The 88,962-nt window shown below is 72.8% G+C and carries 85 protein-coding genes and 1 pseudogene; 39 read left to right on the top strand and 47 right to left on the bottom strand.

Translation table 11 applies throughout. From position 1 onward, the window contains the following. Positions 1-69 precede the first annotated feature (69 nt). Complete coding sequence (locus BGP03_RS25765; RefSeq protein WP_298799396.1) at positions 70-1,734, top strand: MFS transporter; 1,665 nt, start codon at positions 70-72, stop codon at positions 1,732-1,734. Positions 1,735-2,135: 401 nt separating this feature from the next. Here BGP03_RS25765 and BGP03_RS25755 read toward each other — a convergent pair whose 3' ends face one another. From BGP03_RS25755 to BGP03_RS25730, 6 genes are read right to left on the bottom strand one after another with little or no spacing between them, the layout of a single operon-like run. After that, complete coding sequence (locus BGP03_RS25755; RefSeq protein WP_296370533.1) at positions 2,136-2,483, bottom strand: MmcQ/YjbR family DNA-binding protein; 348 nt, start codon at positions 2,481-2,483, stop codon at positions 2,136-2,138. Beyond that, positions 2,480-3,190, bottom strand: coding sequence for an alpha/beta hydrolase (locus tag BGP03_RS25750; protein WP_296370534.1), 711 nt, complete (start codon positions 3,188-3,190; stop codon positions 2,480-2,482). Before BGP03_RS25750 ends, BGP03_RS25755 begins: the two co-directional genes overlap by 4 nt. Beyond that, positions 3,190-4,011 carry a hypothetical protein gene (locus BGP03_RS25745; protein WP_296370535.1) on the bottom strand — a complete coding sequence of 274 codons (822 nt, stop codon included), beginning with the start codon at positions 4,009-4,011 and terminating at the stop codon, positions 3,190-3,192. The genes BGP03_RS25750 and BGP03_RS25745 overlap by 1 nt, the downstream gene beginning before the upstream one ends. Positions 4,012-4,068: 57 nt before the next feature. Next, positions 4,069-4,515: a GNAT family N-acetyltransferase gene (locus tag BGP03_RS25740; RefSeq protein ID WP_296370536.1), complete on the bottom strand. Its 447-nt coding sequence runs from the start codon at positions 4,513-4,515 to the stop codon at positions 4,069-4,071. Next, entirely contained in the window at positions 4,512-4,766 is a 255-nt protein-coding gene (locus BGP03_RS25735) for a hypothetical protein (protein ID WP_298799397.1), read from the bottom strand. The genes BGP03_RS25740 and BGP03_RS25735 overlap by 4 nt, the downstream gene beginning before the upstream one ends. Further along, positions 4,676-7,000 carry an Hsp70 family protein gene (locus BGP03_RS25730; protein ID WP_298799398.1) on the bottom strand — a complete coding sequence of 775 codons (2,325 nt, stop codon included), beginning with the start codon at positions 6,998-7,000 and terminating at the stop codon, positions 4,676-4,678. The genes BGP03_RS25735 and BGP03_RS25730 overlap by 91 nt, the downstream gene beginning before the upstream one ends. Before the next feature lie 290 nt (positions 7,001-7,290). Here BGP03_RS25730 and BGP03_RS25725 point away from each other — a divergent pair, with 290 nt between their 5' ends. The 6 genes from BGP03_RS25725 to BGP03_RS25700 all read left to right on the top strand — a co-directional run bounded on the left by BGP03_RS25725 (position 7,291) and on the right by BGP03_RS25700 (position 14,371). Then, on the top strand, positions 7,291-8,229 hold the full coding sequence (locus BGP03_RS25725) for an IniB N-terminal domain-containing protein (RefSeq protein WP_298799399.1): 939 nt from the start codon (positions 7,291-7,293) through the stop codon (positions 8,227-8,229). 176 nt (positions 8,230-8,405) lie between these two features. Beyond that, positions 8,406-9,317 carry a hypothetical protein gene (locus BGP03_RS25720; protein WP_298799400.1) on the top strand — a complete coding sequence of 304 codons (912 nt, stop codon included), beginning with the start codon at positions 8,406-8,408 and terminating at the stop codon, positions 9,315-9,317. A gap of 307 nt (positions 9,318-9,624) precedes the next feature. After that, a complete protein-coding gene (locus tag BGP03_RS25715) occupies positions 9,625-10,533 on the top strand; it encodes an IniB N-terminal domain-containing protein (RefSeq protein WP_296370541.1) in 909 nt (302 codons plus the stop codon). Between the two features lie 123 nt (positions 10,534-10,656). Continuing rightward, positions 10,657-12,504: a dynamin family protein gene (locus BGP03_RS25710; protein WP_298799401.1), complete on the top strand. Its 1,848-nt coding sequence runs from the start codon at positions 10,657-10,659 to the stop codon at positions 12,502-12,504. Next, a complete protein-coding gene (locus tag BGP03_RS25705) occupies positions 12,501-13,970 on the top strand; it encodes a dynamin family protein (RefSeq protein WP_296370543.1) in 1,470 nt (489 codons plus the stop codon). Before BGP03_RS25710 ends, BGP03_RS25705 begins: the two co-directional genes overlap by 4 nt. Before the next feature lie 26 nt (positions 13,971-13,996). Beyond that, positions 13,997-14,371 carry a hypothetical protein gene (locus tag BGP03_RS25700; RefSeq protein ID WP_298799402.1) on the top strand — a complete coding sequence of 125 codons (375 nt, stop codon included), beginning with the start codon at positions 13,997-13,999 and terminating at the stop codon, positions 14,369-14,371. Between the two features lie 131 nt (positions 14,372-14,502). Here the strand turns inward: BGP03_RS25700 and BGP03_RS25695 are convergent, their stop codons facing one another. Together BGP03_RS25695 and BGP03_RS25690 are read right to left on the bottom strand one after the other, a co-directional pair. Then, a complete protein-coding gene (locus BGP03_RS25695; RefSeq protein ID WP_298799403.1) occupies positions 14,503-17,112 on the bottom strand; it encodes a helix-turn-helix transcriptional regulator in 2,610 nt (869 codons plus the stop codon). A gap of 159 nt (positions 17,113-17,271) precedes the next feature. Next, positions 17,272-18,315 (bottom strand): N-acetylmuramoyl-L-alanine amidase, encoded by a 1,044-nt coding sequence (locus BGP03_RS25690; RefSeq protein WP_296370546.1) that lies wholly within the window; start codon positions 18,313-18,315, stop codon positions 17,272-17,274. 185 nt (positions 18,316-18,500) lie between these two features. On the opposite strand from BGP03_RS25690, the gene BGP03_RS25685 reads away from it, so the two are divergent. After that, the gene (locus tag BGP03_RS25685; RefSeq protein WP_298799404.1) at positions 18,501-20,333 is read left to right on the top strand and encodes an acyl-CoA dehydrogenase; all 1,833 of its coding nucleotides are present in this window, start codon (positions 18,501-18,503) and stop codon (positions 20,331-20,333) included. Positions 20,334-20,414: 81 nt separating this feature from the next. On the opposite strand, the gene BGP03_RS25680 is transcribed toward BGP03_RS25685, so the two are convergent. From BGP03_RS25680 to BGP03_RS25660, 5 genes are all read right to left on the bottom strand, one after another. Beyond that, entirely contained in the window at positions 20,415-20,840 is a 426-nt protein-coding gene (locus tag BGP03_RS25680; protein ID WP_296370548.1) for a CBS domain-containing protein, read from the bottom strand. Positions 20,841-20,912: 72 nt separating this feature from the next. Then, complete coding sequence (locus tag BGP03_RS25675) at positions 20,913-23,195, bottom strand: VanW family protein (RefSeq protein WP_298799405.1); 2,283 nt, start codon at positions 23,193-23,195, stop codon at positions 20,913-20,915. 48 nt (positions 23,196-23,243) lie between these two features. Then, positions 23,244-23,561 carry a co-chaperone GroES gene (locus tag BGP03_RS25670; RefSeq protein WP_298799406.1) on the bottom strand — a complete coding sequence of 106 codons (318 nt, stop codon included), beginning with the start codon at positions 23,559-23,561 and terminating at the stop codon, positions 23,244-23,246. 194 nt (positions 23,562-23,755) lie between these two features. Next, positions 23,756-24,946, bottom strand: coding sequence for an ATP-binding protein (locus BGP03_RS25665; RefSeq protein ID WP_296370551.1), 1,191 nt, complete (start codon positions 24,944-24,946; stop codon positions 23,756-23,758). Between the two features lie 120 nt (positions 24,947-25,066). Next, positions 25,067-25,894, bottom strand: coding sequence for a DUF1206 domain-containing protein (locus BGP03_RS25660; protein ID WP_298799407.1), 828 nt, complete (start codon positions 25,892-25,894; stop codon positions 25,067-25,069). Between the two features lie 256 nt (positions 25,895-26,150). Between BGP03_RS25660 and BGP03_RS25655 the strand changes: the two genes are divergently transcribed. Beyond that, the gene (locus tag BGP03_RS25655) at positions 26,151-26,528 is read left to right on the top strand and encodes a hypothetical protein (RefSeq protein ID WP_296370553.1); all 378 of its coding nucleotides are present in this window, start codon (positions 26,151-26,153) and stop codon (positions 26,526-26,528) included. On the opposite strand, the gene BGP03_RS25650 is transcribed toward BGP03_RS25655, so the two are convergent. From BGP03_RS25650 to BGP03_RS36075, 5 genes are all read right to left on the bottom strand, one after another. Beyond that, positions 26,480-26,956 (bottom strand): FxsA family protein, encoded by a 477-nt coding sequence (locus tag BGP03_RS25650; RefSeq protein ID WP_296370554.1) that lies wholly within the window; start codon positions 26,954-26,956, stop codon positions 26,480-26,482. The two genes, BGP03_RS25655 and BGP03_RS25650, sit on opposite strands and share 49 nt — an antisense overlap. 54 nt (positions 26,957-27,010) lie before the next feature. Further along, positions 27,011-28,531, bottom strand: coding sequence for a dihydrolipoamide acetyltransferase family protein (locus tag BGP03_RS25645; RefSeq protein ID WP_296370618.1), 1,521 nt, complete (start codon positions 28,529-28,531; stop codon positions 27,011-27,013). A 5-nt stretch (positions 28,532-28,536) separates the two neighbouring features. Next, positions 28,537-29,511 (bottom strand): alpha-ketoacid dehydrogenase subunit beta, encoded by a 975-nt coding sequence (locus BGP03_RS25640; protein ID WP_296370555.1) that lies wholly within the window; start codon positions 29,509-29,511, stop codon positions 28,537-28,539. A 1-nt stretch (position 29,512) separates the two neighbouring features. Then, positions 29,513-30,700, bottom strand: coding sequence for a pyruvate dehydrogenase (acetyl-transferring) E1 component subunit alpha (gene pdhA, locus BGP03_RS25635; protein WP_298799408.1), 1,188 nt, complete (start codon positions 30,698-30,700; stop codon positions 29,513-29,515). A gap of 163 nt (positions 30,701-30,863) precedes the next feature. Further along, the gene (locus BGP03_RS36075) at positions 30,864-31,184 is read right to left on the bottom strand and encodes an antitoxin (RefSeq protein ID WP_363094485.1); all 321 of its coding nucleotides are present in this window, start codon (positions 31,182-31,184) and stop codon (positions 30,864-30,866) included. 248 nt (positions 31,185-31,432) lie between these two features. Between BGP03_RS36075 and BGP03_RS25625 the strand changes: the two genes are divergently transcribed. Genes BGP03_RS25625 through BGP03_RS25615 form a run of 3 tightly spaced genes read left to right on the top strand, consistent with a single transcriptional unit; the run spans position 31,433 to position 34,024 of the window. Beyond that, the gene (locus BGP03_RS25625) at positions 31,433-32,344 is read left to right on the top strand and encodes an ABC transporter substrate-binding protein (protein ID WP_298799409.1); all 912 of its coding nucleotides are present in this window, start codon (positions 31,433-31,435) and stop codon (positions 32,342-32,344) included. Position 32,345: 1 nt separating this feature from the next. Beyond that, positions 32,346-33,263 carry an amino acid ABC transporter permease gene (locus tag BGP03_RS25620; protein ID WP_298799410.1) on the top strand — a complete coding sequence of 306 codons (918 nt, stop codon included), beginning with the start codon at positions 32,346-32,348 and terminating at the stop codon, positions 33,261-33,263. After that, a complete protein-coding gene (locus tag BGP03_RS25615; RefSeq protein ID WP_296370559.1) occupies positions 33,260-34,024 on the top strand; it encodes an amino acid ABC transporter ATP-binding protein in 765 nt (254 codons plus the stop codon). Before BGP03_RS25620 ends, BGP03_RS25615 begins: the two co-directional genes overlap by 4 nt. A gap of 39 nt (positions 34,025-34,063) precedes the next feature. On the opposite strand, the gene BGP03_RS25610 is transcribed toward BGP03_RS25615, so the two are convergent. The 7 genes from BGP03_RS25610 to BGP03_RS25580 form a co-directional block, all read right to left on the bottom strand. After that, positions 34,064-34,681: a hypothetical protein gene (locus BGP03_RS25610; protein WP_296370560.1), complete on the bottom strand. Its 618-nt coding sequence runs from the start codon at positions 34,679-34,681 to the stop codon at positions 34,064-34,066. Positions 34,682-34,756: 75 nt separating this feature from the next. Beyond that, positions 34,757-35,875: a hypothetical protein gene (locus tag BGP03_RS25605; protein ID WP_298799411.1), complete on the bottom strand. Its 1,119-nt coding sequence runs from the start codon at positions 35,873-35,875 to the stop codon at positions 34,757-34,759. A 381-nt stretch (positions 35,876-36,256) separates the two neighbouring features. After that, the gene (locus tag BGP03_RS25600) at positions 36,257-36,835 is read right to left on the bottom strand and encodes a peroxidase-related enzyme (RefSeq protein ID WP_296370562.1); all 579 of its coding nucleotides are present in this window, start codon (positions 36,833-36,835) and stop codon (positions 36,257-36,259) included. 17 nt (positions 36,836-36,852) lie between these two features. After that, positions 36,853-38,682: a hypothetical protein gene (locus BGP03_RS25595; RefSeq protein ID WP_298799412.1), complete on the bottom strand. Its 1,830-nt coding sequence runs from the start codon at positions 38,680-38,682 to the stop codon at positions 36,853-36,855. Between the two features lie 322 nt (positions 38,683-39,004). Beyond that, positions 39,005-40,651: a monocarboxylate uptake permease MctP gene (mctP, locus tag BGP03_RS25590; RefSeq protein ID WP_363094481.1), complete on the bottom strand. Its 1,647-nt coding sequence runs from the start codon at positions 40,649-40,651 to the stop codon at positions 39,005-39,007. After that, entirely contained in the window at positions 40,648-40,935 is a 288-nt protein-coding gene (locus BGP03_RS25585; RefSeq protein ID WP_296370564.1) for a DUF3311 domain-containing protein, read from the bottom strand. The genes mctP and BGP03_RS25585 overlap by 4 nt, the downstream gene beginning before the upstream one ends. Positions 40,936-41,238: 303 nt before the next feature. Further along, entirely contained in the window at positions 41,239-43,065 is a 1,827-nt protein-coding gene (locus tag BGP03_RS25580; protein WP_298799413.1) for a phosphoenolpyruvate carboxykinase (GTP), read from the bottom strand. A 394-nt stretch (positions 43,066-43,459) separates the two neighbouring features. Here BGP03_RS25580 and BGP03_RS25575 point away from each other — a divergent pair, with 394 nt between their 5' ends. Together BGP03_RS25575 and BGP03_RS25570 are read left to right on the top strand one after the other, a co-directional pair. After that, positions 43,460-43,891, top strand: a complete 432-nt coding sequence (locus BGP03_RS25575) for a hypothetical protein (RefSeq protein ID WP_296370566.1) — start codon at positions 43,460-43,462, stop codon at positions 43,889-43,891. A gap of 11 nt (positions 43,892-43,902) precedes the next feature. After that, positions 43,903-45,369: a TIGR03560 family F420-dependent LLM class oxidoreductase gene (locus BGP03_RS25570; RefSeq protein WP_296370567.1), complete on the top strand. Its 1,467-nt coding sequence runs from the start codon at positions 43,903-43,905 to the stop codon at positions 45,367-45,369. Between the two features lie 49 nt (positions 45,370-45,418). On the opposite strand, the gene BGP03_RS25565 is transcribed toward BGP03_RS25570, so the two are convergent. Then, the gene (locus BGP03_RS25565) at positions 45,419-46,993 is read right to left on the bottom strand and encodes an MFS transporter (protein WP_296370568.1); all 1,575 of its coding nucleotides are present in this window, start codon (positions 46,991-46,993) and stop codon (positions 45,419-45,421) included. 156 nt (positions 46,994-47,149) lie between these two features. Here BGP03_RS25565 and BGP03_RS25560 point away from each other — a divergent pair, with 156 nt between their 5' ends. Beyond that, positions 47,150-47,698, top strand: coding sequence for a TetR/AcrR family transcriptional regulator (locus BGP03_RS25560; protein WP_296370569.1), 549 nt, complete (start codon positions 47,150-47,152; stop codon positions 47,696-47,698). Positions 47,699-47,820: 122 nt separating this feature from the next. On the opposite strand, the gene BGP03_RS25555 is transcribed toward BGP03_RS25560, so the two are convergent. The 6 genes from BGP03_RS25555 to BGP03_RS25530 form a co-directional block, all read right to left on the bottom strand. Continuing rightward, positions 47,821-48,126: a hypothetical protein gene (locus BGP03_RS25555; RefSeq protein WP_296370570.1), complete on the bottom strand. Its 306-nt coding sequence runs from the start codon at positions 48,124-48,126 to the stop codon at positions 47,821-47,823. Between the two features lie 166 nt (positions 48,127-48,292). Beyond that, positions 48,293-49,735 (bottom strand): metallopeptidase TldD-related protein, encoded by a 1,443-nt coding sequence (locus BGP03_RS25550; RefSeq protein ID WP_296370571.1) that lies wholly within the window; start codon positions 49,733-49,735, stop codon positions 48,293-48,295. Further along, positions 49,732-51,243 carry a TldD/PmbA family protein gene (locus tag BGP03_RS25545; protein ID WP_298799414.1) on the bottom strand — a complete coding sequence of 504 codons (1,512 nt, stop codon included), beginning with the start codon at positions 51,241-51,243 and terminating at the stop codon, positions 49,732-49,734. Before BGP03_RS25545 ends, BGP03_RS25550 begins: the two co-directional genes overlap by 4 nt. Positions 51,244-51,252: 9 nt before the next feature. Further along, positions 51,253-51,534 (bottom strand): hypothetical protein, encoded by a 282-nt coding sequence (locus BGP03_RS25540; RefSeq protein WP_296370573.1) that lies wholly within the window; start codon positions 51,532-51,534, stop codon positions 51,253-51,255. Then, positions 51,527-52,303, bottom strand: a complete 777-nt coding sequence (locus tag BGP03_RS25535; RefSeq protein WP_296370574.1) for a hypothetical protein — start codon at positions 52,301-52,303, stop codon at positions 51,527-51,529. The genes BGP03_RS25540 and BGP03_RS25535 overlap by 8 nt, the downstream gene beginning before the upstream one ends. A 50-nt stretch (positions 52,304-52,353) precedes the next feature. Then, positions 52,354-54,135 (bottom strand): DUF2339 domain-containing protein, encoded by a 1,782-nt coding sequence (locus BGP03_RS25530; protein ID WP_298799415.1) that lies wholly within the window; start codon positions 54,133-54,135, stop codon positions 52,354-52,356. Between the two features lie 628 nt (positions 54,136-54,763). Between BGP03_RS25530 and BGP03_RS25525 the strand changes: the two genes are divergently transcribed. From BGP03_RS25525 to BGP03_RS25510, 4 genes are all read left to right on the top strand, one after another. After that, on the top strand, positions 54,764-55,477 hold the full coding sequence (locus tag BGP03_RS25525; protein ID WP_296370576.1) for a glycosyltransferase family 2 protein: 714 nt from the start codon (positions 54,764-54,766) through the stop codon (positions 55,475-55,477). A gap of 23 nt (positions 55,478-55,500) precedes the next feature. After that, the gene (locus BGP03_RS25520; RefSeq protein ID WP_298799416.1) at positions 55,501-56,523 is read left to right on the top strand and encodes a glycosyltransferase; all 1,023 of its coding nucleotides are present in this window, start codon (positions 55,501-55,503) and stop codon (positions 56,521-56,523) included. Next, the gene (gene trmB, locus BGP03_RS25515) at positions 56,516-57,232 is read left to right on the top strand and encodes a tRNA (guanosine(46)-N7)-methyltransferase TrmB (RefSeq protein ID WP_298799417.1); all 717 of its coding nucleotides are present in this window, start codon (positions 56,516-56,518) and stop codon (positions 57,230-57,232) included. The genes BGP03_RS25520 and trmB overlap by 8 nt, the downstream gene beginning before the upstream one ends. A gap of 135 nt (positions 57,233-57,367) precedes the next feature. Next, positions 57,368-58,537: a nitric oxide synthase oxygenase gene (locus BGP03_RS25510; protein WP_296370579.1), complete on the top strand. Its 1,170-nt coding sequence runs from the start codon at positions 57,368-57,370 to the stop codon at positions 58,535-58,537. Positions 58,538-58,595: 58 nt separating this feature from the next. Here BGP03_RS25510 and paaI read toward each other — a convergent pair whose 3' ends face one another. Further along, positions 58,596-59,018 carry a hydroxyphenylacetyl-CoA thioesterase PaaI gene (gene paaI / locus BGP03_RS25505; RefSeq protein WP_298799418.1) on the bottom strand — a complete coding sequence of 141 codons (423 nt, stop codon included), beginning with the start codon at positions 59,016-59,018 and terminating at the stop codon, positions 58,596-58,598. Between the two features lie 42 nt (positions 59,019-59,060). Here paaI and BGP03_RS25500 point away from each other — a divergent pair, with 42 nt between their 5' ends. Together BGP03_RS25500 and BGP03_RS25495 are read left to right on the top strand one after the other, a co-directional pair. Next, a complete protein-coding gene (locus BGP03_RS25500) occupies positions 59,061-59,690 on the top strand; it encodes an NYN domain-containing protein (protein WP_296370581.1) in 630 nt (209 codons plus the stop codon). Beyond that, positions 59,687-60,991 (top strand): amidohydrolase family protein, encoded by a 1,305-nt coding sequence (locus tag BGP03_RS25495; protein ID WP_298799419.1) that lies wholly within the window; start codon positions 59,687-59,689, stop codon positions 60,989-60,991. Before BGP03_RS25500 ends, BGP03_RS25495 begins: the two co-directional genes overlap by 4 nt. A gap of 9 nt (positions 60,992-61,000) precedes the next feature. Here BGP03_RS25495 and BGP03_RS25490 read toward each other — a convergent pair whose 3' ends face one another. The 4 genes from BGP03_RS25490 to BGP03_RS25475 form a co-directional block, all read right to left on the bottom strand. Further along, positions 61,001-61,957, bottom strand: a complete 957-nt coding sequence (locus BGP03_RS25490) for a hypothetical protein (protein WP_296370583.1) — start codon at positions 61,955-61,957, stop codon at positions 61,001-61,003. 267 nt (positions 61,958-62,224) lie between these two features. Continuing rightward, positions 62,225-62,566 (bottom strand): hypothetical protein, encoded by a 342-nt coding sequence (locus tag BGP03_RS25485; RefSeq protein ID WP_296370584.1) that lies wholly within the window; start codon positions 62,564-62,566, stop codon positions 62,225-62,227. A gap of 142 nt (positions 62,567-62,708) precedes the next feature. Further along, the gene (locus BGP03_RS25480) at positions 62,709-63,326 is read right to left on the bottom strand and encodes a hypothetical protein (protein ID WP_296370585.1); all 618 of its coding nucleotides are present in this window, start codon (positions 63,324-63,326) and stop codon (positions 62,709-62,711) included. Beyond that, positions 63,317-63,484, bottom strand: a complete 168-nt coding sequence (locus tag BGP03_RS25475; RefSeq protein WP_296370586.1) for a hypothetical protein — start codon at positions 63,482-63,484, stop codon at positions 63,317-63,319. The genes BGP03_RS25480 and BGP03_RS25475 overlap by 10 nt, the downstream gene beginning before the upstream one ends. Positions 63,485-63,959: 475 nt before the next feature. On the opposite strand from BGP03_RS25475, the gene BGP03_RS25470 reads away from it, so the two are divergent. Further along, complete coding sequence (locus BGP03_RS25470; RefSeq protein ID WP_298799420.1) at positions 63,960-65,204, top strand: AI-2E family transporter; 1,245 nt, start codon at positions 63,960-63,962, stop codon at positions 65,202-65,204. A gap of 40 nt (positions 65,205-65,244) precedes the next feature. Here BGP03_RS25470 and BGP03_RS25465 read toward each other — a convergent pair whose 3' ends face one another. Continuing rightward, positions 65,245-66,126: an aldo/keto reductase gene (locus BGP03_RS25465; protein ID WP_296370588.1), complete on the bottom strand. Its 882-nt coding sequence runs from the start codon at positions 66,124-66,126 to the stop codon at positions 65,245-65,247. Positions 66,127-66,242: 116 nt separating this feature from the next. Here BGP03_RS25465 and BGP03_RS25460 point away from each other — a divergent pair, with 116 nt between their 5' ends. The 5 genes from BGP03_RS25460 to BGP03_RS25440 all read left to right on the top strand — a co-directional run bounded on the left by BGP03_RS25460 (position 66,243) and on the right by BGP03_RS25440 (position 70,115). Further along, positions 66,243-67,052, top strand: a complete 810-nt coding sequence (locus BGP03_RS25460; protein WP_296370589.1) for a CoA-transferase — start codon at positions 66,243-66,245, stop codon at positions 67,050-67,052. 17 nt (positions 67,053-67,069) lie between these two features. Then, positions 67,070-67,798 carry a CoA-transferase subunit beta gene (locus tag BGP03_RS25455; protein ID WP_296370620.1) on the top strand — a complete coding sequence of 243 codons (729 nt, stop codon included), beginning with the start codon at positions 67,070-67,072 and terminating at the stop codon, positions 67,796-67,798. Continuing rightward, positions 67,795-68,559 (top strand): 3-oxoadipate enol-lactonase, encoded by a 765-nt coding sequence (gene pcaD / locus BGP03_RS25450; protein ID WP_296370590.1) that lies wholly within the window; start codon positions 67,795-67,797, stop codon positions 68,557-68,559. Before BGP03_RS25455 ends, pcaD begins: the two co-directional genes overlap by 4 nt. A 145-nt stretch (positions 68,560-68,704) precedes the next feature. Then, the gene (locus BGP03_RS25445) at positions 68,705-68,980 is read left to right on the top strand and encodes a DUF3040 domain-containing protein (protein ID WP_296370591.1); all 276 of its coding nucleotides are present in this window, start codon (positions 68,705-68,707) and stop codon (positions 68,978-68,980) included. A gap of 85 nt (positions 68,981-69,065) precedes the next feature. Beyond that, positions 69,066-70,115 carry an MOSC N-terminal beta barrel domain-containing protein gene (locus BGP03_RS25440; RefSeq protein WP_298799421.1) on the top strand — a complete coding sequence of 350 codons (1,050 nt, stop codon included), beginning with the start codon at positions 69,066-69,068 and terminating at the stop codon, positions 70,113-70,115. Here BGP03_RS25440 and BGP03_RS25435 read toward each other — a convergent pair. Continuing rightward, a complete protein-coding gene (locus BGP03_RS25435) occupies positions 70,060-71,031 on the bottom strand; it encodes a LysR family transcriptional regulator (RefSeq protein ID WP_298799422.1) in 972 nt (323 codons plus the stop codon). The genes BGP03_RS25440 and BGP03_RS25435 overlap by 56 nt on opposite strands. Positions 71,032-71,115: 84 nt before the next feature. Between BGP03_RS25435 and BGP03_RS25430 the strand changes: the two genes are divergently transcribed. Genes BGP03_RS25430 through BGP03_RS25395 form a run of 8 tightly spaced genes read left to right on the top strand, consistent with a single transcriptional unit; the run spans position 71,116 to position 77,799 of the window. After that, positions 71,116-72,024 (top strand): fumarylacetoacetate hydrolase family protein, encoded by a 909-nt coding sequence (locus BGP03_RS25430; protein ID WP_296370594.1) that lies wholly within the window; start codon positions 71,116-71,118, stop codon positions 72,022-72,024. Beyond that, entirely contained in the window at positions 72,021-73,046 is a 1,026-nt protein-coding gene (locus BGP03_RS25425; protein WP_296370595.1) for a cyclase family protein, read from the top strand. Before BGP03_RS25430 ends, BGP03_RS25425 begins: the two co-directional genes overlap by 4 nt. A 5-nt stretch (positions 73,047-73,051) precedes the next feature. Then, positions 73,052-74,167: an FAD-dependent monooxygenase gene (locus BGP03_RS25420; protein ID WP_296370596.1), complete on the top strand. Its 1,116-nt coding sequence runs from the start codon at positions 73,052-73,054 to the stop codon at positions 74,165-74,167. Beyond that, positions 74,164-75,234 (top strand): amidohydrolase family protein, encoded by a 1,071-nt coding sequence (locus tag BGP03_RS25415; RefSeq protein WP_298799423.1) that lies wholly within the window; start codon positions 74,164-74,166, stop codon positions 75,232-75,234. The genes BGP03_RS25420 and BGP03_RS25415 overlap by 4 nt, the downstream gene beginning before the upstream one ends. Further along, on the top strand, positions 75,231-76,163 hold the full coding sequence (locus BGP03_RS25410) for a VOC family protein (RefSeq protein ID WP_298799424.1): 933 nt from the start codon (positions 75,231-75,233) through the stop codon (positions 76,161-76,163). The genes BGP03_RS25415 and BGP03_RS25410 overlap by 4 nt, the downstream gene beginning before the upstream one ends. Beyond that, the gene (locus BGP03_RS25405) at positions 76,160-76,375 is read left to right on the top strand and encodes a hypothetical protein (RefSeq protein WP_296370599.1); all 216 of its coding nucleotides are present in this window, start codon (positions 76,160-76,162) and stop codon (positions 76,373-76,375) included. The genes BGP03_RS25410 and BGP03_RS25405 overlap by 4 nt, the downstream gene beginning before the upstream one ends. A gap of 18 nt (positions 76,376-76,393) precedes the next feature. After that, positions 76,394-76,867 (top strand): nuclear transport factor 2 family protein, encoded by a 474-nt coding sequence (locus BGP03_RS25400; protein ID WP_296370600.1) that lies wholly within the window; start codon positions 76,394-76,396, stop codon positions 76,865-76,867. Then, complete coding sequence (locus BGP03_RS25395; RefSeq protein WP_296370601.1) at positions 76,864-77,799, top strand: fumarylacetoacetate hydrolase family protein; 936 nt, start codon at positions 76,864-76,866, stop codon at positions 77,797-77,799. Before BGP03_RS25400 ends, BGP03_RS25395 begins: the two co-directional genes overlap by 4 nt. 684 nt (positions 77,800-78,483) lie before the next feature. On the opposite strand, the gene BGP03_RS25390 is transcribed toward BGP03_RS25395, so the two are convergent. Further along, positions 78,484-79,710, bottom strand: coding sequence for an MFS transporter (locus tag BGP03_RS25390; RefSeq protein WP_298799425.1), 1,227 nt, complete (start codon positions 79,708-79,710; stop codon positions 78,484-78,486). A 145-nt stretch (positions 79,711-79,855) separates the two neighbouring features. Here BGP03_RS25390 and BGP03_RS25385 point away from each other — a divergent pair, with 145 nt between their 5' ends. Beyond that, positions 79,856-80,359 (top strand): GNAT family N-acetyltransferase, encoded by a 504-nt coding sequence (locus BGP03_RS25385; RefSeq protein ID WP_296370603.1) that lies wholly within the window; start codon positions 79,856-79,858, stop codon positions 80,357-80,359. A gap of 103 nt (positions 80,360-80,462) precedes the next feature. On the opposite strand, the gene BGP03_RS25380 is transcribed toward BGP03_RS25385, so the two are convergent. From BGP03_RS25380 to rpsF, 7 genes and pseudogenes are all read right to left on the bottom strand, one after another. Further along, positions 80,463-80,837 carry a hypothetical protein gene (locus tag BGP03_RS25380; RefSeq protein WP_298799426.1) on the bottom strand — a complete coding sequence of 125 codons (375 nt, stop codon included), beginning with the start codon at positions 80,835-80,837 and terminating at the stop codon, positions 80,463-80,465. Then, the gene (locus tag BGP03_RS25375; protein ID WP_298799427.1) at positions 80,807-81,058 is read right to left on the bottom strand and encodes a hypothetical protein; all 252 of its coding nucleotides are present in this window, start codon (positions 81,056-81,058) and stop codon (positions 80,807-80,809) included. The genes BGP03_RS25380 and BGP03_RS25375 overlap by 31 nt, the downstream gene beginning before the upstream one ends. A gap of 66 nt (positions 81,059-81,124) precedes the next feature. Continuing rightward, complete coding sequence (dnaB, locus tag BGP03_RS25370) at positions 81,125-82,588, bottom strand: replicative DNA helicase (RefSeq protein ID WP_296370605.1); 1,464 nt, start codon at positions 82,586-82,588, stop codon at positions 81,125-81,127. A 531-nt stretch (positions 82,589-83,119) separates the two neighbouring features. Further along, entirely contained in the window at positions 83,120-83,569 is a 450-nt protein-coding gene (gene rplI / locus BGP03_RS25365; RefSeq protein WP_296370606.1) for a 50S ribosomal protein L9, read from the bottom strand. Between the two features lie 14 nt (positions 83,570-83,583). Further along, the gene (rpsR, locus tag BGP03_RS25360; RefSeq protein ID WP_296370607.1) at positions 83,584-83,820 is read right to left on the bottom strand and encodes a 30S ribosomal protein S18; all 237 of its coding nucleotides are present in this window, start codon (positions 83,818-83,820) and stop codon (positions 83,584-83,586) included. A 36-nt stretch (positions 83,821-83,856) separates the two neighbouring features. Beyond that, a complete protein-coding gene (locus BGP03_RS25355; protein WP_298799428.1) occupies positions 83,857-84,378 on the bottom strand; it encodes a single-stranded DNA-binding protein in 522 nt (173 codons plus the stop codon). A gap of 159 nt (positions 84,379-84,537) precedes the next feature. After that, positions 84,538-84,813: pseudogene (rpsF, locus tag BGP03_RS25350) on the bottom strand (30S ribosomal protein S6); the annotation flags it as partial. 243 nt (positions 84,814-85,056) lie between these two features. Between rpsF and BGP03_RS25345 the strand changes: the two are divergent. The 3 genes from BGP03_RS25345 to BGP03_RS25335 are packed head-to-tail and all read left to right on the top strand — an operon-like array spanning position 85,057 to position 88,908. After that, positions 85,057-85,824: a deoxyribonuclease IV gene (locus tag BGP03_RS25345; RefSeq protein WP_298799429.1), complete on the top strand. Its 768-nt coding sequence runs from the start codon at positions 85,057-85,059 to the stop codon at positions 85,822-85,824. Further along, the gene (locus tag BGP03_RS25340; RefSeq protein ID WP_363094466.1) at positions 85,808-87,205 is read left to right on the top strand and encodes a hypothetical protein; all 1,398 of its coding nucleotides are present in this window, start codon (positions 85,808-85,810) and stop codon (positions 87,203-87,205) included. The genes BGP03_RS25345 and BGP03_RS25340 overlap by 17 nt, the downstream gene beginning before the upstream one ends. After that, positions 87,202-88,908, top strand: coding sequence for a hypothetical protein (locus BGP03_RS25335; RefSeq protein WP_298799430.1), 1,707 nt, complete (start codon positions 87,202-87,204; stop codon positions 88,906-88,908). Before BGP03_RS25340 ends, BGP03_RS25335 begins: the two co-directional genes overlap by 4 nt. Positions 88,909-88,962: the final 54 nt, after the last annotated feature.

The following is an 88,962-nucleotide window of genomic DNA, read 5'->3' as shown; positions in this document are numbered from 1 at the left end:
CACAGACGGCCTTGAGGGACCCTGACCGTCCCCAAGACTGCATACAGCGCTAATTCAGGAGCCTCCTAGATGGCTGCCCCCATCACGGAGGACCGCTACCGCTGGGTGGCCCTCGCCAACACCACCGCCGCCGTGTTCATGTCCGCGCTCGACGGCTCGATCGTCATCATCGCGCTGCCGGCGATCTTCGGCGGCATCCACCTGGATCCGCTGGCCCCCGGCAACGTCGGCTACCTGCTGTGGATGCTGATGGGCTACCGGCTGGTGCAGGCCGTGCTCGTGGTGACGCTCGGGCGCCTGGGCGACATGTTCGGCCGGGTCCGGATCTACAACTACGGCTTCGCGGTGTTCACCGTCGCGTCGATCCTGCTGTCCTTCGACCCCTTCGACGGCGGCCGCGCCGCGTTGTGGCTGGTCGGCTGGCGCGTCGTGCAGGCGGTGGGCGGGTCGATGCTCACCGCCAACTCGGCGGCGATCCTCACCGACGCCTTCCCCTCCGACCAGCGCGGCTTCGCGCTGGGCATCAACCAGGTGGCGGCGCTGGCCGGGCAGTTCATCGGCCTCACGGCGGGCGGCCTGCTGGCGGCGATCGACTGGCGCGCGGTGTTCTGGATCAACGTGCCGGTCGGCGTCTTCGGCACGGTCTGGGCCTACCGCAGGCTCCACGACGACGGCCGCCGCCGGCCCGCGCGCATCGACTGGTGGGGCAACATCACCTTCGCCGGAGGGCTGGGCGCGGTGCTGACCGGCATCACCGAGGGCCTGCAACCACACGGCGGCGACGCGATGGGCTGGACCAGCCCGCCGGTGGTAGCGCTGCTCGTCGGCGGGATGGCGCTGCTCGTGGCGTTCGTGAGGATCGAGACCAGGATCGCCGAACCCATGTTCCAACTCGGCCTGTTCCGCATCCGGGCGTTCACCGTGGGCAACGCGGCCACGCTCGCGTCGTCGATCGCGCGGGGCGGCCTGCAGTTCGTGCTGATCATCTGGCTGCAGGGGATCTGGCTGCCCCTGCACGGCTACGACTACGCCGACACCCCGTTCTGGGCCGGCATCTTCCTGCTGCCGCTCACCGCGGGGTTCCTCGTGTCCGGCCCCACCGCGGGCTGGCTGTCGGACCGGATCGGCTCCCGCGGGCTCGCCACCGGCGGGATGCTCGTGTTCGCCGCCAGCTTCGTCGGGCTCGCGCTGCTGCCGATCGACTTCCGCTACTGGGCGTTCGCGGCGTTGCTCGTCGTCAACGGGGTGGGGTCGGGCATGTTCGGCGCGCCCAACTCGTCGTCGATCATGAGCAGCGTGCCGTCCGAGCAGCGCGGTGTGGCGTCCGGGATGCGCTCGACGTTCCAGAACTCCGGCACGTCGCTGTCGATCGGCGTGTTCTTCTCGCTGATGATCATCGGTCTGGCCGGCACCCTCCCGCAGACGCTGACGGGCGGGTTGGTGGCGCAAGGTGTGCCGCTGGGCGTCGCGCAGCAGATCGGGACGCTGCCACCGGTGTCGTCGCTGTTCGCGGCGATCCTCGGGGTGAACCCGATCGAGCACCTGCTCACCACCTACGGCGCGCGGGTGCCGGCCGCGGGCATGCGGGTGCTCACCGGGCGCGAGTTCTTCCCGAACCTCATCTCGGGCCCGTTCCACCAGGGCCTGATCGTCGTGTTCACCGTGTCCGCCGGCCTGGCGGTGCTCGCCGCCGTGGCCTCCTACCTGAGGACGTCCGAGAGGACCGACCGATGACGACCCCGGACACGCGGCGGCGCTCGTGGTGATCGACCCGCAGAACGGGGTCACCCGGGTGGTGCCGACCGCCACCAGCGCCGGCGCGGAGTCCAGGTCCTCGCCCTCCTCGGCACACTGCACGTGTGACGATCTTCCTCACCACCGAACGGCTCACGCTGCGGCGCATCACCGCCGACGACGAGCAGCGGCTCCACGCACTGCACTCCGACCCCACGGTGATGCGCTACCTCGCCCGGCCCTCGACCCGCGAGGACATCCGCGACGATCCGCTGCCCTACTACCTCGGCCTCTACGAACGGTTTCCCGGGTTCTGCACACCGCCGCCTGGGGCCGGGGCTTCGCCACCGAGGGGGCACGGGCGCTGGTGGACAAGGGGTTCGGCGAGGTCTTCTACGAGCTCACCCGTTCCGAGTGGAGTCGTGCGCGGCCCGCAGCCGCGCCGGGGCGCGGTGGCGCCACGCGTCCTCGATGAGCTCGGCGAGCTGGTCGGGGGCGACCCGGTCCAGGTCGACGAGGATCGAGCCGTGGCCGTCGTAGTGCGGGCTGGTGAAGTACGCCGGGTCGCCGGAGGCGAGCAGCGCCTCCTTCTCGTCGAGGGGACACATCAGCACCAGCGCACCCCCGGCGTCACTGCGCAGCCGCGCGAACAGCTTCTTCCGCACCTTCAGCGCGGGCGTGCCGTAGGAGGTGGACACCTCCGCCTCGGGCAGCCCGCCGGCGATCGCGACCACGTCGTCCCAGGTCATGGGCTCAGGAAGTCGGCGATCCGCCGCTGCGCGGCGGGGAGCGCGTCGTCCTTCCAGCGCTCGACGTACGTGGCGCCCGGCACGCCGTCGGCGATCAGGCGCGACGCGCTGAGCGGGTGGTGGACGTCGTCGCCCTGCAGGACGAGCACGGGCGCGGTGACCGTCGGCAGGAAGGACGTGGGCACGCTGAACAGCGGGTGGTCGACGTCGTACATCGCCGAGCGGTAGGCGGCCCACGCGGCGGGCGACGCCTCCGGGTGGTCGGCCCCGATGCCCCCGGCCCACAGGTCGAACATCTCGTGGAACGTGTCGCGGTTGCCGTCGAGCCCGATCGACTGGATCACCACGGCCCGCGCCACGCGCTCCGGCGCCGCCTGCAGCAGGCCGAGGACGAACGGGCCGCCGATGCACATCCCGACGACCGCACACTCGTCGACGCCGAGGTGGTCGAGCAGGGCGAGCTGGTCGGCCGTGTAGGTGGCCCAGCTCTCGGTGCCCGTCACGGGGGCGGTGGACGCGCCGGCGTTGCGCTGGTCCATGACGATCACGCGGTGCGAGCCGGCGAGCTGCGTGACGGGGTGCCACGGGACCTGGTCCCAGAACCGGGCCGCCGAGCGCATCCCGCCGGGCGCGAGCGCGAGCACCGGGAAGCCGGTGCCGTGCTCGTCGTAGTGGAGGGTGGCGCCGTCGCGATCGAAGGTGGCCATCAGCGGACTCTCTTCCTGCGCGGTTCCACCGGTGTGCGGGCCAGCACCACCACCCCGGCGACCGCGATGACCAGGCCGACGACGAACGGCCAGTCCCAGCCCTCCCGGATGGGGTCACCCAGCAGCAGGATGCCGACGATACCGGGCAGCACCACCTCGGTCACCGAGAACACGGCGGTGACGGCGCCGACCTCGCCGCGGCCCAGTGCGGCCGAGTACCCGACCATGCCGATCGCCCAGAACCCGACGACGAGGTAGATCGACCACTGGCTCAGCAGGGCCATCGGGGAGAAGTCGGCGTTGATCTCCACGTGGGCCGCGCGCACGGCGAGCGCCGTGCCACCGAAACCGAGACCGGCGACCAGGGCGAGCGGCCACGCGGTGCGGTACTGGCGCAGGATCAGCACGGCCACCGACAGCACGAGAACCGACACCAGCAGCACGACGTTGACCAGCGTGGACCCCACCGGAGGGCGCCCGCTGCCCGCGGACGCCGCCACCAGGACGAGCCCGACCAGGCAGGCGATGACGGCGGACTTCGTGCGCCGGCTCAGGTGGGTGTCGTTGATCCGCGCTCCGACCACCGCCGTGACCGCGATCGAGCCGCCGATCACCGCCTGCACCGCGAACACCGGCAACGTGCGGAGCGCGACGACGGCGCACAGCCACGCCACGAGGTCCACGACGATGCCGCCGAGGTAGCGCGGCTGCACCGCGACGGGCCGGCTGCGGGTGGCACGGCGGGCGCCGTCGGCCTGCAGCAGCGCACCCGTGCTGTTCAGGATCATCGCGACGAAGGCGACGAGCAGTCCGATCAGCACCCGCCCAGCATGCCGGTAGATGCGTCCGGGCACGGGATGGGGCCGGTGTGATCAGTCCTACGGGGGGATCGGCAGGCGCATGACCGGCAGCGATCGGCCCAGCGGGGAGTCGGTTGCGCCGACCGTGGTGGCGCCCATGCGCTCGTAGAAGCCGACCGCGTACGGCTCCGCGTCCCACTCCAGCACCCGGGCCCCCGCCGCGGCCGCCAGTGCCACGGCGTGGTCGAACAGCAGCCGCCCGGAGCCGCGGCCGATCTCGTCGACGTCGAGCCACAGGTCGTCGAGGACGGCCCGCTCGCCGCGGTGCAGCACCGTGCAGAAGCCGCGGACCCGGCCGTCGCGCTCCAGGACGTGGACCTCGTTCGCGGCCACGACCTCGGGGGTGAGGCCGAGGCTGCGCGCGAAACGCTCCAGGAAGGCGGCGGGGTAGGGCCAGTGGCCCTTGGACCGGACCGCGAGGGCCGCGAGCTCGCCCGCCTCGTCGGGCCGGGCTCTGCGGATCACCGGCCTGCGGGCTCGAAGAAGCCGCTCATCAGGCCACCGGGCAGCGCCGCCTTCGGGTCGAAACGGGTGGCGCGGTGCTCCCGCAGCCGGCGGCGCGGTCCCTCCGAGAGCCGCAGCGCGACGACCAGGATCAGCGTGGCCACGAGCAACGGCGCCCCGATCAGCAGCACCGGCCAGCCGAACGCCCACAACGCCACCACGAGCGCGGCCACCTCCATGGCGACGAGCGCCGCCCACAACCGCACCTGCACCGGGAACTCCTTCGCGAAACGCCGTCATGAATCGATCGAGTAGAGGACCGGGACCGGTACGGGGCTCCCCTCCGTACCGGTCCCGGCCACCTCCGCCCCGAGGGGCAGAGGTGGATCAGGGGCCGCGGGTCAGACGCCCGCGGCCGTGGGCGGGGCGGCCGGGCTGGACGAGGGGGGCGGCGAGGCGACGGTGGTGCCGCCGCCGGTGGGGGTGCCGCCCGTGGTGCCGCCTTCGGTGGTGCCACCCGTCGGGATCGTGGTGCCCGTGCCGCCCGTGGTGCCGGTGCCCCCGGTCGTACCCGTGCCCTCGGCACCGGTGCCGCCCGTGGTGCCCGTGCCCCGGTCGTGCCCCCGGTCGTGCCCGTGGTGCCGGTCGCGCCCGTGGTGCCGGTCGTCCCGGTGGTGCCCGGGCTGGTCGGCGCGCTGGTCGTGCCACCGCCGGTGGTGGGCGCGGTGCCCGTGCTGCCGCCGGTGCCCGCGTTGGGCTTGGTGGTGGTCTTCGCGCCCCCGCCGGAACCACTGCCCGAGCCGTTGCCCGGGCCACTGCCCGACCCGTTGCCCGAGCCTCCGGACTTCGACGGCGCCGATCCTCCGCCGGAGCCGTTGTTCGCGGCGGGCGGCGCCGTGGTGACGGCCGGCGGGGCCGCGGGCTCCGTCGTCTCCGACGTGACCGAGCCTCCGCTCGCGGGGCTGAAGTTCGTCCCGAGCGGCGACGCCGAGTTGGACAGCACCACCACGACGATGACGACGGCCAGCACCGCGAGCAGCCCGCCGATGCCGACCAGCAGCCCGACGTTCGTGCGGCGCCGCGGCGCGGGCTCCTGCTCGTAGTTCCAGTCGGGCACGGGCTCGGGGTTGACGCGCGGCCGGTAACCGCTCGGCTGCGGCGGCCGGCTCCCGCCGGACATGAGGGCGTTCGCCGACTCGTGCGACGGCCCGACCGGCCCACGGGACGCGTAGGCGGCGGGCTGGACCGGGGGCACGCGGGCCGGGTCCGGTCCGCCCGGCATCGGCGGGCGCGGCGGCCGGACGGGCGCGGCCGCCGCGGCGGCGGCGATCCCGGCGCCGGCGAGGACGCCCGCGGCGATCCCCGCGGCGGGCACCGGTGCGATCGCCACCTCCGGCCACGAGGCCGTCGGCTTGGGGGAGATCGCCAGCGCCGCACCCTTGGCGATGGCGTTCTTGGGGTCGGCGTCGACCGCGACCGGACGGCCCAGCTGCTCGGAGACGAGCTGCGCCACCAGCGGGATCCGCGACGAGCCGCCGACGAGCAGCACGGTGGTGAGCTGCTCGGGCTCGCAGCCGGCGGACCGGACGGCCGTGCGCAGCGCCGTGACGGTCTCCTCGACCTGCGGCCGGATCATCGACTCGAACTCGCTGCGGTGCAGGCGCACCGAGCCGCGGGCCGCGGGCATCAGCACCGGGATCGACACCTCGGTGTCGGCCGAGAGCGCCTCCTTGGCCTCGGTGCAGTCGCGGCGCAGCCGGGCGACGGCCGACAGGACCGCCGGGTCGGTGTCGTCGAGGTCGGTGAACGCGGCGGGCATGCCCTCACGGACGTGCTCGAACACGACCTCGTCGAAATCGACGCCACCGAGGCGCTCGAGTCCCTCCGGGCGGCCCAGCAACCCGAAGCCGGCCGTGCCCGACGCGGCGGAGGCGGGGTCGGCCTTGCGCACGACGGCCGCGTCGAAGGTGCCGCCGCCCAGGTCGTAGACGGCGATGGTGGAGCCGGCGGGGATGCGCTCGTTGGCGGAGTAGTGCAGCGCGGCGGCCTGCGGCTCGGCGAGGAACGTGACGGTGAGGCCCTGCCCGGCCAGCGCGGCGGCGAGCAGCTCCTTCTTGTGCTGCCCCCAGGACGCGGGGTGCGTGACCGCGATGCCGGCGGCGGCACCGCCCTCGCGCTGCGCGACCTGGTCCACCACCCAGCGCACGATGCGCGCGGAGAGCTCCTCGGGCGCCCAGGCCGTGCCGGCGACCATGACGGGCGTGGGGTCGCCGATGCGGCGCTTGAACTCGCGGACGACGCGGTCGGGATCGGTGACGGCGCGGCGCTCGGCCGTCTCACCGACCAGCACGGACCCGTCCGGCGCGACGAACAGGACGGACGGCACGGTGGCGGTGCGGGTGCCGAGGGTGACCACCTCGGGCTCCACCCAGCGGCGGTCGTTGGAACGGCACACCGCAGCCGCGGTGTACGTCGTGCCCAAGTCGATCCCGAGCTGGTAGCTCATCGCTATCCCGCCATTCCCCTGATGAAAACCCGAAACCCCGACCCCGTTGCCGGCTTCGGCCCCTTCCTCGCCATCGGAGTATCGCGCTCGACCGTTAGCCACGATCGAGACCGTGTACCCGAACGGGGGGACGGGACGCGATTCCCCCAACGGTGCGTGTCCGGATCCCCGAACGGCCCGTACGACGACGGTGGCCGATCCCCGATGGCGCGCCGGCCCCCCGGACCTACCTTTCGGTCCACAGCGCCGGCCGAGGGGCCGGTCCGTTCCCCCGAGACGATGGAGCAGACATGGCCGAGCAGATGACCCTCATGCAGTTCATCCACGAGCTGCTGACCAACGCGGACTTCCGCAACTGGTTCGCCGCCGAGCCGCAGCAGGCGCTGACGTCGGTCGGGCTCGACCACGTCAGCCCGCACGACGTGCAGGACGCACTGACGCTGGTGCAGGACGACAGCCAGAGCGCCGACTTCAGCCGCCACTACGACACCGGCGACAACCACATCGGCGGTGGCGACTTCGGCAGCAGCCACAAGGGCGGCAACGAGCAGCACCACCCCGCTCCCGCTCCGCAGGGCCACGAGTCCGCCGCGGAGTACGTCAACCGCTACATCACCAACAACTACATCGACGACCGCCACACCACGGTGGACAACTCGACCAACCAGCAGATCGACACCCACGGCGGCAACTTCGACCAGAACATCGACGTCCACTCCGTCGTCGCGTCGGGCGACGGTGCCGTGGCCGCCGGCGGGGACATCTCCGGCTCCACCATCACCACCGGCAACGGCAACCAGGTCGGCGACGGCAACGTCAAGGGCGACGGCAACGTGGTCGGCGACCACAACCAGGCCGTGACCGGCAGCCACAACACCACGTCGTTCGGCTCGGGCAACGCCACCAGCACCGACGTGCACGGCGACGTCAACGTGGGTGACGGCGCGGCGTTCGCGTCCGGTGGCAGCGCGGCGGTGAACAACTCCGACAACTCGCAGCACGACGTGGGCAACCACTGGACCGACAGCTCCACCAACGACTCGTTCAACAACTCGAGTGACCACAGCGTCGACCACTCGAACAACTCGAGCCTCGACCTGAGCACCCACGACTCGGGCAACGACAACAGCGAGCACACGGCGACCACGACGCTCCACGACGAGAGCGACCACAGCATCGTCAACGACAACTCGGTCGACCACAGCTTCAACACCGTGCTGGGTCACTGATCCACGCCTGACGGGGGAGCCCCGCCGCACGCGGCGGGGCTCCCGGCTCCGCGGATCCCCTAACGGCCCCGGGGCGAACCCTGGGCGATCCCCGATGGCCCGCCGGGCGGGCTCGCCTACGTTCATGAGCAACACCCCGCACCGGGGACGATCCACCCGAGCAGACGGAGCAGAGCATGGCCGAGAGCATGTCCCTGATGGAGTTCCTCAGGCAGCTCACCAGCAACACGGGCCTGCGCGACTGGTTCACGCACGACCCGCAGGCCGCTCTGCACGAGTACGGCCTCGACCACCTGAGTCCCGCCGACGTCCACGACGCACTCGTGCTGGTCGAGGACAACCAGACCGCGGACTTCAGCCGGGACTACAGCACCAGCCACAACGCGATCCACCTGCCGCCGCCCCCGGTGCACCACGACTACGCGACGCCGGCCGAGTCGCACCACGCGGCGATGCAGTACCTGAACAGCTACGTCACCAGCAACTACGTCGACGACCGCCACACCACGGTCGACAACTCGACCAACCAGCAGATCGACACGCACGGCGGCGACTTCGACCAGGACATCGACGTGCACTCCACCGTCGCGTCCGGTGACGGCGCCGTGGCCGCGGGCGGCGACATCCGCGACTCGACGGTCACCACGGGCGACCACAACCAGGTCGGGGCCGGCAACGTCAGCGGGAACGGCGACGTCGTCGGCGACCGCAACCTGGCCGTCACCGGCGACCACGACACCACCGCGTTCGGCTCGGGCAACGCGGCGGGCACCACCGTGGGCCACGACCTCACCGTCGGCGACGGCGGCGCGTTCGCCTCGGGCGGCAGCGCCGCGGTCGACAACTCCGACCACTCGCTGCACGGCGTCGGCAACACCTGGACCGACAACTCCACGCACGGCTCGTTCAACGACTCGAGCGACCACAGCGTCCACGACTCGGGCAACGTTGGAGTCGACGCGAGCACCCACGACTCGTCCAACGACAACAGCGAGCACACCACCACCGGCTCGTTCACCGACGAGAGCGACCACAGCGTCGTGAACGACAACAGCGAGCACCACGTGGGCAACATCGACGTCCACTGATCCTCGCGCCGTCCGCGCCCCGTCCCGGTCACCCCGGGGCGGGGGCGTTCTCGTGTCGGGGGAGACCCGTCGCCCGTTCGAGCGAGCAGGGGGGCACCGCCAGGTCGGCGACCTGCGAGAACACCCCGATCGGGGGGTGTGCGCCCACCCCCGGACCCCCTAGCCTTCGTTCCCCCGAACCCCGTATCGCCGGCTGCGAGGACTCTGGACGATCCCCGATGGCCCGAACGGCGCAACGCCCTAACTTTCTCCTCAACGCCGGATCACACCGGCAGCCCGATCCGACGACATCCAGGAGCTGTGCGACATGACCGCCTCGACCTCGCTGATCGACATGATCCTGAACCTGCTGCGCAACCCGACCGAGCTGGCCGCCTTCCAGCAGAACCCGGAGGCGTACCTCGACGCGTGCGGCGCCGGCAACGTCACCCCGGCCGACCTGCACGACGCGCTGGTGCTCGCCGAGGACAACCAGCAGGGCGACTTCAGCCGCGACTACAACACCGGCGGCAACCACATCCAGCTGCCGCCCGCCCCGCCGGCGCCGCACCCGCAGCCGGGCGAGTCGGAGCACGAGGCGGCCGTGCGCTACCTCAACACCTACGTGACCAACAACTACGTGGACAGCCGCTCCACCGTCGTCGACAACTCGACGAACCAGCAGATCGACACGCACGGCGGCAACTTCGACCAGAACATCGACGTGCACTCCACCGTCGCGTCCGGTGACGGCGCCGTGGCCGCCGGCGGCGACATCCGCGACTCCACCGTCACCACCGGTCACGACAACCAGGTCGGCGACGGCAACATCAAGGGCGACGGCAACGTGGTCGGCAACGGCAACCAGGCCGTCACCGGTGACCACAACACCACCGCGTTCGGTTCGGGCAACGCCACCAGCACCGATGTGGGGCACGACCTCAACGTCGGCGACGGCGGCGCGTTCGCCTCGGGCGGCAGCGCCACGGTGAACAACTCCGACAACTCGCAGCACGACGTCGGCAACACCTCCACCGACAACTCGACCCACGGCTCGTTCAACGACTCGAGCGACCACAGCGTCCACGACTCGGGCAACTCGCTGACGGACACGAGCGTGCACGACTCGAACAACGACAACAGCCACACCGACACGACCACGACGGTCCACGACGAGAGCGACCACAGCGTCGTCAACGACAACTCGCTGCACGACGTGGCCAACCTCCACATCTGAGTCCAGCCGTTCCGCACGGAGTAGCCTTCCGGTGGAACCTGCCGGCCCCGCCACATCTTCGGGATAGCCCGGAGGCGTGGCGGGGCCGGTGTCGTTGTGGGACGTGAGGGAGACAGAGACGTCGTGGGGGTACCGGCAGCGATCGACCTCGTCGATCTCGCGCTGAAGGCGACCACCGCCTACCAGCGTCCTGACCTGGGAGCGCGGCTGGAACAGACGCGCAAGCGCCTCGCCGATCCCAACGTGCGGGTGCTCGTGGTGGGGGAGTTCAAGCAGGGCAAGAGCCAGCTGGTGAACGCGCTGGTCAACGCCCCGGTCTGCCCGGTCGACGACGACATCTCCACGGCCGTCCCCACGATCGTCCGGCACGCCGAGACCACCACGGTCACGCTGGTCCGCGAGCGCGGCGAGGGCTCGCCGCCCGAGCGCACCACCGTGCCGGCCAACCAGCTCGCGCAGTACGTCTCCGAGGCCGGCAACCCCGGCAACCGGGCGCTGCTGACCTACGCCGAGGTCGGGCTGCCCCGCAAGCTGCTCGCCGGCGGGCTCGTCCTCGTCGACACCCCCGGCGTCGGTGGGCTGGGCTCCGCCCACGGCGCGGCCACGATGTCGGCCCTGCCCAGCGCCGACGCCGTGCTGCTCGTCTCCGACGCCGCCCAGGAGTACACCGGCCCCGAGCTGGAGTTCCTCGGGGCGGCGCTGAAGCTCTGCCCCAACGTCGCCTGCGTGCTCACCAAGACCGACCTCTACCCGCACTGGCGCCGGATCATGGAGCTCGACCGCGTGCACCTCGGCGACGCCGGCGTGCGCTCGGAGATCCTCCCCGTCTCGTCGATGCTGCGGCTGCACGCCGCGCAGACGCAGGACGAGAAGCTGATGGACGAGTCGGGCTTCCGCGAGCTGGTGAACTTCCTGCTCAACCGCGTCGTCGCCCGGGCCGACGACCTCGACCGGCGCTCCACCGGCCAGGACGTCCTCGCCGTGTGCGACCAGCTGTCGGCCGGGATGAAGGCCGAGCTGTCGGCCCAGGAGAACCCCGAGCGCATCGAGGCCCTCGTCGGGGAGCTGACCAGGGCCAAGTCCCGCGCCGACGAGCTCAAGCAGCGCTCGTCGCGGTGGCAGATCACGCTCAACGACGGCGTCGGCGACCTGCAGTCCGACATCGACTACGACCTGCGCGACCGGCTGCGCACCATCCAGCGCGAGGCCGAGCAGCTCCTCGACGACGGCGACCCGGCCGTCATCTGGGACCAGTTCTCCGAGTGGTTCCACCAGCAGGTGTCCTCGGCGGCGTCGGCCAACTTCGTGTGGGCCGCGGAGCGGGCCCGCTACCTCGCGAGCCAGGTCGCCGAACACTTCGCCGAGGGCGCGGAGGTGGCGCTGCCCCAGCTGCGGTTCGACCAGTCCGACAGCATGGCCGGCAAGGTCAACGCCCTGGAACAGCCCGACTCCGAGGCCGAGGGCATCGGCGGCAAGCTGCTCACCGGCATGCGCGGCGGCTACGGCGGCATGCTGATGATCGGCATGGCCAGCACGCTCGCCGGCCTCGCGCTGCTCAACCCGTTCTCGATCGGCGCCGGTGTGCTGTTCGGCGCCAAGACCGTGCGCGACGAGAAGAAGCGCGAGCTCGCCCGGCGTCGCAGCGAGGCCAAGGTCGCGGTGCGCAAGCACATCGACGAGGTCACGTTCCAGGTCGGCAAGGACTCCCGCGACATGCTGCGGCGCACCCAGCGCGATCTGCGCGACCACTTCAGCGGGCTCGCCGAGGAGGTCTCCACGTCGCTGGCCGGGTCGGTGGCCGCCGCCCAGAGCGCGGTGCAGGCCACCGCCTCCGAGCGGGAGACGCGCATCCGCGACCTCAAGGCCGAGCTGGCCCGCATCGACGGGGTGGCGCAACGCGCCAGGGCCCTCATGGGCGAGGCGCCGTCGCAGCTGCTCGCCGTCCCCGCGGGATCGGCCAAGAGCCTGTGACCGCTCCTCCCCAGCTCGGCTCGGTCGTCCGGGTGCTGCTGCGGCGCACCATCGACACCTACCGCGACAGCCCCCAGGCCGTCGGCTGGCTGCAGCACAACCTCGACCGCTTCGACGAGCCGCTGCGCGTCGCCATCGCCGGGAAGGTCAAGGCGGGCAAGTCCACGCTGCTCAACGCGCTGGTCGGCGAGGAGATCGCCCCCACCGACGCGGGCGAGTGCACGCGCATCGTCACCTGGTACCAGGACGCCCAGGTGCCCCGGGTGACGATGTTCCCGCGCCACGCCTCCCCCCGGCAGCTGACGATCCACCGCAACCAGGGCGCGCTGTCGTTCGACCTGCAGGGCGTGCCCGTCGAACAGGTGGACAAGCTCCAGGTCGACTGGCCGAGCCAGAGCCTGCGCACGCAGACCCTCATCGACACCCCCGGGATCGCCTCGCTGTCGAAGGACACCTCCGCCCGCGCCGGAGCCTTCCTCGCGCCCGACGACTCCCCGAGCCAGGCCGACGCCGTCATCTACCTGATGCGTCACCTGCACGCCACCGACGTGCACTTCCTGGAGTCGTTCTACGACCAGGGCGTCGCCCGGGCCACCCCGATCAACACCATCGCGGTGCTCTCGCGCGCCGACGAGATCGGCGTCGGGCGCCTCGACGCGCTGAACTCCGCGCGGCGCATCGCGCGGCGCTACCGGGCCGACGACAAGATCCGCGGCCTGTGCCAGACCGTGGTGGCCGTGGCCGGCCTGCTCGCCCAGACCGGCCGCACGATGCGCCAGCACGAGTTCACCGCGCTCACCGCGCTGGCCGCGCTGCCCCGGCCCGACCTCGACTCCATGCTGCTGTCGGTGGACCGGTTCTCCCGCACCGAGCTCGCGGCACCGGACTCCGAGACGCGGGCCCGGCTGATGGAGCGGTTCGGGCTGTTCGGGGTGCGGTTGTCCACCACGCTGATCCGCCAGGGCATGACCGACCCCAACACGATCGCCACCGAGCTGGTGCGCCGCAGCGGCCTCGACGAGCTGCGCGGGGTGCTCTCCACCCAGTTCGCCGAGCGCCGCGACCTGCTCAAGGCCCGCTCGGCGCTGCTGGCCGTGGACCTCGTGCTCACCCGGGAGCCCCGGCCGTCGGCCGCGCCGCTGGCGCAGGAGGTGGAGCGCATCCTCGCGGGCGCCCACGAGTTCGCGGAGCTGCGGCTGCTGTCGACGATCCGCTCGGGCGTGGTGAAGCTGGCGCCGGAGGTGCTGGAGGAGGCCGAGCGGCTGCTCGGCGGCGACGGCGGCTCGGCCGCGGCCCGCCTGGGCCTGGAGCCGGGCGCCGGCCCCGACCAGCTGCGCGCCGCCGCCCTGGAGGCCGTCACCCGGTGGCAGCGGCGGGCGGAGAGCCCGATGTCGAGCCGGGCGGTGTCGGACGTGGCGCGGCTCGTCGTGCGCAGCTGCGAGGGTGTGCTGGCGGGCCTGCACTGAACTGGCTGCTCGTCCACCTCGTGGCGGTGGCGGTCCTCACCGGCGTCGGCTGGGTGGTGCAGATCGTCGTCTACCCGGCGTTCGCGCTGGTCGGCGGGGCGGAGTGGGCCGCTTACCACCGCCGCCACGGCTCGGCGATCGCCGTGGTCGTCCTGCTGCCGTGGCTGGTGCAGGGCGTCTCGACGGCGGCGCTGCTCCTCGAGGACCTCACGCCGGCGTCGGTCGCGCTGGCGGTCCTGGCCCTGGCGACAGTGGTCCTGACGGTCGCCGCCGCCGTCCCCGCCCACGGTCTCCTGAGCGCAACGCAGGACCCGGGGACGCTCCGGTGCCTCCTCCGGGCCAACCTCCTCCGCACCCTCTGCTGGACGGCCTCGACCCTCCTGGCCGCACTCACACTCTGACCCCCACCCCGCGAGTCGGGGTCTCCATGCCCGCGAGTCGGGGTCTGCGTGCGAGCGAGTCGCGCCCAGAGTGCGACGGCCGATCGCACTCAGAGCCCGTCTCGGACGCACGGAAACCCCGACTCGCGGGGTTAGTCGTGGGTGTGGCCGACGATCTGGCGGAGGTGGGCGAAGAGCTCGCCGCGGCTGCCGGAGCCCAGGCGCTGGCGCATCCGGGCGACGTGGTGCTCCACCGTCTTAGCCGAGATGAAGAGCTGCTCGCCGATCTGCTTGTAGGTCATGCCCTCCAGCACCAGGGCGGCCACCTCGCGCTCGCGGTCCGAGAGCGGGCCCTCACCGGGGTCGTCGGACTCGGGCTCCGGGTCGACCGCCGGCATGCCCTGGGGCGGGGTCTCGGGCTCGGGACGGGCGGTGGGGCCGGTGGCCTGCAGCGCGCGGGCGCAGCCGAGCAGGGCGCTCATCGCCTTGCGGTCGCGGGTGCGGATGGCGGCCTGCCCGGCGAGCTTGCCACCCTCCCACGCGAGCCCGACGGCGTGCAGGCCGCGGGCCGCCGCCTCCACCGCATCGGCGTCCACCTCGGCGTCGAGCATGCGGACCCAGTGCGGGGCGGCGGTGGCCAGCGCCGCGGCGTAGCGCCCGGCGCCCGCGCCCGCCTCCAGCGCGGCCGCGTGACGCGCGGCGGCCTCGCGGGACTCGGCGAGGATCGCAGCCTGCAGCGCCGACCAGTGCAGCGGCGCCGCCCACAGCGCGGGGTTGCCGAGGCGGTCCAGCAGCGCGGCGGCCTCGTCGAGGTGGGGCCGCACCCAGCTCGACTCGCGCAGCCGCGTGGCCGCGATCGACAGCTCCCCGAGCTGCTGCAGGACGAAGAGGTCGACGGGGTGCCGCACGATCGCCTCACGCGCGCGGCCCCACGCGGGCATGAGCGCGGCGAGGTCACCGGTGCGCCGGGCGAGCGCCACCTCCAGCGCCGCGGCGAGGAACTCGTCGCGCGGCTCCAGCACCCTCCCGGGCGGGGACGCGGCGGACAACGCCGACCGGGCGGCCGGCGTGGCCCCGCGGAACAGCGCGATCCAGCCGAGCAGCAGCCGGTGGCGGGTGGCCGCCCCGCGCCCACCCAGATGCACCCGGACGGCCCGCTCCAGCACCGACTGCGCGACGTCCAGCTCGCCGCAGTGCACGGCGACGAGCGCAGCCAGCGCGGCGGGGGTGTCGGGCAGCAGCGCGGCCCGGTGGCTGGACTCCAGCAGCGACGCCGCCCGCGTCAGCTCCGACAACGCCGCGGTGGGGGAACCCGCCACCGAGTCGTAGACGCCCTGCGCCATCAGCTCCTCGGCCCCGGCCAGCAGGGTCGGCGGCCGACGGGCCCCGGACGTGGCGGTGGGGTGGAGCACCTCGCGGGCCTCGTCGAGCGCGCCGGTGCCGATCAGCGCCGGCACCCCGAGCACGGCGCCGCGACCCAGACCCGACCCCATCCAGCGGTAGAGCTCCGCGCTGCGGGCGAGCATGCCGCGCCGCGCCAGGACGGCGGCGGCGACGCTACCGGCGCGCACCGCGTCGCCGGGCGGGGCGTCGTCGGGGGCGGAGAGGACCTGGTCGGCCTGGGTGAGTGCGAGATCGAGGTCGCCCTGCACGAGGGCCGCCTCGGCGCGGCGGGCCGCGAGCTCCAGGGGCGGGCTGCCCGCGAGCACGGCGGCGGCGTAGAGCTCCTCGGCCGCGGCGCCACCGGTGCGCAGCGCCTCCTCGCCGGCCGCGACGAACACCGCGGCCACCCGCGCACCACCGGCCCCGGTGCCCAGCAGCCCGCGGGCCGCAGCCAGCACGCTGCCGCCGCGGTTGAGCTCCAGCTCGGCCAGGGCGCGCCGCGTCTCCAACCGGGACGCCGGCGGCGTGCGGGCGAGCACCGCGGCCGACACGAGCGGCACCGCCCGGCCGTCGGCGGTGAGCAGCCCCTCGGCGCGGGCCGCCTCGACCAGCTCGTCGAGCGTGGGAGCGTCGTTCAGACCCAACAGGGGCAGGAGCACCTCCGGTTCCAACGGCGCCCCCAGTGCACACGCCCGCAGCAGGTCGCGCACGCCCACCGGCAGCCCCTGCACGACGTAACCGAGCTGGGCGAGCAACCCCGCGGGCGGGCGGGACGGGTCGAGCGGCCGGGTGCGGTCGGGCCCGGCCTGCTCGACGAGGGCGGCCAGCAGCCGGTCGACCAGCGCCGGCATCCCGCTCGTCTGGACGTGCACGACGTCCAGCACGGCGTCGGGAACGAGCTCGGCGCGCTCGCCGAGCAGCAGCGCCGCCCGCGCCGCGACGCCCGTGCGGTCGAGCACGTCGAGCACCACCGGGGGCCGCCGGGCCGCCAGCGCAGCACCGAGCGCACCCGACCCGGTGGGCCGGGGCCACGGGCGGTGGGCCACCACGAGGTGCCCGCCGTCGCCCGTCGCGAGCGCGGTGAGCCGCTGCAGGGCCGAGGTGGGCAGCAGGTGCACGTCGTCGAGGACCAGCGCCTCGGCCGGCCCGAGCGCCTCACCGTCGGCGGGGAGCTCGCGGCGGACCGTCGTGCCTCCGTCGCTCAGGACGGTGGCCAGGGCGTCGAGCAGCGTGGTCTTGCCGTGGCCACCCGGCCCCACCACGTCGACGCGACGCACGGCCGCGGGCGAGGAGGCGGCGTCGCGCAGCAGGCGGCGGGCGGCCGGGGACCCGGCCACCGCCGTGTCGGGACCGGCGACAGAGGGTGTCCGGGTGCTCACGAACCGCCCACCCCCGACATCGCCGACTCCGGTCACGAGTGAGGGTACTCACGACGACGGAGGGCCACGCCTACCCGCCGATGCCGTAGCGGAGTGCTCCGAACAGCCCCTGCGACACCGCCGACTCGCGCACCCGAAACCGCCGACTCGCGGGGTGGGTCAGCGGGGTGGGCCTGTCGGGTCCGACGACGGGGGGATCGGGGTGCCGCCCGTGCCCAGGAGGCGCTGCCAGTCGGGGGCCCGCACCACGTCGGGCACGGCCTCGGTGCCGCGTAGGGCCGCCAACGCCCGGACGGCCTCCTCCCCGTCGCCACCCTGCCCGCGGCGCACCGTGCGGGCCAGCCGCGGCCACGACTCGCCCCCCAGCAGCCCGTTGACGTCCTCGGCGCCCGTCATGACCTGGAAGCGGCGCACCGCGGCGTCCGTGGCCGCGTCGAAGTCCCCGTCCGGCGCGGCCGTCGTGACGCCGGCGTCGCGCAGGAGGTACTGCGCCGCGGTCACCTCCGGACCGTGGTCGCCCTCCCGCAACAGCGGCCAGGACGCCTTCCGCGCGACGACGCGGTCGACCCGTCGTCCCATCAGCCCGCCGACCTCGGTGCGCAACCGCGGCAGCATGCCGTAGAGGTGGTCGCCGGGGCAGGCGGTGTTCTTGAAGTCGCGGTGGCCGTAGATCTCGGTGGGGTTGATGCCGTACTGCCGGCACACGTAGGCGCACGTGGCGCGCAGCGTGTTCCACAGCGCCGCCGGCGGGTCGACGGTGGAGTAGGTGCCCTCGTTCTCGATGCCGATCGCCACGATGTTCTGCCCGGTGCAGTGCGCCCCCTCCACCTGGCGCTTGCCGATGCGCAGGACCTCGAGGCTCCGGTGGCGGCCCTCCATGAGGATCCCGCCGCGGCTGATGCTGAAGTGCTGGCCGGAGTCGAGCCAGCCGCGCACGTCCATGTGGAAGTTCTGGACGCTGCGGGCCACCGCGTAGGCCGCGGCCCGGCTGACGTCGGCCTGGTTCGCGCTGGCCATGTGGTGCACGAGGATCTTGACGGGCCGCTGGTTCCAGATCGGCACGACCGCGCTGTTGGGCCGCGCCCCCCAGCCCGCGCAGTCGACGATCGGCGGCCCGCCGTCGGCCCAGGCGGTGCCGGTGCCGAGCAGGCCGCCCGCTCCCACCAGCAACCCACCGACCAGCAGCTGACGACGACTGACCATGGGTGACACCTCCCCCGATCGGAACCTCACCGGCCTCATCCGTGCACAGGAGAACCATGGGCCCCGGACGCAGCGTGCACAACGGCCCGACCCGAACGTGTCATCCCCAACCGGGTTGCTCTGGTTACCCGTCAGTAATATGGTGGGGTTACCGGCGGGTACAAGACGGAGGAGTGAGGGCGGCCATGGGCCACTTCAGGAGCAATCTGCGTGATCTCGAGTTCAACCTGTTCGAGGTCTTCCGCGTCCAGGACCAGCTCGGCACCGCCCCGTTCGACGGGGTCGACGTGCAGACGGCGCGCGACACGCTCAAGGAGCTCAACAGCGTCGCCACCGGGCCGCTGGCCGAGTCCTTCACCGACGCCGACCGCAACCCGCCCGTGTTCGACCCGGCCACCCACTCCGTGACGCTGCCGCAGTCGCTCAAGGACGCCTACAAGGTGCTCTGGGACGGCGAGTGGTGGCGGCTGGGCCTGCCCGTGGAGCTGGGCGGCTACGGCATCCCGCCGTCGGTCCAGTGGGCCGCCGCGGAGCTCATCCTCGGCTCGAACCCGGCCGCGTTCATGTACATGGCGGGCCCCAACTTCGCCGCCGTCGTGCACGCCAACGGCAACGACGAGCAGAAGCACTGGGCCGAGCTGATGATCGACCGGGCCTGGGGCGCCACGATGGTGCTCACCGAGCCCGACGCCGGCTCCGACGTGGGCGCGGGCCGCACCAAGGCCACGGCGCAGGACGACGGCACCTGGCACATCGAGGGCGTGAAGCGCTTCATCACCTCGGCCGAGCAGGACATCAGCGAGAACATCATGCACCTCGTGCTGGCCCGCCCCGAGGGCGCGAAGCCGGGCACCAAGGGCCTCTCGCTGTTCCTAGTGCCGAAGTTCCACTTCGACCCGCAGACCGGGGAGCCGGGCGCGCGCAACGGCGCCTACGTCACAGGAGTCGAGCACAAGATGGGCCTCAAGGCCTCCACCACCTGCGAGCTGACGTTCGGCGCCACCGACGTCCCCGCGGTCGGCTGGCTGCTCGGCGACGTGCACGACGGCATCGCGCAGATGTTCCAGGTGATCGAGTACGCCCGGATGATGGTCGGCACGAAGGCCATCGGCACGCTGTCGGCCGGCTACCTCGCCGCACTGGACTACGCCAAGGAGCGCGTCCAGGGCGCCGACCTGCCGAAGATGACCGACAAGACCGCCCCGCGCGTCACCATCACCCACCACCCCGACGTGCGCCGCCTGCTCATGACCAACAAGGCCTACGCCGAGGGCCTGCGCGCCGTGTACACCTACACGGCCACGTTCCAGGACAAGGTGCGCATCGCCGAGGCCTCCGGCACCGAGGACAAGCTCGCCGTCGCCGTCAACGACCTGTTGCTGCCGATCGTCAAGGGCGTCGGGTCGGAGCGGGCGTCGGAGCAGCTGCTGCAGAGCCTCCAGGTGCTCGGCGGCTCGGGCTACCTGCAGGACTACCCGATCGAGCAGTACATCCGCGACTCCAAGATCGACTCGCTGTACGAGGGCACCACGGCGATCCAGTCGCTGGACTTCCTGTTCCGCAAGATCGTCCGCGACAACGGCCAGGCGCTGCTGCACGTGGCCGGCGAGGTGCAGGCGTTCCTGGACGCGGAGTCGGGCAACGGCCGCCTGAAGGAGGAGCGCGCCCTCCTGGCCACGGCGCTGGCCGACGTCCAGGGCATGCTCGGCTCGCTCACGGGCTACCTGTTCGCCTCGCAGGAGGACGTGTCCTCCATCTACAAGGTCGGGCAGCACAGCGTCCGGTTCCTGATGGCCGTGGGCGACCTGCTCATCGGCTGGCTGCTGCTGCGCCAGGCCGACGTGGCGCTCACCGCGCTCGGCGGCGAGGTCTCGGCGAAGGACAAGGCGTTCTACGAGGGCAAGGTCGGGGTCGCCCGCTTCTTCGCCAAGACCGCCCTTCCCCTCCTGACGGCGCACCGGACCATCGTGGAGAACACGGACAACGCGCTGATGGACCTGGCCGAGGCCAGCTTCTGAGCCGGGTCTGCAGGCGATTTTGTGCGTTCGCGCGCGAGATCGGGCACGCAAGGACGCAGAATCGCCTGCAAACCGGGGTGCTCAGCTCGCGATGTAGCTCTGGAGCTGTTCGCGTTCGCTCTCCAGCAGGTCGATGCGCGCCTTCACCAGGTCGCCGATGCTGACGATGCCGACCAGCTCCCCGTCCTCGACGACAGGGAGGTGGCGGAAGCGGCCCGCCGTCATGACGCGGGCCAGGTCGGTCACCGCGTCACCGGGGGCGCAGGTGGTGACGTCGGAGGTCATGATGTCGGCGACCCGGCCGTCGAGCAGGGCCGCCCCGCCGGCGTGCAGGCGCCGCACCACGTCGCGCTCGGACACGATGCCGACGAGCCTGCCGCCGTCGACCACGGGCATCGCGCCGACGTTGTAGCTGCTCAGCGTGGCGATCAGCTCCGCGACGGTGGCCGTGGGACCCACCGTGGCCACCGCTGTGCCCTTGCCTCGTAGTACGTCCGCGATCCGCATGACGAAACCCCGATCCCATCGCCGTTGATGGGACCGAGGGTACGAACGTGACCTGGGTTACGTAACCCCCGATCAGGTGCAGGTGACGATCGGTGACGGGTTGTACCGGACCGTCCGGGTCGGGTCGACGCGCACCTGGCCGGTCTTCACGTTCTTGAGCGTGCGGGTGTTGGTGATCGTGAACCCGGGCGCACCCTGGCTGGGCTTGCACCCGTCACCCGCGGGAAGCGTGATCCGCTTCGGCGACGTCGGGTTGGTGCGCGGACCCGACGTCGAGGTGACGTCCCAGACCTTGGTGCCGAAGATCTTCACGTTGAGCGACGACGGCGTCCACCCGGTCTGGATCATCACGGCGGTCGGGTTGTCGTTGCGGAACTTCAGGTCGATGACGTCGTCGAACACCGTCGCCTCGCGCCCGGCCGGGTACCGGCTGATGTAGAAGCTGTGCTCCTTGTGCTCGACGTTCGTCATGCCCGCGAAGTAGGCCGCGTTGTAGAGCGTGGTGGCCACCTGCGAGACGCCGCCGCCGATGCCGCGGGCGGAGTGGCCGTTCTCGATGATGCCGGCCTCCACGTAGCCGTGGGCCGCGTCACGGGGGTTGGTGACGGCGTTGAGGCTGAACGTCTCGCCGGGCTGCACGATCTTGCCGTTGATCTGCTCGGCCGCGCGCTTGATGTTCTGGCCCGAGTCGGAGGCGAAACCGCCCGTCTGGAACTCACCGATCACGCCGCTGATGCCCAGCGCGCCGAGCTGCTCGGTGGTGAGCTTGGCCGGCTGGTCGGCGTAGACGGCCGTGATCGAGCGCTCACCGCTGCCGGTGAGCACGGGCAGCAGGTCCTTGAGCGTGGCCGGGTAGTCGATGCCCCGTCCGTCCTGCGACGGGACGACCACCGCGGTGCCGGAGGAGAAGTCCAGCGCGGCGTCGCGCCCGGGCTTCTCCGACGCCGCGAGCTGCGGCTTCAGCGCGGCGGTGACGGCGTCCCGGTTGATCTGCGGGACCAGCCCGGTGGGGTCGGCGCGGAACGACAGCGACTTCGCGATGACCTCGGGCTCGAGCGTGCCCTTCGTGCCGTTCTCCCCGAGGACCGCGACAGGCGCCGAGACGGCCGGTGTGGCCACCTTCTGGATGGCCGTGGCGACCTGGTCCGGCGTGGTGACGGCCGGGAGCGTGGTGACCGGGAGCGTGACGGGGGAGCCGCTCGCCCAGTCGCGCTCGAGCACCGCGGCGGCCGCGGGGGCGTCGAGCTTCTGGCCGGGCACCGGGTCGACGGCCACCGGGGTGACGCCGTCGAAGCGGACCGTGCCCTCGACCGGCACCTTGTCGACGGCGGGCGCGAGCTGGGCCAGCGCGGTGTCGAGCGCGGTGCGGTCGGTGCTCGTGGCCACGCCCACCTCACGGGAGGTGAAGAACGACGTGATCCGCGTGATCGGGTTGAGCGGCTGGGAACCCGCGCGGTCCAGCGTGCCGGCCCAGTCGACGGTGAGCCCGGCGGCGCGCGGGTCGAGGTCGTTGCGGGCCTCGCCCGCGGTGACGGGCACCGTCTGCGTGGTGCGCGGCTCGATCTGCGTGCGCAGCGTCTGCTCGGCGTCGGCGAGGGAGAGCCCGCCCACCGGCACGCCCGCGACCGTGGTGCCACGGGGCACCGAGCCGGAGCTCAGCAGCAGGTCGCCGCCGTAGAGCAGCCCGACCAGCGCCACCGCGCCGGCCCCGATCAGCAGCCGCTTGCGGCCGCGACCCGAACCGGAGGTCTCGGCCGGGCCGTCGACCGGCGGCGGGGAGGCCGGACACGGGGAGGCGGGAAGCTGCATCTGCTCGGTGGGTGCGTCGATGCCGGGTGCCGGGCGGACGTCACGGGGGATGACCTGCGTGGACTCCGCGTCGGATGAGGCGAACCAGCTGCCCAGGCCGTCGGTGGTGAGGCGGGTGGCGACGGTCGGGTCGTCCCCGGACGGCGGACGCCCGGCCGACTCGGACCGCGGGCCGGGGGTCGGGGCGGCACCCTCCACCCCGTCGCCCTCCGGCGCAGGCTCGGCCGGTGCAGCACTCTCCGGTCCGGCGGGCTCGGGGGCAGGGCTGTCCGGGGAGGCGGCGTGGGGCGCGGTGACCTGCTCGGTCAGCACGGTGGCGTCGGCCACCGGCGCGTCCGCGGCCGGGGCCTCGCCCGGCTCGACCGGAGCGGGCTCGGCCGCATCGGGCTCGGCCTGCACCTGGTCGGCCACCTGGTCCGCGACCGACGGGGCCGTGACCGTGTCACCGTCCACCGGAACGCCCTGCGCCCCGGTGGTGCCGCCGAACTGCTCGTCGTCGGCGTCGCGCGTTGTGACCTCGCCGGACGAGGTCTGCCGGTCGGGCATGAAGTCCGTTCCCCTCAACCATCTCGGACGACCCCGCAGGGCCGGCACTCACAGGTACAGGCCGGTTCCGTGTTCGGTGCGCTCGGTGGCGACGGCGTGCAGCTCACGCTCCCGCAGGACGAGGTAGGTGACCCCCTGCACGTCGACCTCGTACTGCTCGTCCCGAGCGAACAGCACGCGGTCGCCGACCTTCACCGTGCGGACGTGGTTGCCCACGCCGAACACCTCTCCCCACACCAGACGCCTGGCGACCTCCGCGGTGGCCGGGATGACGATCCCCGCCCCGCTGCGCCGCTCGCCGTTGCCGTCGGCCTTCACCATCAGGCGGTCGTGCAGCATCTGGATCTCGAGCCTGGGGTCCTGCACGGCGTTGATGCTACGGACTTCGCATTTCGCCCTCCGACCGACCCGAAACGGGCCCGGACACGAAGAAACCCCGCGGTGCTGGCAGGTCGGGGGTCCGACAGCACCGCGGGGCTGTACTGGGAATCGGTCGGGCGGACCGATGTGTTACCTCTCAACTGATGATCTCGTCGATTCACTCGATCGGCGTAACAGTGTCACGCCTGGGCGAGCAGGTACCGCCCGAAATGGGGCACGGTGAACGCGATCTGGCCGCGCTGGGCCGAGAACACGAGCCCTTTCTTCATGAGGCTGTCCCGGGCGGGCGAGAGCGACGACGCCCGGCGCGCCAGGTGCTCGGCGATCCCGGAGGTACCCACCGGCTCGTCCCGGCCGTCGGTCAACTCGGCCATGGCGCGGAGGTACTCCCGCTCGGCGGGGGTGGCCCGCTCGAACCGGGATCCGAAGAAGCCCACGGCCAGCTCCGCCTCCGCCTCCGGGGCCGCCATCTTCACGTCCGCCGCCGTGATGGGGCTGCGCACCGCGGCGTCCCAGGCCGCCTTGCCGTACGCCTGGACGAAGTACGGGTAGCCCCCCGAGGCGTCGTAGAGCGCGTCGAGGGCGTCGGTGTCGAAGGCCGCGTCCTCCCGCTCGGCGGGGGCCAGCAGCGCGAAGTCGGCGTCGGCCCGGTCGAGCTGCCCGATGCGGACGTAGGTGAACAGCCGCTCGCTGTAGGACTTCGACGCCGAGAGCACCGCGGGCAGGTGCGGCAGGCCGGCCCCCACCACCACCAGCGGCGAGCGGGACTGCGACAGCTCGTGGCACGCGGCGCACAGCGCGGAGACGTCGTCGGGCCGCAGGTCCTGCATCTCGTCGATGAGGATCGCGACGCCGCTGCCGATGTCGGCGGCCAGGCTCGCGACCTCGGTGAACAGCTCGACGAGGTCGATCTCGATGTCGCCGGAGTCGGCCCGGCCGTTGCGCACGGGCACGTCGATGCCGGGCTGCCAGCGGTCGCGGAGCTTGGCCCCCTCGGGCGAGGAGCGCAGCGCGAACGCCTTGAGTACGCCGAGCACCTCGTCGACGCGGTCGGGGGAGTCGTGGCGCACGGCGAGGTCGCGGATGGCGCGGTGCAGAGCGGCCGAGAGGGGCCGGCGCAGGTCGGCGTCCGGCCGGGCCTCGATCTTGCCCGCACCCCAGCCCGCGTGCATGGCCATGGACCGGAGCTCGCCGAGCAGCACGGTCTTGCCGACGCCGCGCAGGCCGGTGAGCACCAGGCTGCGCTCGGGGCGGCCCCGCGCGACCCGTTCCAGCACGATCTCGAACGCGTCGACCTCCTTGTCGCGGCCGGCGAGCTCGGGGGGTCGCTGGCCTGCGCCGGGGGCGAAGGGATTGCGCACGGGGTCCACGCATCGGACGGTATCGGCGTTTCTTGCCGGAACCGTAGAAGCGGCTAGGAAGAGCTGGTGGGCGTGTCGGACAGTATGTGCCTGCCTCAAGCGGACGCTAGAGAGCCGTAGAGAGCCCGATCAAGCCCGCCGCGTACCCGCGTCCACGACGCAGTACACCCCGTATGCACCGAACCCGACGGCCACCACCACCAGCAACGACGTGCCGAGCGCGGTGGAGCCCAGCGCCCGCAGCGCGGCGTCGAGACCGCCGGCGCGGGCCGGGTCGGCCATGAACGCGGCGGTGCCGGCGAGCAGTCCCACCACGGCCAGGGCGAGCGCCCGCGCGAGGGTGCCCACCGCCCCGACCACCTCGATCGCCCGCCGCGTCGCACGGGGGAGGCGCCGCACGTCGAGATCGCCCATGAACGTCCGGCGCACGCCCGTGTAGACCATCCCGCCGGCGATCACCAGGATGATCACCGCGGCCAGGTCCAGCAGGATCCGACCGGCCGGTGCGGCGAGGACGGCGGCGGCCAGCGTATCGACGGTGACGCCACCGACCTGACCGGTGAGGTAGTCGATCACGATGACGGCCATCGCGATCACCGCGATCGACTTCGACACCGCGCCGAACCGCTTGCGGAACCGTTCCCCGCCGGAGACCCAGCGGAAGCCGATGGCCGCGGCGGTGAGCTGCCACAGGGCGAACGCGACGAGGCCGATCGCGACGATGACGAGGACGACGACCCCACCGGGGGACCGGCCGATCGCACCGACCGCGCCGTCGGTGTCGGCCGGCGCGGCCTGGTGCCCGCGGGCGATCTGCAGGGCGAGCCAGGCCACGAGCAGGTGGACCAGCCCGTAGCCCACGAGCCCGACCCGGCCCAGGGCGTCGACCAGCGGTCCGGGCGCGTCCGACGGCCCCTCCCGCACAAGGCGGCGGAGCAGGCGCATCGGCGTGGTCACCCGCAGAGCTAACCCTGGCCCGCACATCGCGCTCTCTTCGGCTCTCTCGAAGGAGAAGTAGATTCCGGTAGAGAGCCCGATCGTGCTTGGCCGCGGCATGGCCTGGGACCCCGATTCACCGGAGGTCGTGACGACCGGAGCCCGTGCCGTTCACCGCCCGATGTACGACGAGTGGGATTCTGATCACCTAGAGCGATCTTCTTACCCTGTTCGTCGCAATCTGTAACGTATTCGGCGTAGGCGCGAGTCCTCCGACGTGACATTCCGGGATCGACGCGCGTCGGCGTCGGCGCTGGCCCGCCCCACCGACCAGGCCCGCCGCGTGCTGCGGCTGGCCGAGTCGCTCCTGGCCGGGCTCGCCGTGGTGGTGGCCGTGGCCGTCGGGGTGGTCGCGACGCTCACCCGCCCCGCCACCGACCACGACCCCCAGCTCACGGGCACGCTCGTCGCCGTGTCGGTGCTGGTGCTCTGCTGGGCGCTGCTGGGCATCGCGGTGGCGTGCGGCAACCGGTACCTCGCGACGACGGACCGGCTGCGGTGGACCGCCGACTGGTCGCGGGTGGAGCCGGAGTGGACCGGGCGCCCTCAGCGGGCGTCGGGCCCGGACACGACCGACCCCTCGATGACGGGGTGATCACCGCCGCGCTGCGGGGTGGTGACGACGTCTCCGTCCAGGATGGTGCTGCCGGTGCGGATCCGCGCCGTGCGCAGACCCGGTGACCGCTCCTCCGCCGCCCGCACCAGGCGCTTGCGCACCACCGCCCGCACCGGCGGGACGAGCAGCAGGAGCCCCGCCAGGTCGGTGACCAGGCCCGGGACGAACAACAGCACGCCCGCACCGGCCACCAGCAGCCCGTCGGTGAGCTCCGAGTGCGCCCACTGGCGGTTCGTGACGGCCCGGGCGAGGGCCTGCGCGGCGCGCACGCCCTCGCGGCGCGCGAGCCACAGACCCACGACCGAGCTCGCGAGGAGCACGAGCAGCGTCCACCCGAGCCCGATCGCCGAACCCAGGGCGACGAGCGCGACGATCTCGACCACGAGGTACAGGAGCACGAACGGCATGCCCGTCTAACGAACGAGATGCCGTTCGTGCTCCCGAATCGGGTAACGGGTCGGTCACCAGGTGAGAGCGAGTCCCGGATCGGTCAGCAGCGCGCCGACGTCGGCCAGGAAACGCGAGCCCTGCTCGCCGTCGACGAGGCGGTGGTCGAACGACAGCGCGAGCTGGCAGACGGTGCGCACGGCCAGCTCGCCGTCCACCACCCACGGGGTCGGCTTGATCGCCCCGACGGCCAGGATCGCCGCCTCGCCCGGGTTGATGATCGGCGTGCCGGTGTCCACCCCGAACACCCCGACGTTGGTGATGGTGAACGTGCCGCCCATGAGGTCGGCCGGGGGAGTCTTCCCCGAGCGCGCCGTGGCCGTGAGTCCGCCGAGCGCGCCGGCGAGCTCGCGCAGGGTGAGCGTGTCGGCGTCGCGCACCTTCGGCACGATCAGCCCGCGCGGGGTGGCCGCGGCGATCCCGAGCTGGACGCGGTCGTAGTAGACGATCTCGCCCGCCGCCTCGTCCCAGTGCGCGTTGACCTCGGGCGTGCGCCGGGCGGCCAGGCACACCGCCTTGGCGACGAACGCGAGCGGCGTCAGCTTCACGTCGCTGTACTCGCGGGTGGCGCGCAGCCGTTCCCGGAGATCCATCGTGGCGGTGATGTCGACGGCGAGGAACTCGGTGACGTGCGGCGCGGTGAACGCGCTGCTCACCACGGCCGCGGCAGTGGCCTTGCGGACGCCGCGGATCGGCTCGCGCCGGACCCCACCGGACGCCACCGGGGCGGCGACGGGCTCGGGTGCGGCCACGTGGGCGTGCACGTCCTCGCGGGTGATCACGCCGCCGGCGCCGGACGGGACGACGGTGCGCAGGTCGACACCGAGATCGCGGGCGAGCTTGCGCACGGGCGGCTTGGCCAGCGGCACGAGCCCGTGATCACCGTTCGGGGACGCGGGACCGGACGGGGGACGGCTCGCGGTCCCGGAACGCTGGTCACCGCCCGGTGCGGCGGCGCCGACCCGGTCATGATCGACGGATGGGGACGCGGAATCGTGGGAGGCACGGTCGACGGTCCCCGAACGACGATCACCATCCGGCGCGACGGCGGCGGGCGCCATCTGCCCGTGATCACCGCCCGGGGACGCGGAGCCGGACGGGGCGCGGTCCGCGGTCCCCGACGCCTGATCCCCGGCTGCGGGCGCCGCCGCGCCCCGGCGGGGGCGACGCGTGACCGAGCCGGGGCGCGGACCGTAGCCGACCAGCGTGGCGATGCGGCCGTCCTTGCCCGCCTCGCCGATCTTGGCGCCCTTCTCGTCGTCGACCGGGGCGGCCGGGGCGGGCGCGGGCGCCGCCTCCGCCGTCTCGATCGCGATGATGGGGGAGCCGACGGCCACGGTCTCCCCCGTCTTGACCAGCAGGTCCACCACCGTGCCCGCGTACGGGCACGGCAGCTCGACGGCGGCCTTGGCCGTCTCGATCTCGCAGATGATCTGGTTGACGGTGACCGTGTCACCGGGGTTGACGTTCCACGTGACGACCTCGGCCTCGGTGAGACCCTCGCCGACGTCGGGCATGGCGAACTCGCGGAGCATCCCGATCACCAGCCCAGCGAACGGTCGACGGCGTCCAGCACCCGGTCGAGGTCGGGGAGGAAGTCCTCCTCGCACTTCGACGGCGGGTAGGGGGTGTCGAAGCCCGTGACCCGCAGCACCGGCGCCTCCAGCGAGTGGAAGCACTGCTCCTGCACGCGGGCGGCCACCTCGGCGGCCACCGACACCTCCGACGGCGCCTCGGCCACCACGACGAGGCGGCCGGTGCGGCGCACCGAGTCGAACACCGGGTCGAGGTCGAGCGGGGAGAGCGTGCGCAGGTCGATCACCTCGAGCTCGGTGCCGTCGGCGGCCGCGGCGGTGGCGGCCTCCAGGCACGTCTTGAGCACGGGGCCGTAGCCCACCAGCGTCAACGCGGAGCCGGGCCGGACGAGCCGGGAGGTGTGCAGCGGGGGCGGGGTGGCCGAGACGTCGACCTCGGCCTTGTCCCAGTAGCGCCGCTTGGGCTCGAAGAAGATCACCGGGTCGTCGCTCGCGATGGCCTGCTGGATCATCCAGTAGGCGTCGTCGGCGTTCGAGCACGCCACGACCTTCAGCCCCGCGACGTGCGCGAACAGCGCCTCGGGCGACTCGCTGTGGTGCTCGACGGCCCCGATGCCGCCGCCGAACGGGATGCGCACGACCACCGGCATCGGCACCTTACCCTGCGACCGGAAGTGCAGCTTCGCGAGCTGGGAGACGATCTGGTCGTAGCCGGGGAACACGAAGCCGTCGAACTGGATCTCGCACACCGGGCGGAACCCGCGGATCGCGAGCCCGACCGCGGTGCCGATGATGCCGCTCTCGGCGAGCGGGGTGTCGAGCACGCGCTGCTCGCCGAAGTCCTTCTGCAGGCCGTCGGTGACGCGGAAGACGCCGCCGAGCTTGCCGACGTCCTCGCCCATGACCAGGACCTTGGGGTCGCGCTCCATCGCGGCGCGCAGGCCGTCGTTGATCGCCTTCGCCATCGTCAGAACAGCCATGTCAGGCCCCCTCGAAGGAGGCATGGTACGCCAGGAACGCCTCGCGCTGGGCCTCCAGCGTGGGGGAGGGCTCGGCGTAGACCTTCGAGAACATCCGGTCGGGCGCCGGCGGCGGCATGTCCACGCAGAACTGCCGGAACCGGGCCGCGAGCTCGTCGGCCTCCGCCTGGATGCCGTCGAAGAACCCCTGCTCGACGCCGTGCTCGCGCACGAGGTTGACGCGCACCCGCTCGATGGGGTCCTTCAGCTTCCACAGCTCCAGCTCGTCGGCGAGGCGGTAGCGGGTGGGGTCGTCGGAGGTGGTGTGGGCGTCCATCCGGTAGGTGAACGCCTCGACGAGCACCGGCCCGTTGCCGGTGCGGCACTCCTCCAGCGCCCAGCGCGTGACGGCGAGGCAGGCGAGCACGTCGTTGCCGTCGACGCGGATGCCCGGGAAGCCGTAACCCTGCGCGCGCTTGTAGAGCGGAACGCGGGTCTGGCGCTCGGTGGGCTCGGAGATGGCCCACTGGTTGTTCTGGCAGTAGAAGACGACCGGCGCGTCGTAGACCGCGGCCCAGACGAAGCCCTCGTGGACGTCGCCCTGGCTGGTGGCGCCGTCGCCGAAGTAGCAGATGGTGGCCTCGGCGTCGGATCCGTCGCCGACCTTGCCCTCGAACTTCTGGCCCATCGCGTAGCCGGTGGCGTTGAGGCACTGGTTGCCGATGACGATCGTGTAGAGGTGGAACCGCTTCTCGATGGGGTCCCAGGTGCCGTGGTCGGTGCCGCGGAAGATGCCGAGCAGGTCGGTGGGGTCGACGCCGCGCGTCCACGCGACGCCGTGCTCGCGGTAGGACGGGAACGCCATGTCCTGGGGCGCGAGCGCGCGGCCGGAGCCGACCTGGGCGGCCTCCTGGCCGAGCAGCGGCACCCAGATGCCCAGCTGGCCCTGGCGTTGCAGCGCGTTGCCCTCGCGGTCGAACCGGCGCACCAGCACCATGTCGCGGTAGAGGTTCTTCAGGGTGTCCAGGTCGATGTCGGCGGCGTAGCGGTCGAACCGGGGATCGGTGACGCGCTCGCCCTCCGGCGTGAGCAGCTGGACGAGGTCGGCACCGCCCTCGTCGGTGGCCTTCAGCCCGGCGACGACCTGGTCGTGGGTGGGTACGGCGGTATCCGCCGACGTGACGGGTGTCCAGGACTGTGGGACGGACACTGGTGCCTCCTCGTGCTCGGCGTTCCCGCGCCGGTTCGTGGCCGGGGCGGGCGACTGCGTGGGCGACGCCCGGGTGGGGGCGTCTCACCCGCATCCTGGCACGCCGGAACCCGTCCGGACACAGCTCCGGCCCGCCTCCCGGGGGAAGCGGGCCGGAGGGGGATCAGTGCGCCGGGCCGGGCGAGGGCTTGCGCGGCGTGGGCTGACCGTAGACCGGCGCCCCACCGAGCTCGGACGCGGCGTCCGGGTGGAAGCCGTTGCCGGTGGCGCTGCCGAAGCCCGGCGTCTCGCGGATGCCGGCGGCGGACTTGGCCTTCTTCGCCACCCCGCTGATCTGCCCCGAGTACTTGCCCTTCGTCTGCTTGTCGACGAACTGGGCGGCCTGGTCGAGGTACTTGGCCGCCTTGTCCGGGTTCTTCTTGGCGTACCTGCGGGCGGCCTCGGCCGCGGTCGCGAGGGTGGCCAGCTTCTTGAACAGGGGCATTGCGGTCCTCCGTCGTGGGTGTGTTCACCGGTTCAACGCGTGGGTGTCGACCCGGAGTTCCCTGGAGTACCCACTCCCGCCACCGTTGTCACACGAACCTTCCGAGAACTCACGGAGGGTGACGTCATGCAACGGTGACCGCCGATCAGGTGTCACGCAACGGACTTGGTGGCAGCATCCGACCGTACTCACCGTTGCCACCAGGAGGTCCGCCCGTGCGTCCCCGCTTGCTCTCCAGTATCGCCGTCGTGGCCACAGCCGCCGTCGTCCTCGCCGGCTGCGGCGCAGGCGGTGACGGCAGCGGCAGCGGCAGCGGCAGCGGCAGCGGCAGCGGCAGCGGCAGCGGCGGAGCCTCCGCCAGCAGCACCGCCATCCCCGTGCCCGCGAAGGACGACGCGCTGGCCGCGATGGTGCCCGCGTCCGTCTCGGCGGACGGCAAGATCGTCGTCGGTACGGACGCCTCGTACGCGCCGAACGAGTTCACCGCCCCCGACGGCACCACGGTCATCGGCATGGACGTCGACCTCGGCACCGCGGTCGCCGAGAAGCTGGGCCTCAAGGCCGAGTTCCAGAACAGCAACTTCGACGGGATCATCCCGGGCATCACCGGCAAGCGCTACGAGCTGGGCATGTCGTCGTTCACGATCAACGACGAGCGCGTCAAGTCCGTCGACATGGTCAGCTACTTCAGCGCCGGCACCAGCCTCGCGGTGGCGAAGGGCAACCCCGACGGCATCACCGGCGCGGACGCGCTGTGCGGCAAGGCCGTCGGCGTGCAGACCGGCACCGTGCAGGCCGAGGACATCGTCAAGCGCAACACCGCGTGCACGGCGGCGGGCAAGCCCGCCATCGCCGTCACGCAACTGCAGGCCCAGAGCGACGTGACGCTGGCGCTGGCCTCGAAGCGGATCGTCGCGATGCTCGCCGACTCGCCCGTCGTCGCCTACGCGGTGACCACCACCGAGGGCGCGCTCGAGGTGGTCGGCACGCCGTACGACACCGCGCCGTACGGCATCGTGCTGGCCAAGAACCAGGGCGACTACGCGAAGGCCGTGCAGGGTGCCGTGCAGGCGCTGATCGGCGACGGCACCTACGCCGCGATCCTGAAGAAGTGGAACGTCGACGCCGGCGCCATCCCGACGTCCGAGGTCAAGAGCTGACGTGACCGGTCCCGCAGTCGGCACGACGAAGCACGAGCACCCGATCGAGGCGGTCCCGCTGCGGCACCCCGGGCGCTGGGTGGCCGTCGCGGTGCTCGCCGTGCTGGCGGCGATGCTCGTGCACACGGTCCTCACCAACGAGGGGTTCCGCTGGGACGTGGTGGGGCGGTACCTGTTCTCCACGCCGATCCTCAACGGCCTGGCCAACACGCTGCTGCTCACCGTCCTGTCGATGGTCATCGGCGTCGTGGGGGGGATCGGGCTCGCGGTGATGCGGCTGTCGCCCAACCCGGTCCTGACCGGCGCCGCGGCCGTGTACATCTGGTTGTTCCGCGGCACGCCGCTGATCGCCCAGCTGCTGTTCTGGAACTACCTCTCCGCGCTCTACCCGCGGCTCGGACTCGGCATCCCGTTCGGGCCGGTGTTCGTCTCGGCCGACGTCAACAGCCTGATCACGCCGTTCGCGGCGTGCCTGCTGGGCCTCGGGCTCAACGAGGCCGCGTACATGGCCGAAATCGTGCGCGGCGGGCTGCAGTCGGTGGACCGCGGGCAGAGCGAGGCGGCCGGAGCACTGGGACTCTCCCGGGTCCAGGCGCTGCGCCGGGTCGTGCTGCCCCAGGCCATGCGAGTGATCATCCCGCCCACGGGCAACGAGACCATCTCGATGCTCAAGACCACGTCACTGGTGGTCGTGATCGGGTACTTCGAGCTGCTCACCTCGGCGCAGCGGATCTACTCGACGAACTTCCAGACCATCCCGCTGCTCATCGTCGCCGCGGCCTGGTACCTGGCCCTGACCTCGGTGCTGTCGGTCGGCCAGGGGTTCATCGAGCGGAAGTACGGCCGCGGCTTCGACCCCACCCCGTCGGCGGGCGCGCGGATGTTCTTCCTGCGCCGGAACCCGGAGCAGGCGGCATGACCGAACCCATGGTCGAGGCCCTCGACATCTACAAGAGCTTCGGCAGCGTCGAGGTGCTGCGCGGGATCAACCTGACGGTGATGCCGGGCGAGGTCGCCTGCGTGATCGGGCCGTCGGGGTCGGGGAAGTCGACGTTCCTGCGCTGCGTCAACCACCTCGAGACCATCGACGCCGGCCGGATGCGGGTGGAGGGCGACCTCATCGGCTACCGCGAGTCCGGTGGGAAGCTCTACGAGCTGCGCGAGTCGGAGGTGGCGCACCAGCGTCGCGACATCGGGATGGTGTTCCAGCGGTTCAACCTCTTCCCGCACATGACGGCCGCCGAGAACGTGATGGAGGCGCCGCGCACGGTGCGGCGCGAGTCGAAGACCAAGGCCCGCGAACGGGCGGTGGCGCTGCTGGAGCGCGTCGGGCTCGTCGAGAAGTGCGACTCCTACCCCGCCCAGCTCTCCGGCGGTCAGCAGCAGCGCGTGGCGATCGCCCGGGCGCTGGCGATGGAGCCGAAGCTCATGCTCTTCGACGAGCCGACGTCCGCACTGGACCCGGAGCTCGTCGGCGAGGTCCTCGACGTGATGCGCGGCCTCGCGCGCGACGGCATGACCATGATCGTGGTGACCCACGAGATGGGCTTCGCCCGCGAGGTCGGCGACACCCTGGTCTTCATGGACGAGGGCCGGATCGTGGAGGCCGGCAACCCGCGCGACGTCCTGACCAACCCGCGGGAGGAACGTACGAAGGCGTTCCTGAGCAAGGTCCTCTGACCGGGTCGCACCGCCGAGCTGCTCCGCCCAGGAAGATCATCACGTTCCGGAACAACGGTCCCCGTCGGGGCGGTCGGGGATCGAGGCCGTTTCGTGCAGCACCGGGGTGAAGCCGTGGGACAGCGCCTGCACCGACGTCTGCGGGGTCAGCACCGTGAGCTCACCGGCGGGGCGCGGGACGGTGTCGGACCAGCCGCCGAAGGAGAACGCGAGGAGCCGCCCGCCCAGCACGAGCCGCGGGCCGTCGTGGAGCACCACGGCGCCGTCGGGCACCGACCGGGCCGTCCAGCGCCGGCCGCGTTCCGTGGCGAGCAACCGGTTCAGATCGCCCGCCCGCACCTGCTCCCCGCGCGCTTCGGACACGGCGTCGCGGTAGCGGCGGTAGGTGGCGTAGCGGCACTCCCCGCACGGACGGTGCCCGGCCGCGAGCGCCACCGCGTCGTCGAGGAAGAACACCGGCGTCCAGCGGCCGGGCCGCGCCAGCCCCACCCGCCGGCCGCGGAACTCCGTCACGCAGGTGATCCACAGGCGACCCCGGTGGTGCCGGACCACCCGCTCCCGGTCGTCGACGAGACAGCCGCGGTTGCCCGTGAACATCCCCCGCTCCGGGACGGCGTGCAGCTCCCCGAAGGGGTCGACGCGGTTGCGACGCGGCACTCCGGCGCCCCTCCATTCCGACGAACGGCACTCTCGTCGGACCCTAGGAGACGGGAGTCCCGTTCGTCGGGCGGGTCAGGCGATCAGGCAGCCGCAGGCGGCCACGTCCTGCTCCGGAGCACCGAAGTGCGCGCAGATCGGGGCGCCGGACAGGAGCAGCTCGAGCCGGGCCAGCGCGTCGATGCCGAAGTGCGCCTTCGCGATGGCCTCGTTGTGGTCGAGCAGCGACGGGTCGGATCGGCGAGGAACGACTTCAGCGTCGAGGGGTCCGACGCGTCGAACCAGCGGAAACCGAACGCCTCCAGCTCGCGCGCCACCGGGAAGTCGCCGACCGCGATGGGCTTGCGGTGCAGCGCCGACTCGATCAGGGGCAGCCCGAATCCCTCCCACGACGACGGCAGCGCGACGGCAGCGCGACGGCAGCGCGACGGCAGCGCACGCCGCGTACGCGCCGGGCATCTGGACGCCGAACGGCAGCCGCCGCCGCACGGGCACCCCGCCCGCACCGAGCACCGCGCGGAGCTCGGCCTGGTAGCCGTCCTCCGCGGGGCCGGTGAGCCAGTAGGTGCCGCCGACCGCGGCGGTGGCGGCCAGCCCGATCTCGATGCCCTTGCGCGCGATCGCCCGGGTCGGCTGCAGCACCAGCGGCTCGTCGCCCACCTTCAACCGGCGGCGGACGGCGTCACGCTGCTCGGGGCAGGGCCGCTCGTCGAAGCCGTGGTAGATCGTGGTGGCCGCGATGCCGCGGCGCTCCTCCAGCGCGTGGCGGGCCATCTCGTTGATCGTGACGTGCCGCCACGACGGGTCGTGCGGCGGCCAGGTCGTCAGGCCCGCGTACTTCTCCCGTTCCCAGGGCAGGTCGTGGTGGCGGAGCACCGCGGGGCGGCCCTGCAGGTACTCGGCCACCGCCTCCCCGACGCCCTGGTTCATCGGCAGCGAGCAGACGTTGTCGACCACCACCACGTCGACGTCGTCGAGCGCCGCCGCCAGCTCCCGGCGCCTCGGGGGCCGGCGCGACTCCAGCGCCAGACTCCTGATCAGGACGTCCGGCCGGCCGTCACCGGCGACCGTCCGCACCCGTACCCCCAGCCGGCGCAGCGCGCGGCCCCATTGGGCAGCCGTCACCGATACGCCGTCCGCCATACCGAGGCGGTAGGACAGGATCGCCGCCCGCCGCCCGAACAGGTTCGACATGGGCGAATGATCCGACGCCGATGTTGCGCCGGGATGAGCGGCGCGTTGCCGGAGCCGCCTCGTCGACGTTGATGATCCGGACCCCGGGAGCGCAACGGGCCGGGCCGTCGGGTCGGCAGGCGGCATGTGAACCGACTCCAGCTCACCGCCACCGCCGTCGCGGGCGCGCTCGTCCTCCTCGTCTCGGCCGTCGGCTGCGGATCGACGGAGCCGGGGCTGCCGACCGCGTCGGTCGCCGTCACGGCGCCTGCCCATGCCCCGACGACGGCGTCCACCGCCGCGCCGACGACGGCGCCGGTGACGACCACCGTCGCATCGCGGCCCGCCGCACGTCACGGCCCCGGAAGCGGTGCCGCAGTGCGGCCCGCGGCGATCATGGGCTCAGCGCGGCAGGCGGCCCATCAGGAAGAACTCCGGGTTGGGCCGCAGCGCCGTCAGGTGGGCGAGCCGGTTGGACATCGCGAACAGCGCCGTGATGGCGCCGACGTCCCAGATCTCCTCCTCCGACAGCCCGGCCAGGCGGGCGTCGTCCAGCTCGGCCTCGGTCAGCGCCGCGGAGTCGGTGGCGATGAGCAGCGCGAGGTCGACGATCGCGCGCTCCCGCGGGCTCAGCTCGACGCCGTAGGGGTTGGTGGCGACCCGGTCGGCGATCTCGGGGTCCTTCGTGCGCACGCGCAGGATCGCGCCGTGGGCCACGACGCAGTAGGTGCAGCTGTTGGCGCCGGACGTCGCGACGACGACCAGCTCCCGCTCGGCCTTGCTCAGTCCTTCGGAGGACTCCATGAGCGCGTCGTGGTAGTCCAGGAACGCGCGCAGCTCTGCGGGCCGCCGCGCCAGCGCCCGGAACACGTTGGGGACGAACCCCGACTTCTCCGCGACGACCCCGATGCGATCCCGCAGATCGATGGGCATGTCCTCGAGCTCGACGTGGCCGAAGCGGCTCACCGGGTGGTCGTTCATGACCTCACGCTAGGCCCTCAGGCCCCCGCCTGACCCACCGGTGCGATGTGCGGGCGGGAGGGGGTCTGCGTGATCGGGACGACGCGTCCGGGGCTCGCGGTGACCCGCCCGCGGATGACCAGCGCCGACGCCCGCTGGAGGACGCTGAGCAGGCTCGGGGAGCCCTCCGGCTGGTCGCCCGGCGCCACGACCGCGATCAGGCGCGGAGCCACGGCGGTGAGCAGCAACCGCTCCACCCCGAGCCGCGCGGCGCCCAGGACGATCACCGCGTCGGCGGCGTCGGCCTCCGGGACCGACGACAGGAGCCCGTCGATCGTCTGGAGGCAGGCCAGGCCCAGGGCGTTGCCGCCGAGGGTCTCCCACGCCTGGGCGAGGTGGGGCGCACCCTCACCGAGCCGGCGCAGGAGCTCGCCCTGGCGGGCCTCGTCCTGCGCCTCGCGGCGGGCGCCCCCGAGGGCCTCCAGCGCGGCGACGTAGCCCACGGCGTCCTGTGCGCGCAGCGCGGCGACCGCCCACCGGTGCTCCGGCGACATCGCGGACGCGGAGCACCGCATCTCCAGCTCCGAGGCCATCCGTTCGAGGTCGCGGCCCGCCTCCGCGGTGGAGCCGTGCTCGGCGTACTCCAGGATCGCCGCCGCGACCTGCTCCGCCGTGTCGACGTCGGGCACCGACAGGGGCGAGTTCGGGGCGATGAACAGCACGTCGTGCCGCAGCGCACCCACCGAACGCGCCGCCGCGGCCACGCGGACCAGGCCGTCGGCGAGCTCGCTGAGCTCGGCCTCGTTGCGCGGGGCGTGCATGCCGATCTGCGCGCAGTTGGCGTCGATGCGGGTGAGTCGCTCGCCGACCTCGAGGTGGTCGATGACGCGCTGGACGTCCTCGACGGACTCGGGGATGCGGCCGCCGACGCGCAGCATCCGCAGCACCGGCTGGACGTCACGCGCGACGGGCGGGCGGAAGTAGGACCGGACGCGACCGCCGGACGCGACGAGGAACTCGCGGTAGCGGCGCAGGGCGTCGGCCGACCCGGTGGGCAGCGGGGCGGCGACCTGGACGGCCGGGGCCGACCGGGTGCGGTCCAGCGCGGCCACGGACTGGGCCGCGTCCTCGATCATCTTGTCGAACACGCTGCGGTTGGTGCCGTAGATGAGGTCGGCCAGCAGCCGCCACGCCCACTCGCCGCCGACCCGCGGCGGCATCCCGCCGAGCGACCGGTTGACGCACCGCGCCACCGACGTGACGGCCTCGCGGCGTTCGGGGGCGAGATCGGCCAGCAGGGACGGGATGAGTCCCGCGGCGGCGCCGGGAGCGTCGGCACGCCCGGCCCGGTTGCACAGGGGCTCCACGTCGGCGGGCAATGGGAGCACCGACGGATCGGGCAGCACCTGCCCCGGACGGGCCCGACGCCCGGGGGTGGACATGGCCAGGAGCGTGCGGAGCTCGCGGACCTCACTCGGGGACAGCGCCGGCAGCTGGTCCACCACCCGGGCGACGACGTCGCTGGGCAGGCTGTGGCGCACCTCGGCGAGCTCGGCGACGGTGGAGCCCGTGACCAGGACGCGGCGTCCGTCGGCCACCAGCGCGGAGACCGCGTCGGCCACCGCGGCGGCATCGAAACCGTCGAGCACGACCAGGTTGTTGCTGCGCACCGCGGAGACCACGGAACCGGAGTCCTCGGTGGGGCGGCGCTGCGACGGCGGCAGCTCCGACACCGACGCCGCAAGCGACTCGGCCAGGCGGCGCAACCCCGGCGGTGAGTACCCCGCGCCGATGACCCGGCGGATCTGACGCTTCGCCAGCGTCGTGGGCCGGTCGGTCCCCGCGGCTGCGAGGCGGTCGACGAACACCGCGAGGTCGGAGTCGTCTGCGTCTCTGGCGCTCCCGCCGCTCTCGGCGGTAGCCGGTCCGACATGCAACAACGTGGTCACCTCCGCCAGCCGACGCCGGGCGGCGCCGGTCACCCTTCGTATCGCGGGCGCCCACAGGATGTTGCACCCCGATGTGGTGATCGGCAATCGCCGATTGCTCGAACGGTCACTCTCGGCGGCATCCGGTCACCCGTCCGAGGGAACACGTCCGTGAACATCCGATGGATCACGGGGAAAGGGCCCACGACACGCCGTCGTGGATCCTTCCCGCGCTGAGCGGTCGCCTCCGAGCGCCCGGCGGTCAGCCGTGGGTGAGCACTCCCGCCGGCGGCTTGATCCGGTCGGAGCCCTCGTCGGCGTGGTAATCGCCCGGGAGGGTCTCGTCGGCCCCTTCGGCGACCTTGGCCGCGCGCAGGATCGCCGTGACCACGACCGCCACCAGCAGGTTCACCACCAGCGCCACGAAGCCGACGTAGATCTGCACCGTGGACCCCGTGAACGGGTGCCAGCCGAAGACGGTCAGCTTGTCGAGCGCGAGTGCCGATCCGCCGAAGTGCAGCTTGCCGTTGGCGGGGTTGGGGATGATGTAGAGCAGATACAGCCCGTAACCCATGCCGACCGCCCAGCCGGCCACCAGACCCCAACGGTGCAACCAGCGCGTGTAGAGCGCGATCGCCACGGCCGGCAACGTCATCAGGATGATGACACCGCCGATGAGCTGCAGGTCGATGGAGAACTGCGGGTCGATGAGCAGCACGAACAGCACGGCGCCGAACTTCACCACCAGCGACGCCAGCTTCGCCTGCCGCGCCTCCTGCGCCGGGCTCGCGTCGCGGCGGATGTACTCCTTGTAGACGTTGCGGGTCCACAGGTTGGCCGCGGCGATCGACATGATGGCCGCGGGCACCAGCGCCCCGATGCCGATGGCCGCGAAGGCGATGCCGGCGAACAGCGAGCCGAACTGCGTCTCGAACAGCTGCGGGATGATCGTGTTGGTGTCGGGGCGGCCCGTGGCGTTGTTGGTGATGGGCTTGGTGCCCGCCGCGATCGCCACGTAGCCCAGCAGGGCCAGCAGGCCCAGCAGCAGCGAGTAGGCCGGCAACGCCATCATGTTGCGCTTGATCACGTTGCGGCCCCGCGAGGCCAGGATGCCCGTCACGGAGTGCGGGTACAGGAACAGCGCGAGCGCCGACCCGAGCGCCAGGGTGATGTACTGCAGTTGGTTGTTGGCATTGAGCAGCACGCCGTCGGCCGGACTCGGCGTGGCGTCGAACTTCGCCTGCGCCGCGCCGAAGATCGAGCCCCAGCCCCCCAGCTTCGCGGGCAGGTAGAGCACGGCCACCAGGATCACGATGTAGATCAGGATGTCCTTGGCGAACGCGATCAGCGCCGGCGCCCGCAGCCCCGACTGGTAGGTGTAGACCGCCAGCACCACGAACGCCACCAGCAGCGGCAGGTGCCCGAGGAGGCCACTCCCGTTGAGCCCCATCGTGCGCAGCACGGCCTCCAGGCCCACGAGCTGCAGCGCGATGTAGGGCATCGTCGCGACCAGGCCCGTGATGGCCACGAGGAACGCGAGCAGTGACGAGCCGTAGCGGCCACGCACGAAGTCGGCCGGCGTCACGTACCCGTGCACGCGCGACACCGACCACAGCCGCACCACCGGCAGGAACACCAGCGGGTAGAGCACCACCGTGTAGGGCAGCGCGTAGAAGCCGAGCGCGCCTGCACTGAACAGCAGCGCCGGGACGGCCACGAACGTGTAGGCGGTGTAGAGGTCACCGCCCACCAGGAACCACGTGATCCAGGAGCCGAACCGGCGCCCGCCCAGACCCCACTCGTCGAGGTTGTCCAGTCCCGACCCCCGCTGCCAGCGCGAGGCCACGAACCCCATCACGGTGACCGCCAGGAACAGCACGGCGAACACCACCAGCTCGGTCCACTTCACCGGAGGTTCCCTTCGTCGAGGTCGTCGACGTCGGACGGGGTGCCGGGCGCGACCGGCTCGTTCGGGTCGCGCGTCATGACGTAGACGACCGCGACGCAGATGACGCCGACGGGTACGAACGCGAACTGCACCCAGTACAGGTAGGGCAGGCCGAACAGGTGGGGCTCCTGGGAGTTGAACCAGGGGGTGACGAGCATGAGGAGGGGGACGAGCAGGAGCAGGTTCCACGCACTGAAGCGCAGTCCCTCCCCCTGGTCCCGGGATTCGTGTGTCGACTCTGACATGGGTGCTCCCGCTGGATCGCAGCGATCAAGGACTGGCCGGAATGGTAGGACGCGGGAGCCGAAATGTCCCCGATCGGAGGACACCATGTGGTCACGACGGTCCGGTGGCCGGCGGGTAGGGCGGCGGGCGGCGCCTCGTGATCGTCGTTCCGGGACGCGGAACCGTGTGCCCCACAGCTACCGGTCCCCGGACGACGATCCCGCCACCACCGCGTCCCGAGCCACCCGTGCGCGCACCGGGTCCGGACACGTCTCCGGCCCGCCGCGGGTGCGCGACGGGCCGGAGACGGACGTACGGGGCAGCTACATGCCGAGGCGGAGCTTCAGGGACTCGAGCTCGTCGCGCATCGAGGTGGGCAGCTTGTCGCCGACCTTCGCGAACCACTCCTCGATCAGCGGGATCTCGGCCTTCCACGCCTCGACGTCGACCGAGAGCACCTCGTCGATGTCGGCGACCGGGGTGTCGAGACCCTCGAGGTCCATCTGGTCGGACGTGGGCACGTAGCCGACGGCCGTCTCGGTGGCGGCGGCCTTGCCCTCGATCCGCTCGATGACCCACTTCAGCACGCGGGAGTTCTCACCGAACCCGGGCCACAGGAACCGGCCGTCGTCGCCGCGGCGGAACCAGTTGACGTAGAAGATCTTCGGCAGCTTGTCGGAGTCGGCGCCCTTGCCGACGTTCACCCAGTGCTGGAAGTAGTCGCCGACGTTGTAGCCGAGGAACGGCAGCATCGCCATCGGGTCGCGGCGGACCTCGCCGAGGCCGCCCTTCGCCGCCGCCGTCTTCTCCGACGACATGGTGGCGCCCATGAACGTGCCGTGCTGCCAGTCGCGCGACTCGGTGACGAGCGGGACCGTGGTCTTGCGGCGGCCGCCGAACAGGATCGCCGAGATCGGGACGCCCCGGGGGTCCTCCCACTCCGGCGCCACGACGGGGCACTGCGAGATCGGCGTGGTGTAGCGCGAGTTCGGGTGCGCGGCGTTGAAGTCCGAGTCCGGCGTCCAGTCCTGGCCGGTCCAGGACTTCAGGTGCTGCGGATCCCCCTCGAGCCCCTCCCACCAGATGTCACCGTCGTCGGTGAGCGCGACGTTCGTGAACAGGGAGTTGCCGTGGCTGATCGTCTTCATCGCGTTGGGGTTGGTCTTCCAGTTGGTGCCGGGCGCGACACCGAAGAAGCCGTACTCGGGGTTGACCGCGTAGAGCCGGCCGTCCTCGCCGAAACGCATCCAGGCGATGTCGTCACCGATGGTCTCGGCGCGCCAGCCGGGGATGGTCGGCTGCAGCATCGCGAGGTTGGTCTTGCCGCACGCCGACGGGAACGCCGCCGCGACGTAGTAGGCCTTCTCCTCCGGGGAGATCAGCTTGAGGACCAGCATGTGCTCGGCGAGCCAGCCCTCGTCGTGGGCCATGGCCGAGGCGATGCGCAGCGCGTAGCACTTCTTGCCCAGCAGCGCGTTGCCGCCGTAGCCGGAGCCGTAGCTCCAGATCTCGCGGGTCTCGGGGAAGTGCGAGATGTACTTGGTCTCGTTGCAGGGCCACGTGACGTCGGCCTGGCCGGGCTCGAGCGGGGCGCCGACGGAGTGCAGCGCCGGGACGAAGCGGTCGCCTGCGGGGCCGTCGAGCAGGGGGAGCACGGAGGCGCCCATGCGGGTCATGATCTTCATCGAGGCCACGACGTACTCGGAGTCGGTGATCTCCACGCCGAGGAAGGGCTGCTCGGCGTCCAGCGGGCCCATACAGAAGGGCACGACGTACATCGTCCGGCCGCGCATGCACCCGCGGTAGAGCTCCGACATCGTGGCCTTCATCTCGGCCGGGTCCATCCAGTTGTTGGTGGATCCGGCGTCCTGCTCGAGGACGGAGCAGATGAAGGTGCGCTCCTCGACACGGGCGACGTCGTCGGGGTCGGAGGCGGCCCAGAAGGAGTTGGGCTTCTTCTCCTCGTCGAGCTTGACGAACGTGCCGGCCTCGACGAGGTGGGACGTGACGCGGTCCCACTCCTCGTCGGAACCGTCGCACCAGACGATGCGGTCGGGGGTGGTCAGCTCAGCCACTTCACGAACCCAGGACAGCAACCGCGCATTCTCGGTCGGCGCTTCGTCCAGCCCTGGCACGGTTGCTGCAGTCATATCGTCCTCACTTCTGGCCGGCGCCCCGGCCGCGGGAAATGCTCCGCGCACCCGGACCATCGGGGGCCGGGTGTGCAGGTGAAAGATGAGATCCGACGGTACATGCGGCAGGTGGGTATCCCCACCGCTGGCTGCTGTCGATTGACTCACAAGACCGATCATGTAATCGATTCAGAAGGGACAGAAACGTTTTCGGATGCCCATTCAGATGATCTCTCCGCCGCCCGGTTGACCAGCGCCGGAACGATCTCCCCCCTTTGCGGTCCGGACACCGAGACCACCGACACACGTGACGCGCGCCGCACCTCGTGTCCGGCGGCCCGTCGTCCAGACCGGGAAATCGCCGGGCATCGGGCGTAGTGTTCCGCCGAAGGTCCGATGCCGGGAGGCCACGATGACTCCGACCACCCTCTACATCGCCCTGCTGGTCGTCGGGATCGCACTGACGTTCCTCGTCGGACGGCTGCTGGTCACCGCCGGGGAGCCGTTCCTCGAGGAGGTGTTCCGCGACCGCGCGGTCACCCGCTCGGTCAACCTGCTGCTCTCGGTGCTGTTCCACCTGATCACCCTCGGCGTGCTGGCGATCATCTCCGTCGTCGACTTCACCGCAGGCGATCCGCTGCAGACGTTCGTCGCGCGGCTGGGCGTGGTGCTGCTGATCCTCGGCGTGGCCTACGGCATCTCGATGCTGGTGCTGATCCGGGTGCGCGAGCGCCGGCGCGCCGACGACATCTCCGAGCAGGTCTCGGAACGCCTCGCCGACCGCGGCGTCGACACCCGCCCGCCGCCCCCGCGCCCCGAGACCACCACCCGCCCCGCCGACTGACGACGGCCCGCGTGGCCCTGCGGCTGCCGTCGCCGTGCCTGGTGGTGCTCGCCGGGCCGCCCGCGTCGGGCAAGTCGACGTGGGCGGCGGCCCACTTCCGGCCCGACGAGGTCGTGTCCAGCGACCGGTTGCGGGCGGTCGTCGGCTGCGGTGAGGACGACATCGCCGCGAGCGCCGACGCGTTCGCACTCCTGGAGGAGATCGTCGCGCGGCGGGTGGCCCGGGGGCTCACCACGGTGATCGACACGACGGGCCTCGGTGCCGCCGACCGGGCCCGTTGGCGCGCACTGGCCCGTACCCACCGGATGGCGTGCGTCGCCGTCGCCGTCGACACGCCCGCCGGGGAGTGTCGGGCCCGCAACCGGGCCCGCGCCCACCCGGTGCCCGCCACGGTGCTGACGGCCCAGCTGCGGGCGTGGCCTGCGGTCCGGGACGCGTTGCGGGGCGAGGGATTCGACGAGGTGCTGGCACCCGGGGCGGTCCGGGTCGTCCCACCCGCGTTCGCGACGGCGGGCGAGGCCGTGGCGCGCCAGCAGGAGCGGCCCGTCGGGATGCGGTTCGGGCTGCACCTCTCGGCGTTCCCCGGCGGCGCGGCCGTACTCGCGCCCCGGCTGCGGGAGATCGCCGCGGGCGCCGAGGCCGCGGGCTTCGACGCGATCTACGTCATGGACCACTTCCGCCAGATCCCCCAGGTCGGCCGCGCCTGGGACGACTTCCTGGAGAGCTTCACGACGCTGGCCTGGCTCGCGGCCTGCACCGACCGGGTGCGGCTGGGCCCGCTCGTCGCCGGCGTGACCTACCGCAACGTCGGGCACCTGGCCAAGATCGTCGCGACCCTGGACGTGCTGAGCGGCGGTCGGGCGGTGTGCGGGCTCGGGCTGGGCTGGTTCGAGGCCGAGCACCGCGCCTACGGCTGGCCGTTCCCGCCGGTGGGGGAGCGCTACGCGCTGCTGGAGGACGCGTTGCGGGCGCTGCCCGTGCTGTGGGGACCGGGCGCGAAACCCTTCCACGGCACCGTGATCGACCTCCCCGACACCGCCGGCTACCCGCGGCCGCTGCAGGAGCACGTACCGGTCGTGCTCGGCGGCGGCGGGGAACGCCGGACACTGCGGCTGGCCGCGCGGTACGCCGACGTCGCGAACGTGCTCGGCGACGCGGCGACCGTCGCGCGCAAGGCCGCCGTGCTGCGGGAGCACTGCGCGGACACCGGCCGCGACGTGGAGCTCTCCCACCTGACGACGGCGCTGGTCGGTGCGGACGGGGCCGAGGTGGACGCCCTGGTGGACCGGCTGCGCCCCCGCGGCGCCGATCCCGCCCGGTACGCCGCGGGCGTGCACGCGGGCACCGTCGAGGACCAGGTCGGGCGGTTCCGGGAGCTGGCCGATGCCGGAGTCGCCGAGGTGGTGGTGCGCCTGTGCGGCGAGGAGGCGCGGGCGCTGGAGCAGATGGCGACGGTGATCGCCGCCTTCCGCCCGTGACGCCGCCCCGCACCACCCACCACCTGGCGAACAGCAGTGTCGTCGCGACCTATGCGACGACGGTGCCGTCCGTCGGATGCGAAGGAGCGGCAGCGGCGGACGGGCCGCGGAGAGCGGGTCGGAGACCGATGATCACCGTCAGTGCCACCAGCACCAGCACCGCCGCGCCGGCCAGGGCCGTCACGCCGACGCCGTCGACGAACGCCGCGCGCGCGGAGGTGAGCAGGGCCTGGGCCGGGGGTCCGGTCAGGTCCCCGGCGGAGGCCACGGCGCCACCGAGCGTCTCGCGGGCGGCGTCGGCGGGCAGCGGACCGACCGACGACGGCACCACGACCGACGCGCGGTAGACCGCCGAGAGCACGCTGCCGAGCACCGCCGTACCGAGCACGGCCCCGATCTCGTAGGCCGTCTCCGACACCGCGGACGCCGAACCGGCGCGGTCCGCGGGCACGGCGGAGAGGATCGCGTCGTTCGTGATCGTCTCCGACAGGCCGATGCCGGTGCCGACCAGCACCGCCGCCAGGCCGAGGACGATCAGCGAGAAGTCCCCGTCCAGCGCCGTGCAGAGCAGGAACCCGGCCGCGGCCAGCAGCAGCCCGGACGGCACGAGCACCCGCAGGGAGAACCGGCGGGCCAGCCGCGCGGCCACCACGCCCGCCACCATCGTCATGACGAAGCCGGGCAGCAGGACCTCACCCGCGGCGAGCGGGGAGAGGCCCAGCACGAGCATCAGGTACTGCGCGGAGAAGAACAGCAGCCCGGTCAGCGCGAACATCGTGGAGGCGTTCGCGAGCGCGGACAGGCGCAGTACCGGCGACGCGAAGAGCGTGACGTCGAGCAGCGGTTCCTCGCCCGCGGCCAGCTTCGCGCGGGCACGCCGGACGAACAGCAGCCCGGCCCCGACCCCCACCAGCAGCGAGAGCGCCGCGGACGCGGTGGGACCGTCGTGGCCCAGCAGCTTGATCGCGAGCACCGTCGGCACCATCGCGAGCAGCGACAGGAGCACGCCGATCGGGTCGAGCCGGCCGGGGTTCGGCATGCGCGACTCCGGGAGCACGAGGGGCGCGAGCACCAGCAGCGCCACCATCACCGGCACGTTGAGCAGGAAGACCGAGCCCCACCAGAGGTGCTCGAGCAGCACCCCGCCGACGATCGGGCCGAGCGCCGCACCCGCGGCGAACCCGGTGGCCCAGACGGCCACGGCGAACCGGCGCTGGGCGCGGTCGACGAACAGCGTGCGCAGCAGCGCGAGGGTGGCGGGCATCAGCATCGCGCCGAAGAACCCGAGCAGGGCGCGCGCGGCCACGAGGTGCAGGGGATCGGTGGAGAACGCGGCCAGGAGCGACACCGCGCCGAAGCCGGCCACGCCGATCGTCAGCGTGCGGCGGCGACCGATCCGGTCGCCCAGCGTCCCCATCGTGACGAGCAGACCGGCCAGCACCAGCGGATAGATGTCGACGAGCCACAGCAGCTGCGCCGCCGACGGGGCGAGCGCCTGGCTGATGGCGGGCAGCGCGAAGCCCAGGACGGTGTTGTCGATCGCGACGATGAGCGTGGGGAGGAAGAGGACGGCGAGGCCGAACCACTCGCGGCGGCCGGCGCGAGGCGGGGTGGTGACGAACATGGGGGACTTCTCCTGAGCGACCCGTGAGGGCTCCGTGGTGTTCGCGCCGGAGCGCGTCAGCAGTGCGTATGTTTACCGTCTAGACGGTACAGAGCGCGTGCTCATTCCCGCCAGCCGGCCGAGGGTGTGCCGGGACACGCCCCCTAGAGTGGATCGATGACAGGCGCCCGCGACCGCGTGCTGGACGCGTACGAGACGGTGCTCATCGAGCACGGCCCCGGCTCCGCCACGCTCGACGCCGTCGCCGCGGCGGCCGAGGTCTCCAAGGGCGGGTTGCTCTACCACTTCTCCTCGAAGGACGCTCTGGCCACGGGCCTGCTCGACCGCCTGCGGGAGCGCAGCTCCGCCGACGCCGCGGCCATCCGGGCCGCCCCGGACGGAGCCGTGGCCTACTACATCCGCACCTCGGCGCCCGGCGGCGGCGTACCCGGCGGGGTCACCCGCACGTACCTCGCCGTTCTTCGCCTTGCCGACGGCACCGAGACCGGCCAGGCCGTGCGCGACGCGCTGGCGGTGGTGCACGCCGAGGAGTACGACGCCCTGCGTGCGGAGCTCACCGACCCGGTGCTCGCCTGGATCGCCCAGCTCGTGGGCGACGGCCTCTACCTGCGCACCCTGACCGGCACCCCACTGCCCCCGGGCCTGGGGGTGGAGGAGCTCCTGTCCACGATGCGCACCTACCTCCCGCCGCCGAGCGCGACCTGAGGGTGGTTCGCGCCCGGTCGAACCACCCTGGTGTCGTGGTCACCCCGGTGCCGCCGCCACGGACCCGGCCAGGGGCCTCCGTTCGACGCGGTCCCGGTCCCGCAGCCGGTAGCGGCGAACACCTACGCCACGCGCGTCGCGACCCCCGAGGCCTGCCGCGCGATCACCGGCACCGGCACGGGGAGCCGGTGGACCGTGACGTTCCAGTACCGCGACTCCGGCTCGGCCGCCCGCCAGGCGTTGGCGAGGCGGGCGGCGGCGTCGGCGTCCATCCGGCGACGGGGCCGCGGGCGCATCCCGCAGCGCTCCCGGATCACGCGGTCCAGCGCGCGCCACGCGTCGTCCGCCGTCGTGTGCACGCTGACCGTGGGCGGACCGTCGGCGTCGCCCACCAGCAGGGTGTACGCGCTGACCACCTCGTAGGACATGGCCGCCCTCTCTCCGTCACGATGCGAGCCCGCCCAGTCAACGGCAGCGGCCCGTCCGGGGTGCGGCGCCACGCCGGTGGTGCGACGGACGGACCGGAGGGAACGATCAGCGACCCCGACCTCGGCGACACCGACCTCAGCGACACCGACCTCAGCGACACCGACCTCAGCGACCCAGCGACACCGACGACATGGTGAACTCCGGCACCCGGACGGGAGGCATGGCGGCGCGGGTGAACCAGTCCTTCCACTCCCGCGGCAGCGTGCGCTCGGTGGCGCCGACCTCGGTGGCGCGGCGCAGGACGTCGAGCGGGGAGTGGTTGAAGCGGAAGTTGTGGTCCACCTCGCCCACCACCTCCCCGCCCTCCACGAGGTAGACGCCGTCGCGCGTCAGGCCCGTGAGCAGCAGCGTGGTGGGGTCGACGAGCCGGATGTACCACAGGCACGTGAGCAGCAGGCCGCGCTCGGTGGACGCCACCATGTCGGCGGTGGACGCGGCGGAGCCGCCGGTGAGCAGCAGGTTGTCGCCGCCCGGGGTGAAGGTGGTGCCGAACTCCGCGGCCTCCGCGCGGGAGTAGGCCAGCTCGGAGACGACGCCCTCGCGCACCCAGTCGACGCGACGGGTGGGCGCCCCGTTGTCGAACACGCTCAGGCCCTCGTGGGAGCGGGTGGTGATGAGGAACGGCTCGTACTCGAGCCCCGGCGCCGCGGGGTCGCAGGCCAGCGTCAGCGGCAGGTCGGTGAGCCGCTCGCCGACACGGGTGCCGTCGGCGCCGGCGAGGGCGCTGCGGCCCTCCTGCGCGGCGCGGCCCTCCATCGACCAGGCCAGGTAGATCATCAGGTCCGCCGTGGCCGAGGGCGGCAGCAGCGTCTCGTACTTCCCCGCCGGCAGCGTGACGCGGCGCTTGCCCCACTCCAGCCGCCGCGCGGCCTCGGCGGCGAGCGCGATCACGTCGACGTCGGTGAAGTCGCTGGTGGACACGCCCGCCCACGCGGAACCGGACAGGTCGGGGGTCTTCGCGTTGAGCTCGACCGAGCCGGTGGGCTGCACCCACCGCCGCCGCACGCCCGCGGACGTGCCGAGCCAGACGGTGGTGAGCTCGTGGCTCGCGAACCCGTACTGGCGCTGCGGGCCGGCGAGCACCTCCGCGAGGTCCGCGGCCAGCCGGCCGTAGACGCCGATGGACGTCTCCTCCGCGGGGAGGTCCCACGTGGGGTCACCGGGCGAAGCGCCGGCGGAGCGCGCATCAGCCCAGTCGCTCGAGGACGGCAGCGGCGACGCGTCGTCCGCGGGACCGGCGTCGCGGGCGGCCGCCTCGGCCGCCGCCACCAGCGTCGCGAGCTGGCTCGCGTCGGTGACCGTGACGCTGGAGCTGACCGTGCCCGCCGCGGTGCCGCCCTCCACCGCGACCATGGCGATCACCGTGACCTGGCCGGACGTGGTGTGGCCGTTGGTGGTCATCGTGGAGTTGGCCCAGCGCAGCACGGCCTCGCTGTTCTCACGGACGAGCACCACGCAGCCGGCGAGGTGGGTGGCGGCGGCCAGCGTCCGCTCGACGATCTCCTGGGGCCTCAGTGCGCTGATGCTCGAGCCCGACAAGCGACTCATCGGCCCTCCTCCTGCGTGTTGAGGACGTTGACCCCGCGGAACCGGGCCGACGGCGCGCCGTGGCTGACGGCCGCCACCTGACCCGGCTGGGCCTTGCCGCAGTTCATCGCGCCGTGCAGCACCCACGTGGACGGCCCGCCGACCGCGTCCATCGAGCCCCAGAAGTCGGTGGTGGTGGCCTGGTAGGCGACGTCGCGCAGCTGCCCGGCGAGCTTGCCACCGACGATCGAGAAGAACCGCTGGCCGGTGAACTGGAAGTTGTAGCGCTGCATGTCGATCGACCACGACTTGTCGCCGACGACGTAGATCCCGCGCTCGACGCCGGCGATCAGCTCGTCGGTGGTGGTGTCGCGCACCGGGTCGGGCTGCAGCGACACGTTGGCCATCCGCTGGATGGGCACGTGGTGCGGGGAGTCGGCGAACGCGCAGCCGTTGGAGCGCTCCAGGCCCAGCCGCGGCGCGAACGTGCGGTCCAGCTGGTAGCCGACGAGGACGCCGTCGCGCACGAGGTCCCACTCGCCCGTCGCGACGCCGTCGTCGTCGAAGCCGACGGTGGCCAGCCCGTGCTCCACCGTGCGGTCGCCCGTGACGTGCATGAGATCGGAGCCGTAACGCAGCGTGCCGAGCTGGTCGGGGGTGGCGAAGCTGGTGCCGGCGTAGGCGGCCTCGTAGCCGATGGCGCGGTCGTACTCGGTGGCGTGCCCGACCGACTCGTGGATGGTGAGCCACAGGTTGGTGGGGTCGATGACCAGGTCGTACGCGCCGGCCTGCACGCTCGGGGACTTCACCTTCTCGGCCAGCAGCTCGGGCACGACGGCGAGCTCGCCGTCCCAGTCCCAGCCGTCGCCGAGCAGGTACTCCCAGCCCCGGCCGACGGGCGGCGACAGCGAGCTCATCGTCTCGAAGCCGCCCGACGCCCGGTCGACGGCCGTGGCCGTGAACGACGGCGCGACGCGGACGCGCTGCTGGGTGGTGGAGGTGCCGGTGAGGTCGGCGTAGAACTTGCACTCCCGCACCTGCATGACCGACGCCTGGACGTGGTCGACGCCATCGGCGGCCAGCAGCCGCTGCGACCACTCGCCGAGCAGGCCGACCTTGTCGCGGGTGGGCACCTCGAAGGGGTCGGTGGTGTAGGCCGAGACCCAGACGGCGCCGGCGTGCACCGGCTCGTCCGCGCGCTCCACACGCTCGACCGCGACGGGCGCGAGCGTGCGCGCGACCTGCACGGCCCGCTCCGCGGTGGCCGCCGCGCGCTGCGGGGTGAGCTCGCCGTGCGAGGCGAACCCCCACACCCCGTCGACGATCACGCGGACCGCGAGCCCGACCTCGACGTCGTCGGAGACGCCGGTGACCGAGCCGTCGCGCAACGAGATGGTCTGGGTGCTGATCCGTTCCACGCGCAGGTCGGCGTGCTGGGCGCCCAGCTCCCGGGCGCGGGTGAGCGCGGCGTCGGCGAGCGCGGTGAGCGGCAGCGCCCGGAACGCGGGGTCGATGCGGTCGAGCGACATGGGTCCAACCTACTGGGAGCCCAGCTCGATGCCTCCCGACAAGCCGTCGAGGACCGCCTCGCCGGGGTGGTCGACCTGCGGGAACTCCAGCACCGCGGGCCGCACCACCCCGTCCGGGCCGACGCGCAGGACCTGGTCGGCCAGGCCGTCGCCGTCGAGGTCCGAGGACAGGACGAGGTCGCCGTGGTCCTCGCCGAGGACGGTGTCCGGGCGGCCGTCGCCGTCGGTGTCGAACCCGCCGGTCACGTCCAGACCCACGGGCACGTCGCCGGGCCGTCGGGGATCACGCATCCGCCACCTCCGCCTCGAGCGCCCGCCACTCGGACTCCACGGCGGCGCGGCGGCGGGCGACCGCGGCGTCGAGGTCGGCGCCCGCCGAGCGTTCGAGCTCCAGCAGGCGACGGGCCAGATCGGCGTCCAGGGCCGTGCACGCCGCGGCCAGCGTCTCCTCGACGCACCGGCGCAGCGCGGCCCGTTCCAGCGCGATCCGCCGCGACCGTACGGCGACGACCGCGGCCGCCACCCCGACGCCCACCGCGAGGGGTGCGAGCGCGGGACCACCCAGCGCCGGCAGGCCGAGCACGGGCAACGCGGCCAGCGGCAGCAGCACCAGCCGCCAGAGCGCCAGTCCGTCGACGGCGCCGCTGAGCGGCGAGGACCGTTCGGGGACCCGCGGGACCACCGGCAGCGGCCGGGCCGCGGGCAGCGCCGGCCACGCGGTGAGCGGGCCGACGTCGAGCGAGCGGGCGGCGGCGATCCGGCGCAGGCCCGGCCCGATCTCGGCGGCCCAGCGGGCGTGGACCGCGGCCGCCAGCGCGTCGAGCGCCGGACGGAGACGTGCGGGGAGGCCGCGGCGGACGGCCCGGTCGGGATGGTCGATGTGGGCCCGTGCCTCACGGCCGAGCCGGGCGCACGCGGCGGCCAGCGCATCGGACGTGGCGATCCGGCTCAGGGCCAGCTCGCTGCGCAGCTCGGTGCGGTGGGAGCCACCGAGCCGCCCGCGCTCCTCCACCAGCTCACGGCGGCGGGCGCGGACCGCGTCCCCGTAGCGATCGGGCATGCGACGAGCGTCCCAGCCCGGGTCCGATCCCGGGCCGGAACAGACCCTCGTCACCCGGGTGGCGCAGCGGCGTCCCGCTCGGCCTCCGCCACCAGCCGCGTGTAGCGGGTACCGGCCGCCAGCAGGACCAGCCCGGCCCCGAGGAACGCGCCGACACGGGCGAACCCGTCGAGCGCGACGAGGTCGAACAGCACCAGCTTCGCCACGGCCGCGGCCACCAGCACCAGCCCGGCGACGCGCAGCGCCGGTCGGCTGATGCCCCGCGCGAGCAGGACGAGCGCCGCGACCGTCCAGGAGACCGTGACCAGCGCGTGGCCGGCGGTGAAGCCGGTGCGGTCGGGCGAGACGAGCAGGGCCGGCTCGACGACGAGCCCGGCCGCGCCGTACAGCCCGACCAGCCCGATCGGCACCCACAGCGCCGCGGCGGACGCGTCCGGTCGGACCCAGCCGACCTTCCCACCGGAGACGAGCAGCGTGCCGGCGAGCACCAGCACCAGCGCCGAGACCGACGCGGCGGAGACCAGCCGGCCGGTGTCGGCGAGGCCGTCCACGATGTAGGGCGGGGCCGGGAACCGGACGAGGGCGCCGAGCGGCGCGGCGTCCACCAGCGCGGATATCACGGCGAGCCCGCCGAACACCATGCTCGTGACCAGCGCGAACCTGCTGCGGAGCACGGCCGCGAGCACGCCGGCCACGATCGCCTCCGCCAGCACGACGAGCGTGACGGTGGACCCGCGCCCGTCGAGCGCGGTGCCCGTCGCGACGAGGAGGCCGAGCACGGCGGCGGTGGCCGCGACGGTGCGCAGCCGCCGGTCCAGGCCCGGCAGGGCCGCGAAGCCCGCCATCACCAGGGCCCCGGCCGCGACGACGGCGGCACCGCCCCAGCCGGCGAGACCGACACCCACCACCAGCGTCGCCGACGACGCCGCGCCGACGAGCACCCCGACCGGTCCGACGGGCAGCCGCCGGGCGGCGGGCACGGCCGTGCCGGTCGCGACGGTCAGCACGGCCAGCGCCAGACCGATCGCGGTGGCCCGGTCACCGGCGCCCCCGCCCGTGTAGCCCGCCACCACGATCGAGCCGTAGAGGACCGGACCGGCCGCGGCCACCAGCATCAGCACGGGCCAGCTGCGGCGCAGCACCACCGCCACGGAGGCCACCTGGAGGACGAGCACGAGCGCCACCAGCAGCCAGTCGTGCGCCACCGCGGGGGCGAGCAGCGCGGCGCCGCCGGTGACCGCGGCCCCGAGCAGCTGGGAGCGCCAGCGGTCGGCGATCGCGAGACCGGCCCCGGCGACGAGCAGCGCGATCACCAGCGCCGGCACGGCCGGGAGGTACCCGTAGCCGGCCGTGGCGGCCGCGGTCACCAGGTAGAGCGTGGCGAAACCGGTGGCCGCCAACGCCAGCGCACCGGCGCGGGCCGTCTCGCGACGGTGCAACCAGGCACCGACGCCGACGAGAGCCGCGCCGAGCACCGCCCCGGCGATGAGCCGGACCTCGATCGAGAACCAGCCCCGCGACGCCGCCAGCACCAGCAGCATCACGACGCCGAGCAGGGTGACCGCGCCACCGACCCACGCCAGCAGCCGGGCTCCCGACAGGGCGCTGGACACGCGCTGCTTCGGCTGTGGCGCCGGTCCGGCCGGCGGCCCGTAGGGATTCGGCGCGAACGCGACCTGCGGATAGCCGGGCTGCGCGTAGCCCGGCTGCGGGTGGCCGGCGGGCGGGTACGGGCCAGCCGGATACGGGGGCGGGACCGGGCCGGCCCAGCCGGCCGCGGCCGGCGGCCCGCCGCGGTACGGGCCGGGCGCCCCGGGTGTGGCGCCCGTCACTGTCGCAGCCGGCCGCTCGGTCCCTTTCGTCCCGCCGACCTGGGCGGCACCCGTCGTCGCACCGGCCCCGTTCGCCCCGCCGTCCGAAACCGGATCGAGATCTGAGGCAACCCTCTCCCCGGCCGGGGCGTCTACCTGACGTGACCACGCTGCCGCTCCCGGCTCCGGTCCGGGCTCTGCCGGACCGGCCGGGCCCGCCTGTCCGGGCGAGTTCAACGCGAGCAGTTCCGTACCCATGCCGTCGAGTCGGCGACCGATCCGCCCCAGCTCCTCGGCGAGAGCCGCGATGGGGTCGGCGGTACCAGGCGGTGTGCGCATACCCGCGAGGATGGCGCCCCGGGGCGTCCGGGGGAATGCGTACGACTACCGCATATCGGTCACGGTTCGATCACGTGTCCCACCATCAGTGTTGCGTTCGTGTTCACCCGCATCTCCGCGGATGGGGCGTCGTTGCACCTGGTGAGCGGACCTGTCTGGAGGTTGTGTGAGCGCCGTACTGCCCGCCCGTCCGGCCGTTCCCGCGGTGCCGGCGCACTACGCGCCGTCCCACGAGACGGCCCCACGTGCGCTTCGCCGCCCGAGCCCCCGACCACACCAGGGGCGTTCCGCGTACCCGACCGTCAGCGTCGTGGTGCCCACCCGCAACGAGGCCCGCAACCTCGAGGTCATCCTGCCCGCGATCGCGGCCGTGCGCCCGGCGGTGCACGAGATCATCGTCGTCGACGGCAACTCCACCGACGGCTCGCTGGACGTCGCGCGCCGCGTGCTGCCGTCGGTGAAGACCATCACCCAGACCCGCAAGGGCAAGGGCAACGCCATGGCCTGCGGTTTCGCCGCGGTCACCGGCGACGTCGTCGTCATGTTCGACGCCGACGGCTCGGCCGACCCCGCCGAGATCCCGCGCTTCGTCGAGGCACTCGTGGCCGGCGCCGACTTCGCCAAGGGCAGCCGGTTCGCCACGGGCGGCGGCAGCGACGACATCACGCTGCTGCGCAAGACCGGGAACTTCGGCCTCAACGGCGTCGCCAACGCGCTGTTCGGCACGTCCTACACCGACCTCTGCTATGGCTACAACGCCTTCTGGGCCGACGTGCTGCCGTTGCTGGACCTGCCGCCCATCGACGCGCCGGCGCCCGCCGAGGGCATGCTCTGGGGCGACGGCTTCGAGATCGAGACGGTGCTCAACTGCCGGATCGCCACGGCCCGCCTGAAGATCACCGAGGTGCCGTCGATGGAACGGCAGCGGATGTTCGGCGAGACCAACCTCAGGACCTTCGTCGACGGCGCGCGGGTGCTCCGTACGCTCATGTCGGAGCACCGTCGCCAGTCCAGCCGCCGCTAGTCCCGCCGTTCCAGGAGAGTCCCGTGCCGACCGCCACCGTCGTGATCTGTGTCTACACCGAGAAACGATGGGACGACATCGTCGACGCCGTCGACTCGGTCGTGGCGCAGGACGTGCAGGCCGCCGAGATCATCGTGCTCGTCGACCACAACGCGGCGCTGCTCTCGCGCGCCCAGCAGGCGTTCGGCCCCCGCGGGGTTCGGGTGCTGCCCAACAGCAAGAAGCAGGGCCTCTCCGGCGCCCGCAACACGGCGGTCGAGGCGGCGTCCGGTGACGTCGTGGTGTTCCTCGACGACGACGCGGCGGCCCGGCCGGGCTGGCTCGCCGCGCTGCTGGAGCCCTACTCCGACCCCACGGTGATGGCCGTCGGCGGCGTCGCGCACCCGCGCTGGCCGGTGCGCCGCAGCACGGCGGGCGCCCGCATCGACGCGCGGCCCCGCGTGCTCCCCGGCTCCGCCCCCGCCGACGGCGACGCCACGGGCGAGCTGGACTGGATCGTCGGCTGCACCTACACCGGCCAGCCCACCGAGCAGGCCGAGGTGCGCAACCTCATGGGCTGCAACATGTCCTTCCGCCGCGAGGTGTTCGGGCGCGTCGGCGGCTTCGCCGAGGACATCGGCCGCATCGGCAAGAACCCCCTGGGCTGCGAGGAGACGGAGCTCTGCATCCGCGCCCGCCAGGTCTACGGCACCGCGGGGGAGAAGATCCGCATCGTGTTCGAGCCGGGCGCGGCCGTCGACCACCGCGTGAGCCCGGACCGCGTCGAGTGGGCCTACCTGCGCCGGCGGTGCTGGGCAGAGGGGCTGTCGAAGGCCGCGGTGTCGAAGCTCGTGGGCAGCGACGACGCACTGTCCACCGAGCGCGGCTACGTCGCGAGGATCCTGCCCGGCGCGGTGGTGCGCGAGCTGAAGCAGAAGCGGGTGACGTCGGCGGCGGCCGTCGTCGTCGCGCTCGGGTTCACCAGTGCCGGTTACCTGCGCGGCAAGCTCCCCGGGGCCACGGCGGGCGTGCGCCTGCCCGCCGCCGCTCCGCACGGGCGTGGCTGAGCACCCACCGATCACCAGCTTCGTCCACCACCGGGCCCGCCTCACCGAGGGGCAGCAGGCCGCGTGGGACCGCTGGTGGTCGGTGCGCGGCCGCGACGTCGTCGATCTGCCGTCGTGGGACCCGGCCGCCTGGTTCGGGCGCACCGCCCCGCTGATCCTGGAGATCGGCTCGGGCATGGGGGAGTCGACGGCCGCGATGGCCGCCGCGGCCCCCGAGGTGGACCACGTCGCCGTCGAGGTGTTCGAGCCCGGGCTCGCGCAGCTGCTGATGCGCGCCGACGACGCCGGGCTGACCAACCTCGCCCTCCTGCGGGGCGACGCCGTGGCCCTGCTGCGCGACCGCGTGCCGGAGGGCTCCCTCGACGGCGTCCGCATCTACTTCCCCGACCCGTGGCCCAAGCGCAAGCACCGCAAGCGGCGGCTCGTGCAGCCGGACGTCGTGGCCCTCGTCGCGTCCCGGTTGCGACCCGGGGGGACCCTGCACCTGGCCACCGACTGGGACGACTACGCCACCCAGATGCGTGCCGTCTGCACCGCGGAACCACTCCTCTGCAACACCGCATCGGACGAGTCCGAGGGCTGGATTGCGCGACCCGGGTGGCGGCCCGTCACCAAGTTCGAGCAGCGCGCCCGCGTCGAGGGCCGTGACGTGCATGACCTTCTGTTCCGCCGTGACACCAGCGGGCCACCTTCCGATCACAGACCGTGAGCGTGTAAGAAGTGCGTGGGTTCCCGGTGGGGGCCGGAGACAGGACGATGTGGAGGTTCGGGTGACCAGGTACGTGGGGTCACCGGGCGTCGTGTTGCCCGGCATCGTCCTGATGGGCGCCACCGAGGAGAGTGTGTGACGTCGCTCGTCGCCCGTCCGACCGCGCTGCCCGAACCCCGTTGCCCGGTCTCCGGTGCGGATCCGCAGCGCCCTCCTGCCCCCGGGTCCGTCGACCCGGCCGCGGCGCAGGAGTTCCTGGAGCAGTTCCAGGCCGAGACCTCCCCCGCGATCACGCTGGAGCGTCGGCTGCGCCAGGTCGCCGCCGAGATCGAGCGCACGGGCACCTACACCCACACGCTCGAGGAGCTGTCGTTCGGCGCCCGGGTCGCCTGGCGCAACTCGGCCCGCTGCATCGGCCGGCTCTACTGGAACAGCCTGCGGATCCGCGACCGACGGCACGTGAGCGCTCCCACCGACGTCGCCGTCGAGTGCGTGGAGCACCTGCGGGACAGCACCCGTGGCGGCGCGATCCGCTCCACCATCACGATCTTCGCCCCCGACCGTCCCGGTGAGCGCGGGCCGCGCATCCACAACGACCAGCTCGTCCGCTACGCCGGCCACCGCACCCCGGGCGGCGAGGTGCGCGGCGACGGCCGGTACGCCGCCTTCACCGACACGGCCGTCGCCCTCGGCTGGGAACGCCCCACCCCACCCGGCCGGTTCGACGTCCTGCCGCTGATGATCTCGGGTCCCACGGGCGGCCCCGAGCTGTTCGACGTGCCGCGCGATGCGGTGCTCGAGGTGGCGCTGAGCCACCCCGAGCACGCCTGGTTCGCCGACCTGCGGCTGCGCTGGCACGCGGTGCCGGCCATCAGCAACATGCCGCTGGAGGTCGGCGGCGTCACCTACCCCGCGGCGCCGTTCAACGGCTGGTACCTGGGCACCGAGATCGGCGCCCGCAACCTCGCCGACGCCGACCGCTACGACCTGCTGCCGGTCGTCGCGGAGCGCCTCGGTCTGGACATGACCTCCGAGCGCACGATGTGGCGCGACCGGGCGCTGGTGGAGATGGTGCGCGCCGTGCAGCATTCGTTCGACGAGGCCGGTGTGACGATGGCCGACCACCACACGGAGTCGGGCCGCTTCCTCACCCACGTGGCCCGGGAGGAGAAGGCCGGGCGCAGCTGCCCGGCCGACTGGAGCTGGATCGTGCCGCCGGTCTCGGGCGGCCTGACGCCGGTGTACCACCGGTACTACACCGAGCCCGACCCCGACACCCGCCCGGCGTACCTCCAGCCGTCCTGACCCGCGAGTCGCCGGTTTCCCGCCCGCGAGTCGCCGGTTTCCCGCGGGCGAGTCGGCGTCAGGTGGGGGGCTCGAGGCCGGGGACCTGGCGGGTGCGGCCACGGAACTCGGCCACGGCGACCCCGTCGACGCGCACCGTCACGTCGTACAGCCCGGACCGCCCGGTGCGGGCCCGCTCCACCGCGTCGGCGACGAGCTCGGCCCCCAGTAGCACCGGCCGCAGGAACGCGATGTCGGCGCCGGCCGCCACGGCGGAGATCCCGTAGCTGTTGCAGGCGTACGCCAGCGCGCAGTCGGCGAGCAGGAAGATGTAGCCGCCGTGGCAGATCCCGTGCCCGTTGACGTGCCGGGGCTCGACCGTCAGCGCCGTGCGGGCGTGCCCCGGTCCGACCTCCACCACCCGCACGCCGGCCCCGTTGCCCGCGGTGTCGGCGCGCTGCATCGCCTCGGCCGTGCGCAGGGCCGTCTCGTCACCGTTCACCGGCCGGATGCTAACCGCTGATCAGGAGATAGGGTTCGCCCCATGACGGCCCCGATCGCCCCGACGGGCCCCGCACCCCGCGTACTGCTGGTCTGGGACGCGCCCAACATGGACATGAGCCTCGGCTCGCTCCTCGGTGCCCGGCCCACGTCCGCCTTCCGCCCCCGTTTCGACGCGGTGGGCCGCTGGCTGCTGGACCTCGCGGGCCCCGACGCCGTCGCCGAGGCCACCGTCTTCACCAACGTCGTGCCCGGCAGCACCGAGGTCGTGCGGCCGTGGGTGGAGGCGCTGCGCAACGTCGGCTTCGCGGTGTTCGCCAAACCCAAGATCACCGAAGACTCCGACGTCGACGACGACATGCTGGCCCACATCCAGCTCCGCGCCGACGAGGGCCAGCTCGAGCACGTCGTCGTCGCCTCCGGGGACGGGCGGGCGTTCAAGGAGCCCCTCGAGGAGCTCCAGAAGCTCGGCACCTACGTCACGGTCATCGGGTTCCGGGAGCACGCCAGCTTCGCGGTCACCTCCGACGTGTTCGAGTTCGTGGACCTCGAGGACATCGACGGCGTGTTCCGCGAGCCGCTGCCGCGCATCACCCTCGACGCCCTGCCCGACACGGGTGCCTGGCTGCCGCCGTTCCGCTCGCTGCGGTCGCTGCTGGAGCCCCGGCGGTGAGGTTCACTGCTCCCGTCGTCCTCCCGTGCGACGAGGCCTGCTCGGTGCTGCGCGACGGTGTCGTGGATGTCGAGGACGGCCACATCACGTGGGTCGGGCCCGCCGCCGACGCCCCGCCGAGCGACGACACCGTCACCGCGCTGTCCGGGGCGCTGCTGCCCGGGCTGATCAACACCCACGCCCACACGCCGATGTCGCCGCTGCGCGGCATGGGCGGTGACCTGCCGCTGATGCGCTGGCTGATGGACGTCATGTGGCCGGCCGAGGGACGGCTCACCGGCCCCGACGTGCACGCAGGCATGACGGCGGGCTGCGTCGAGCTGCTGCGCACCGGATGCACCACCAGCGCGGAGATGTACTTCTTCCCCGACGCCGTGATCGACGCGGTCACGGCGGTCGGCTCGCGCGTCGTGCTCACCCCGGGCATCATCGCCGCGCCGGGCTGGGACCGGCTGGGCAGCTGGGAGGAGATGCGCGACGACATCTCCGCCCGCATCGACGACGTGGGGCTGCGCTCGGGTCCCGGCGGGCGCATCGAGCTCGGCTACGGCCCGCACTCCGCGTACACGCTGCCGCCGGAGGCGCTCGCGTCCATCGGCGAGCACGCGCAGGCCCGCGGTGCGCTGCTGCACGTCCACGTGGCCGAGGCCGCGGAGGAGGACGTGGCCCAGCGCGCCGAGCACGGCTCGGTGCCCGCGCTGCTGGAGAAGCTCGGCGTGCTGGACGGGCGGGTGCTCGCCGCCCACGCCGTCCAGCTCTCCGACGACGACATCGCACTACTCGCCTCCCGCGGCGCGGCCGTGGCGCACTGCCCCGGCTCCAACGCCAAGCTCGCGGCCGGCGTCGCCCGGGTCACCGCCCTGCGCCGCGCCGGGGTGCGCGTCGGGCTGGGCACGGACGGGCCCGCGTCCGGTGACGACCTCGACATCTGGGCCGAGGCCCGCCTCGCCGGCCTGCTCGCCCGTGTGACCAGCGCGGACGCGGCCGCACTCACGGCGGCGGAGCTGCTGTTGATGGCCACCAGGGAGGGCGCGGCGGCGCTGGGCCGCGACGACCTCGGCACACTGGCCGTCGGCACCGGCGCCGATCTGGTGCACATCGACCTGGACCACTCCACGTTCGTCGACCCGAGCGACGACGCGCAGCTGATCTCCAACCTGGTGTGGGCGGGCGGCTCCCGGCTCGTCCGCGACGTGTGGGTGGCCGGCGAGCAGGTGCTGGCCGGTGGCGAGCCGACCCGGGTGGACCGCGCCGAGGCCACGGCCGCCCTGCGCGCGGTGGCGGCGGGCCTGCGTTCCTGACGCCGCCGGTCACCCGACCCACCGCTCCCGGTGGCGACGCGGCCGCAGGGCCCTGCGGGCACGGTCACGCAGGTTGAGGCCGCGGGCCAGGAACGCCTCCTGCAGCTCGCGCTCCATCCGCGTGACCGAACCGAGGTCGGCCGCGGTGACCACGACGACGATCCAGCCACGGCGTTCGAGCTCCCCGACCCGGACGGCGTCCTTCTCCACCTGGTCGACGTGGGCGACATGGCCGTAGTACTCCACCGCGATCCGCAGTGCGGGCCAGCACAGATCGACGCGGAACACCGGGGTGCCGTCGAGGTTGCACACCCAGTGGTTGACCTCGGGGACCGGGAAGCCGAGATCGACGAGCGCCCACAGCAGCCAGCTCTCCGCGGGCGACTCCGCCTGTCCCGTGGCGAGGTCGAGCAGGGTGGCGGCGATCCGGGTTCCCCGCGGGTCGGGCCGTCGCCGGATCCGCTCGCCGAGACGGGCCCGGAAGGCCTCCCGGGCCGCGGCGGCGACCGCCGCCATCGCCTGGTCGGCAACGGCGAGGGCGCTCGCCGGGCCTGCGGTGCAGAGCACGTCGACCACCACGCGCTCGACGTCGAGCACCGGGAGCCCCGCGAGCCACACCGTGTCTGCGGCCAGGGACGGGCCGTTGTGGACGGCGACGCCAGGCCGCGTCCGCCTGCGGTTCCCGTAGGGGACCATGAGATGCACGGGCGTCGGGTCGGCGGCGTCGAACCCGTGGAGGAACGCCGCGCTCCGGCCGGCCACGACGGCATCGGGACCGGCCCAGCGCGTGGCCGCCGCGATGACCGTGACCGGTTCGGCGGCGCGCCGTGGATCGACCAGCACCCCGGGCAACGGGCTGCCGAACTCCCCGGACTCCACGGCGGACCTCACGCGGTGCTCGCCGAGCTCCCGGACCGCGTCCCGGCGCAGGCAGGTGCCGTGCGCGTCGAAGATTCTGGACGACATGACCCGACGGTGGCAGCTGGCGTCGCCGCGCGGGGCAGCATTCGCGATCCTGTGGACAACCACGACCCGATGTGGACAACTACCGCCGACTCACCCTCCCGAAACCGCCGACTCGCGCACGGGAAGACGCCGACTCGCGGGGTCGTCGTACGCAGAGGGCCGGCGGTCGGATGCTGTGGTCCCATCCGGCCGCCGGCCCCTGCCGTGCGTGGCGCGGCCCGCTCCCCAGCGGTCGCACCTCCCCGCCCCAGCGGGGATGTCCCTGGATCAGTGGGCGCTGCCCACCCGGTCGCGGTGGTGGCGGCCGCGGGAGTCCAGCCGCTCCTCGCCGTAGCGGTGCGCCGCCGTGCTGATCCGCTCCTGCGAGCGGGACGGGGCCGGCACCAGGACCTGCACCGGGATCGGCGCGGTGAGCGGGTCACGGCGGAACTCGTCCACCGGATCCCGCAGCGACTCGCGCGCCGGCTCGTGGTGCCGACGGCGCCGGATCCCCCGACGCAACGCGGCGAAGATCGGGGTCACCAGCGCGTCCTCGTCGATCGCATGCCGGCCCTCCACCGCTTCGAGCAGTTCGTCGGCGGTCTCCTGAACACGTGCCAGGTCGTTCACGCGTCTCCTCCTGGTCGTCGTGCGCCGGCGTGAATTACTTTCCGCCCGCACTCTGAACCCCACAACGGGTGACACCCGGGAGTGGAAACGATGGTTACAGCTTCTCGGCCCGACTCAACCCATTCGAGTGGCGATCGGCCCTTCAGGAAACTCTTTCGAGTATTCGTGCTGCACCCGCTGCAGCCGTCGTGGCCAGAATCCAGCCCACGACGACCAGCGCGCTGCCGATCCACTGCGACGCGCCGTCCAACCGCCAGTAGCCGTCCTGTCCCAGGTTGATGATGGGCAGCAGCGTGTCGGCCGAGAAGATCCAGGCGTTGAACGCGGGATGCTGGCCGTCGTCGACGGGCGTGGGCGCGTTCCCGAGGAACCGGACGCCGCCCGCCACCCAGAACAGGACGAGCCAGCAGGCCGCCAACCAGGGGCGATAGCCGAACCCGACGGTGTGGCGCCGCAGCGCGCCCCAGATCCGGCCGGCGATCCCTGCCTCGGCGTAGTGGCGGGTCCGGCGCGCGACGAGCACCCGCTCGGCCCGTTCGTCGTGCCCGGCGCGGCGGTAAGCGGCGGCCAGTTGGTCGTATGGTCCCGGTGCGTAATCGGGCATCACCTGTTCGAGCCAGTGCAGCCTCAACTGGCCGTCCACTACCTGGGTGTCATTCAACAATCCGTAGTCGAATTCGTCGACCGCTACTCCACCCCGGGCATTCCAGACCTTCTCGGAATCCGTGAACGAACCGACACGGGCCTGGGTCAGGCGCACCGCTCCGCCGGGCGGAACCGCGGGATGAACCCGGCGTTGCCCAGCAGGTCCTTGCCGACGGTCGACGCCCGCGCGTCCAGCGAGGGCCGGACGGTGCCCTCGGTGCTCAGCCCGTCGTCGAGCTCGAGGTTGCCGTCGACGTGGACGCGGTCGGCCACCGGGCACGCGGCCGGGTCGACGATGCCGCCCGGGACGACGGGCAGGCGGGTCGCCGCTGCCCCGGGAGGCGATGCGAGCGCCGGAGCACGTGAGGTCGCCGCCGATCCGCGCCCCGGTCGACGCGAGCCCGGCGAACTCGGCCATCCGCAGGTCGGGCGCGTGCGCGAACGGGCACCCCCGCAGCTCGACGGGCACGCCGACGCGCGCCCCGGTCATCCGCAGCACCCCGGTGACGGTGGCCCGGCGCAGGCGCAGCGCCGGAGCCCCGGGCGGCGGGGCTGCGGTGAGGACGGACACGAGCAGCGTGGCCGGGATCGCACCGCTGCCGAGATCCCACTCCTCACCCGTTGCCAGCGCGCGGGCGAGCTGCGCCGCCGGATCGTCCTCAGCCACGGCGTCCCCTTCGTGATCACGGCCTGTCTACCGGGGAGGAAACGTGGCCGCATGGTCGTCCGGAGCCGCTAGCCTGCGCTCGTGAGCGATGATCAGGCCCCACCGTCGGCCACGCCGACGGGGCCGCAGGTGGCCGGCGAGACGTCCGAGATCGGCCGGCCCACGCGCTCGCCCATCCCCACGCCGCTGCGCGTGATGTCCGAGGTGTGCGCCCGGGTGCTGGTGATCGCGGCGGCGCTGGCCCTGCTGATCTACCTCGTCACGCTGCTGCGGGTGGTCGTCATCCCGGTGGCGATCGCGATCCTGCTGACGGCGCTGCTGTCGCCCGCGGTGCACTGGCTGATCGCGCACAAGGTGCCCCGCGGCCCGTCGACGGCCCTGGTGCTCGTCGGCGGTCTCGCGGTGCTCGGCGGCCTGATGTCGTTCGTGGTCAACACGTTCATCAACGGCCTCCCCGGTCTGCAGACGCAGCTCCTCGCGAGCTTCACGCAGCTCGAACCGCTGCTGACCGGCGCGCCGTTCAACCTGCCGAAGACGTGGCTCCAGGACATCCCCACCGAGCTCGGCGCGCTGATCAGCCAGAACCGCGACGCCCTGACCTCCGGGGCGCTGACCACGGCCGCCACCGTAGGTGAGGTCGTGGCCGGGATCGCGCTCGCCCTGTTCTCCCTGATCTTCCTGCTCTACGACGGCCCGCACGTCTGGCAGTTCCTGCTCGGCGGCGCCCCGCGCCTGCGCCGCGACCGGGTGGACGTCGCCGGCCGGCGCGCGTTCGCGTCGCTGGTGGGCTACGTGCGGGCCACCGTCCTGGTCGCGGTCGTCGACGCGGTGGGCATCGGGATCGGGCTGGCCATCGTCGGGGTGCCACTCGTGGTGCCGCTGGCCGCCCTGGTCTTCCTCGGCGCGTTCATCCCCACGGTCGGTGCGGTGCTCACCGGCGGCGTCGCCGTCCTCATCGCGCTGGTGGCGAACGGGCCGATCGCCGGCCTGATCATCCTGGCCGTGGTGGTGGCGGTGCAGCAGCTGGAGGGCCACGTCCTGCAGCCCCTGCTGCTGGGCCGGGCCGTGAAGCTGCACCCGCTGGCCGTGGTGCTGTCGGTGGCGGCGGGCCTCGTGATCGCCGGGGTGGTGGGCGCGCTGCTCGCCGTGCCGCTGCTGGCCGTGCTCAACACGGCCGTCCGTTCGCTGGCGGCTCCCACCGAGCTCGCCCCCGAGACGGTGAACGCGGTGGACCCCCACCAGGCCCAGCCCGGCACCAACGAGAACCACCTGCCCGAGCCGGGCCGGATCGCGAAGTTCCTGCGCGGGCTGCGTACCGCGGCCTGACCCCGGCGCACACCGGGACCCCGACTCGCGGGGGGTGGGGTCAGGCAGCGGCGTCGAGCTTCTCCACCGACTCGGCGTCGAGTTCCAGCTCGGCGGCGCGGACGTTCTCCTCCGCGTGCGCGAGGCTGCTGGTGCCGGGGATGGGCAGCATCACCGACGAGCGGCGCAGCAGCCACGCCAGCGCCACCTGGGCCGCCGTCGCGTCGAACTTCTCCGCGATCTCGGCCACCGGACCACCGGGCTCCGCGAGCTCACCGGACGCGATGGGGAACCACGGCATGAAGCCGATGCCGTGCTCGGTGCAGTAGCGCAGGACGCCGTCGCTGCGGCGGTCCAGGAGGTTGTAGCGGTTCTGGACCGTGGCGACCTCGACGACGGTGCGGGCGCGCTCGATCTCCCCGATGCCCACCTCCGACAGGCCGACCTGGTCGATCTTGCCCTCGGCCCGCAGCGCGGCGAGTGCGCCGAACTGCTCGTCAGCGGGCACGGTCGGGTCGATGCGGTGCAGCTGGAACAGGTCGATGCGCTCCACGCCGAGGCGGCGCAGGGACAGCTCGCACTGCTGGCGCAGGTAGTCCGGGCGGCCGCACGGGTGCCACTGCCCGGGGCCGGTGCGCATCAGGCCGGCCTTCGTGGCGATGGTGATGCCGTCGTACGGATTGCCCCGCCCACCCCACAGGGCCTCGCGGAGGAGGTCCTCGGCCACCTCGGGGCCGTAGGAGTCGGCCGTGTCGAACAGGTCGACGCCGAGCTCGGCGGCCTTGCGCAGCACGGCGACGGCGCCGACGGGATCGGGCGAGGGGCCCCAGACCCCCGGGCCGGGGAACTGCATGGTGCCGAAGCCGATGCGGTTCACGCCACGCTCGCCGAGCGGGAACCGGCCGGCGGCGGTGGCGGGACGGACGTCCTGAGCGGTGTTCACATCGTCAGGGTTGCACCCGTGAGCGCTCACCCGCCGCCGATGGTGACCAGTGACTCGCTGCGCGTCACCGTGGGCCGCGATTGCCCGGCCCGCCCCGGCCCACTAGCTTCTCCGACGTGGCCAAGATCGTGCCGTTGCCGCAGGCGGTGTCGGAGTTCGTGCACGACGGGGACACCGTCGCGCTAGAGGGCTTCACCCACCTGATCCCCTTCGCCGCGGGCCACGAGATCATCCGGCAGGAACGCCGCGATCTCACGCTCGTGCGCATGACCCCCGACCTGGTCTACGACCAGATGATCGGCGCCGGCTGCGCGGCGAAGCTCGTCTTCTCCTGGGGTGGGAACCCCGGGGTCGGCTCGCTGCACCGCATGCGCGACGCCCTGTCCTCCGGGTGGCCCGCGCCGCTGGAGATCGAGGAGCACAGCCACGCCGGCATGGCCAACCGCTACGTCGCGGGCGCGTCCGGGCTGCCGTTCGCGGTGCTGCGCGGCTACGTCGGCACCGACCTGCCGCTGCACACGGCGTCGGTCGCCACGGTGAGGTGCCCGTTCACCGGCGAGGAGCTCGCGGCGGTGTCGGCGCTCAACCCCGACGTCACGATCGTCCACGCCCAGCGCGCCGACCGCGCCGGCAACGTGCAGCTGTGGGGCATCCCCGGCGTCCAGAAGGAGGCGGTGCTCGCGGCGACGCACGCGATCGTCACCGTCGAGGAGGTCGTGGACGTGCTGACGCCCGTGCCCGGCGCGGTGGTGCTGCCCACGTGGGTGCTCGCCGCCGTCTCGGTGGTGCCGGGCGGGGCCGCCCCGTCCTACGCGCACGGCTACTACGACCGCGACAACGCCGCCTACCGCGAGTGGGACGCGATCAGCCGCGACCGTGGCACGTTCACCGCGTGGCTCGAGAAGCTGAAGGGCGAGAAATCGTGAGCTGGACCGCTGACGAGATGATGAGCATCGCCGCCGCCCGCGCCCTGCGCGACGGCCAGGCGTGCTTCGTCGGGATCGGGCTGCCGTCGAAGGCCGCCAACCTCGCCCGTCGCCTGCACGCGCCCGGCCTCGTGCTGATCTACGAGTCCGGCACCATCGGCACCGAGCCCGACGAGCTGCCGCTCTCCATCGGCGACGGCATCCTCGCCGACTCGGCGCTCGCGGTCGTCAGCGTGCCGGAGATCTTCAACTACTGGTTGCAGCCCGGCCGGATCGACGTCGGGTTCCTCTCCGGTGCGCAGGTCGACCGCTTCGGCAACATCAACACCACCGTCATCGGTCCCTACGACGAGCCCGACGTCCGGCTGCCCGGCTCCGGCGGCGCCCCGGAGATCGCGGCCTCGTGCCGCGAAGTCATCATCGTCATGCGCCACACGCTGCGGGCGTTCGTCGAACGGGTGGACTTCGTGACGTCGCTCGGGCACGGTGACGGCCCCGACGACCGCCGCACGCTGGGCCTGCGCGGCGCCGGCCCCACCCGCGTGATCACCGACCTCGGCGTGCTGGAGCCCGACCCCGACACCGCCGAGCTCGTGTTGACGGCACTGCACCAGGGCGTCACCGTGGAGCAGGTGCGGGCGGAGACGGGGTGGCCGGTCGAGGTCTCGGCCGACCTGATGATCACCGCGGCGCCGAGCGAGCAGGAGCTGTCGACGCTGCGGGCGATGAGGACGGTGGGGGTGTGACCTCCGTCGAGCTGCACCACGTCGACGAGGGCCCGCGCGACGCGCCCGTGCTGGTGCTGTCCGGCTCGCTCGGGTCGACGCTGGAGATGTGGCGCCCCCAGGCGCAGCTGGCCGACGCCTTCCGGGTCATCCGGATCGACCACCGCGGCCACGGCGGCTCGCCGGTGCCACCCGGTCCCTACCGGATGGCCGACCTGGCCGGGGACGCGATCGCCCTGCTCGACGCGCTGGGCCTGGAGCGCGTCGCGTGGTGCGGGCTGTCGCTGGGCGGCATGGTCGGCATGTACCTGGGTTCCGAGGCGCCGCAGCGGCTCACGAGCCTGACCCTGTGCTGTACCACCGCGAACTTCCCGGACCTCACCCCGTGGCGCGACCGCATCGCCGCGGTGACGGCGAACGGCACCGCACCGATCGCCGAGGCCGTGGTCTCGCGCTGGTTCACCCCCGGCTTCGCCGAGCAGAACCCGGACGTGGTCGCCGAGGCGGAGGCCATGATGGCCGGCACCGACGACGCCGGTTACGCCGCGTGCTGCGAGGCCATCGTGGCGTGGGACCACCGCGACCGGCTGCCGGCCGTGGCCGTGCCGACCCTGGTGATCGGCGGTTCCGCCGACCTCGCGACGCCGGTCGACCCGCATTCCCGGACGCTGGCCGACACCATTCCCGGTGCCCGTCTCGCGGTGCTGGACGGGGCCCACCTGGCCACCGTCGAGCAGGCCGCCGAGGCGACGGCGCTGATCGCCGCGAACGCTGCGCCGTAGGGAGCAGCCGCATTCGGCTGATCGGTGGCGCCGGGCACCCTGCAGCGCGGCGGCGCCGAACGACGCCTACTCTCGTAGCTGACGCGTGGTGCCCGGGTCAACGGCGAGCTCGGGATCGGATCTCGAAGCTCACCGGAGGACGTACGTGCTCAGCGATCGTGAACGGCGGACACTGGCACGGATCGAGCGCGAGCTGGTCGCGTCCGACCCCGATCTGGTCAGGCTCTTCGCCGGTGCCGCCTCCCGCCGCCCCGAGCGCGACACGCCGATCTTCCTGCTGGTCACGGGCCTGGCCCTGCTGGTGTTCGGCAGCCTCATCGCGGTCGTCCCGGTCGCGGTCGTCGGCATGATCGTGTCGGTCGTCGCGCTCTTCACCGCCCGCGGCCGCACCTCGATGATCCGCCGCCCCGGCTTCGCATAGGACCGCGACACGACCCTGGTCCGGCGGATAGGGTCCACGCGGAAATCGAACAGCATCGGGGACACGACCCCGGGATAGTGGGCCCGTGAGCACCGTGGGGACCGTCCGCGTCTGGTACGCCGAGGACGGCTGGGGCGTGATCGACTCCGCCGACACGCCCGGCGGTTGCTGGACCCACTACAGCGCGCTCGAGATGCCCGGTTTGCGCAGTCTGGGCAACAGGCAGCAGGTGGAGCTGGAGTGGGAGGCCCCGGGGCAGGACGGCTTCGGCTTCCGCGCCCTGCGGGCCCGCCCCCTGGGTGAGCCGCCCCGCCTCCGCACGCTCACCGGTATCAACCGGTACCCGGTCAAGTCGTGCCGCGGCCACGCTCTCGACGAGGCCGTCGTCGAGCCGTGGGGGCTGGCCGGCGACCGGCGCTGGATGCTCGTCGACGACGAGGGGGTGGCCGTCACCGCCCGCAGGCACCCCCGGATGGTGCTGATCACCCCACACCTCCAGCCGGACGGACTGCTCGTCGAGGCCGCCGAGGTGGAGCCGCTGGCCGTGGACGTCCCCGCGGACGGGCCGACGATCGAGGTCAGGGTGTTCGCCTCGACCGCGCCGGGTGTGCCCGCCGCCGAGGGGGCGCACGCGTGGTTCAGCGGGGTGATCGGCACGTCGGTGCGGCTCGTCCACCTCGCCGACCCGACGCAGCGGCACACCGACCCGCTCTACGGCCTCGACAGCGACGTCGTGTCGTTCGCCGACGGCTACCCGCTCCTGCTGGCCACCCAGGAGTCGCTCGCCGCCCTGGACGCCCTGTGCCCCGAACCGCTGACGATCAGACGGTTCCGCCCCAACCTGGTGGTCGCCGGCTTCCCGGCCTGGGACGAGGACCGCTGGCGCCGGGTGCGCATCGGCGACGCGACGTTCCGGGTCGTCAAGTCGTGCGCGCGGTGCGTGCTCACCACCGTCGACCCGGAGACGGGGGAGAAGGGGCCCGAGCCGCTGCGGACGCTGGCCGGCCACCGGCGCTGGGACGGCAAGACGTGGTTCGGCGTGAACCTCGTGCCCGACACCCCCGGTGCCGTCCTGCGCGTCAGCGCTCCGGTGGAGGTCCTGGAGTCGGCGGAGCCGGAAGAGCCCCTTCGCTGACCTGCCGCTCGGTGATCCGCCGCCCGGCCTCCACGAAGACGGAGCGCAGCCACGCGTGTTCGGGATCGTGGTCGTGGGTGGGGTGCCACCACAGGGCCTCGGTGATCCGCAGCGCGTCCCAGGGGCAGTCGAGGGCGCGGATGTCACCCACCCTCGTGAGCCGGCCGGCCAGCTCGGCCTGCACGAGCGCGATGCGGTCGGTGCCCTCGATCAGCCACGGCAGGGCGAGGAACGACTCGGCCACCAGCTGCACCCGCGGCTCGACGCCGAGCATCTGCAGCTGCCGCGCGGCGGGGGTGAACGCGGCGGGGGCGTGCCAGGTCATCACCCAGGGCAGCTCGGCCAGCAGCTCCATGGTGAGCGCGGCGCCGACCCGCTCGTTGGAGTCGGCCACGAGGATCTTCCAGCCGTCGGAGTGCAGCACCTCGTAGGGCATGTCGTTGACGAAGCCGTGCGGCAGCACCAGGCCGTCGACGTCGCGGAGCACCTCGTGCGCGTTCTGCACCATGACACTGGAATGCCGTTCCAGCCGCAGCCGCATGTGGGGCGCGGTGTCGTCGAGGATGCGGCCGACGTGCTCGCCGAGCACCGCGATCGGGTAGTCCGACGCCAGCACCGTGAACGTCCGCTGCGACGTGGCCGGGTCGAACACGGCCTGGCTGGTGAACACCCGCTCGACCCCGGCGAGCGCCGTGGCGGTGCGGTTGCGCAGCTGGGTGGCCAGCGGCGTGAGCTGGTAGGAGTTGCCGACGCGGGTGAGCAGCTCGTCGCCGAAGTGGCGGCGCAGCCGGGCCAGCGACGCCGAGAGCGCGGGTTGGCTGAGCCCCATCCGGGCCGCGGCGCGGGTGACGCTCTGCTCGCGCAGGAGGTGGTCGAGCGAGACGAGCAGGTTGAGGTCGAGACTCGCGAGGTTCACCGATGGACCCCTATCAGCGCGATCGATGCTGCACATCATCGGTTTCGTCTTCCCTGATGTCCAGCCCCGGTCGACAGTGAGACGGTGACCACTGCACCGTTCACACTCGGCACCCTGTCCGCCCCGGGTGGGCCGACCTTCCCCGCTCTCGTGGTGGGCGACGAGATCGTCGACCTGCGGGCCCGCTGGCGCGACACCGCCGCGATCCTCGACGACTGGGCCGGCGCCCTTCCCGTCCTCCGCACCCTCGCGGCCGAGGGCGACCGGCAGCCGCTCGCCGGGCTCACCGTGCACGCCCCCGTGGCGCCCCGGCAGGTGCTGCAGGCCGGCGCCAACTACCGCACCCACGTTCTCGACCTGGCCGTGAAGCACGGTGGCGACCGCGCCGAGGCCGCCGCGATGATGGACCGCCGCATCGCGACGGGCGAGCCGTACTTCTTCCTCGGCCTCCCGACGGTGATCACCGGCCCGTACGACGACGTGGTGCTGCCCGCGTACTCGCAGCAGCACGACTGGGAGCTGGAGCTGGCCGCGGTGATCGGCCGCGGCGGGTACGGCATCGACCCGGCCGACGCGTTCGACCACGTGGCCGGCTACACGATCGTCAACGACCTCACCACCCGCGACCTGGTGTTCCGCAAGGACATGCCGGAGATCGGGTCGGACTGGTTCCGCGCCAAGAACGCCCCGGGCTTCCTGCCCACCGGGCCGTGGCTGGTGCCCGCGGAGTTCGTGCCCGAGCACCCGCAGATCACGTTGCGCCTCAACGGCGACGTGATGCAGGACGAGTCCACCAAGGACATGATCTTCGACGTCGCCACGCTGGTGGCGGTCGCGTCCCGGACGGCGCGGCTGCTGCCCGGTGACCTGATCCTCACCGGCAGCCCGGCCGGCAACGGCCTGCACCACGGCCGGCTGCTCCGCGCGGGCGACGTCATGGAGGGCACGATCACGACCCTCGGCACGCAGCGCACCCGGTGCGTGGCCCCGTGAGCCTCGACCGCGCGAACCCCGCGGCGGAGTCGCGTGTCCCGGCCACCGCGCCGGCCGGCGACGCGCCGCTGGACCGGACCAACCCGGAGGCCGCGATAGAGAAGGCGGCCGCCCTCTGCTCCAACACCGGCCGCTGGGGCGCCGACGACGTGCTCGGCACCCTCAACTTCCTCGACGACGCCACCCGCCTGCGGGCCGCCGCGGAGATCCGGCGGGGCACCGCGTTCTCGCTGTCCCAGAGCTTCGACATGGATGGCCCCCAGAAGGGCTGGCGGCGGCGCACCAACCCGGTGCACACCATGCTCGACACGGGCACCGACGCCGAGCACGGCGTGCAGGGCTTCCCACACGGCATCGGGGGCGCCGACGACGTGATCGCGATGCCGCTGCAGGCCTCCACCCAGTGGGACGGGCTGGGCCACATCTTCGACCACGGCACGGCCTACAACGGCCGCCGCGCCGGCGACGTCGTGACCAGCCTGGGCGACGGCGTCACCGGCATCGAGACGGCGGCCGGGATCATCGCCGGCCGCGGCGTGCTGCTCGACGTCGGGCAGGTGATCGGAGGGGGCGAGCTGCCGGACGGCTTCGCGATCACGGCCGCGCACCTCGACGCCACCGCCGCCGCGCACGGCGTCACGATCGGGCGTGGCGACATCCTCTGCGTCCGCACCGGCCAGCTCGCCCGCGCCCGCCGGGACGGGTGGGGCGACTACGCGGGCGGGCCGGCCCCGGGCCTGTCGTTCACCACCGCGGAGTGGTTGCACCGCAGCGAGATCGCCGCGATCGCCACCGACACGTGGGGGTTCGAGGTGCGGCCCAACGAGTTCGACGAGGCATTCCAGCCGCTGCACCAGGTGTGCATCCCCAACATGGGGCTGTTCCTGGGCGAGATGTGGGACCTCGACGCGCTCGCCGCCGACTGCCTCGCCGACGGCCGTTACACGTTCTTCCTGACCGCAGCGCCGCTGCCCGTCACCGGTGCCGTCGGGGCCCCGGTCAACCCGCTCGCCGTGAAATGAGAACCATGGACACCGTTCTGGTTGTGGGCGGCGGGGCCGCCGGCTGCGCCGCCGCGATCCTGCTGGCCGAGCGCGGCGTCGCCGTGGAGCTCGTGGAGATCAAGCCGGTCGCCACCGCGCTCGGGTCGGGGATCACGTTGCAGGGCAACGCGTTGCGCGTGCTCGCGCAGCTCGGGGTGTGGGACGAGGTGGAGGCGGCGGGCTACGGGTACAACGAGCTGGGCCTGCGCACGCCCGACGGCACGGTGCTCGCCGAGATCCCCGACGCCCGCACGGGTGACCCCGACCTGCCCGCCACGCTGGGCATGCCCCGCCCGGAGCTGGCCCGGATCCTGCTGGACCGCGCCGCGGCGCTGGGCGTCAGGATCCGGTTCGGGACGAGCGTGCGGACGCTCGACCAGGACGCCGACGGAGTGGAGGTCACCTTCTCCGACGGCGGCAGCGGTCGCTACGACCTCGTGGTCGGGGCCGACGGCGTGCGGTCGGCGACCCGCGCGCTGATCGGTGTCGAGCTGGCGGCGAAGCCGGTCGGCATGGGGATATGGCGCGCGTTCACACCACGCCCGGAGTCGGTCGTGCGCACCGACCTCACCTACGGCGGCCCCTGCTACATCGCCGGCTACTGCCCCACCGGCGAGAACAGCCTCTACGCCTACCTCGTGGAGGACGCGCAGGACCGGGGCGCACTCACGGCCGACGAGCGGCTGGAGGTCATGCGCGGGCTGGCGGGGAACTACGGCGGCCCGTGGCACGACATCCATCCGCTGCTCACCGACCCGTCCACGATCAACTACACACACTTCGAGAGCCAGATGCTCGACGGCCCGTGGCACCGCGGCCGGGTGGTGCTGATCGGCGACGCCGTGCACGCCTGCCCGCCCACGCTGGCCCAGGGTGCGGCGATGGCACTGGAGGACGCGGCGGTGCTGGCCGAGCTGCTGCTGGCGGCCGACCGCTTCGACGAGAAGATCCTCGACGCGCTGGTGGAGCGCCGCGCCGCCCGCGCCCGCGAGGTGGTGGAGGCGAGCGTCCAGCTGGCGCAGTGGCTGCTCGATCACGAGCAGGGCGACGTCCCCGGGCTGATGCACCGCATCGCCACGCTGGTGAGCGTGCCCGCGTGAGCGGCGCCTCCGGCGCCCGTGCGCGGATATCAGTGCCAGAGCACGGATATCCGCGCACGACCGTTGTGGACGTCCACGCCCATGCGATCCTCGGTGCCGTCGAGGCCCTCGTCGCGGCAGACCCGCGTCTGGCCGAGCACAAGGCGCTCGATCTCCTGCGCAACGGCGCCGAGTCCTCGGTCGTGTCGGAGCGGATGGTGGCCGAGCGGATCCCGCTGCTCACCCGGCTCGACGCGCGGCTGGCCGCGATGGACGCCGCCGGCGTCGATGTCCAGATCGTCTCGGCGTCGCCGTCGCAGTACCACTACTGGGCCGATCCTGAGCTCGCCCGCACCCTGTTCGGGAGGGCGCACCGGAGCCTCGCCGAGCTGGTGGGGCAGGCCCCCGATCGGCTTCGAGCGCTCGGGCTGGTGCCGCTGCAGCACCCGGACCTGCTGGTCGAGGCCCTCGACGACGCGCTCGCCCACGGCCACGCCGGCGTGGAGATCAGCTCGCACGCACCCGGCGTCGAGCTCTCCGACGAACGGCTGGAACCCTTCTGGGCCCGCGCCGCCGAGACCGGTGCGCTGGTGTTCCTGCACCCCTTCGGCTGCACGCTCGACGAGCGGCTCGACCGGTTCTACCTGGCCAACTCGGTCGGGCAGCCCGTCGAGAACGCGGTGGCCCTGAGCCACCTGATCTTCGCCGGGGTGCTCGACCGGCACCCCGGACTGCGGGTGCTCGCCGCGCACGGCGGCGGCTACCTGCCGACGTTCCTCGGCCGCTCGGACCACGCGTGGGAGGTGCGGCCGGAGGCCCGTGGCTGCGCCGAGCCGCCGAGCTGCTACCTGCGCCGGCTGTGGTTCGACTCGCTCGTGCACACCCCCGACGCCCTGCGTGCCCTCGTCGCCGCCGCGGGGGCCGACCGGGTGCTGCTCGGCTCGGACTTCCCGTTCGACATGGGCGTCACCGACCCGCTCGACGGGCTCGCGGCCGCCGGGCTGACCGCCGACGAGCAGCACGCCATCGCATCCGGCAACGCCGCCGCACTCGGGCTCCGGCCCGTCGTCCTCGAGGAGAGCTCATGAGGCTGATCACCCACCTCCGTCACATCGACCTGGCCGTGCCCGACCACGGCCTCCAGCACGCCTTCTACACCGGCCACTGGGGCCTGACGGAGGTCGCGTCCGACTCCGGCATCTCGTTCCTCGCCGCCGAGGGCTCGCCCGAGCAGTACGTCGTGCGGCTGCGCCAGGCCGCCGACAAGCGCGTGGACCTCATCGCCTTCGGCGCCGCCACCCCCGCCGACGTCGACACGCTCGCGCTGCGGCTCGGGCGGGCCGGTGTGCAGATCGTCAGCGAGCCCGGCGCGATCACCACCCCCGGCGGCGGCTACGGCTTCCGGTTCTTCGACAACGAGGGCCGCACCGTCGAGGTCTCCGCGGACGTCGCGTTGCGCGAGCACCGGAGGATCGAGGAGGCGGAGTCGATCCCGGTGCGCCTCTCGCACGTCGTGCTGAACTCCGCGGACCCGGAGGGCACGGTCGCGTTCTACGAGAAGCACCTGGCGTTCGCGACGTCGGACGTGCTGATGCACCCGCGCATGGGCACCATGATGTGGTTCCTGCGCTGCAACGACTGGCACCACAGCTTCGCCGTCGCCCGCGGCCCGCACCCGGCGCTGCACCACGCGAGCTTCGAGCTGCGCGGCATCGACGAGTACATGCGCGGGACCGGACGGCTGCTGCGCGCGGGCGTCGAGAAGATCTGGGGGCCGGGCCGGCACAAGGCGGGCAACAACACGTTCTCGTACTTCCTCGACCCCCAGGGCAACACGCTCGAGTACACGACCGAGCTGGAGCGCCTCGACGAGGACACCTGGCACCCGGGCCTGCACGACTTCTCCGACCCGGGCGTCTCCGACCAGTGGGGCACCGCCAACGCGATGGACGAGTTCGTGGCCGCGAAGTCGTTCAACGACGTGGACAAGGGCCTCTTCGTCGCACCGCCGGTATGAGGGTGCTGGGGGCCGGGCTCGGCGGGCTGACGCTCGCCGCCGGTCCCGCGCAGCGGGCGCAGGAGGTCGACGTCGTCGGGCTGCGGACCGACCCCGTGCTCGGCGTCGGCCTCGACGTGCCGGCCAACGCGCTCCTGACGCCGACGTCCGAGGACGACCTGCTCGTCCTCGGCATGCCGGGCGCCATGCGTCGCCCGGCCGAGCCCTACTGACCGGTGGAGGATTCCCCGATGAACGAGTTCGAGCAGCAGGTGCGGTGGCTCGTCGACCGCGCGCTGATCTCCGACCTGCTGGTGGAGTTCGCCCGCGCCCTGGACGAGCGCGACTGGGAGGCCTACGGCGCCACCTACACCGAGGACGGCGTCCTGGAGATCGGTGACGCCGTCCGGTTGGAGGGCCGCGCGGTGATCCAGGGTGCGACGGCGTCGGAGCGGGGGGTGGGCGGGTACGCCGGCACGTGGCACGGCTCGTCCAACCACGCGATCACGATCGACGGCGACACCGCCACCACCCGCTCCTACCTGCACGGCGTGCACCTGCTGGGCGGCAGCACGTTCCACCACGCCGACGGCTCGGGCTGGTACGACTGCACGTTGCGCCGCACTCCCGAAGGCTGGCGCTTCACCCGCGTCCGTATCCACGAGGTGTGGCACGCGGGGGAGCCGCTGCCGCACGTCGCCCCGTCGACGGGGTTGCCGGCATGAGGTTCGCGACCGTGGCCGGGCCGCGTGCGGGTGTCGTCGAGGGCGAGCTCCTGTACCGGCTGCCCGCCGGCGTCACCGTGCTCGACCTGCTCCGCTCCGGCACCCTGCTCGAGGCCGGCGCGGCGGCCCTGGCGGCGGGTGACGCGGTCCCCCTCGCCGGGCTGCGGCTGCTGCCGCCGGTGGAGGCGCCGACCGTGCGCGACTTCGTCGCCTTCGAGGAGCACGTCGAGGGCGTCGTCCGGTCGGTGTCGGGGGACGCGGGCGTGGCGCCGGAGTGGTACGAGGCGCCCACGTTCTACTTCACGAACCCCTACGCGCTGGTCGGCGCGCACGACGACGTCGCGGTGCCGCCGGGCTGTTCCTCGTTGGATTTCGAGCTGGAGGTCGCCGCGGTGATCGGGCGCGTGGGCGAGGACCTGGGTCCCGAGGACGCCCGCGACCGCATCGCCGGCTACACCGTCCTCAACGACTGGTCGGCCCGCGACCTGCAGCGCCGCGAGATGAAGGTGAACCTCGGGCCGTGCAAGGGCAAGGACTTCGCCTCCACGCTCGGCCCGGTGCTCGTCACGGCCGACGAGTTCGTGCCCGACGCCGACGGCTTCCTCGCGCTGGAGATGACGGTGGCCGTCAACGGCACCGGGATCGGCCGCGACCTGCTGTCCAACATGGGCTGGCCGTTCGACGAGCTGGTCGCCTACGCCTCGCGCGGCACGCAGGTCCGGCCCGGCGACGTGCTGGGCTCGGGCACCTGCGGCAACGGCGGCTGCCTCGCCGAGCTGTGGGGCCGCGGCCGTGACATCCCACCGTTGCGGCCCGGCGACGTCGTCACGATGACGGTCGAGGGCATCGGGACCATCGAGAACCGGATCGTGCCCGGCGTCGCGGCCACCCCGATCCGGCCCGCCCGGGTGCGGACGCGCGCCCGGTCGTAGTCAGGCCAGGGGCATCGTGGCCAGCTGGGTCTTCGCGCCGTCGTCGCCGAAGACCATGTCCGACCATGTCCCACGTCAACGACGTGCGGGCCATGTTCGCGACGCTCGCGACGTACCCGTCGGTGGCGTAGACCCCGTCGTGGATCGCCTTCGGCAGGGCCAGCTGCGCCGAGGTGATGACGTTCGTCGGGGCCGTCGCCTCGGCGAGGGACGTGTGGACCTCGAAGTGCACGTGCGGCCGGCGGCCGGAGTGGGCGGGCGGGAAGATGCTGGTGGACGTGACGTCCCCGGAGGCGTCGGCGGCCTGCACGCCGCGCAGGTGGTTCTGGTCCTCGACGTCGTCGAGCGAGTACCTGCCGGCGCGGTCGCAGTGCCACGCGTACACCGCGGCGCCGGGCATCGCCGCGCCCCGCGACGTCGGTGGCCGTCAGCCGGATCGTCAACGGCACGCCGGCCGCCGTGCCCGACGACGAGCCGAAGCCGGAGGTGATGTCGCTGCGGACGATGCCGCTCCCGGTGAGCACGTTCGGCCGTCGTGTTGCAGGCCGAGGTCGTGCTCCTGGTGGTGGGTCACGCTGCGCTCCGGGACTGTCGGGAGCCCGCCCCGACTCCGTGATCACGGGCAGATGGTCGCCTGTCGATCGACCTCGACGACCATGTGCCCGTGATCGGCGCAGGAGGCGGTCAGGCCTGCACGGCCGCCGCGTCCAGAGGTTCGTGGGAGCCGCGGAGGCCGACGAACGTCACCACCGCCATCACCAGCGCGGCCACCCCCAGCATGCCGATCGCGACCTGCAGCCCACCCACGGCCGCGCCGATCGCGGCGATGAGCAGCGGGCAGAGGAACTGACCGATGAACAGCGTGCCGGTCCAGATCCCGGTGCCGCGGCCGCGCTGGGCGAACGTCAGGCGGTTCATCGCCCACGTCAGCAGCGTGGGCAGCAGCATGCCGGTACCGAATCCGGTGAGCAGGGAGCCGATCACGACCATCGGCAGGGTGCTCGCGGTGGCGACGAAGGCGAGACCCACGGCGATCAGGACGAACTGGACGGGCAGCAGGATGCGCGGCCCGCGGGCGGCGGTGCGCGAGAAGACCACGGCGCCCGCCGCGGTGGCCAACGACATCGCGGCGGACACGGCGCCGATGGTGCCGGGATCGCCGATCCCGAGACCGGTGAGCACATAGGACAGCTCGACGATCAGCGTGTAGAACCACACACCGCCCAGGAACGTGACGGCGCACGGTCCGGCGAGCGCCTTCCACGGCACCGGCTCCATCTTCCGGCGACCGGCCACCTTCTCGGCGACGGGCCGCTCCGGCTGCCACAGCGAGAACGCCATCGGGACGACGATCACGAGCGCCACGGCGTAGAGCCAGAACGGGGTGCGCCAGCCGGACGCGCCGAGCAGGCCGCCGACGGCGAAGAAGACGGTGGCGGCGACCGCCGCGAGCAGCGTCTGCAGGCCCAGGTAGCGACTGCGCTGCGGGCCCGACCAGTAGTCACCGATCAGCGTGGTGCAGCAGGTCATGATCGCGGCCTCGCAGATCCCGACCCCCACGCGGGTGGCCACGATCGCCCCCAGCGAGTCCAGGTACAGCGGCGCCGTGCCCAGGATCGCGTAGACGACCATCGCGACGAGCAGCAGCCTCTTGCGGTCCACGGCGTCGACGATGATCCCGGCGAACGGCGCGGTGAGCCCGATCATCAGGGCCGGCGCGGTGAGGGCGATCGGCACGAGCAGTTCCACCCCGGGGGAACCCGCGAAGTGGGCGCCGATCTGCGGCAGGACCGGCGCGATCAGCACCGACCCGAGGACGGACATGCTGCTGCCCGCGAGCAGCAGGACGAGCTGCAGGGGCCCGGCGACGGGCGTTCCCCCGCCGACCCGGTGCGCGGTGGTCTCGGCCATGGAGGTTCCTCAACTGTGAGTGGGGTGATGCGTCTCACGATTCGAGCACCTCGGCGGGCATCCGGGAACGCGATTCTTCGGATGCCCGGCATCAGCCCGCCTGATAGCCGTCGTCCGTTCGGTGGCGCCGGGGAAGGATGGCCCGATGTCCTCGCTCCGGCTCCGCCCGCCGCGTCCCGACGACGAGCGAGCCGTCCGCGCGGCGCAGCTCGAGCTGGCCGCCGACGCGTTCGAGTTCGCGTTCGGCCTCACCGGGAACACGCCCTGGACGCACGTCCTGGCCGAGTGCGAACGCCAGCACCGGGGGACCGACCTCCCGCCCGACCGGGTCCCGGCCACCTACCTCCTCGCGACCGTCGGCGGCGAGGTCGTCGGGCGCACCTCGATCCGGCACACGCTCGACGACCGGCTGCTCGCCGAGGGTGGCCACATCGGCTACGCGGTGCGGCCGGCCCACCGCCGACGCGGATACGCCACCGAGATCCTCCGGCAGTCGCTGATCGTCGCGCGGGCGTTCGGCGTCGACGCCGCGCTGCTCACCTGCGACGACGGCAACGTCGCGTCGGCGACGGTGATCGAGCGGTGCGGCGGCGTCCGCGACCCCGACCGACCCGGCGAACCACCGTTCCGTCGCTACTGGATCGCCTGACCCGCACGTCCGAGGTACCCATGATCAGCGGTTCGGTGCGGAAACGGCCAGATCTGGCCGGAAACGCGCCGAACGCCGGATCATCGCCGGCCTCGACACGGCATCAGTGCAGTGCGGGTGCCTGGATCGCCGTCATCACGCGCCGGACCGTCCCGTCCTTCTCCCCGACCGGCGCCACGTAGTGGACGACGTCGCGCGCCGCGGCGTCGCCGAGCATGCGGCTGACCACCCAGGCGGCGAGGTACTGCGACGCAAGACACTCACCCGCCGTCGCGATGGGGCCCTCGGCGTGGAACGGCGCGTCCAGCACCGTGAACCCGCGCTCCTCGGCCCACGGCCGGGTCGTCGTGTCGGTGCACACCGGCATCGACCCGAGCAGGCCGAGCCGGGCCAGCACCAGCGCCCCCGAGCACTGGGAGCCGATGAGCTGGCGCGTGGGGTCGAGGGTCAGGGAGTCGAGCAGTCCGCGGTCGGCCACGACGTCACGGGTGCGGATGCCGCTCCCGACGAGCACCGCGTCCGCCTCGTGACGAACCCCAGCGGGCGCTGGCCCAGCACCTCGACGCCGTTCAGCGACGTCACCGTCCGGGTGGGCGTGGTGATGTACGCCGTCAGCCCGGGCGCACGGTTGATCATCGCGGAGGCGATGAAGCTGTCGAGCTCGTTGAACCCGTCGAACGTCACGATGGCGACCTGCATGGGATCACCCTGGACGCCGGCCCGCAGGCGGTCAGTGGCCAATCCGCCGGCGGTGGACTGCGCCGATCAGCCGTGAGCCAGGTCGGCGAAGCGGCTGTAGTGCAGCTGGTGCGCCACGACGATGGTGTCGGTGGGGCCGTTACGGTGCTTGGCCAGGATCAGGTCGGCCTCGCCGGCGCGCGGGTCGTCGCGCTCGAACGCGTCGGGGCGGTGCAGCAGGATCACCATGTCGGCGTCCTGCTCGATGGAGCCCGACTCACGCAGGTCCGACAGCATCGGGCGCTTGTCGGTGCGCTGCTCGGGACCGCGGTTGAGCTGGCTCATCGCCACCACCGGCACCTCGAGCTCCTTGGCCAGCAGCTTGATCTGGCGGGAGAACTCCGAGACCTCCTGCTGGCGGGACTCGACCTTGCGGCCCGACGTCATCAGCTGCAGGTAGTCGAGGATGATCAGCTTGAGGTCGTTGCGCTGCTTGAGCCGCCGCGCCTTGGCCCGGATCTCCATCAGCGTGAGGTTGGGGGAGTCGTCGATGAACAGCGGCGCCTCGGAGATCTCGCTCATCCGCCTTGCCATGCGCGTCCAGTCCTCGTCGCTCATGCGGCCCGCACGCATGTCGCCCAGGCGGATGCTCGCCTCGGCCGACAGCAGGCGCATGACGATCTCGGACTTGCTCATCTCCAGCGAGAACACCGCGCTGGTCATGCCGTGCTTGATGGAGCAGGAACGGGCGAAATCCAGACCCAGCGTGCTCTTCCCGAGCCCGGGTCGCGCGGCCACGACGATCATCTGGCCGGGGTGCATGCCGTTGGTGACGGTGTCGAGGTCGAGGAAGCCGGTGGGCACGCCCAGCGCCATACCGCCGCGGGAGCCGATGGCGTCGATCTCGTCCATCGTGGGCTGCAGCAGCTCCTCGAGGACGACGTAGTCCTCCGTGGTGGAGCGTTCGGTGACCTCGTAGATGGCGGCCTGGGCGCGGTCGACCACGTCGTTGACCTCGGCACCGTTGTCGCCGTGGTAGCCCAGCTGCACGATGCGCGTGCCGGCCTCCACGAGGCGGCGCAGGATGGCCTTCTCGGCCACGATCTCGGCGTAGTAGGCCGCGTTGGCCGCGGTGGGCACCGTGGCGATCAGCGTGTGCAGGTAGGGGGCGCCGCCGAGGCGGATCAGATCACCGCGACGCTGCAGCTCCGCCGAGACCGTGACGGCGTCGGCGGGCTCACCCCGGCTGTAGAGATCGAGGATGCACTCGTAGACCGTCTGGTGGGCCGGCCGGTAGAAGTCGTCGGCGTGGAGCACCTCCACGACGTCGGCGATGGCGTCCTTGCTCAGCAGCATGCCGCCGAGCACGGACTGCTCGGCGGTGAGGTCCTGCGGCGGCTGGCGGTCGAACGTGCCGCCTCCGCCGCTGTCGCCGCCCTGCTCGACCGGACGGCCCGCGCGCGGACGCGCCCCGAAGTCGGTGTTGCGACCATCGCCGTTGCGTGGATCGCCGTTGCGTGAATCCGCACTGCGCACATCAGATTGGGTCATACTCTGCGTCACCCCCTTTGCCAGTGTATCGAACAGAGGTTCGATATGCTCGCGCCACTTCGGAGCGACGCCCCGGTGAACGACCGATGTCACCCGGGCCGGGTCCTCGTGCCTCGCGCGGCGACGTTAGGGACCGCCGGAGGCGTTGTCGAACCGTCCTGTGCACCGACCTGGGGACGGATTGGGGACGGAGCACCTCCGCCCCAGGACAGGGGTGGGAGCAACCTGTGGACGGCATGGGGACAACCCCGTCCTGCGTGACGTTTCCGCTGGTCAGCACCATGGTTCGGGATGTGGACAACTTTGCTCGTCCGACACGCCGAGGACGGTTTCACGGGCGTGTCGCGCACCGCCGGACCGCTTGTCCACCGAGCGCATCCACAAGGTCACTCGGCGACGCCGGCGTCACCTCCGGCGTGTCACCCGAACGGGGAGCAGGGGTGACCCAGCGACCCCGGAACATGAACAGGGGCGGAACCGGGGCTTGAAGCCCTGGTCCCGCCCCTGTCACGGAACGTTGCTGCTGGATCGTCAGCTGGCGACGACGTCGATCGCGAACTCGGTGGTGACCTCGGGGTGCAGGCGAACCGTGACCGCGTGCTTTCCCACGGTCTTGATCTGCGAGGACACCTCGACGGCGTGCCGGTCGAGCAGCGGACCGCCGGCGGCGCGCACGGCGTCGACGACGGCCGCCGGGGTGACCGAGCCGAACAGGCGACCGGAGTCGCCCGCCGCCTTGGCCTTGATGACGACCTTGAGGTCACCCAGCGTGCCGGCGACCTCCTTGGCGTGGCCGAGGTCGCGGATCGAACGGGCCTTCTGGGCCCGCGTGATGGACGCGACCTGCTTCTCGGCGCCACGGGTGGCGACGATGGCCAGCTTGCGCGGCAGCAGGTAGTTACGGCCGTAGCCGTCCTTGACCTCGACGATGTCGCCGGGCGCACCCAGGTTGGGCACGTCGCCGGTGAGGATGAGCTTCATGTGTCCCAATCCCCTTATCGCGCGGTGGAGGTGTAGGGCAGCAGGGCGACCTCGCGGGAGTTCTTGACCGCGACCGCAACATCACGCTGGTGCTGGCGGCAGTTGCCGGTGACCCGGCGGGCCCGGATCTTGCCGCGGTCGGAGATGAACTTCCGCAGCAGACCGGTGTCCTTGTAGTCGATGTCCTGTCCCTTGTCCTTGCAGAACGCGCACACCTTCTTCTTGGGCTTGCGCAGGACGGGCTTGGCCATGATGGGTACTCCTGGTGAGAAAAGACGGGTGTGGGGTTAGAAGGGAGGCTCGTCGTCGACGGCGGGACCGCTGCCGGCCGCGGGAGCGGAGCCCCACGGGTCGTCGGCAGGTGCTCCGCCCGAGGAGGAGGCGCTGGAATTGCCGCCCCCGCCGCCGAAGCCGCCCCCGCCGCCGCCGAAGTCGCCGCCACCGCGGCTGACCTTGTTGACCTTGGCCGTGGCGTACTTCAGGGACGGGCCGACCTCGTCGACCTCGAGCTCGACGACGGTGCGCTTCTCACCCTCGCGGGTCTCGAAGGACCGCTGCTTGAGCCGCCCCGTGGCCATCACACGCATGCCGCGGGTGAGCGTCTCGGCGACGTTCTCCGCCGCCTGCCGCCACACGTTGCAGCGCATGAACAGGGCCTCGCCGTCCTTCCACTCGCCGGACTGGCGGTCGAAGGTGCGCGGGGTGGCCGCCACGGTGAAGTTGGCGACCGCCGCCCCGGACGGGGTGAACCGCAGCTCCGGGTCGGCGGTGAGGTTGCCGACCACGGTGATGACAGTTTCGCCGGCCATCGTCGCGACTCAGCCGGCAGCCGGTGCGGCGGCCGGAGCGGACGCCGCGGCGACCGCAGCCGTGGCCGACGTGGCCGTGCGCGGTGCGCCGGCGGGCGCGGACGCGGGGGGCGACGACGGGGCGGCCGCCTTCTGGGCGCGGGCCTTCTTGGGCTCCCGGCGCAGGACCTTGGTGCGCAGCACGGACTCGTTGAGCCCGAGCTGGCGGTCCAGCTCCGAGATGGTGGCCGGCTCGCAGGCGACCTCGATGACCGCGTAGATCCCCTCGGCGTGCTTGAGGATCTCGAAGGCAAGACGACGCTTGCCCCACACCTCGATCTTCTCGACCGTGCCACCGTCGTTCTTGACGACGGTGAGGAACTGCTCCAGTGACGGCGTCACAGTGCGCTCGTCCAGACTGGGGTCGAGGATGACCATCAGCTCGTAATGACGCATGAGAACCACTCACCTCCTATGGACTCGAATCGGCCGCGGAGTGTCCGCGGCAGGAGGTTCTCACCGCGCACCGACAGAATCGGACCACCCGGTGGAGCTGAGGGGTTCGACAGCGGCATCCAGGAGGACGCCGGTCGGTGCGCGAAGCGCCCAGGCTACCAGCGGGAACACCTCGCCCCGCAGGCGGGCGGCCGGAGCGGGGACGGGATCGGGAGTGTCGGTGCCCGCCACTACGCTGGCGGCATGCTCATCGGCGCCCACGTGCGGGAGGACGATCCGGTGGTGTCCGCGGCCGAACGCGGCGCCGACATCATCCAGATGTTCCTGTCCGATCCACAGGGGTGGAAGAAGCCGCCGTCGCACCCCCAGGCCCAGGAGCTCCGCGACAGCGACGTCACCGTCGTCGTGCATTCCCCCTACGTGGTGAACCTGGCGTCGCTCAACAACCGCATCCGCATCCCGTCGCGAAAGATCGTCGTGCAGCACGCGGAGGTAGCCGCCGAGGTCGGGGCCATCGGGCTCGTCGTGCACGGCGGCCACGTCACGCAGGGCGAGGACGACGCCAAGGGCTTCGACAACTGGCGCAAGTTCGTGGAGCGCCAGCAGGCCGAGGGCGGCTTCGCGGTGCCGATCTTCATCGAGAACACCGCGGGCGGCGAGAACGCGATGGCCCGCAGCTTCGAGCAGCTCGCCCGGCTGTGGGACGCCGTCGGCGAGTTCGGGGTGGGGTTCTGCCTCGACACCTGCCACGCGTTCGCCGCCGGCCTGGAGCTGGTCGACGTCGTCGAGCGGGCGAAGGCCATCACCGGGCGCATCGACCTGGTGCACCTCAACGACTCCCGCGACGAGTTCGGCTCCACCCGCGACCGGCACGCCAACATCGGCAAGGGCACCATCTCGCCCGACGAGCTCGCCGCGGTGTGCGCCGCGGCCGGGGCACCCGTCGTCGTCGAGACGCCGGCCGAGGGCCAGGCCGCCGACATCGCCTTCCTGCGTGAGCGGCTGGCATGAGATGTCGGTCGTGACGCGGGCGGCGACGCCCGAGGCCGATGGCACGCCCCCGCTGCCGCCCCCTCCCCGGCGCCGCTCCTCGCCCACGGCGCTGATGCTGGTGGCGATCGTGGTACTCACCGGGCTCACCCTGCTGCTGGGCTACGCCAACAAGGCGCGGTGCGTCGGGCCCGAGTTCGACGCGCAGGGCCGCAGCGGGCCCGACTACATCCTCCGCGTCGACCGCGACGTCTGCTACTCCGACATCCAGTACCTGTGGCTCGGCCGCGACATCGACAAGCACGTCTTCCCGTTCGTGTCCGGCTCCATCACCCCCGACGGCGTGCTCGAGGGCGGCACCGTCGAGTACCCGGTGCTCACCGGGCTGCTGATGTGGGCGGGCGCGCTGTTCGCCCACAACGACGGTGAGTTCCTGCTCTACTCGGCACTGCTCATGGCCCCGTTCGGGCTGCTCACGGGCTGGATGCTGGGCCGGCTGGCACGGTGGCGGGCCCTGCTGTGGGCGATCGGGCCGCCGCTGGTGCTCTACGCGTTCCACAACTGGGACCTGCCCGTCGTCGCCACCGCGGTGGGCGCCGTCTTCGTCATGAACGGGTGGCGCACCGACCGCCCGCTGGCCGATCGCGCCGTGCTCGCGTCGGTGCTGCTGGGCCTGGGCTTCGCGTTCAAGCTCTACCCGGGCGCGTTCGTCCTGCCGCTCGCGCTCTACGTGCTGACGATGTCGCGGCCGGGCCGGCTCCACTGGTGGGGAGCCGTGCGGGTGGCGCTGGCCGCCTCCGTCACGGTCGTGCTGGTCAACCTGCCGTTCGCGCTGGCCGGCTACCAGGGCTGGCGGGCGTCGTTCACGTTCCAGGAGCTGCGCAAGGTCGACCTCACCACCAACTCCATCTGGTTCTGGGGTTTCCGCCCCGACTCCGAGCCCGACAACGTCGCGTTCCAGCACTGGGTCAACTGGCTCTCGCCCACGCTCGTCGTGGCCTCGTTCCTCCTCGCGGCGGCGGTGGGCCTGTGGCGGTGGAAGCGCTCGGGCGTCTACCCGTGGGTCGCCGTCAGCGCGGCCATGCTGTGCGGGTTCCTGCTGCTGCACAAGGTGCACTCGCCGCAGTACACGTTGTGGCTGCTGCCGTTCTTCGTGCTGCTCGCGGTGCCGTGGCGCTGGGTCGTCGGCTACCTGATCGTCGACGCCGTGATGGGCATCGGCATCTTCCGCTGGTTCTACGCGCTCAAGACCGGCGCCGGCGCGTCCGACATCGCGGCCGGGCTGGCGGCGCAGTCCGTGGCCGTCGGGGTCTGGGGGCGGGCGGCGCTGCTGGTGGTGCTGTTCGTGGTGTTCCTCGGGCTGCCCGACCGCCTGGCGGAGAGGACACCGCAGCGGGTATGACCCCTGCTCGTCGGGCCGGTGCCGCCGTGCTGGCCGCCTACACGGGCGTGGCGCTGTACGTGACGTGGGCGTGGTGGACACCGCTCGGCGGGCGGATCAGCGCCGTGAACACGCCCGACTCGGTGCTGTTCTCCTGGTTGCTCAGCTCCACCCCGCACGCCCTGGGCGCCGGCGAGCTCCCGCTCTACTCCGGCCTGCTCAACGCGCCCACCGGCATCAACCTGATGTGGAACAACGGGATGGTGCTGCCCGGCGTGCTGTTCGCGCCGGTCACCACGGTGTTCGGCGGGCCGGGCGCGGTCACCGTGATCACCACGGTGGGTCTGGCCGGGTCGGCCGCCACCGCGTTCGGCTGCCTGCGGGCACTGGACGTGCGGGTGCTGCCGGCGGCGCTGGGCGGCGCGCTGTTCGGTTTCTCGCCCGCGATGCTCGCACAGGCCGTCGGAGGCCACCCCGACCTCGTGTTCAACCTCCTCGTGCCGGTGATCCTGCTGCTCGCGCTCCGCGTCATGACGGGCGAGGGCAACCGGGCGGCCGTGCTGCTCGGCGTCACGGCCGGGGCGCAGGTGCTGATCGGCGAGGAGGTGCTGTTCGACACGGGGGTGGTGGTGGCACTGCTCCTGGTGGTGCTGGTGCTCGGCCATCCGCGGCGCGCCCGGGCCCGGGCCCGTGGGGTCGCCGGGCGGGCGGCGACCGCACTCGGCGTCTTCGTGCTGGTGGGTGGCGGGCCGCTCGCGTTCCAGCTGTTCGGCCCGCTCCGCCAGAGCGGCAGCCCGTTCACCACCTCCTACTTCTCCACCGACCTGCGGGGCCACGTGGTGCCCACGCAGCTGCAGGCGTTCGCGTCGGCGGCGTCCGTCGCGGAGTCTGCTCAGTTCCCCGGCGGGATCGAGGAGCGCACCGCCTACCTCGGCTGGCCGCTGCTCGTGCTCGCCGCGGTGGCCCTGGTCGTGCTGCGCCGCAACGCCCGCGTGCGGACCGCTCTGCTCCTCGCGCTGCTGGTGGCCGTGCTGGCGCTCGGCGACGAGCTGACGGTCGACGGGAAGGGCACCGGCATCCCGCTGCCGTGGGCGCTGATCACGGAGCTGCCCGGGTTCGAGCACGTGCTGGCCGACCGGTTCGCGCTGTTCACCGCGGGTCTGCTGGGGGCGGCGCTGGCCTTCGCCCTGGACGCCGCGCATGCCCGGGTCCCGAGCGGTGTCGCGGTGGGCGCGGCGGTGCTGGCCCTGGTGCCGCTCGTGCCCGCACCGTTCCCCGGTGACGACGTGTCCCCGGCACCCGCGTTCTTCGCCCGCGGGGCGGCCTGCTCGGGCGGCACGCTGCTCGTGCTGCCCTTCCCCGGTCCACAGACCACGTCGACGATGCTGTGGCAGCAGGCGGCCGGGCTGTCGTTCGCGATGCCGGGTGGCTACTTCATCGGCCCCGCGTCCAACGGGCGCGCCTACGTCGGCGGGCAGCCCAGCGTCACGGGCCGGCTGTTCGACGCCGTGCGTGCCGACGGAGTGGTCCGGCCCGTCACGCCCGCCCTGCGCACGGCGTTCGCAGCCGACATGGACCGCTGGCGCCCCTGCGCGGTGGTGCTGGGGCCCAGCCGCAACCTCGACTCCCTGCGCGACCAGGCCACGGCGCTGCTCGGCCGCGAACCGGACGTGGTCGACGGTGTGTACCTGTGGCGGGACCAGGATCCGTCAGACACTCGCTAGTGTCCTGAGTCATTAGTTTGTGGTCGATTGCTAGCGTGTGGCATGGCCGAACGG

It is taken from the genome of Pseudonocardia sp. 73-21, assembly GCF_001899645.1.
GTDB lineage: Bacteria > Actinomycetota > Actinomycetes > Mycobacteriales > Pseudonocardiaceae > Pseudonocardia.
The sequence above is the reverse complement of the archived record's forward strand: the minus strand, read 5'-3'. Positions and strand labels throughout refer to the sequence as shown.

Coding starts and splice junctions, on each gene's coding strand:
- BGP03_RS25555 (WP_296370570.1), bottom strand. CDS start 48,126: ATGTCCTACGAGGTGGTCAGCGCGTACACCCTGCTGGTGGGCGACGCC.
- BGP03_RS25690 (WP_296370546.1), bottom strand. CDS start 18,315: ATGGTCAGTCGTCGTCAGCTGCTGGTCGGTGGGTTGCTGGTGGGAGCG.
- BGP03_RS25675 (WP_298799405.1), bottom strand. CDS start 23,195: ATGCCCGACCGGCAGACCTCGTCCGGCGAGGTCACAACGCGCGACGCC.
- BGP03_RS25720 (WP_298799400.1), top strand. CDS start 8,406: ATGGCCGAGAGCATGTCCCTGATGGAGTTCCTCAGGCAGCTCACCAGC.
- BGP03_RS25405 (WP_296370599.1), top strand. CDS start 76,160: ATGAGGGTGCTGGGGGCCGGGCTCGGCGGGCTGACGCTCGCCGCCGGT.
- BGP03_RS25560 (WP_296370569.1), top strand. CDS start 47,150: ATGACAGGCGCCCGCGACCGCGTGCTGGACGCGTACGAGACGGTGCTC.
- BGP03_RS25600 (WP_296370562.1), bottom strand. CDS start 36,835: ATGAACGACCACCCGGTGAGCCGCTTCGGCCACGTCGAGCTCGAGGAC.
- BGP03_RS25680 (WP_296370548.1), bottom strand. CDS start 20,840: ATGCGGATCGCGGACGTACTACGAGGCAAGGGCACAGCGGTGGCCACG.
- BGP03_RS25385 (WP_296370603.1), top strand. CDS start 79,856: ATGTCCTCGCTCCGGCTCCGCCCGCCGCGTCCCGACGACGAGCGAGCC.
- BGP03_RS25375 (WP_298799427.1), bottom strand. CDS start 81,058: ATGCAGGTCGCCATCGTGACGTTCGACGGGTTCAACGAGCTCGACAGC.
- BGP03_RS25645 (WP_296370618.1), bottom strand. CDS start 28,531: ATGCTCCGCGAGTTCGCCATGCCCGACGTCGGCGAGGGTCTCACCGAG.
- dnaB (WP_296370605.1), bottom strand. CDS start 82,588: ATGACCCAATCTGATGTGCGCAGTGCGGATTCACGCAACGGCGATCCA.
- BGP03_RS25400 (WP_296370600.1), top strand. CDS start 76,394: ATGAACGAGTTCGAGCAGCAGGTGCGGTGGCTCGTCGACCGCGCGCTG.
- BGP03_RS25765 (WP_298799396.1), top strand. CDS start 70: ATGGCTGCCCCCATCACGGAGGACCGCTACCGCTGGGTGGCCCTCGCC.
- BGP03_RS25640 (WP_296370555.1), bottom strand. CDS start 29,511: ATGGCTGTTCTGACGATGGCGAAGGCGATCAACGACGGCCTGCGCGCC.
- BGP03_RS25725 (WP_298799399.1), top strand. CDS start 7,291: ATGGCCGAGCAGATGACCCTCATGCAGTTCATCCACGAGCTGCTGACC.
- BGP03_RS25585 (WP_296370564.1), bottom strand. CDS start 40,935: ATGTCAGAGTCGACACACGAATCCCGGGACCAGGGGGAGGGACTGCGC.
- BGP03_RS25500 (WP_296370581.1), top strand. CDS start 59,061: ATGACGGCCCCGATCGCCCCGACGGGCCCCGCACCCCGCGTACTGCTG.
- BGP03_RS25550 (WP_296370571.1), bottom strand. CDS start 49,735: ATGAGTCGCTTGTCGGGCTCGAGCATCAGCGCACTGAGGCCCCAGGAG.
- BGP03_RS25490 (WP_296370583.1), bottom strand. CDS start 61,957: ATGTCGTCCAGAATCTTCGACGCGCACGGCACCTGCCTGCGCCGGGAC.
- BGP03_RS25605 (WP_298799411.1), bottom strand. CDS start 35,875: ATGTCGAACCTGTTCGGGCGGCGGGCGGCGATCCTGTCCTACCGCCTC.
- rpsR (WP_296370607.1), bottom strand. CDS start 83,820: ATGGCCAAGCCCGTCCTGCGCAAGCCCAAGAAGAAGGTGTGCGCGTTC.
- BGP03_RS25390 (WP_298799425.1), bottom strand. CDS start 79,710: ATGGCCGAGACCACCGCGCACCGGGTCGGCGGGGGAACGCCCGTCGCC.
- BGP03_RS25345 (WP_298799429.1), top strand. CDS start 85,057: ATGCTCATCGGCGCCCACGTGCGGGAGGACGATCCGGTGGTGTCCGCG.
- BGP03_RS25410 (WP_298799424.1), top strand. CDS start 75,231: ATGAGGCTGATCACCCACCTCCGTCACATCGACCTGGCCGTGCCCGAC.
- BGP03_RS25750 (WP_296370534.1), bottom strand. CDS start 3,190: ATGGCCACCTTCGATCGCGACGGCGCCACCCTCCACTACGACGAGCAC.
- BGP03_RS25335 (WP_298799430.1), top strand. CDS start 87,202: ATGACCCCTGCTCGTCGGGCCGGTGCCGCCGTGCTGGCCGCCTACACG.
- rplI (WP_296370606.1), bottom strand. CDS start 83,569: ATGAAGCTCATCCTCACCGGCGACGTGCCCAACCTGGGTGCGCCCGGC.
- BGP03_RS25355 (WP_298799428.1), bottom strand. CDS start 84,378: ATGGCCGGCGAAACTGTCATCACCGTGGTCGGCAACCTCACCGCCGAC.
- BGP03_RS36075 (WP_363094485.1), bottom strand. CDS start 31,184: ATGCCCCTGTTCAAGAAGCTGGCCACCCTCGCGACCGCGGCCGAGGCC.
- BGP03_RS25535 (WP_296370574.1), bottom strand. CDS start 52,303: ATGCCCGATCGCTACGGGGACGCGGTCCGCGCCCGCCGCCGTGAGCTG.
- BGP03_RS25715 (WP_296370541.1), top strand. CDS start 9,625: ATGACCGCCTCGACCTCGCTGATCGACATGATCCTGAACCTGCTGCGC.
- BGP03_RS25455 (WP_296370620.1), top strand. CDS start 67,070: ATGATGAGCATCGCCGCCGCCCGCGCCCTGCGCGACGGCCAGGCGTGC.
- BGP03_RS25730 (WP_298799398.1), bottom strand. CDS start 7,000: ATGAGCTACCAGCTCGGGATCGACTTGGGCACGACGTACACCGCGGCT.
- BGP03_RS25565 (WP_296370568.1), bottom strand. CDS start 46,993: ATGTTCGTCACCACCCCGCCTCGCGCCGGCCGCCGCGAGTGGTTCGGC.
- BGP03_RS25650 (WP_296370554.1), bottom strand. CDS start 26,956: ATGCCGTTCGTGCTCCTGTACCTCGTGGTCGAGATCGTCGCGCTCGTC.
- BGP03_RS25755 (WP_296370533.1), bottom strand. CDS start 2,483: ATGACCTGGGACGACGTGGTCGCGATCGCCGGCGGGCTGCCCGAGGCG.
- BGP03_RS25580 (WP_298799413.1), bottom strand. CDS start 43,065: ATGACTGCAGCAACCGTGCCAGGGCTGGACGAAGCGCCGACCGAGAAT.
- BGP03_RS25545 (WP_298799414.1), bottom strand. CDS start 51,243: ATGTCGCTCGACCGCATCGACCCCGCGTTCCGGGCGCTGCCGCTCACC.
- BGP03_RS25685 (WP_298799404.1), top strand. CDS start 18,501: ATGGGCCACTTCAGGAGCAATCTGCGTGATCTCGAGTTCAACCTGTTC.
- BGP03_RS25540 (WP_296370573.1), bottom strand. CDS start 51,534: ATGCGTGATCCCCGACGGCCCGGCGACGTGCCCGTGGGTCTGGACGTG.
- BGP03_RS25615 (WP_296370559.1), top strand. CDS start 33,260: ATGACCGAACCCATGGTCGAGGCCCTCGACATCTACAAGAGCTTCGGC.
- BGP03_RS25575 (WP_296370566.1), top strand. CDS start 43,460: ATGACTCCGACCACCCTCTACATCGCCCTGCTGGTCGTCGGGATCGCA.
- BGP03_RS25395 (WP_296370601.1), top strand. CDS start 76,864: ATGAGGTTCGCGACCGTGGCCGGGCCGCGTGCGGGTGTCGTCGAGGGC.
- BGP03_RS25420 (WP_296370596.1), top strand. CDS start 73,052: ATGGACACCGTTCTGGTTGTGGGCGGCGGGGCCGCCGGCTGCGCCGCC.